Source organism: Mucilaginibacter paludis DSM 18603 (genome assembly GCF_000166195.2).
Taxonomy (GTDB): domain Bacteria; phylum Bacteroidota; class Bacteroidia; order Sphingobacteriales; family Sphingobacteriaceae; genus Mucilaginibacter; species Mucilaginibacter paludis.
The window spans coordinates 692,057-806,385 of the sequence record NZ_CM001403.1 but is presented as its reverse complement, the minus strand read 5'-3'; the positions used below and the strand labels follow the sequence as shown (position 1 = coordinate 806,385).

120 protein-coding genes and 2 pseudogenes (2 of these 122 running past the window's edge) are annotated in these 114,329 nt (G+C 41.6%); 44 read left to right on the top strand and 78 right to left on the bottom strand.

The features are described from left to right. Positions 1–1,828 carry the 3' portion of a response regulator gene (locus tag MUCPA_RS03515; RefSeq protein WP_008504478.1) on the top strand. The gene continues 374 nt to the left of window position 1, outside the view, so the window shows 1,828 of its 2,202 coding nt (coding positions 375–2,202); its start codon lies off the left edge, out of view; its stop codon occupies positions 1,826–1,828. Here MUCPA_RS03515 and MUCPA_RS03510 read toward each other — a convergent pair. From MUCPA_RS03510 to MUCPA_RS03480, 7 genes are all read right to left on the bottom strand, one after another. Then, the gene (locus tag MUCPA_RS03510) at positions 1,825–2,100 is read right to left on the bottom strand and encodes a UBP-type zinc finger domain-containing protein (protein WP_008504477.1); all 276 of its coding nucleotides are present in this window, start codon (positions 2,098–2,100) and stop codon (positions 1,825–1,827) included. The genes MUCPA_RS03515 and MUCPA_RS03510 overlap by 4 nt on opposite strands. 3 nt (positions 2,101–2,103) lie before the next feature. Further along, positions 2,104–3,369, bottom strand: a complete 1,266-nt coding sequence (locus MUCPA_RS03505; RefSeq protein ID WP_008504476.1) for an NAD(P)/FAD-dependent oxidoreductase — start codon at positions 3,367–3,369, stop codon at positions 2,104–2,106. 12 nt (positions 3,370–3,381) lie between these two features. Beyond that, positions 3,382–4,455 carry an NADH:flavin oxidoreductase/NADH oxidase gene (locus MUCPA_RS03500; RefSeq protein WP_008504475.1) on the bottom strand — a complete coding sequence of 358 codons (1,074 nt, stop codon included), beginning with the start codon at positions 4,453–4,455 and terminating at the stop codon, positions 3,382–3,384. 10 nt (positions 4,456–4,465) lie between these two features. After that, positions 4,466–4,699 carry a DUF2630 family protein gene (locus tag MUCPA_RS03495; protein ID WP_008504474.1) on the bottom strand — a complete coding sequence of 78 codons (234 nt, stop codon included), beginning with the start codon at positions 4,697–4,699 and terminating at the stop codon, positions 4,466–4,468. Positions 4,700–4,704: 5 nt separating this feature from the next. Then, complete coding sequence (locus MUCPA_RS03490; RefSeq protein ID WP_008504473.1) at positions 4,705–5,841, bottom strand: FAD binding domain-containing protein; 1,137 nt, start codon at positions 5,839–5,841, stop codon at positions 4,705–4,707. 2 nt (positions 5,842–5,843) lie between these two features. Further along, on the bottom strand, positions 5,844–7,565 hold the full coding sequence (poxB, locus tag MUCPA_RS03485) for a ubiquinone-dependent pyruvate dehydrogenase (protein WP_008504472.1): 1,722 nt from the start codon (positions 7,563–7,565) through the stop codon (positions 5,844–5,846). Positions 7,566–7,653: 88 nt separating this feature from the next. Further along, the gene (locus tag MUCPA_RS03480) at positions 7,654–8,010 is read right to left on the bottom strand and encodes a hypothetical protein (protein ID WP_008504471.1); all 357 of its coding nucleotides are present in this window, start codon (positions 8,008–8,010) and stop codon (positions 7,654–7,656) included. Between the two features lie 268 nt (positions 8,011–8,278). Here MUCPA_RS03480 and MUCPA_RS03475 point away from each other — a divergent pair, with 268 nt between their 5' ends. Together MUCPA_RS03475 and MUCPA_RS03470 are read left to right on the top strand one after the other, a co-directional pair. Continuing rightward, positions 8,279–8,797, top strand: a complete 519-nt coding sequence (locus MUCPA_RS03475) for an antibiotic biosynthesis monooxygenase (protein ID WP_008504470.1) — start codon at positions 8,279–8,281, stop codon at positions 8,795–8,797. 228 nt (positions 8,798–9,025) lie between these two features. Next, positions 9,026–10,015: a hypothetical protein gene (locus MUCPA_RS03470; RefSeq protein ID WP_157543802.1), complete on the top strand. Its 990-nt coding sequence runs from the start codon at positions 9,026–9,028 to the stop codon at positions 10,013–10,015. Between the two features lie 489 nt (positions 10,016–10,504). Here MUCPA_RS03470 and MUCPA_RS03465 read toward each other — a convergent pair whose 3' ends face one another. The 10 genes from MUCPA_RS03465 to MUCPA_RS03420 form a co-directional block, all read right to left on the bottom strand. Further along, on the bottom strand, positions 10,505–11,632 hold the full coding sequence (locus MUCPA_RS03465) for a hypothetical protein (RefSeq protein WP_157543801.1): 1,128 nt from the start codon (positions 11,630–11,632) through the stop codon (positions 10,505–10,507). A gap of 8 nt (positions 11,633–11,640) precedes the next feature. Continuing rightward, a complete protein-coding gene (locus MUCPA_RS03460) occupies positions 11,641–13,203 on the bottom strand; it encodes a RagB/SusD family nutrient uptake outer membrane protein (protein WP_008504466.1) in 1,563 nt (520 codons plus the stop codon). 3 nt (positions 13,204–13,206) lie between these two features. Further along, complete coding sequence (locus MUCPA_RS03455; RefSeq protein WP_008504465.1) at positions 13,207–16,623, bottom strand: TonB-dependent receptor; 3,417 nt, start codon at positions 16,621–16,623, stop codon at positions 13,207–13,209. Between the two features lie 119 nt (positions 16,624–16,742). Further along, on the bottom strand, positions 16,743–17,699 hold the full coding sequence (locus MUCPA_RS03450) for a FecR family protein (RefSeq protein WP_008504464.1): 957 nt from the start codon (positions 17,697–17,699) through the stop codon (positions 16,743–16,745). Between the two features lie 73 nt (positions 17,700–17,772). Next, positions 17,773–18,357 carry an RNA polymerase sigma factor gene (locus tag MUCPA_RS03445; RefSeq protein WP_008504463.1) on the bottom strand — a complete coding sequence of 195 codons (585 nt, stop codon included), beginning with the start codon at positions 18,355–18,357 and terminating at the stop codon, positions 17,773–17,775. Positions 18,358–18,792: 435 nt separating this feature from the next. Next, complete coding sequence (locus MUCPA_RS03440) at positions 18,793–19,512, bottom strand: hypothetical protein (protein ID WP_008504461.1); 720 nt, start codon at positions 19,510–19,512, stop codon at positions 18,793–18,795. 37 nt (positions 19,513–19,549) lie between these two features. Then, on the bottom strand, positions 19,550–20,212 hold the full coding sequence (locus MUCPA_RS35645) for a phage tail protein (protein ID WP_008504460.1): 663 nt from the start codon (positions 20,210–20,212) through the stop codon (positions 19,550–19,552). 6 nt (positions 20,213–20,218) lie between these two features. Further along, entirely contained in the window at positions 20,219–23,062 is a 2,844-nt protein-coding gene (locus MUCPA_RS03430) for a hypothetical protein (RefSeq protein WP_008504459.1), read from the bottom strand. 251 nt (positions 23,063–23,313) lie between these two features. After that, on the bottom strand, positions 23,314–23,703 hold the full coding sequence (locus MUCPA_RS03425; RefSeq protein WP_008504458.1) for a hypothetical protein: 390 nt from the start codon (positions 23,701–23,703) through the stop codon (positions 23,314–23,316). A gap of 70 nt (positions 23,704–23,773) precedes the next feature. Then, entirely contained in the window at positions 23,774–24,397 is a 624-nt protein-coding gene (locus tag MUCPA_RS03420) for a hypothetical protein (protein WP_008504457.1), read from the bottom strand. A 521-nt stretch (positions 24,398–24,918) separates the two neighbouring features. Here MUCPA_RS03420 and MUCPA_RS03415 point away from each other — a divergent pair. From MUCPA_RS03415 to MUCPA_RS03400, 4 genes are read left to right on the top strand one after another with little or no spacing between them, the layout of a single operon-like run. Continuing rightward, complete coding sequence (locus tag MUCPA_RS03415) at positions 24,919–25,377, top strand: hypothetical protein (RefSeq protein WP_008504456.1); 459 nt, start codon at positions 24,919–24,921, stop codon at positions 25,375–25,377. A gap of 12 nt (positions 25,378–25,389) precedes the next feature. Beyond that, a complete protein-coding gene (locus MUCPA_RS03410) occupies positions 25,390–26,031 on the top strand; it encodes a hypothetical protein (RefSeq protein ID WP_008504455.1) in 642 nt (213 codons plus the stop codon). Further along, positions 26,015–26,800 carry a sensor histidine kinase gene (locus tag MUCPA_RS03405; protein ID WP_008504454.1) on the top strand — a complete coding sequence of 262 codons (786 nt, stop codon included), beginning with the start codon at positions 26,015–26,017 and terminating at the stop codon, positions 26,798–26,800. The genes MUCPA_RS03410 and MUCPA_RS03405 overlap by 17 nt, the downstream gene beginning before the upstream one ends. A gap of 2 nt (positions 26,801–26,802) precedes the next feature. Then, positions 26,803–27,471 carry a response regulator transcription factor gene (locus tag MUCPA_RS03400; protein WP_008504453.1) on the top strand — a complete coding sequence of 223 codons (669 nt, stop codon included), beginning with the start codon at positions 26,803–26,805 and terminating at the stop codon, positions 27,469–27,471. A gap of 46 nt (positions 27,472–27,517) precedes the next feature. Here the strand turns inward: MUCPA_RS03400 and MUCPA_RS38115 are convergent, their stop codons facing one another. The 4 genes from MUCPA_RS38115 to MUCPA_RS03385 all read right to left on the bottom strand — a co-directional run bounded on the left by MUCPA_RS38115 (position 27,518) and on the right by MUCPA_RS03385 (position 30,265). Next, the gene (locus tag MUCPA_RS38115) at positions 27,518–27,706 is read right to left on the bottom strand and encodes a helix-turn-helix domain-containing protein (protein WP_050982013.1); all 189 of its coding nucleotides are present in this window, start codon (positions 27,704–27,706) and stop codon (positions 27,518–27,520) included. A 116-nt stretch (positions 27,707–27,822) separates the two neighbouring features. Continuing rightward, positions 27,823–28,191 carry a hypothetical protein gene (locus tag MUCPA_RS38780; protein ID WP_233276841.1) on the bottom strand — a complete coding sequence of 123 codons (369 nt, stop codon included), beginning with the start codon at positions 28,189–28,191 and terminating at the stop codon, positions 27,823–27,825. Positions 28,192–28,205: 14 nt separating this feature from the next. Next, positions 28,206–28,817 (bottom strand): hypothetical protein, encoded by a 612-nt coding sequence (locus MUCPA_RS38775; RefSeq protein ID WP_233276840.1) that lies wholly within the window; start codon positions 28,815–28,817, stop codon positions 28,206–28,208. Positions 28,818–29,113: 296 nt separating this feature from the next. Beyond that, a complete protein-coding gene (locus MUCPA_RS03385; protein WP_008504449.1) occupies positions 29,114–30,265 on the bottom strand; it encodes a WG repeat-containing protein in 1,152 nt (383 codons plus the stop codon). A gap of 377 nt (positions 30,266–30,642) precedes the next feature. Here MUCPA_RS03385 and MUCPA_RS03380 point away from each other — a divergent pair, with 377 nt between their 5' ends. The 4 genes from MUCPA_RS03380 (at position 30,643) to MUCPA_RS03360 (ending at position 34,824) form a co-directional block, all read left to right on the top strand. Continuing rightward, a complete protein-coding gene (locus tag MUCPA_RS03380; RefSeq protein WP_008504446.1) occupies positions 30,643–31,089 on the top strand; it encodes a hypothetical protein in 447 nt (148 codons plus the stop codon). An 804-nt stretch (positions 31,090–31,893) separates the two neighbouring features. Continuing rightward, positions 31,894–32,397 (top strand): hypothetical protein, encoded by a 504-nt coding sequence (locus MUCPA_RS03370; RefSeq protein WP_008504445.1) that lies wholly within the window; start codon positions 31,894–31,896, stop codon positions 32,395–32,397. Beyond that, positions 32,394–33,833 carry an ankyrin repeat domain-containing protein gene (locus tag MUCPA_RS03365; protein ID WP_008504443.1) on the top strand — a complete coding sequence of 480 codons (1,440 nt, stop codon included), beginning with the start codon at positions 32,394–32,396 and terminating at the stop codon, positions 33,831–33,833. Before MUCPA_RS03370 ends, MUCPA_RS03365 begins: the two co-directional genes overlap by 4 nt. 13 nt (positions 33,834–33,846) lie before the next feature. Continuing rightward, positions 33,847–34,824, top strand: coding sequence for an ankyrin repeat domain-containing protein (locus tag MUCPA_RS03360; RefSeq protein ID WP_008504442.1), 978 nt, complete (start codon positions 33,847–33,849; stop codon positions 34,822–34,824). Between the two features lie 41 nt (positions 34,825–34,865). Here MUCPA_RS03360 and MUCPA_RS03355 read toward each other — a convergent pair whose 3' ends face one another. After that, positions 34,866–37,505, bottom strand: a complete 2,640-nt coding sequence (locus tag MUCPA_RS03355) for a hypothetical protein (protein ID WP_008504440.1) — start codon at positions 37,503–37,505, stop codon at positions 34,866–34,868. Positions 37,506–37,655: 150 nt separating this feature from the next. After that, positions 37,656–38,165: a type VI secretion system tube protein TssD gene (tssD, locus tag MUCPA_RS03350; RefSeq protein WP_008504437.1), complete on the bottom strand. Its 510-nt coding sequence runs from the start codon at positions 38,163–38,165 to the stop codon at positions 37,656–37,658. 93 nt (positions 38,166–38,258) lie between these two features. Here tssD and MUCPA_RS03345 point away from each other — a divergent pair, with 93 nt between their 5' ends. The 3 genes from MUCPA_RS03345 to MUCPA_RS03335 all read left to right on the top strand — a co-directional run bounded on the left by MUCPA_RS03345 (position 38,259) and on the right by MUCPA_RS03335 (position 40,417). Beyond that, the gene (locus tag MUCPA_RS03345) at positions 38,259–38,582 is read left to right on the top strand and encodes a hypothetical protein (protein ID WP_008503961.1); all 324 of its coding nucleotides are present in this window, start codon (positions 38,259–38,261) and stop codon (positions 38,580–38,582) included. Then, positions 38,579–39,481, top strand: coding sequence for an IS3 family transposase (locus MUCPA_RS03340; protein WP_008503962.1), 903 nt, complete (start codon positions 38,579–38,581; stop codon positions 39,479–39,481). The genes MUCPA_RS03345 and MUCPA_RS03340 overlap by 4 nt, the downstream gene beginning before the upstream one ends. 660 nt (positions 39,482–40,141) lie before the next feature. Beyond that, a complete protein-coding gene (locus tag MUCPA_RS03335; protein ID WP_008504435.1) occupies positions 40,142–40,417 on the top strand; it encodes a hypothetical protein in 276 nt (91 codons plus the stop codon). A gap of 35 nt (positions 40,418–40,452) precedes the next feature. Here MUCPA_RS03335 and MUCPA_RS03330 read toward each other — a convergent pair whose 3' ends face one another. The 5 genes from MUCPA_RS03330 to MUCPA_RS03310 all read right to left on the bottom strand — a co-directional run bounded on the left by MUCPA_RS03330 (position 40,453) and on the right by MUCPA_RS03310 (position 45,150). Further along, positions 40,453–41,589 carry an epoxide hydrolase family protein gene (locus tag MUCPA_RS03330; protein WP_008504434.1) on the bottom strand — a complete coding sequence of 379 codons (1,137 nt, stop codon included), beginning with the start codon at positions 41,587–41,589 and terminating at the stop codon, positions 40,453–40,455. Between the two features lie 45 nt (positions 41,590–41,634). Further along, positions 41,635–43,029, bottom strand: a complete 1,395-nt coding sequence (locus tag MUCPA_RS03325; protein ID WP_008504433.1) for an MFS transporter — start codon at positions 43,027–43,029, stop codon at positions 41,635–41,637. After that, positions 43,026–43,631, bottom strand: coding sequence for an isochorismatase family protein (locus MUCPA_RS03320; RefSeq protein ID WP_008504431.1), 606 nt, complete (start codon positions 43,629–43,631; stop codon positions 43,026–43,028). Before MUCPA_RS03320 ends, MUCPA_RS03325 begins: the two co-directional genes overlap by 4 nt. Positions 43,632–43,656: 25 nt before the next feature. After that, a complete protein-coding gene (locus MUCPA_RS03315; RefSeq protein ID WP_008504430.1) occupies positions 43,657–44,085 on the bottom strand; it encodes a MarR family winged helix-turn-helix transcriptional regulator in 429 nt (142 codons plus the stop codon). Between the two features lie 273 nt (positions 44,086–44,358). Continuing rightward, positions 44,359–45,150 (bottom strand): SDR family oxidoreductase, encoded by a 792-nt coding sequence (locus tag MUCPA_RS03310; RefSeq protein WP_008504429.1) that lies wholly within the window; start codon positions 45,148–45,150, stop codon positions 44,359–44,361. Positions 45,151–45,301: 151 nt separating this feature from the next. On the opposite strand from MUCPA_RS03310, the gene MUCPA_RS03305 reads away from it, so the two are divergent. Further along, a complete protein-coding gene (locus tag MUCPA_RS03305; protein WP_008504428.1) occupies positions 45,302–45,673 on the top strand; it encodes a winged helix-turn-helix transcriptional regulator in 372 nt (123 codons plus the stop codon). A 488-nt stretch (positions 45,674–46,161) separates the two neighbouring features. Here MUCPA_RS03305 and MUCPA_RS03300 read toward each other — a convergent pair whose 3' ends face one another. Next, on the bottom strand, positions 46,162–47,004 hold the full coding sequence (locus tag MUCPA_RS03300) for an AraC family transcriptional regulator (protein ID WP_008504427.1): 843 nt from the start codon (positions 47,002–47,004) through the stop codon (positions 46,162–46,164). Between the two features lie 85 nt (positions 47,005–47,089). Here MUCPA_RS03300 and MUCPA_RS03295 point away from each other — a divergent pair, with 85 nt between their 5' ends. The 5 genes from MUCPA_RS03295 (at position 47,090) to MUCPA_RS03275 (ending at position 51,818) form a co-directional block, all read left to right on the top strand. Then, complete coding sequence (locus MUCPA_RS03295; RefSeq protein ID WP_040625685.1) at positions 47,090–48,025, top strand: NADP-dependent oxidoreductase; 936 nt, start codon at positions 47,090–47,092, stop codon at positions 48,023–48,025. Positions 48,026–48,036: 11 nt separating this feature from the next. Then, on the top strand, positions 48,037–48,954 hold the full coding sequence (locus MUCPA_RS03290; RefSeq protein WP_008504425.1) for an MBL fold metallo-hydrolase: 918 nt from the start codon (positions 48,037–48,039) through the stop codon (positions 48,952–48,954). A gap of 407 nt (positions 48,955–49,361) precedes the next feature. Beyond that, on the top strand, positions 49,362–49,925 hold the full coding sequence (locus MUCPA_RS03285) for a Crp/Fnr family transcriptional regulator (protein WP_008504424.1): 564 nt from the start codon (positions 49,362–49,364) through the stop codon (positions 49,923–49,925). 74 nt (positions 49,926–49,999) lie between these two features. Continuing rightward, entirely contained in the window at positions 50,000–50,881 is an 882-nt protein-coding gene (locus MUCPA_RS03280; RefSeq protein ID WP_008504423.1) for an NmrA family NAD(P)-binding protein, read from the top strand. Positions 50,882–50,891: 10 nt separating this feature from the next. Next, positions 50,892–51,818, top strand: coding sequence for an alpha/beta fold hydrolase (locus MUCPA_RS03275; RefSeq protein WP_008504422.1), 927 nt, complete (start codon positions 50,892–50,894; stop codon positions 51,816–51,818). Positions 51,819–52,339: 521 nt separating this feature from the next. Here the strand turns inward: MUCPA_RS03275 and MUCPA_RS03270 are convergent. From MUCPA_RS03270 to MUCPA_RS03230, 9 genes are all read right to left on the bottom strand, one after another. Continuing rightward, on the bottom strand, positions 52,340–52,999 hold the full coding sequence (locus MUCPA_RS03270) for a hypothetical protein (RefSeq protein ID WP_233276839.1): 660 nt from the start codon (positions 52,997–52,999) through the stop codon (positions 52,340–52,342). A 134-nt stretch (positions 53,000–53,133) separates the two neighbouring features. Beyond that, positions 53,134–54,051, bottom strand: a complete 918-nt coding sequence (locus MUCPA_RS03265; RefSeq protein WP_008504420.1) for a helix-turn-helix domain-containing protein — start codon at positions 54,049–54,051, stop codon at positions 53,134–53,136. A gap of 8 nt (positions 54,052–54,059) precedes the next feature. Then, complete coding sequence (locus tag MUCPA_RS03260; protein WP_008504419.1) at positions 54,060–54,716, bottom strand: NAD(P)-dependent oxidoreductase; 657 nt, start codon at positions 54,714–54,716, stop codon at positions 54,060–54,062. A 350-nt stretch (positions 54,717–55,066) separates the two neighbouring features. Then, a complete protein-coding gene (locus MUCPA_RS03255) occupies positions 55,067–55,954 on the bottom strand; it encodes a helix-turn-helix domain-containing protein (protein WP_008504418.1) in 888 nt (295 codons plus the stop codon). Positions 55,955–56,024: 70 nt separating this feature from the next. After that, positions 56,025–56,849: an SDR family NAD(P)-dependent oxidoreductase gene (locus MUCPA_RS03250; protein WP_008504417.1), complete on the bottom strand. Its 825-nt coding sequence runs from the start codon at positions 56,847–56,849 to the stop codon at positions 56,025–56,027. A gap of 281 nt (positions 56,850–57,130) precedes the next feature. Then, positions 57,131–57,478 (bottom strand): EthD domain-containing protein, encoded by a 348-nt coding sequence (locus MUCPA_RS03245; protein WP_233276838.1) that lies wholly within the window; start codon positions 57,476–57,478, stop codon positions 57,131–57,133. A gap of 60 nt (positions 57,479–57,538) precedes the next feature. Continuing rightward, positions 57,539–58,111 (bottom strand): Crp/Fnr family transcriptional regulator, encoded by a 573-nt coding sequence (locus MUCPA_RS03240; RefSeq protein ID WP_008504414.1) that lies wholly within the window; start codon positions 58,109–58,111, stop codon positions 57,539–57,541. 247 nt (positions 58,112–58,358) lie between these two features. After that, on the bottom strand, positions 58,359–58,991 hold the full coding sequence (locus MUCPA_RS35635) for a GNAT family N-acetyltransferase (RefSeq protein ID WP_008504413.1): 633 nt from the start codon (positions 58,989–58,991) through the stop codon (positions 58,359–58,361). Positions 58,992–59,346: 355 nt separating this feature from the next. Continuing rightward, positions 59,347–59,625 carry an NAD(P)-dependent oxidoreductase gene (locus tag MUCPA_RS03230; RefSeq protein WP_040625684.1) on the bottom strand — a complete coding sequence of 93 codons (279 nt, stop codon included), beginning with the start codon at positions 59,623–59,625 and terminating at the stop codon, positions 59,347–59,349. Between the two features lie 16 nt (positions 59,626–59,641). Here MUCPA_RS03230 and MUCPA_RS03225 point away from each other — a divergent pair, with 16 nt between their 5' ends. The 4 genes from MUCPA_RS03225 (at position 59,642) to MUCPA_RS03210 (ending at position 61,847) form a co-directional block, all read left to right on the top strand. Next, the gene (locus tag MUCPA_RS03225; protein WP_008504412.1) at positions 59,642–60,040 is read left to right on the top strand and encodes a DUF4267 domain-containing protein; all 399 of its coding nucleotides are present in this window, start codon (positions 59,642–59,644) and stop codon (positions 60,038–60,040) included. Between the two features lie 12 nt (positions 60,041–60,052). Continuing rightward, positions 60,053–60,358 carry an NIPSNAP family protein gene (locus MUCPA_RS03220; RefSeq protein ID WP_008504411.1) on the top strand — a complete coding sequence of 102 codons (306 nt, stop codon included), beginning with the start codon at positions 60,053–60,055 and terminating at the stop codon, positions 60,356–60,358. A gap of 146 nt (positions 60,359–60,504) precedes the next feature. Beyond that, complete coding sequence (locus MUCPA_RS03215) at positions 60,505–61,026, top strand: helix-turn-helix domain-containing protein (RefSeq protein ID WP_008503751.1); 522 nt, start codon at positions 60,505–60,507, stop codon at positions 61,024–61,026. Further along, entirely contained in the window at positions 60,948–61,847 is a 900-nt protein-coding gene (locus MUCPA_RS03210; protein WP_157544057.1) for an IS3 family transposase, read from the top strand. The genes MUCPA_RS03215 and MUCPA_RS03210 overlap by 79 nt, the downstream gene beginning before the upstream one ends. Before the next feature lie 94 nt (positions 61,848–61,941). On the opposite strand, the gene MUCPA_RS03205 is transcribed toward MUCPA_RS03210, so the two are convergent. Both MUCPA_RS03205 and MUCPA_RS03200 read right to left on the bottom strand, forming a co-directional pair. Continuing rightward, complete coding sequence (locus MUCPA_RS03205) at positions 61,942–62,670, bottom strand: SDR family oxidoreductase (RefSeq protein ID WP_040627014.1); 729 nt, start codon at positions 62,668–62,670, stop codon at positions 61,942–61,944. A 69-nt stretch (positions 62,671–62,739) separates the two neighbouring features. Continuing rightward, positions 62,740–63,618, bottom strand: a complete 879-nt coding sequence (locus tag MUCPA_RS03200; RefSeq protein ID WP_008504406.1) for a helix-turn-helix domain-containing protein — start codon at positions 63,616–63,618, stop codon at positions 62,740–62,742. A 368-nt stretch (positions 63,619–63,986) separates the two neighbouring features. Here MUCPA_RS03200 and MUCPA_RS03195 point away from each other — a divergent pair, with 368 nt between their 5' ends. Together MUCPA_RS03195 and MUCPA_RS03190 are read left to right on the top strand one after the other, a co-directional pair. Next, positions 63,987–64,565 (top strand): Crp/Fnr family transcriptional regulator, encoded by a 579-nt coding sequence (locus tag MUCPA_RS03195; RefSeq protein WP_008504404.1) that lies wholly within the window; start codon positions 63,987–63,989, stop codon positions 64,563–64,565. 76 nt (positions 64,566–64,641) lie between these two features. Then, positions 64,642–65,517, top strand: a complete 876-nt coding sequence (locus MUCPA_RS03190; protein WP_008504401.1) for an SDR family oxidoreductase — start codon at positions 64,642–64,644, stop codon at positions 65,515–65,517. 127 nt (positions 65,518–65,644) lie between these two features. Here the strand turns inward: MUCPA_RS03190 and MUCPA_RS03185 are convergent, their stop codons facing one another. The 5 genes from MUCPA_RS03185 to MUCPA_RS03165 all read right to left on the bottom strand — a co-directional run bounded on the left by MUCPA_RS03185 (position 65,645) and on the right by MUCPA_RS03165 (position 69,133). Next, positions 65,645–66,307, bottom strand: a complete 663-nt coding sequence (locus MUCPA_RS03185; protein ID WP_008504400.1) for an NAD-dependent epimerase/dehydratase family protein — start codon at positions 66,305–66,307, stop codon at positions 65,645–65,647. Positions 66,308–66,332: 25 nt separating this feature from the next. Next, a complete protein-coding gene (locus tag MUCPA_RS35630; RefSeq protein WP_008504399.1) occupies positions 66,333–66,896 on the bottom strand; it encodes a TetR/AcrR family transcriptional regulator in 564 nt (187 codons plus the stop codon). Positions 66,897–66,905: 9 nt separating this feature from the next. Beyond that, entirely contained in the window at positions 66,906–67,316 is a 411-nt protein-coding gene (locus MUCPA_RS03175) for a nuclear transport factor 2 family protein (RefSeq protein WP_008504398.1), read from the bottom strand. A gap of 77 nt (positions 67,317–67,393) precedes the next feature. Then, positions 67,394–68,308, bottom strand: a complete 915-nt coding sequence (locus tag MUCPA_RS03170; protein WP_008504397.1) for a helix-turn-helix domain-containing protein — start codon at positions 68,306–68,308, stop codon at positions 67,394–67,396. Positions 68,309–68,377: 69 nt separating this feature from the next. After that, positions 68,378–69,133, bottom strand: coding sequence for an SDR family NAD(P)-dependent oxidoreductase (locus tag MUCPA_RS03165; RefSeq protein ID WP_040627012.1), 756 nt, complete (start codon positions 69,131–69,133; stop codon positions 68,378–68,380). Between the two features lie 385 nt (positions 69,134–69,518). On the opposite strand from MUCPA_RS03165, the gene MUCPA_RS03160 reads away from it, so the two are divergent. Beyond that, entirely contained in the window at positions 69,519–70,145 is a 627-nt protein-coding gene (locus MUCPA_RS03160) for a Crp/Fnr family transcriptional regulator (protein WP_233276837.1), read from the top strand. 89 nt (positions 70,146–70,234) lie between these two features. After that, positions 70,235–70,624, top strand: a complete 390-nt coding sequence (locus MUCPA_RS03155; RefSeq protein ID WP_008504394.1) for a VOC family protein — start codon at positions 70,235–70,237, stop codon at positions 70,622–70,624. Between the two features lie 155 nt (positions 70,625–70,779). On the opposite strand, the gene MUCPA_RS03150 is transcribed toward MUCPA_RS03155, so the two are convergent. Then, entirely contained in the window at positions 70,780–71,157 is a 378-nt protein-coding gene (locus MUCPA_RS03150; RefSeq protein WP_008504393.1) for a winged helix-turn-helix transcriptional regulator, read from the bottom strand. Positions 71,158–71,262: 105 nt separating this feature from the next. Between MUCPA_RS03150 and MUCPA_RS03145 the strand changes: the two genes are divergently transcribed. The 3 genes from MUCPA_RS03145 (at position 71,263) to MUCPA_RS03135 (ending at position 74,139) form a co-directional block, all read left to right on the top strand. Next, complete coding sequence (locus MUCPA_RS03145; RefSeq protein WP_008504392.1) at positions 71,263–72,261, top strand: quinone oxidoreductase family protein; 999 nt, start codon at positions 71,263–71,265, stop codon at positions 72,259–72,261. Positions 72,262–72,787: 526 nt separating this feature from the next. After that, on the top strand, positions 72,788–73,375 hold the full coding sequence (locus tag MUCPA_RS03140; RefSeq protein ID WP_008504391.1) for a Crp/Fnr family transcriptional regulator: 588 nt from the start codon (positions 72,788–72,790) through the stop codon (positions 73,373–73,375). Positions 73,376–73,443: 68 nt separating this feature from the next. Continuing rightward, entirely contained in the window at positions 73,444–74,139 is a 696-nt protein-coding gene (locus MUCPA_RS03135; protein WP_063747546.1) for an alpha/beta fold hydrolase, read from the top strand. Between the two features lie 194 nt (positions 74,140–74,333). On the opposite strand, the gene MUCPA_RS03130 is transcribed toward MUCPA_RS03135, so the two are convergent. The 4 genes and pseudogenes from MUCPA_RS03130 to MUCPA_RS03120 form a co-directional block, all read right to left on the bottom strand. Next, on the bottom strand, positions 74,334–75,197 hold the full coding sequence (locus MUCPA_RS03130; RefSeq protein WP_008504389.1) for an SDR family oxidoreductase: 864 nt from the start codon (positions 75,195–75,197) through the stop codon (positions 74,334–74,336). A gap of 79 nt (positions 75,198–75,276) precedes the next feature. Continuing rightward, a pseudogene (locus MUCPA_RS38770) lies at positions 75,277–75,441 on the bottom strand (Crp/Fnr family transcriptional regulator); the annotation flags it as partial. Positions 75,442–75,537: 96 nt separating this feature from the next. Further along, positions 75,538–76,770: an IS256 family transposase gene (locus MUCPA_RS03125; RefSeq protein ID WP_008504193.1), complete on the bottom strand. Its 1,233-nt coding sequence runs from the start codon at positions 76,768–76,770 to the stop codon at positions 75,538–75,540. Between the two features lie 98 nt (positions 76,771–76,868). Further along, positions 76,869–77,378, bottom strand: a complete 510-nt coding sequence (locus tag MUCPA_RS03120; protein WP_157543799.1) for a hypothetical protein — start codon at positions 77,376–77,378, stop codon at positions 76,869–76,871. Positions 77,379–77,805: 427 nt separating this feature from the next. Between MUCPA_RS03120 and MUCPA_RS03115 the strand changes: the two genes are divergently transcribed. From MUCPA_RS03115 to MUCPA_RS03080, 8 genes are all read left to right on the top strand, one after another. Then, entirely contained in the window at positions 77,806–78,264 is a 459-nt protein-coding gene (locus MUCPA_RS03115) for a hypothetical protein (protein ID WP_008504387.1), read from the top strand. Positions 78,265–78,373: 109 nt separating this feature from the next. Next, positions 78,374–78,964 carry an RNA polymerase sigma factor gene (locus MUCPA_RS03110; protein WP_008504386.1) on the top strand — a complete coding sequence of 197 codons (591 nt, stop codon included), beginning with the start codon at positions 78,374–78,376 and terminating at the stop codon, positions 78,962–78,964. Positions 78,965–78,970: 6 nt separating this feature from the next. After that, a complete protein-coding gene (locus MUCPA_RS03105) occupies positions 78,971–79,597 on the top strand; it encodes a helix-turn-helix domain-containing protein (RefSeq protein ID WP_008504385.1) in 627 nt (208 codons plus the stop codon). Between the two features lie 612 nt (positions 79,598–80,209). Beyond that, positions 80,210–80,500 carry a hypothetical protein gene (locus tag MUCPA_RS38110; protein ID WP_040625683.1) on the top strand — a complete coding sequence of 97 codons (291 nt, stop codon included), beginning with the start codon at positions 80,210–80,212 and terminating at the stop codon, positions 80,498–80,500. Next, the gene (locus MUCPA_RS03095) at positions 80,497–82,053 is read left to right on the top strand and encodes a recombinase family protein (RefSeq protein WP_008504379.1); all 1,557 of its coding nucleotides are present in this window, start codon (positions 80,497–80,499) and stop codon (positions 82,051–82,053) included. The genes MUCPA_RS38110 and MUCPA_RS03095 overlap by 4 nt, the downstream gene beginning before the upstream one ends. 140 nt (positions 82,054–82,193) lie before the next feature. Then, complete coding sequence (locus tag MUCPA_RS03090; protein WP_008504377.1) at positions 82,194–82,457, top strand: DUF6934 family protein; 264 nt, start codon at positions 82,194–82,196, stop codon at positions 82,455–82,457. Next, positions 82,444–82,677, top strand: coding sequence for a hypothetical protein (locus MUCPA_RS03085; protein WP_233276836.1), 234 nt, complete (start codon positions 82,444–82,446; stop codon positions 82,675–82,677). The genes MUCPA_RS03090 and MUCPA_RS03085 overlap by 14 nt, the downstream gene beginning before the upstream one ends. A gap of 28 nt (positions 82,678–82,705) precedes the next feature. Further along, positions 82,706–83,503, top strand: a complete 798-nt coding sequence (locus MUCPA_RS03080; RefSeq protein WP_008504373.1) for a Fic family protein — start codon at positions 82,706–82,708, stop codon at positions 83,501–83,503. Between the two features lie 417 nt (positions 83,504–83,920). Here MUCPA_RS03080 and MUCPA_RS03075 read toward each other — a convergent pair whose 3' ends face one another. The 9 genes from MUCPA_RS03075 to MUCPA_RS03035 form a co-directional block, all read right to left on the bottom strand. Further along, positions 83,921–84,283, bottom strand: coding sequence for a hypothetical protein (locus MUCPA_RS03075; protein ID WP_008504372.1), 363 nt, complete (start codon positions 84,281–84,283; stop codon positions 83,921–83,923). After that, the gene (locus MUCPA_RS03070) at positions 84,264–85,016 is read right to left on the bottom strand and encodes a hypothetical protein (protein WP_008504371.1); all 753 of its coding nucleotides are present in this window, start codon (positions 85,014–85,016) and stop codon (positions 84,264–84,266) included. The genes MUCPA_RS03075 and MUCPA_RS03070 overlap by 20 nt, the downstream gene beginning before the upstream one ends. Before the next feature lie 156 nt (positions 85,017–85,172). Then, positions 85,173–85,619, bottom strand: a complete 447-nt coding sequence (locus tag MUCPA_RS35625) for a nucleotidyl transferase AbiEii/AbiGii toxin family protein (protein ID WP_262493016.1) — start codon at positions 85,617–85,619, stop codon at positions 85,173–85,175. Positions 85,620–85,912: 293 nt separating this feature from the next. Then, a complete protein-coding gene (locus MUCPA_RS03060; RefSeq protein WP_008504370.1) occupies positions 85,913–90,184 on the bottom strand; it encodes a molybdopterin cofactor-binding domain-containing protein in 4,272 nt (1,423 codons plus the stop codon). A 155-nt stretch (positions 90,185–90,339) separates the two neighbouring features. Continuing rightward, positions 90,340–91,197 (bottom strand): 5'-nucleotidase, lipoprotein e(P4) family, encoded by an 858-nt coding sequence (locus MUCPA_RS03055; protein ID WP_008504369.1) that lies wholly within the window; start codon positions 91,195–91,197, stop codon positions 90,340–90,342. Between the two features lie 217 nt (positions 91,198–91,414). Further along, positions 91,415–91,909 carry a cupin domain-containing protein gene (locus tag MUCPA_RS03050; protein WP_008504368.1) on the bottom strand — a complete coding sequence of 165 codons (495 nt, stop codon included), beginning with the start codon at positions 91,907–91,909 and terminating at the stop codon, positions 91,415–91,417. A gap of 476 nt (positions 91,910–92,385) precedes the next feature. Beyond that, positions 92,386–94,443, bottom strand: a complete 2,058-nt coding sequence (locus MUCPA_RS35620; protein WP_008504367.1) for an amidohydrolase family protein — start codon at positions 94,441–94,443, stop codon at positions 92,386–92,388. A 16-nt stretch (positions 94,444–94,459) separates the two neighbouring features. Beyond that, positions 94,460–95,179 carry a cyclodeaminase/cyclohydrolase family protein gene (locus MUCPA_RS03040; RefSeq protein ID WP_008504366.1) on the bottom strand — a complete coding sequence of 240 codons (720 nt, stop codon included), beginning with the start codon at positions 95,177–95,179 and terminating at the stop codon, positions 94,460–94,462. Between the two features lie 26 nt (positions 95,180–95,205). Further along, on the bottom strand, positions 95,206–95,685 hold the full coding sequence (locus MUCPA_RS03035) for a hypothetical protein (protein ID WP_008504365.1): 480 nt from the start codon (positions 95,683–95,685) through the stop codon (positions 95,206–95,208). Positions 95,686–95,912: 227 nt separating this feature from the next. On the opposite strand from MUCPA_RS03035, the gene MUCPA_RS03030 reads away from it, so the two are divergent. The 3 genes from MUCPA_RS03030 (at position 95,913) to MUCPA_RS03020 (ending at position 98,119) form a co-directional block, all read left to right on the top strand. Beyond that, positions 95,913–96,755, top strand: coding sequence for a hypothetical protein (locus MUCPA_RS03030; protein WP_008504364.1), 843 nt, complete (start codon positions 95,913–95,915; stop codon positions 96,753–96,755). A 40-nt stretch (positions 96,756–96,795) separates the two neighbouring features. Continuing rightward, positions 96,796–97,038 carry a LytTR family DNA-binding domain-containing protein gene (locus tag MUCPA_RS03025; RefSeq protein ID WP_040625677.1) on the top strand — a complete coding sequence of 81 codons (243 nt, stop codon included), beginning with the start codon at positions 96,796–96,798 and terminating at the stop codon, positions 97,036–97,038. 607 nt (positions 97,039–97,645) lie between these two features. Continuing rightward, entirely contained in the window at positions 97,646–98,119 is a 474-nt protein-coding gene (locus tag MUCPA_RS03020) for a DinB family protein (protein WP_008504362.1), read from the top strand. Between the two features lie 228 nt (positions 98,120–98,347). Here MUCPA_RS03020 and MUCPA_RS03015 read toward each other — a convergent pair whose 3' ends face one another. From MUCPA_RS03015 to MUCPA_RS03005, 4 genes are read right to left on the bottom strand one after another with little or no spacing between them, the layout of a single operon-like run. Next, positions 98,348–99,409, bottom strand: a complete 1,062-nt coding sequence (locus tag MUCPA_RS03015; protein ID WP_008504361.1) for a DUF932 domain-containing protein — start codon at positions 99,407–99,409, stop codon at positions 98,348–98,350. Between the two features lie 5 nt (positions 99,410–99,414). Further along, positions 99,415–99,582, bottom strand: coding sequence for a hypothetical protein (locus MUCPA_RS37535; RefSeq protein ID WP_008504360.1), 168 nt, complete (start codon positions 99,580–99,582; stop codon positions 99,415–99,417). 4 nt (positions 99,583–99,586) lie between these two features. Continuing rightward, positions 99,587–99,784, bottom strand: coding sequence for a hypothetical protein (locus tag MUCPA_RS03010; RefSeq protein WP_008504359.1), 198 nt, complete (start codon positions 99,782–99,784; stop codon positions 99,587–99,589). After that, entirely contained in the window at positions 99,777–100,391 is a 615-nt protein-coding gene (locus MUCPA_RS03005) for a hypothetical protein (protein WP_008504358.1), read from the bottom strand. Before MUCPA_RS03005 ends, MUCPA_RS03010 begins: the two co-directional genes overlap by 8 nt. Before the next feature lie 650 nt (positions 100,392–101,041). Between MUCPA_RS03005 and MUCPA_RS02995 the strand changes: the two are divergent. Continuing rightward, positions 101,042–101,452, top strand: a pseudogene (locus MUCPA_RS02995) (type II toxin-antitoxin system HipA family toxin); the annotation flags it as partial. Between the two features lie 135 nt (positions 101,453–101,587). On the opposite strand, the gene MUCPA_RS02990 reads toward MUCPA_RS02995, so the two are convergent. Next, positions 101,588–102,037 carry a DUF4262 domain-containing protein gene (locus MUCPA_RS02990; RefSeq protein ID WP_008504357.1) on the bottom strand — a complete coding sequence of 150 codons (450 nt, stop codon included), beginning with the start codon at positions 102,035–102,037 and terminating at the stop codon, positions 101,588–101,590. 331 nt (positions 102,038–102,368) lie between these two features. On the opposite strand from MUCPA_RS02990, the gene MUCPA_RS02985 reads away from it, so the two are divergent. Then, entirely contained in the window at positions 102,369–102,845 is a 477-nt protein-coding gene (locus tag MUCPA_RS02985) for a hypothetical protein (RefSeq protein WP_008504356.1), read from the top strand. Between the two features lie 370 nt (positions 102,846–103,215). On the opposite strand, the gene MUCPA_RS02980 is transcribed toward MUCPA_RS02985, so the two are convergent. From MUCPA_RS02980 to MUCPA_RS02915, 14 genes are all read right to left on the bottom strand, one after another. After that, positions 103,216–103,563, bottom strand: coding sequence for an EthD domain-containing protein (locus tag MUCPA_RS02980; protein ID WP_233276834.1), 348 nt, complete (start codon positions 103,561–103,563; stop codon positions 103,216–103,218). Positions 103,564–103,623: 60 nt separating this feature from the next. Further along, on the bottom strand, positions 103,624–104,196 hold the full coding sequence (locus MUCPA_RS02975) for a Crp/Fnr family transcriptional regulator (RefSeq protein WP_008504354.1): 573 nt from the start codon (positions 104,194–104,196) through the stop codon (positions 103,624–103,626). Between the two features lie 319 nt (positions 104,197–104,515). Then, positions 104,516–104,998 (bottom strand): hypothetical protein, encoded by a 483-nt coding sequence (locus tag MUCPA_RS02970; RefSeq protein ID WP_008504353.1) that lies wholly within the window; start codon positions 104,996–104,998, stop codon positions 104,516–104,518. A gap of 68 nt (positions 104,999–105,066) precedes the next feature. Next, positions 105,067–105,837: a hypothetical protein gene (locus MUCPA_RS02965; protein ID WP_008504352.1), complete on the bottom strand. Its 771-nt coding sequence runs from the start codon at positions 105,835–105,837 to the stop codon at positions 105,067–105,069. Between the two features lie 38 nt (positions 105,838–105,875). Next, complete coding sequence (locus MUCPA_RS02960; protein ID WP_157543798.1) at positions 105,876–106,700, bottom strand: DUF4138 domain-containing protein; 825 nt, start codon at positions 106,698–106,700, stop codon at positions 105,876–105,878. A 10-nt stretch (positions 106,701–106,710) separates the two neighbouring features. Then, a complete protein-coding gene (gene traM, locus MUCPA_RS35615) occupies positions 106,711–107,988 on the bottom strand; it encodes a conjugative transposon protein TraM (protein WP_008504350.1) in 1,278 nt (425 codons plus the stop codon). A gap of 3 nt (positions 107,989–107,991) precedes the next feature. Beyond that, complete coding sequence (locus MUCPA_RS02950; protein ID WP_008504348.1) at positions 107,992–108,321, bottom strand: hypothetical protein; 330 nt, start codon at positions 108,319–108,321, stop codon at positions 107,992–107,994. A 5-nt stretch (positions 108,322–108,326) separates the two neighbouring features. After that, on the bottom strand, positions 108,327–108,941 hold the full coding sequence (gene traK, locus MUCPA_RS02945) for a conjugative transposon protein TraK (RefSeq protein WP_008504346.1): 615 nt from the start codon (positions 108,939–108,941) through the stop codon (positions 108,327–108,329). 25 nt (positions 108,942–108,966) lie between these two features. Then, on the bottom strand, positions 108,967–110,184 hold the full coding sequence (gene traJ / locus MUCPA_RS02940) for a conjugative transposon protein TraJ (protein ID WP_008504344.1): 1,218 nt from the start codon (positions 110,182–110,184) through the stop codon (positions 108,967–108,969). A gap of 30 nt (positions 110,185–110,214) precedes the next feature. Next, positions 110,215–110,862 (bottom strand): hypothetical protein, encoded by a 648-nt coding sequence (locus MUCPA_RS02935; RefSeq protein ID WP_008504342.1) that lies wholly within the window; start codon positions 110,860–110,862, stop codon positions 110,215–110,217. Between the two features lie 11 nt (positions 110,863–110,873). Next, on the bottom strand, positions 110,874–111,566 hold the full coding sequence (locus MUCPA_RS02930; protein WP_008504341.1) for a hypothetical protein: 693 nt from the start codon (positions 111,564–111,566) through the stop codon (positions 110,874–110,876). Continuing rightward, on the bottom strand, positions 111,553–112,236 hold the full coding sequence (locus MUCPA_RS02925) for a hypothetical protein (RefSeq protein ID WP_008504340.1): 684 nt from the start codon (positions 112,234–112,236) through the stop codon (positions 111,553–111,555). Before MUCPA_RS02925 ends, MUCPA_RS02930 begins: the two co-directional genes overlap by 14 nt. Positions 112,237–112,301: 65 nt before the next feature. After that, a complete protein-coding gene (locus MUCPA_RS02920) occupies positions 112,302–112,682 on the bottom strand; it encodes a hypothetical protein (RefSeq protein WP_008504339.1) in 381 nt (126 codons plus the stop codon). After that, on the bottom strand, positions 112,679–114,329 hold the 3' portion of the coding sequence (locus MUCPA_RS02915; RefSeq protein WP_008504338.1) for a TraG family conjugative transposon ATPase. Its footprint extends 869 nt past the window's final position; only the last 1,651 of its 2,520 coding nucleotides appear in the window; its start codon lies beyond the right edge, outside the window — the gene reads right to left on this strand; the stop codon is at positions 112,679–112,681. Before MUCPA_RS02915 ends, MUCPA_RS02920 begins: the two co-directional genes overlap by 4 nt.

Here is a 114,329-nt window from a genome sequence, read left to right as displayed (position 1 = left end):
GGTCAGGATAAAAAACGAGCTTATTCAACGTTACCTCAGGTTGGGCAATATGAATGACACCACATTGATTGCCAACCCGCATGCGCGTATCATTTCGAACGAAATTACTTCTATCACGCATAAAATATACGATATCCGCCAGCAGAAAATGGTTTCTTTGAGTCGGGATAACATTACAGGTAGCAGGCATGCCAGTGTTTATGGCAATTTGTTAATTGGCGTTATGTTTATTAGTGGCGGGGTGTTGTGCTGGTTCATCTTAGGCCAGTTCCGGCAGCAAAATAAATTAATTTTAAAGCTGGATGCTTCAGAAAAAAGATTGACCGAAGCTTTGCAGATTAAAGAGAATTTTCTGGCCAATATGAGCCACGAGATCCGGACGCCGCTAAACTCCATACTGGGTTTTACCAATTTACTGCAACGGCGCGACAAAGACCCCGATTCGGCGGAGTTTATTGAATCTATCCAGAAAGCAGGTGAAAACCTGATGGCTATTATCAACGATATTCTTGATCTGTCGAAGATCGAAGCAGGGATGATGCGGATTGTGAAAGCCCCGTTTAGTGTGCGCGGCCTCATCCACTCTATCGAAACACTTTTTAAAGAAAGGGTTAATGAGAAGGGTTTGCAGTTAAATTGCAGCGTTGCAAGTAATGTACCCGATACTTTGATAGGGGATGCTACCCGCCTTACCCAGATATTGGTAAACCTGATTGGCAATGCATTGAAATTTAGTGATGGTGGGATGATCGAAGTTCTGGTGAGTAGGGTATGGGCCGATGGTAGCAATATCCAACTGGGTGTAAAGGTTAAGGATACAGGCATCGGTATCAGTAATGAAAAGCTCGACAAAATTTTTGAACGGTTTAACCAGGCTGAAGATTCGATTACCCGTAATTACGGCGGAACGGGGCTTGGGCTTTCTATAGTTAAAACACTGATTGAGCTACAGGGCGGTAATATAGAAGTGCATAGCATACCAGGCAAGGGATCGGAGTTTGCTTTTTATATTCCATATACCGTTGCCAATGAGCAAATTATCCTTCAATCGCAATTAACTGCGCAAGAGTTGAAAGAAATGGTTAACCCATCGTTGCAAATATTGGTGGTGGATGATAACACGATGAATCAAAGCCTGATGAAGCACCTGTTAATACAATGGGGAGCCGCTTTTACCATTGCGGCCAACGGTTTAGAAGCATTAGAGGAACTCAAGGCAAAATCGTTCGACCTGGTATTGATGGACATACAAATGCCAAAAATGGACGGGTATACTGCCACCCGCCATATACGCGAAGAACTTAAACTGGATACACCCATAGTTGCCATGACGGCACACGCTATGGCCGGCGAGCGCGAAAAGTGTTTGAGTAATGGCATGAACGACTATATTTCAAAGCCCATTAACGAGGAACATCTTTTTAAAATGATCGTTAAATTTGTTGGGCCAAAAATCGAACCGGTATCCGCAGCCACACCCTCTACGGCCCCGCAGGCATATCAATTTATCGATCTTACTTATATGAAAGATATCAGCAAAGGCAATTTGGCTTACGAACAATTAGTTACCGGGCATTTTATAGCCGGTGTGCCCGCTGATATTCATAACCTTGAAACTGCTTTTGAGAAGAAAGACGTGGCTGAACTGAATAGCATAGCCCATAACATGAAAACAAGCGTTGCCATTATGGGTTTACTATCCCTGTTAAACGATATGCTCGAAACTCTTGAAGAAGCAAAAAGTATAGACCATGTTCAGTTTGCGGTAATAGCCGAAGTGAAAAAAATCTGCCTGGCCGCGGTAGAAGAGGCCAGGCAGATTTTTTAATAAGGATCAATATCGATCATTTGATCGTGCGGGTAACAGTAAGCCCAATATTCGCCGGGCTCGGCAGATATAACTACAGGATGATGGGTATGAGCAGCATGCTTAGAAGCATGTTGGTTAGGCGATGAATCGCAGCATAAAACTGTTCCGCAAGTTTGGCATGCACGCAGATGGAGCCATGAGCTGCCGGTTTTGACGCATTCTTCGCAATAATATTTGTCGGCCGGCTTAACTACCAATAGTTTAAGGTGTTTGCAAATTTGAGTTTCCATTTTTTAATAGGTTTTGGTTAAATACCGGTTTACAAAAGTTACGGCCATAGCCCCCTCGCCAACGGCCGAGGCTACCCGTTTAATTGAATTATGCCTCACATCGCCAGCGGCAAAACAACCCGGAACACTGGTTTCTAAAAAAGCAGGTGTAAAAGAATTAGACCATTTACTTTTAAAGGATGGTTCGTATAAATCCGTACCGGTTACCAGGTAGCCGGCTTCGTCGCGCACAATAGCTGTATCCTTTGCCCAGTCTGTATTGGGCTTACCGCCAATGCATACAAATACAAAACGCGTAGAATAATTTGCTGTTGTATTTTTTAAGGTGTCGGTTATCGTAATTTCCTTCAAGGTGCCATCCCCATGTAATGCGGTTAGGTTAGAATTATATAAAACCTCAATGTTTTTTTTGTTTTGAATACGGTTAAGCAGATAAAACGATAGCGTAGAAGCAAGATCGCTGCGGCGGATAACCATAGTTACCTTTTTGGCATGCTTGCAAAAATTAAGTGCAGCTTGCCCGGCGGAGTTACCGCCCCCAACAATAAAAACATGCTCATTGGTACAAAGCAAAACCTCACTTGAGCCCGCACCATAATAAATGCCCCTATCCAGGTAGCTGTTTTCTCCGGGCAGATTGAGCCGACTGTATTCAACCCCTGTTGCCGAAATATTGGCGCGGGCGATAATTTTACTGCCGTCAACCAAGTCCACATGGAGTTTATGATCAATAAATTTGGCGTTTACCCCTTTCCGCATCAGCAATATTTCCACACCAAACTTTACAGCTTGCTGCCGGGCGCGTTCAGCCAGTTCGGCTCCGCTTATCCCGTCAGGAAAGCCCAGATAATTTTCGATCCGCGAACTGGTGCCCGCCTGTCCGCCTATCGCTTCGCGCTCCACCAAAACAGTGCGCAAACCTTCCGATGCCGCATAAACTGCGGCACTAAGCCCAGCAGGGCCACCGCCGAAGATCGAGACATCGTATTCGGTATGTTTTGGTTTATTGATCCATCCAAGGTTGAAGGCGATTAATTCGATGGAAGGATCAAACAGCAATTTACCGCCTGGTAGCTCTACCACCGGTAAATTGGCATAGCCGGGTATCTGCCCTTTTACAAGATGCTGCAAAGCATTGATATCGGGTACAGGTATCCAGTCAAAAGTAACCACACTACGTTTCAGAAAATCGCGGATAATATAGGCCGCGCTGGATTCCATCGTTCCGTAAACTTTTACCGTGGTTAATGCGGCTTTGGTATTTTCCATTGCTATTATAGTTTAAAAGGCCCTTTTGTATTGAAATGGAATATCAACATTTTCGCCCAATATTTTAGCGGCATGCAGCGGAAAATACGGATCTCTTAAAAATTCGCGTGCCATGATAGCCAGGTCCGCTTTGCCGGATGCGATGATCTCGTCAGCCTGTGCAGCTTCTGTAATGGCGCCCACAGCTCCCGTCAGGATACCGGTCTCGGCCTTGATCTTTTCGGCAAAAGGCACCTGGTACGATGGGAATACTCTTGATTTATCCAAAAATACAAAACCTCCCGCCGAAGCGGTGATCAGGTCGACACCAATTTGTTTTAATATACCGGCCAGTACAATGCTATCTTCTATTTTCCAGGCCTTGTCGTCATCCAGATAGTCTACCGCAGAAATACGCACCATGAGCGGCATAGTTTGCGGTATAACCGCCCTGATCTCTTCTGTAGTCTCCACCAATAACCTGATACGGTTTTCAAAACTACCACCATACCCATCGAGACGGTGATTGATGATGTTGGAATAAAACTGGTGAAAAAGATAACCGTGGCCGGCATGTATCTCAATGGCATCAAAACCCGCTGCCACAGCTCTTTTGGCCGCGTTAACAAAGTCCTTTTTAATTTTTACAATTTCTTTCACCGAAAGCTCCTTTGGCAGGCTCATATTATTAAAAGGCGCAACAGCCGATGAGCTTTTGGTTAACCATCCGCCGTTTTCGGGGGTGAGGTACTGCAGGCCGTCGTTAGGATGCGAGCGGCTACCTTTACTGCCGAAATGCGCTATCTGGGCGGCGGTTTTGGCCCCCTGTTGATGGATGAATTTGTTAATGGTGCGCCAGCCTGCTATCTGTGCGTCGTTCCATAACCCTGCATCATAATGGGTGCTGCGTCCTTCTTTGTTCACGGCCAGGCTTTCGGTAATGATAAGCCCTGCGCCACCTACGGCGCGGCTGCCTAAATGCACGATATGCCAGTGCCCCACTTTGCCGTTAACAGCACTGAATTGCTGCATAGGCGATACCACGATCCTGTTTTTTAATACCATATCCCTGATTTGCAAAGGGCTGAATAAATTGAGAGTTGCCATGGTTTTAGCTTTAATTTTTGTAATTTTCAATAGTGTCGATATCGCGGATCGCGGCTTTATCCGGATTTTTATGAGCATCGCGTAAAGCTCTTCTTTGATTCAGTAAGTCCCAATACTGGTCAAGCTCCAGTTTAATTTGATGCAGTTTCTGCACGTCATCGTCTGTTATATTCTCGGTACCCCACAGTTTTTCTTCTTGCGCTGTTAGGGCTTTAATGTGGTTTAAAACCTGGTTATCTTCCATGATGATTAATATTTATTGTGAATGAAATTTTGTCCTAATCCGCTTCCCTTTGCCAATCTCCTTCCGTAACTAATCAGTTCGGCGGCATAATGCAGCTGCACGGTATTCCACTGCTTTAAAGCACTTGCAACAGTGGTATGTTGTGCCAATAAAGCAGCAAGAGCGGCGGCATCTTCGTATGCTTTAGCCGTTCCGGACGCGGTATGCGGCCTTACTAATGCTGCTGCATCTCCAAGTATCACTACCCGGCCCTCGTACATTTTGGGTACTGCCATATCAACTATTACCTGCACAAATGGGTTTTGGGTTTGTTGTACCCTGGCCGATAATATCTCAGGCAATTCAATTTGTGCTCGTGATCTTAATTCGGCGATGTTTTCCTGACGCAAGAAGGTAGCGGGCATGCTGTATTGCCGCTCAATACCATTTTTATCTGTCATTAACTCTTTCAGCTCTGCCTCAGTTTTGTTGAGGTACCAAACCCAGTTTAATTGTCGGTGGCCTTTGCCCAGTTCGCCATCATTGCCCGGCACCAGATAAGCCAGTAAATGAGAATTGCTGTAGGGGTATAAAGTAAACTTATCAGCAAAAAAGTCAATTTCTTCTGCCGTCAATTCGTCTTCGGGGATAAGGCCGCGATAAGCAACATAACCAGCGTACAGGGGGGCTATATCCGGAAAAAGATGTTTGCGCACTACCGAATTGTATCCATCTGCGCCAATGAGCAAATCAGTTTCAATTTGGCTGCCATCGATAAAAGTTCCGTTTACAATATCGCCTGCTTGGTGCAGACCTGCCAACTGATGGTTATAATGATAATTTTCTTCCGGAAAGTAGGCCTTCAGCTGCTGCCAAAGATAATTCCATGATGTAAAAGAGGTATCGTTCTCATATCGGTAAGTTGGGTATCCCCGGTCGTTCAGGATCTGCCTTTGCGTTGCCGGAACACCGAAAAGTTGATGGCTGGATATGCCTTGATGTATCATGTAATTCATTAATCCTGGCTGTACAACCAGCCCGGCGCCCCGGCCTTGCATTGCCGATGCCGAGCGTTCATAAATATCAACCCGGTAGCCGGATTTTTGCAAAGCTATGCCGGTTAATAACCCGCCTATAGATCCGCCGATGATAGTTGCTTTCATGTCTATTTTAAAAAATTTGTTTTTAAGGTATCCCAAACCTCGGCGCCATCGCCTAAAAGCGTTTGCCTTAACATATAAATGCCAAAGCCCTTTGCTTCGTCAAAATTGATCTGCGGCGGCATAGCCAGCTCTGTTGGGTTGGTTAACACGTCTATCAAAACCGGCCCTTTGTGCGCTAAAGCCTTTGCTACCGCCGCTGGCAGATCTTCCGAATTTTCTACGCGTATACCCATGATGCCAATGGCCTCCGCCATTCTTGCAAAATCCGGATTTTTAAGTTCGGTGCCAAACGGCGGCATACCTATTACCTTCATCTCCATGGCTACAAAGCCTAACGAACCATTGTTATAAATAATCAGTTTCACCGGCAGATCATACTGGTAGATGGTCAGGATATCGCCCATCATCATCGCAAAACCGCCGTCGCCGGATAGGGAGATCACCTGCCTTTCAGGAAAAGCAAGTTGGGCACCAATAGCCTGGGGCATGGCGCTGGCCATAGAGCCATGGTTAAATGATCCGATCAGCCTTCTGCCTTTTTTCATATCCAGATACCTGGCCGCCCAAACCGTAGGTGTGCCTACATCGGCAGTAAATATGGCATCTGGTTCCGCCTGGTCGCTTAAAACTTTAGTGAGGTATTCGGGATGTATTAATTTCCCGGTTTCACCAGCGGCGCGTTTATCCAGATTGATGCGGTTTTGCTTATACCGGGCCTGGCAGTCTTCCAGGAACGAGGTATCGGTTTTGGCTTTTACCAATGGTATCAAGGCTTTGATGGTTTCACCAATATCACCTGCAAGCCCTAAGTCCAGTTTGCAGCGCCTGCCCAAACGTTCGGGCCTGATATCGATCTGAACAATTTTTGCACCATCGGGGTACCATTCCTTGTATGGGAAATCGGTACCCAGCATCAGCAGCAGATCACAGCTTTTTACTGCATGATTGCCGGATGCCATTCCGATCAGCCCGGTCATGCCTACATCAAAAGGATTGTCATATTGAACATATTCTTTCCCGCGAAGCGCGTGTACCGTAGGTGATGAAAGCAACCCTGCCAGTGTAATTAACTCATCATGCGCGCCGGCACAGCCTGCACCGCACAGCAGTGTTATCTTTTCAGCCTGGTTGATAAGTGTGGCTAACTCCGTAAGGTCGGTATCTGATGGACGGGTAAGCGGGCGGTTCAAAAATAACGGATGCTCCAGTTCATCATTGTCAATTGCCTGCATGGCCACATCACCGGATAAGCTCACTACCGATACCCCCTTGAGGCTAATGGCTGTTTGAATAGCGATCTGCAATACCCTCGGCATTTGTTTAGCGGAAGCAATAGTTTCGCAATAATAGCTGCATTCGCGGAATAAAGCTTCAGGCCGGGTTTCCTGGAAGTAGCTGGTGCCAATTTGCTCGCTGGGTACCTGGGCCGCAATGGCCAGCACCGGCGCGTTGCTGCGATGCGCGTCATACAACCCGTTGATCAGGTGCATATTACCAGGGCCGCAACTACCCGCGCAAACTGCCAGTTTGCCGGTTAACTGCGCCTCGGCACCGGCGGCAAAAGCGGCTGCCTCCTCATGGCGGTAATGGATCCATTTTATTTTTCCTGATTTACGCAGTTCATCGGTAATTCCGTTGAGGGAATCGCCCACTACGCCATGTATGTGTGTTACCCCGGCATGCTCTAATATTTCGACTAATTTTGCTGCTATTGTTTTGGACATGATATTTTAAGTTTAAAACCTGTATTTTGCTGATAACAGGCGGCTGATATTTTTTGGGATTGTATTAATTAACTGAGCTTTCGCTTGATTACTCAAATCGGGGTGGATGGCTATCGTGGCTAAAAAGCGCCTTTATGGGGCAGTTCATGGTAAAGGCTGTTACCTCAAGATAAAAAATAGCGGGCGCTATAAAATATAAAAGATGTGTACCATACGTCCAGTCGATAGCCGATAACATGGGCAATGTTATCACAAATGCAGCCCGGATTACCGATTCTTTGACAGACAGGTTCTCGGGCGCCTCGGCGTTAAACCAACGGACGGCTGATTTTGACTTTGAAACTATTTTTTGTTTAACTGCTAAAACAGGTTGAACCTTTTTTTCAGGACGCTTGTTTTTTTTGTGCGTAAAGGAGTTGTAAGGCGGCAATGCTAATGTTTTCATGGCGTTGTGTTTGGTTAATTATACCACCAAATTACTGCTGCCATTAAAATATTGATGATCATTTTCGTTGAATGAGGCAATAGTGTCGTTGAAAACAAGTTATAAGCTGTTTAGCAAAACAGGGAGTATCGTTATTGTTGCAGGGATGCAGATATCTTCGCTGACGCGCATGGCAGCCCGGTATGGGCCAAAAGCAGGGCGGGTGAAGGTTCCAAATTTGGATTGACTATCCCTTACATTTTATATATTTGATCAAACGATAAAGTAAATGCCAATTCACGTTGCCATCACGCGTAAAGTATTGCCGGGTAAGGAGCAGGAATTTAAAGATGCGCTGCACCGGTTTATGGGCGAATCATTCCGGCACGACGGCGTGCATGGCGCCAGCATTATTTCCGGACCGGAAGGTGATGATGACCGTGAAATAGGCATATTGCGAACCTTCAAAAATAAGGCTGAACGGGATGCATTCTACCAGTCCGAACATTTTAAAAAGTGGGAAGAATATGCGTCCACCATTACAGAGCAACCCGTTTACCGGGAACTAAATGGCCTTGAGGCATGGTTTAGGTCTGCTGCGGCACCGCCGCGCTGGAAAATGGCGCTGGTTACACTTTGTGGGGTGTTTCCAACAAGCATCTTCCTTAATTTAGCCGTAAGCCCTTTGATAAAAGATTTTCCTTTATTGGTTAGGCTGCTGATCATCGCTGCATGTATGGTAGGCATATTGACCTGGGTAGTGATGCCAACACTTACCCGTGTTTTAAAAAAGTGGCTCAGATCATAAAAATACAATTACACCAGTCCATCCAACTGAAAGATCTCGGTATACTGCAATTATTTTAACGGATTACCCGGCCATTCATTTGTCCTGAAGCCGCTAACCTCGCGGCTGGCTTTAGCGTACCTAATTTAACGATACTTTTTGCCCGTTTAACGAATAGGCAGACTGATAAGGCTTTATACGCCTTTACATTTATGCAAAACAAAGTATCTGCATAAAATTCAAATGATCATGAAAAATAAAACCAAACTACTGGCCTCTTCATTTTTTTTAATTGGCATACTGCCGCTTTTAATGGGTTGCAATACGGCCAGAAAAGCATCTCAGTTTCGTCTGATGATGAAGGATGATTATTGCGTATCAAACATCAATGCTGGTTTTAAAGAAATTGAACCCTCTTTTACTAATCCGGATTCGCTATTGAAAAATGATTCGGTGCTGAGCAGCAGGTTTTCAAAAAATGAAATCCTGGTAGCTAATGCTACCGGGATGGTACCCCTTATCAAACAGTTGTTGATAACTCAAAACAACGGATCTGCCGGGGCAATGGCTGCGGGGTTAGAATTACGACAGCAACTAACTGAAAAGGAGTTGAGGGTGAAGTCCGTTTTTGATGAACTGCAGTCTGAGCTTAGTTGTGAAACAGAAAGGACAAAAAGGGCCGCCGGGTATCTGGATGGATATGAAAAAAAGAGGACTAATAATTTAACTATAGGTGCCATATTTGCCGGTTCGGCAACCACGGTGGCGCCTGTTTTTGTAAAAAGCAGTACACCCCAAAATACCATTGTTATAGGAGGGGCAATTGTATCGGCCTATTTGGGTGCCAGGCTCCTGCAAGCCGGCCACAATAAAGTGGATTTTACATATCAAAGAAATTTGATTTCGGATATCTGGACCGCGCCAAAGGTGTCCACCCAATACCCGAAATTTATATGGCAGCTCATGAACAGGAAAGAGCTTAACATAGGCGATAACAACCTGTCCATACAGCAAAATATTAAAAAAAGATGGTTGGGTATTGAGTTGAATGGTGCTGCTAAGCATACGCTTGAACTGCTGTTTAATAAAGGCGGCAGTTACTCGGAAGACGATTTACAAACCCGTTCAGTATTACTGGGCCAATTGCAACAATCCGTAAGCTTATTAAACTCCAATGTTCAATTGTATCTTTTAGCCATTCAGCGAAAGCTAAATGCTCAAAACGAGCCTGCGAAATGATTGACGTAGCTTAAAAGTTTTGTTCTCATCATATGCAATTTTAGATCACTGCTTTCAACGCCGGTAGTATCATGTTGCCGTTCGGAAGTCGATGGATGGCTTGAAGCATTGCTCAACAGACCAAACGGAATTTAAGCCTCGCTCATGACACCCGAAATTTCTTGTTTTACTAATTTGGAGCTTCGTATGAAAATCGACCAAATTATGAGCAAATTCAATAAATACAGTGACCTTGATGTACATAATTACAAAAATATGTATTAAGAGTGGGTGCCCCTACCTTTAAAAAAAGGGCGTGCTGCTATTGGCTATCAGTATTTTAACCAATTAGCTGATTATCTGTATCTTGTTTTTTCATGGCATAAAAAACATCAAGAAATCATTCGCAAACAATCTCCTGCCTGCGAATGATTTTACTTTTTTGCTACAGCAGGCAAGCCCTGACTATATGCTGATTAATCGGAAAAGATTGCAATCCATGTTGTTAATTTACAATTGATTGCCCGTAAACCTGTCATATCTAAATGCATCTGCCCACGAATTCTTTTTGATTCCTTGATCGTAATAGTCGATGTATAATTTGGTTTCCCCGGTCTCCCCGTTATCAACAGCTTTTGCTTTTGCAACAGCTGAATTACCGCGATAGATCCAAACGGATTCTGAGCTACCGTTATTTTGATCTGGTCGTAAGCTCCATTCTTCACCGTTGGGTTTGATGAAATAAAGTCCCCCGTTTTTAATAACCTGCTTAAATATCAAGTTACCTTCTGTGTCGTTCCAGATACAGGTATCACCAGGCAGGTAATCATTTTTAGCTGATTTTACGGGTTGATAGTTTTGAGTAATACTACGCTTGTTATGCGTGATATTCCCGGCAGAATCCAGGTAATAATGCGGGATGATGAATTGCTTCTTCCGCCAGTCAATCCCATACTCTTTGTTATAACCGCTTTCCCAATGTTCGAGGTGCCAGTGCGGCGGAAAATCCAGATGGGCCCGCGGGGCAGAAGACTCACACGTCAGCAAGATAAATTCGCCATAAAACTTTTGGTTCATGCCGCTCATATCGCCCATTAAACGCAACATTTCATGGCAGGCTAATACAAAATTAAAGGATGCGGCCAGCGCTTTTGCGGGATAAGGTACATTTAAGTATTTCCCATTACGGCGTGCTTCCCAGTTATGATAAAACCAGATGTGCGGCCCGCCTTTAGGGTTCTGCCAGGAAGTTTGCACATGCCTGCCATCGGTTGTATCATTAACCAGCTGAAATGTTATGGAATTATGAATTTGTTTAAAAGGTACGTCTGTACGGCCAATAATTGCCCGGGCTATTTTAATACCTTTTGCTTCAATTTCCAGTTGAGCTAACGCGATGGGCTGGGTTTTCGTTTCTATTTCAAAAAAAATCTCCCAGTCATTTTCGCCGTTATACCATTGCTTTGCCGAGATTGTATAATTTTCCTGATTTGACAGGAATTTCAATACCGGCTGTTGCAGGCACCTGGATGATTTATCTTTGATCAGCCTTACCGAAATGGTGGTTGCGCCGGCAGCCTGGTAAAGGCTGGCGGTAATCACTACCATCAATAGGTATTTGAATGTTTGTTTCATCATTTCCTTAATTAATAACCTTGATTTTGGGTAAGGTTAGCATTCAAATTAATTTCACTTTGCGGAATAGGGAACAGTTCCTGCTTGTTAGGCACAAACTTTCTGCCCAGCTCATTGATGGCATTGATCTTTTGATTAGCAATCCCCAGTGTAACCAGGTCAAACCAGCGCTGACCTTCAAAGCCTAACTCAACCCGGCGTTCGTGGATCACTTCATTTCTGAAGTCGGTTTGCGTTAATCCAGTTTTTACATTAGGCATATTTACCCTTGCCCTTACCCGGTTGATGGCATTATAGGCCGCTGTTGTAGGGCCGTTAACCTCGTTCTCGGCTTCGGCAAAAAGTAGCAGGATATCCGCGTATCTTAAAATGATAACATCCAGCTGGCCCTGGTTGAATTTTGTACCATCAAGGGTTGTATATTTTTTAATAGCAAAGTCCGTCTGCAAAGTCCCCTTGGTAATCCGGCCATTGAAAGGCACTAATGTGGCGTTGTTGGAATAGACATCACCGGGTACAGTAACCGTTGCTTTCAGTCGTGGATCACGGTTGGTATAAGGAGAGGCCGGATTATAGACGGAAGAAGTGGCAATTGGCAATCCGTCTGTACCATAAAAATCATTCACGAAATTGGTATGTACCGATACACTCAGGTTACCGCCGCCAGCTCCGTAAAAGGTAGACAGGTCGACACCCCTGTTCAGGTCGTTGTTCTTTACCGCGAATAAAACCTCCTTGTTATCGGCATTCGCCAGTAAAAAAACCGCTTCATAATTAGCCTGTCCATTGGCACCCGTGCCGGTTGTTAACAGATCAACGCCTGCGCCCTGTGCGGTCGTCATTAATTGGGCCAGGGCGGTTTGTGCTTCTACCCAGGGCCTCTTTCCCATCCGCGCTTCATAAACCAGCACTTTGCATAGCATACCTAATACAGCCTGTTTGGTTAACCGGCCTTTTTCATTGTTATAAGGTTTGGTACCTAAAACAGCTGCCGATGCCTGTAGTTCAGTTACGATGAAGGCAATCACTTTATCCCTTAAGGTACGGGTCAATGTGAGTGAAGTTGCTTTATCTATAAAGGTGGTGTATAACGGCACATCGCCAAATAAATACACCAGGCGCATGTAAGCTATGGCCCTTAGGGCACGCGCTTCTGCCTGGTAATCATTGCGGTCTGCCTGGGTGATATTACCAGGAGCATTAATATTATCCAGCAATTCGTTGGCCCGCTGTATTAAAATGTAAGGCTGCCCATAATAGTTAGGCATTGTGTTGGTAATATTGGCGTAAGCATTACCCTGCGAAAAAGCAATCAGGTCGGTTTCGTATTTAAAAAGCATACTGTTATCTGATATGGCATCCAACTCCGGGATCTTATCAAATAACTGTGCGTTCTGAAGCGTATTATAAACACCGGTTAAGCCGATTTTTAAATTAGCTGCGTTATTATAAAAGTTATCCGGTGATAAGGTGTCTTGGGGTAGCCTGGTCAGAAAATCCTTTTTACAGGAAACGAGGGAGACAACCAGCAACAGGATGATTAATGTTTTGAACTTTGTGTTTAAAGTTTCCATAAATTAGAAAGTAAGATTTAAACCGGCGGTAAATATTTTAAGTTGTGGCAATGATGATGTACCATATTGGGTTTGATCCTGTCTTTCCGGATCAAAGTCTTTCAATGGCGTAAAGGTGAGCAGGTTCTGCGCGTTTACATACACCCTCAGGTTTTGGATAAATGTTTTACTGAGCACCGATTTAGGAATAGTATAAGCCAGCTGAACGTTTTTAAGCCGCAGGTAAGCCCTGTTTTGTACCCAGTAAGAGGCGTTATTGATTTCGATGGTAGAACCATTGTAACCATTGCGGTCTATCCAAAGTCGCGGATAAGTGGTACTTGGGTTTTCCGGAGTCCAGCGGTTCAACCACACAGACCGGATACCGGCAAAGGGGAAAGGCCCCACGCTGCGCGACAGGTAAATATCCGCATGGCCAATACCCTGGAATAGGGCCGAAAAATCAAAGCCCTTATAGCCCGCTTTAAAATTAAAGCCATATAAAAGCTTGGGTTGCCTGTTGCCTATCACCGTTCTGTCCTTACTGTCAATAACACCGTCTCCATTGATGTCCGCTATCCGAAAATCACCCGGCTGTGGAGCTACTCCAAAAAGTTTGCTATGGTTTGGGGCTGCTGCTATTTCTGCCGCGTTTTGAAAAATACCCTGCACCTGGTAACCATAGATTACGCCGATGGGCTGCCCGCGTATCAGCCAGGAATCGGCTGAATGATCCAGTTCCACCTGGTCGGCCGCGCCCGAAAGACTCGGGTTAATGGATTTAACCACATTGTTGACATAAGTAAAATTAAACCCTGCACCTATGCTTACTTTGCCTATTTTATCCTGGTAATTAACATCGGCTTCCCAGCCTTTATTTTGTACTGCGGCGGCATTAACGATGGTTGGATTAGTAATACCAAGCGTTAAGGGGTTAGTGATTTGCGTAAGAATCCCTGTAGTGTTTTTAATAAAATAATCTCCGCTTACGGTGAGCTTGGATTTGAAGAATCCCATATCTATCCCAATATCCGTGGAAGTTGTTTGTTCCCATTTCAGGTCAGGATTGCCTAATACAGATATGGCCCCGCCAGTGTTGATGTTATTATTGAAAGAGTAATTACTGGTTAACGCCACCTGCGAGGCAAAAGGATATAAAGCGGTATTCTGGTTACCCAGCTTACCCCAGGAAGCCCTTAGTTTTAAAAGATCAAAGAATTTTACATCCCAAAATTTTTCATTACTGATCAGCCATCCGCCCGATACCGAAGGGAAGTTACCATAACGGTTATTGGCACCAAACCGGGAAGACCCATCCCTTCTGAAATTGAATTCAAACAGGTATTTGTTATCAAAATTATAGTCGAAGCGACCAAAAAACGACCGCAGTGCCCATTCGCCCTGTGTAGTCAATGCCACAGGTGTTGTTGCGCCACTGCCCAGCGTGATAAGATCTGTCGATCCAAAATTCAGCTGTTCAACCGTGTTTTGCTTTTGAACAGACGACTCCTGGTTGTAACCTATTAAAGCTTTAAAATTGTGGAGGCCTACCTGTTTTTCATAGGTGCTTTGCAGAAAAGCGGTAACGTTTTGTGAGTTGCGCTGGATATCATACAATTGGCTGCCCGGAAAAACAGTGGAAACCAATGCGCCCGATACGGGATCGTATTGCGAAAACTCTTTTCGCGTATCCACATAACCCATTTGCTGATAATTATAGCCTACGGTACCCTTTACTTTTAAATCTTTGATGATTTCGTACTCTGCGTAAACATTCCCTAATAGCCTATTGTCTTTTTGTACAGCATATTCGTTATTTAAGATAGCCTGCTCGTTGTTTCTGCTCGAGGTAAGGCCTAATGCCTGCTCCAGCGTAGCATACCTACCCAATCCGTCGTACACCGGCACTATCGGATGCTGCATTAGCCCTCCCTCAAACGCCAGGTTACCTTTGCCCGTTAGCGTATTGTCAATGGCATTCCCGGCTATTTGCGTAGCTACATCCTTTGGCGTTAAATTGGTTAAACCGTAGCTATACGCTATCGATGACCCAACTTTCAGTTTTTTGCTAATGGTATTATCAATGTTGGAACGGATGTTATAAGCATTATAATCCTGGTTACCTTTAATAATACCATCCTGTTTTAAATAGCCCAGCGATAGGCTATAGGTTGTATTGGTACTGCCACCCCGAACGGCAATGGTATGTTGCTGAATGGGCGCTGTTTTTTTAAACGCCACATCAAGCCAGTTGGTTGACGGTTGACTGGCGTATCTGGCTATGTCGGCATCCGTAAAAGCTACTTTGGTTCCGCTGTTAAGGGCCGCTTCCCGGTATAGTTGCAGGTACGTGGTTGGGTCTGTCACCATTTGAGGTAAAACAGTAGGGGCTGATAAACCGGCGTAAGCCGTATAGTCAATGGTTGGTTTACTGTTTAGCTTACCGCGCTTGGTAGTCACCAAAACCACACCATTGGCAGCCCTCGAACCATATATAGCCGCAGATGAGGCATCTTTTAGGACGCTGATAGATTCAATATCTGTTGGGTTGATATTATCCAGGGGGGCTTCAATTCCGTCAACCAGGATCAACGCGCTGGCATCATTAAGTGTTCCTATCCCACGGATACGGATGGTTGCCTGGTTATTACCGGCTTCCCCGGTACTTGTGTTCAGGTATACGCCGGGTACTAACCCGTATAAAGCCTGGGATGCCTGGGTAATGGGCCGGTTTGCCAGATCTTTTGACGAAATACTGGAAACCGCACCCGTAATTTCGCTTTTTAACTTAGAGCCGTAGCCAACTACAACCACCTCATTCAGTTTGGAATTGTCGGATTGCAGGGCAATTTTTTGATGCGTTTCTTTACCATCTTCTACAACAACGTTTTTAACGAGCAGGGTCTGGTAGGCGATAAAGCTAATTTTAAGGGTATAAGTTCCCACCTGTACCGGGATAGAAAAGGTGCCGTCGGGTTTGGTCTGGGTACCTGCCCCGGTTTCTACTACCACTACGGTGGCTCCGGGTAATGCTTCGCCTTTTTCATCTAAAACAATTCCGGTGATCTTCCCTTGTTTAAGCCTGGTTTTAGGCACCAGTACTATGCCATCACTTGTTTCTTTATAGGTGATGTTAGTGTTTTGCAATAGATATTCAAGCACCTCGGCCGCTGTTGTAGCAGAGAAGTTTTTGGCTTTTACCGTGTATTTTTTTAGTCCCAGCGCTGTGCCGTCATAGGCCAGCTGTAAATGTGTCGTTTTGCCGAATTGCGCTAACGCCTGGTCAAGGCTTTCGTTACCGATCGCGATACTGACTTTTTGTTTGATCGTTTGCGCATCTGACCGTGCAGCCCATAAGATCTGGCTGAAAACAAATAAAAGAATGGTGACTAAAAAGGAAATTCGCATAATTTGCCTGATAAGCAAGCTGCTTTTTTTCATAAATTTGAAAATCTGTTTAATTAATTAGAAATGATTACTCGGGTACAGCCTCTACTTTTTGGCGATCGGAAAGGCTGTTTAATTTACGCAGCCAGCTTGTATACAGGCTGGTTGCTTTTTTAGTATATAATTAGTTCATTTTCCTTCCTCCTGTATTGATTATTGTGAATATTGCATATTAATTTCAGGGCACTTTCTACAGACTTGTTTTGTAATAAAGTGATGGTGTAGTGGTATTTAAGAACATCCGGATTAGTGGATGATAGTTTTTGTTTATACCGGTTATAAAACACCAGTGCCAGTTCGTCAAACGACGCTTCATGAAGCATGGTGATCCCGTTAACCCAACTGCCGCTTTCTTCTGCTGGAAGATCATTTCTTTGCAGCAAACCTGTAATATTGTTATATACCAGGCCCTGGCTGGCTGTAATAACAGCCCCTGGTTCCATATTTTTAACGGTGACGCGCACATGGCCTGTTTTAACCAATACCGACGTATAGTGAAGTTTTCCGTAAGCTTTTACATTAAAAGAGGTGCCTAACACGCGGGTGTGCAATTTGGACGTATAAACCTCGAATGGATGTTTAGGGTCTTTGGTCACCTGGAAGAAAGCCTCTCCTTCGTCCAGGTAAATAATCCTGTGCTGGTTAAATGTAGCTGATGTATAGTGAAGCACACTACCCGCGTTCATCCATACTTCAGAACTATCAGGCAGCTTTACTTTTTTAAGTTCGCCTTTTGAGGTTTTTACTATATCAAAAGCGAGGCGCAAGTCTGGTGCCTGCGATGACCGGTAATGGAGGAAAGTGAATAGCACCCCAAGGAATAGGGAAGCCGCCGCGGCATAAGGCCAAAAATTCAATTGACGGACTTGCTTTTTTTGGGCAATATGCTGGTCTAACGCGCCGCGAAGCTGAGACTCAATCCGGACTGCAGTCTTCTCGTTTTGTAATGGTTTGACGTTTTCCGCATAGCCGAAAGAGTCATACCAGCCATCCACCAACTGGGTATCAATTTCGTTGAGCTTGCGTTTGGCGTATTTGCGCAGCAGTGTTTTAAAATTTCTTTTCCTCACCTGTAGTATGGGTTATTTACATCATACACAGGTAAAGAGGCCAGAGGTACCTTAAATAATTATTACGGTTATGTTAATGTTTTATTAATAGGGTGGCCGCAACGAATAATACTGCCAGGTCCTCATCCATAAATTTTTTATTTAAGGAGGAACGCAGACGGTTAAGGGCCTCTGTGATATTGTTTTTTACGGTTTGCTCTGCCAGGTTCAGGTTTTGGGCTATCTGCCTGATGGATAGCTGGTCGCTCCGCATCAGGAAGATGGCTTTCATGGTTTGCGGAAAACGATCAACTTCAGACGCTACAAACGATTCCAGTTCCCGGTAGCGTTTAGGATCGTGGACCTCATCCTGCATTTCTTCCATGCGGTACATTACTTTTTGAAGCACATGTTGCTTTACCTGGCTGGAATTAAAATGATTGATCACTTTATTTTTAACGCTCCTTAACAGATAAAACTCCAGGTTCGCGGTAGTCACATTCAGGCTTTCCCGTTTGTCCCAAAGCTGCATAAATATTTCCTGGGTTATATCCTGCGCCAATTGTTCGTCATTAACGCGCCTGTAGGCAGCTGCAAAAAGTTTTTTCCAATAAGCCTGAAAAATATCAGCAAATGCCTGCTCATCACTTTTTTGTAATCTATCGATCAGATCAGGCATTTATTTCTCTTTTTTGCCGCAAATATAAGGTGCTCTTGTTAATGTTACATTAACAAATAAAATGACAGATTAAACTGAAATTACTTATAATCAGATTACACGAAACATTATTTGCTGAAAGGTAAAACTAATTACACCGGGCCAAAGATTATTTCGATGGGACAACTTGCCTTTACGCGGTTATCTCATTTGCCCGAAGTATCAGCGGATGCTTACCGTCAGCGCATCAAAAGGTTGAGCGCTTACTACTGTTATTACCATTACCAGGCGAAATGTAAGTGCCGTTGTAGTGCTGAACTCGGAACGTGGAAGAAAGATCATCAGTTGATATTTCCGTAAAAATTGAGTTTTGATGGAAGCGGTTATTGTTGAATGGGATGGTGCCTGTTATGCACCATCGGAATACCCCATAAAATTCAATTGGAAAATTGATGATCAGTTAATCCTTAATTGTATCCAGATTCCCGAAAAATCATAGGTGCGGTTTGTCCCAGGGCAGGTACATGACCATACTCCTCCGTTGTCCACAGGATCGGTATACGAGCCAACTTCACCGGTGCCAGGGTCATAAAGCTGGGTGCTGTTTAGTGCAATCCAATGAGTGCCGTTGTCCACAAGAATCATTTGCAACTGGGTGTTGTTCGGGCGGTTGCTATAGTTTACCGGCCCGGCTATTATCATATTGCCGGCATCGTTAATGCCGGCGAGCAGCGTAATTTCAGTGTTTAAAAGCGTACCTCCCGCACCTGCATTAGTGACATGCAAACTGCTGAACATATTCATTCCGGCATTATTATATTGAACGGTTATACGGTCTGGCGGATAACCAAATAGTGTAGCAATATACACCAGCGCGGATGGCGGGTTCATATCCGAAACCGGATTAAGATACTGGTAAACAGCATTTGTGGCATCTGTGTTTAAAATCCCGGTAACCTGGTAAATACTTTGAGCGAAAGCAAGCGGGTCGTTATTGTACGAAACTTCTGGCCCCGGCTGGGTGTATCCTGATGCCATATTTTCTGTATTTAATAAATACGCTTGCTGATTTTGCTGTTGGAGCCCAAAATTCTGTAGCAGTGCTGCCAGTGCAAATGCCCCGCAGCTATTGCTGCCAGCCGGTTGAGCTATGTTTATAAATGCGTTGAAAGACATGAGTTTGATTTTTAAGATTAATGAGTTTTTTTGTTAGCTATATGAATTTTATAATGTAATAAACAGACACGTTTTTGGGCCTCGTTTCAAAGCTCAACTTTACTTCGGAATAATCTGCCGATGGCTGTGATTGGTTTTTTGCGGGCGGGGGCGGCGTTTTGCCATGATCTGTTACCGCCTCTCCTGAATTGATATCTGCTTTAATAGTCGGCACCACTTTTGCCGAACCTTGGTCGGCAATTTTGATGGTAATGGCTTCCTGCGGCTGTGTGTATTTATGGAGGTGATACTGAACAGCATCTTGTTCAATCGAGCCTACATCAATGCTTGCCGAAGTATCGGGTAATATCCTGTTGGCAATGTCCGGGTCGTTCCCACTGGCCATGTCCACCATTCGCAAAAAATACCCACGGTAGTCTGGAATCCTGAATACTGCACCCTTGTCATCCTTTCTATTGTATGTTGTACCCAATACAGCGAATAACATCCCATAATCCGCGCAATTCAACTTCCGGCCATCGCATATCATCCATCCCTGGCTTTCTGTAATTGTGCTGTTTAAAGGCTGATCCTGTACTGGTAGCTTTAATGGTAGTGGTAGCGGTGGTGATATTTTTCCGGCAAAAGCTATTACGGCTCCAATTGGAACTCCGGTAGGCATCATGGGTAAATGACTGTGTCTGTGATGATGCGGGTGCATAATTATCTATTTAAAAAGTGAATAATCGGGTAATTGATTACCTTCCTGTACTACTTGCATATCGGTTGGTACGATGATGTCGAGATGTTTCTCTTCTCTATCGGTTTTGTCCCAACTTTTTATTTGCTTTAAATGAGCCGCTATCTTCAAATCGACGTCATTTATCGGCACAAATGGATATTCGGCCCCCCAAATAGCACCGGCGGATAAGTAGTAGAGCAAATGAAAATTACACTCCGGTTTTACAGGAAGAAAAACAGTGGCACTTGATGCCTGTAAAAATGGCCTCAATGAACTATCACTACATCTGGGCATTTGGTCTGGATTATCGGGATAATCATCAAACCGATAAGTCATTTCATCCCATTCAATGGCTTTCTGTAAAAACTGTGTGTATTGTTGCCTATTAACAGAAAACGAAGGCGGTGATAATTGATCGTCATGGCCTACCTTTTGGGCATAAATATTTAGCATCATATCCAGGCAGTTTTTATAAATGCTTGTCCGCTCGATGCTGGTTATTTGTAATTGATTTGTTTGTTGATGCCGGCTGGCGAAACTCGTTATATCGTGATCGTATCGGTCCATCATCTTCTCATACGCCTGGTTAATTTCATTAAAAACGGTCATCTTCCATTCATTCATTTTTGTGTCCGCAACTGTACATGTTATCACCACGTTCAATATAATGCCTTTTGTTTGCGCTGTTTGTCCGTCGGGTAAATTATCGCCAATTATAACCAACTGAACTTGCCCGGTTTCATTATTGAGCGTAATGGGGTTTACAGGAGCGATGCTGCCATTTGTTATTGTAAAAGCCGTGGAACTAATAATCCCGGTTGCGTTAGTTGATGTTACTCCTGCGGCGGACTGAGCCGTAATTATTGCTGTGCCAGCAGCATAACCCGCAGGTATGATGATGCTTTTTTCTGATTCGCCGGGAACCAAGGTTACACTGATAACAACCGGCTCTGGCGGTGGCAACAGTTTGGTGAGATGGAAGGAGTTTACCAGCTTTGCATAGTTTTGAGCGCTTACATTGTCAAAACAATTAATTTGATTATCTGCGGGAGATAAGGGTTTTGCAAGGTTTATGTTATTTAACGCTTGCTGCGATGCTATAAAGCCAGAAGCCGGGCTATCGAGCTGTAATTCAAGTAAAAAACGATAACCATAGTTGTGAACGCCAATACGATAAACTTTATTTACCCACCGGTATATACACCTTAAATTTTCAGTGCCGGTGGTGTTATTAAAGATGCTGCTCGTTGTTTCTTCCCGTTCGCTGTATTTTGAAAAAGATCTTGATTTCAAAACAGCTTCGTTAATCCGGTTAAGCGTTTTATTAAGCACCAGCGAAGTAAAGGTATTGGTATCTTCTGAAGATGACGGATCGGCATGTGTTATTGTTTTTGTATACGACCCGTTAAGAATGCCCTGTGTAGGTGGCCCGTACGAAGTACTCAGGTTATTGTAGGCAACCGTTTTTGTTAAAGCTGCAACTGTTTTTTGCGCCTCTATACACAATTCCCCTGTCGTTTCCTTTGATTCGTTACCAGAGTCGGTGCTATTGTTATCCTGCAACGTAGTTTGCTCTCTGGTATTGGTTAAGCTGCGGCTTACAATTTTCTTTTGTTCGCCTTTTAAAATATTTTGTATTTGCGCCACTTCGCCCTGCTGGTAGCGAAGTAAACGATATTTGGCCACTTTTAGCTGACCTATTGCATAAGGCACCAGCCAGCTTTTTGTATCAACGCGTACACTACCTGTATAAGGTGGAAGAGGAAATACTGGCATGGTAAATACTTCTGGATGGGTTGCCTTTGCTCCCTTAGCCGGAATACCAGGTAAAACGATGGTAGCTTTCAATAATTTATGTAGCCATTCTGTTGTAAAAGTTAAGCCTTGCTCGGGCAGTTCCACATAAAATTGCTGCATGATATTCCATACCAACAATATTTTATTTAGGGCAATAAAAAAGGTTTCATTATACCCGTTGGCTATAGTAAGGGCAAAATAGTTTTGCCATACCTGGTCAATAATTGCGGCGTTGACTGGCGAATGGCAAAGTGAGGTTAATGTATCGTAATCATCATATTTAAAAAAATTTAAAAGTGAGTTTTCAAGTTCATCAACCCGGCTCGCTTCGCGAAGCAAGTTATAAACATCAGGAAAAGTGTTGAATGGCGCCGGTACTTGTTGCAGGTTGTAAAAATATTGCCCGGCAAAAGAATCTTCGTTTTGTAAAAAACGGATCGCCAAGTTTTCCATCTCCTTCCGGTTAGCCAGCTGAGCTTGGGGTACCAACAAGCAATATAAGGAAAACGTTCCGGCTTTTTCAGCCGGGTAACTTATAAAGTGTTGCGAGTTGCTCAGCATTGTTTCTGCCGGCCAGGGTTTAACGTAGATATATGGAAACAGCGGCGCATCAATTGATAAATTGCCTGTAAAGCTATCAGCATTGCTTTCTGAAACTGGTGGCAGTGGCGGTTCTGGCGGTGAAGGAGGCACTGGTTTTGGGTATGGAGCTGTCAATTGGTATATTGCGATGGTTCCTTCAAAACGGTTGGCCGGTGTGGGCGCGTTGTTCTGGCCATAGTCGAAATCGCCTCTCAATACAATTTCATAATCATTTAATTGTGTGCTCAGGCCACCTTTAATAAAGAAGCCGTCGGGCGTGGATTCACTTACATCACTGATTGTAGTTCCCGTTAAGGAACCTGAAGTTAAAGCGTAATTGTCTCCTATGCGAATAATACTATAGTTAATACCTGGGATATTTTTCTCAGGTGTTCTTTTAGAGAATTCAGAGGAGATTTTTATTGCTTTATTTACGATAAAATCAGTCATGATGAGCTGTTTTATAAAATGAATAAAACAACCCGGGAAATAGTTTCCCGGGTTGGGTGAGCAGTAAAATCAGGCGTAAACAACAATTTGCAGCGTAAACATAAGTGCGGTAGAGCGGGGGCCGCCGCCCATTAAATATCGGCGCTCTTGATACCAAACAATGATATTTCGGTATTGAGCTGTGAAATAATGGCGGAGTCATCCATTGGCCTTCTGTAATCTGCGAGGCAACGCCAATCCAAATGGCAGGTTTAAACTTCTGAAACCGGTGGCAATGGCGGTTCTGGCGGTGAAGGCGGTTCTGGTTTTGGGTATGGATCTGTCAATTGGTATATTGCGATGGTTCCCTCAAAACGGTTGTACGGTGTGGGCGCATTTTTCTGGCCGTACTTGAAATCGCCTTTCAATACAATTTCATGATCATTTAATTGTGTGCTCAGTTTACCGTCGATAAAGAAGCAGTCTGGCGTGACTTCACTTACATCACTGGTTGCAGTTCCGGTTAACGAACCTTCACTTAAAACGAGATTGTCACCTGTGCGAATAATACTATAGTTAATAACCGGGGTATTTTTACCGGGTATTATTTTAGAGAATTCAGAGGAGATTTTTATTGTGTAATGTACGATAAAATCAGTCATGATGAGCTGTTTTATAAGATGAATAAAACAACCCGGGAAATAGTTTCCCCGGGTTGGGTGAGAAGTAAAATCAGGCGTAAACAACATTTTGCAGCGTAAACGTAAATGCAGTAGAGCCCGGGCCGGGGCCGCCGCCGCCCATTATAATATCGGCGCTCTTGATACCAAACAATGATATTTCGGTATTGATCTGTGAAATAATGGCAGAATTCATCAATTGGCCTTCTGTAACCTGAGAGGTAACGCCAATCCAAATGGTAGGTTTAAACTCAAATACTGCTTTTTGCTGAGGAGCAACACCTGTTTTGATAGCCAGTAAACGACCATCTTTATAAACATTAGCGTTCATTGCGCCACTGGCCAGCGCATTATAAACATCTATCTCGTTCAGGCTACCTGCGTTCTGACCCGAATATTGCAAAATATCGCCCGAACCATTTTCCACTACATTAAAAAGCTGCCCGTTGGTGGCTGGCAGTAGCGGGCTATAGTTACCCCAACTGTCGCTGGCAGAAACAAACATCGCCATCGGATACACGAAAGGATGGTTCCACCCCTGTCCGCAATTTTCAATTACCTTCCACGCTACGGCGATTTCATCGTAACTGGTAGTTTGATTTCTTTGGAAGATCACAATTTGTGAGTTGTTCCGGTCATTGGAATTGTTAATGAAATTTAATTGAACGTCTACCATTTTGTTTTATAGTTTGATTGTTTTTCTTACTCTATTCGGGGCTTTTCAGATTCCACCCCCCGCATAATTTACCTGTGCGGGGCAAGTCAGTTTTTTTAGTGGGGCAGACTCCACTGTTTGCAAACATCTTTATGATCAGGTAATGCTTTATTACTGGTATATTTTATTAAAAAAAGCTTTTCTTGGCTGATCTGCATATCGTGAATCTCGTTTAGATTTAGTGTAAAGAAACAGCTCCCATCGAGATTTAAATAGCGTGTTAGTACCTTATTCAATAAACAGGTAGAAATACCTGCATGGCGGGAGGTAAGCGCCAGAGTAGCTTTTTCTATACGTATTACCAGCCCGGTAAGAGTTTAGTTAAATGGTGAAGTATTATAAAAATATTGTTGATTTAGTTCACTTAAATATTATCTTTAACACAGTAAATTACAGATGATCTATCTGTCAGTTAATCAATCTCTCCGAAGCGCCTGTAGTTTATCAAATTGTATAATAACCAAACCAAACCTTAAACCAGTATGTCAAATCAGTACCTTTCTGTACCAAAATTTCGCGCCATTAGTGATAAGAGAATTAGCCTTGATCTCGCTCGTGTCAGGGTCAAGCGATGGTTAAATTTCATGCGAGATCTGTTGGGTCCAACAATACCTGACTCCAAAATTCCAAGGGCAATTTATATTTCAATCGACGATATTAACCAACTAATCAGCGCCTATCCTGAAGTGGAACTTAAGGGAATTAGAGTGTATTTCGGCCTTGCCGGTGAAGACCATATTGAACCCGCCAAAGTTACAGATTTGCGGGGCCTGCTTGTGCCCGTATTGTATGCCAGCGCCGTTAGACCACAGGCTGACTATATCATGACCAATTCCCCCAATCCAAATGATACTGCTATCTATGATTTTACGGCGCCATGCCCTCAATTTTGCGACTTTAGCAGTGAACTTTACGTTGCGATGCCTGAAAGATGCTGTTAGTTGAGCTTATAGATGAAGCATGTTTATGTGATTATTGTGGTGCCGGCTACCATACTTGTGCCGATTATAACGGGTTTCGTTAAAAAGATTTATAACGATAAGCTGTTAAAGGGAATGTTATTTTACCTCCTTTTTGCTGCGCTGACGGAAATCACTTCGCGAGTATTGGGAAGTCATCAAATTAACAATTTACCATTACTCCATTTTTATACTATAATTGAGTTTTTATTTATTCTACGTTTTTTTCAACTCGCATTAAATGCGTCATCAGTTATCCGGTTAACCCGGTGGCTGATGGTTATTTTTACGGTGTTCAGCATATTTAATTTCATTTTTATTCAAAGCATTCACGGGTTTAACTCATATCCAAGATCAATTGCAGCGCTAATTATTATTGGTTTTTGCCTGTTTTATTTCTTTAAGTATGGCGGGGCAGAAAACAAAAAAAAATGGATTTACGAACCGGCGAACTGGTTGGTTACAGGTGCATTAATTTACTTTGGCAGTTCTTTATTCTATTTTGCCTTTTTAAACCTGCTCAACCAAAGCGCATCCCCCACGGTGTATTTCATTTTTGCTTACATCCATGCAACGCTGGTAATGGTGATGTACTTTCTTTTTACGATTGGCTTTTTATATGCAAAAAACGAGTGATAATGTTTTCATACTGCTCTTGTTTTGCATCGGCGGGGTATTTATGCTGGTTGTATCGTTTGTAATTATTTTTATCCGCCATCAAAACAAACTTTTAAAGCAGCAACAGTATATCCGGTTTTCCGAAGCGGCCCACCAACAACAGCTGCTGCAAACGGTAATCGAGTCGCAGGAAGCGGAACGCAAGCGCATAGGGGAGGATCTGCACGACGACGTGGGGACGGCGCTTTCTAATCTGCGCATCACCATCGAAATGTTTGATCAGCATACGCCGGCAAGTTTTAAAAATAATTGTAAAGTCATCATTGACAAGGTTATACAAGATGTTCGGCACATCTCGCATAACCTCTCACCTATTGGCATTGAACTTTACGGATTTATGGGTGCCGTTGAAGAAATGTGTGAATCGATTACCTTAAACGGCAAACTCCGGATTGTTGTTACCAACAACGCGGGCGACTTTGCCGGTATACTGAGTAAAACAACTTGCATGAGTTTGTATAGAGTAATTGAAGAGCTGCTCAACAATACCATAAAACATGCAGATGCCACTGAGGTAAAAATTATTTTTGAACGCGATGACAACGGAATCCAGATTGTTTACAATGATAATGGCCGGGGATTATCACCATCGCCGCGAAAGGAGAAAGGCATGGGCTACCTTAATATTGAAAGCAGGTTGAGTATCATTAACGCTGTTTATGTGATTGATTCGCTCGAAGGAAATGGTTTTAACATCCGGATCACGGTGGATACATTAAAAAAATAGTAATGGAAAAAATACGAGTGGCTATAGTAGATGACCAACATATTTTCAGGCAAAGCCTGGGCTTGCTGATCAGTAGCGTACCCGGTTTTGAATTGGTTGCCGAAGCTGCCGGAGGGCCTGAATACCTGGAGATATTAAACACACTGCCACGTTTGCCACACGTAACCTTATTGGATATGAGTATGCCCGGGATGAACGGAATAGAACTAAACAGTATTTTACAAGAGAAATACCCGGAGGTTAAAATAGTGATCCTCTCGGTGAATCTGCAGGATAGGCTGATCTCAAAAATGATAACAGAAGGTGCTGATGCTTACCTTGTTAAAAATTGCGATAAAGACGAATTGATAACCGCTATACAAGCCGTATACAAAGCAGGCTTTTACATCAATCTGCAAACAATGCAAGCCTTACAGCATTACTCGGACAGTAAGAGCAGGCAGCATCAGTATCTTAACGCCACCGCCACTGATATTACCAGGCGCGAGAAAGAAGTATTGGAAATGATATGCAAGGAGCTTAGCGCCGCTGAAATTGCAAGTAAACTTTATTTGAGTGTGCGTACCGTTGAAGGGCACCGTAATAACCTGATTCTTAAAACAGGTGCACGTAATACAGCAGGCCTGGTTATATTTGCTGTTAAATCCGGCTTATATAACGTTGGTATATAACATGAAATCTACCCTCCCCGAAACCGGTAAATAAGGCAACAGAAAATTAAATGGTGTCCGGTTTTGGTATCGTTATTAAGTTTGGAAAGTCGTCAAAATCGGCTTGCGGTTGCCAGAAAACTTGGGCCTGCTTAATATCAACCCGCTTACGGGCCTGGGCAAGGTAGAAGTTTGCTGGTACGTGCAGCCAAAACCCCGCTGTTGCATTAAACGCTGCACTTAAGCGCGAAGCCATCTCAGCGCTAACGCTTTGCTTGCCATAAATAATGGCCGATAAAGTTTTTCGGGTTGTTCCCTAACCTGTTGCAACCTGTTCTGCAGTCAATTTATTTCCCGTAATTGAGCCATACTTTAAGCTATACCCATTACCTGGTAAAGTTCCTTTATAAACCGCTCTATATCGCTGCTCTTTCTAAGCGAGCTAATAACAGTAATAACATCCTGCTTGCGCTTTTTATCGGTTACATTAAAATACATGTTAACATCGGTACCTGCATACACCATGTTGATCGATCTGCGCACGGTCTGAATGTGTGCAAATGCGTCAAAAGTATACTGCCTGTTAAGATACTTAAGCAAACCTGTTCCTTTAAAGATTCGCGTAGCCGGATCAAAAGTTATTTTGGTGTAGGCCGCAATAAAAAAAATAGACGCCAAAAAAAGCACAATAGCAGCAACAAATACTTCAGCTAAAAGATTAGTTGATTCTTGAATGAGCAAGAAAAACCCTATAATTAAAATATTGCTCCGAAAACTAAAAGGCCAACTTTTTTACTTTTGATAGCATAAACATGGCCGTCCTGCTCAAAAAAGCGGTAAGCAGTTATCTGCTCTGCAACATAATCAGCCGGGCTGTTGTACCTATCAAGGTAACTGTGTATTAACGGAACCGCCTCATTTACAAAAGCTATAGCGTTTGGGTCGTCGTTTTTACTAAAACCTGATGACACTACAATTCCTTTACCATACTGCGCATCTTTTAAAAACAGATGATACTTATAAGTTTGTAAAGTTGTTACTGCTTTAATTCCCTGCAACTGTGCCAACGGAATGGTTGTGGTTGGTAAAAAGCCGAACAGCATTTTGCGCATCGTTCCTTTGCGGTTATCAAATTGAATATATGTGCCACCAAAACTCCAAAACGCGACAAGCATCAACACAAAAAAAAGGACAACTGGCAAAGATTCGGTTATGGATGTATTTTGATAAGTGATATATAATATGATAAGACCGGTAAAAAAAACGGCCAAAATTGCGGTAAACACATAAAAAATACCGTAAGGATAAATGGTTACACCATTTGGCTCGATCTTCCACCGGGTTTTGGAAAGGCTTTTTAACGACATACTCAGTATATAAAGTTAATTTGCTAATAGCAACAACCAACCTTATTGGTAGTTTTTAATTATTGCGATTTTATGCCAAATATTTCAAAAATAATTTGTTAATAGTTAAATTGTTACAGCTACTTATTCACCTATGCCGCGTCTTTATTACCGCCCTTGCTTCTGCTTATTTTTATTAGTTTGCAAAGTGTAGCACAGCCGCCACCCAAAGGCGAAGGTTGACGTTTTTTATAAAGAACCATTATAGCATCCGCATAGTTATGGAACAAATATGTAGTAGAAGTAATAAAATAGAATTACCGCTTGTTTTTCCAGGCCACTGCAATCAATTTATATCCGCCTGCTGTGCGCAGAAAAGAAAAATGTTCCTGGTAGTTGATTGTTGTGTTGTTTTTGAAATGAGTGACCACTACATCAAATAAAGGGTAATCTGCAACGTTGACATCTCCACAATCGGTATAGTAAGTTTTAAATCGTGTTTGCGTGTAGATCATCGGGTTCAGTTCATCCGGTATCAACTGAATATCTGTTTTGCCTTTTTTAAGGCGTTGGAGCTTTTTTAATAATACTTCGTAATATGCGGCAAAGAAATCCTTTCGGGGATAAAATTTCCGGATTTGATTTTTAAACAGGCCTTCTACGCAAATCATATCAAACGAATTAAGCCGGCAGGCGTGTTGAACGTGAGCCAGGTAATAGTTATTAAACCATAGGTCAAATTCTTTTTCATAGTTAACAAAGGAATAATAGCGGCCATCTTTCGCTTTAAAAGAAACACGCAAGGTGGTATCAGCCGGTTGATCGCTCATTTGCATTGAATGCCAATTTAAGTTTTGCAGTTCACTGCTCTCCAGGCTATCGGCTATCACATTACCTTTCGTATCAACCAGCGCTGTAACGCCGTCCCATCCCCAATGTTCACAAGGGTTATGCTGATCAAAGGCGCTTCCGTCCGGGCAAACACGCCTGCCATTATAAAGCACTTCGGCAAATCCGTTATGAAAAGGCCGGGCGTCATTATACAGCGCCGCGATCGCTATTTTCCCGTCGGCTCCCAAAAAACCTACTTTATCTGTTTTAGGGTCGCGGAACCTGATCTTTCCTTCCTGTTCGCAATCAAAGGTCATATCCCATACATAGAGGCTGTCTTTGGCCACCATCTTTCCGTTTTTCAGCAGGTAATAAGAGGTATTGGTTCGCTGGTTGTTAACGGCAATAATATGCTTAAATACGGAAGCCCTGGTTAGTCCGCTAAAACGGGCAGTGATCTCTACCCGGCCCGAGCTGTTTTTATAACCTATTAATGCTGTTTTTTGATTGTAATAGCCATACCAATTAGCTGATTTTTGAGCATATCCCGCATTGTAAAACAAGATTACACAAACTAAAAGCAAAGCATAAATGCCTTTTGATGGCCTGGCGTTACAGGGATTGCGTTTGCTCTGCATAATAAATATTGAAATTCAGCCTTTTAATTAAAACCAGAATAATCCTGTTTAATATTTTCATTCTGTTAAAACCTAAAATATACTCTAAATGTTTAGCAATTAAGATGGCGAAAGATATTAAGGCAATACAATGCCCCAAATGCGGCAGCGTTTACAAACAGGAGCTTAAGCCTGCATTTTTATAAATGCCAAAATTGCAGAACCGAATACTATCTTGAGAGTGATGACGTGCATATTTATCATCATCACGAACGTTTACCACCTGTGCAAAAACCGCCCGATCGTTATGCAACCTATACAGGTAAATTGGTAAATAATTACTTGCTTGGCCGCACGGAGTGATATTTTTAATAATTGCATTGCAAACGATAACCGTCATGAAAAAAATTAATAACTATTCACTGCGCATTTGCTGTAGCTTACTTTGTTTACAGGCTTTCACTATAACCTCTTGTGAGCATCATCAAAAAAACGAAACAATTAAAAAAAAGCACACTGCAATAGCTAAACCCGCTGCATCAAACCAGGAGGACCAGGTTGTTAGCCTGATTACGAACCTGGATGAGGTAAAGCGCAAAACCGCAGAAGTTAAAAAAGATAGCAAGGGTAAAAGAAGTTTAGTTACTTACGTTGACAGTCCGCCTACCGGTAAGGACCCTTATTACTGGGTAAAAGTAGCTGAAGATAACGGCGGCAGTTTGGTAGCTTACTATACCTTTGCCGTTGACGGTAAAACCCACCGCATCAGTTATTATGATGTGATAACCGATTCTGTTATTTCGTTGGAGCAATGGCGCAAAACAGTAGCCGATAACGAGCGGTAAATCAACATGGCGCATTTAGAAATTGTCTATATCGGGTAGGCTCAACGGTACTTATTGGGCTAAGGCGTTTAATCAAGCTTTGCCAGCTCATTCAAGGGTAAGTACCGGTAGTTTCTTTGCCGGCTTTATTGGTGAAATATACGTATACCCAGTTTTGTTTACATGCAGCTATCCGGTCCATATCCAGTGTAACCTTATTGCCTTTCAATACATAAGTTTTGAGTTGAGTGCCTCCGCAGTTTTATAAAAATAAGCCTTTGGCACTGTTACCGTATAATCACCGGCCACGGCATCCGTTATTTTGCTGTATAGACCGTTAAAATCATCGGGTAAATGATCTGTACTGCAATGAGAAAACGATGCCTTTATTTTCTCTTGAACTACAGTGAGCGTTGCTTTGCAGTCTGGGTCATTTAAGTCACTTTTAAGCACTACTGTGCCACCTTTCAGCGTGCCTTCTCCGCTGTAATCTCCCGTTTGCGAGTTACCTGAATTCCACCATGCAAAAATCTCTGCCTTTACATGGCCCCCATGGTTTTGAAAAGAAATAACGCTGTAAGCCCCATTAGTATTCTTCTTTTCATAAGTGCCGTTTTGGGCATCAAATGATGTGAAAGAGATAAGCAGGACGATTAAGAAAGCTGTTATTCTCAGGTGATTCTTAAAATAACAAACGGAGTTAAGTGATACGGATATTTTTGATTTTCAGGTTAAGATTTGATTAAGCATTAAGGCTTTTAGTAGGAAATATATCCAAACAATTGATCATTCATTTGGTTTTTACCTGACAGCAAAATTGTTCACATGTTATTAGGTTCAACCGATACCCGTCAGCAACAGCACCATAATGAGGAAGCATTGATCATTCAATTACTTAGTCAAAGCCGTTATGCAGAGGCCTATCTACTGTTGCAAAACGAACCGCCGAACATTCCCTCAACCCAATATAACCTGGCCCTATGCCATTATTGGGCCGGTAATTACCGGGAGGCGCTGATCTGCCTTGACAAAGCCCGGGTGGCCCTACCTACCGGGAACAAGCATCCTTATGCTCTTAACAATCAATTTTATACCGCTATCCTGCGGCAGCAAAACAAGTTGGACGATCATCGGCAGGCCATCACCAAAGGTTATGTTTCTCTTTTTAGCGTTTGGGTGCACGATTCCATTATACGGCTTCAAACAGATTGCTGGCTGCAATTAGGAGATTTTTCAAAAGTGATAGAAGTTGCCGCGCCTATAGCACACAAAAATTATCAAAACGTTGCTGATGCCTTGCAGAAAGCTAAAAATCAAACCAGTTTATGAATAACGAATTTAAACAGATCGAAGACGCTTACCTGGCTAACCTGTTTGCGCCCGGCAAAGTTAATTTGGCTGATCTATACAAAGGGCTGCCAGATATCAATGTGACTAATGATTCCGGAGAGAACCTGTACCATTTGGCTGCCCGCTTTACAGACACGGAGGCCATCTTGTTTCTTCAAGATGCAGGCCTGAAGCCCATTGCCGGTAAATACGGTAATACGCCCTTGCATGCACTTACTGGTACCCGGTTTGATCTGGACGGCCCGGATCTGGAAACCAGGTCGGAAAAAATTTATGCTACTGCTAAAGCGCTGCTAAATTTGGGTGTCAACCCTAAAAAGAAGAATGATTCTGGCAAACTGGCTTACTTTGAAGCCGGCCTGCTTTATATGTATCCCTTTGTTGAGGCGATGGGCGATGCCGGCGTAAAGATGGATGCCATACAGGATGAAGGTAAAAACCTGCTGCATACCATTTGCGATAAGCTGGTTCATCGTAAAACCATTCGTGGGGCCGTAGAAGCCGCTACCCGTACCGTGCGTGTACTGATAGAAAAAGGTGGTATTGACCTGGAAGACAAGGACGTGTTTGACACTAAACCATTAACCTATGCACAGCGCAGCGGCGTAAAAGAGATAGCGGCCTTGCTATCCGGCGATGAAGGCGATATAGCTACCGGTGGCATGACTATTCATGAAGCTGTATTAAATGGCGATGCGATTGCTGTTGAAGCCTTGATTAAGGCAGGTGTTGATCTCAACGATTTTTCTGATCAATACCGGCGGACGCCTTTAATGCTCGCCTGTGAGTATCCATCGTTGCAGATGGTGCAACTATTGGCCGATGGTGGCGCTGATATGAACTTTCGGCCGGGCAATGGCGAAACTGCGGCTTATTATCTGGTTACCAATGGTGTACACAATTTTGGCAGGGGCATGAGCAAAGATCTGAAAGATGTAGTACTGATACTGCGTACCTTAATTAACCATGGCCTACAGCTTGATGCTGCAGTGAACAATGAAAGCGATACTGTATTAAATGTATTGTGCCGGGCTGGTTATTTAGCCGACTTAAATACAGCACTGGCCGAAGAACTCGTTGAGGCAGGCTGCGATATCAATAAGCCTGATGCATCGGGCAAAACACCACTAATGTCATTTGCGGAGCGTGGTAACGAAATTAAATACAACATAGCCGAGCTGTTACTGGATCACCATGCCGATACTACTTATGTTGACGGAAACGGCAACACAGCACTGATGTACGCGGCAGCAAACCCCGATAAAATGTCGGGGAAGAAACTGGTTTCGCTATTGTTAGATCAGGATCCGTCCGTGGCAGACAGGGTGAATAACGCCGGCCAAACTGCAATGGATATTGCTATAAAGAATGATAATGAAGCCGTAGTAAAGCAATTGCTCGAAGCCATGGCTTAAAACCAGATACCTTATGGATAACATGTTTTTAAACGCATGTAAAAATGCGCAAAAAGGAGTGATACAGGCCTTTCTAAAAAAGGGAGGCATTACCATCGACAAACGCGACAGTTTAGGCAATACGCCTTTGTACTATGTTTGTACTAAAGGTGCTAAAGATATTGTTAAGATGCTGATTGATGCCGGCGCCGATGTAAACCTGGCAAATAACATCAGCGAAACACCCCTGCATTGTGCAGCCCGCAACGGAAGTAAAGACGTTATTAAATTACTTGTTGACGCCGGTGCCGACGTAAATGCAAGCAACAATATTGGGCAATTACCGGTATTCTATGCCGTACTGGCTTATAAAACCGAAACAGCTTTATACCTCATCTCGCTCGGCGCTGATACTACTGTTAAAGATAATGCCGGTTACAACATACTTGACCATGCTACGGCCAACGGTATGCGTGATCTGGTTGCAGTATTATCAGCAAATAATAATACTGCACAGAAAGACGACCACGGCAATACGCCGCTTCACCAGGCGGTTTACAATAACCAGAGCGAAACTGTTATGGCTTTATTAAAGGCAGGCGCATTGAATGTAAACGACCTGAATAACAACGGCGTTAGTCCGTTGATACTCGCCATCAATAATTCTAATATGCACCTGGCCGAACTGCTGATCAAAAACGGGGCAGATGTAAACCTGCATGTATTAAATGGCAACTCGGCCCTCCATTATGCAGCCGGGCAGGGAAATCAACATTTGGGCAAGCTATTGTTAAATACCGGAGCCGATATTAACTCGCGTAACAGCTATAGCGAAACACCGCTTATTGTGGCGGCGCAATTGGGTTATAACGATTTTACAGCGATGCTGATTGAAAATAATGCTGATGTAAACGCGGTAGATAACGATACCCACAGCGCTATGCACTTTGCCAGCGAACGGGGCTACACAGAAATTGTAGAGCAATTATTAATAGCCGGCGCATCAAACTAAATCGTTATGCGCCGGTTTTTGGTTCTGTTGTTGGGTGGTTTTTATTTGCCGTCGATAAAGTCGCGTAAGTAACTGCACTCATTCACCGCTTGTTTATAAAAAGCCGTGTTTTTGTATTGTTGCATCTCAGGGAAATAGCTGTTAGTTTTAAGCATTTTTATATAGGCTTTTTGGCTTTTATCATAATTATCATAATCTCTGTACGAAGGTGCTTCATGTTTCTTTTGATCGCATTTGGCTGCCATAAAAGTGCATTTGGCTTTAAACTCCGGGTCGGCGCTTAGTTCACGCGCTTTTAAGTAATACTGTTTAGCAATCGAAGTTTTAATATAGTCAGCATCGTAATAGTATATGGATTTTCGCCCAAAATCATAAGATGACCATGCATATGTAATCATATTATAGGAGTTACCATAGGTAGAAGTATTGTAAATGCCTGTAGCCATATCAAAATAAACGCTGGCATCGTTAGGTGTAACTTTGAGTTTGGCCTCCAATTCTGCCATTTTTTGGGCAAATTGTAGCTTGTTTAATCCCGTTGTTATTTCGTGTGGATAGTCGTTAATAGCCGTGCTAAAAGGGTCGCCATCTGAAACGCCTGCTTCTTCGGCCCGGGGGGAGGTTAATTTAGATTTCACTTTACGGAATGACACCAAAGCATCCTGGTAGTGATGTTCCCGGAGTTGTATGGTGCCAAGTAATTCATAGAGCTTATCGTAACCAATCTGTTTTAAACCATCGCTCAAAAATGTAAGGTAAGGATCAGTCGGCGTGTTGGCTTTCCAGTTGATTATTTGCTGGAGGTGTCCGGTATGCAGAAAGTTGTACCAAAAGTCGGGCATTTGCTTAAACGTATCGTCCCTGTAACTGGATGAATTGTTGTTTTGGCTTTTCAGCAAAGTAAGGGATGCTTTAACGGTATCGCCCTGGCGAAGATAAGCTGGTGCCAGTACATAGGTGTAAAAGTTGCGCTCGGTTATGGCAAATTGGTTATGGTTTGCCGGCGTTTCGGGGTAAATATCTGTAGTATGCTTGCCGCCTGTAACTACTTTATTGTGCAGCCATTGCAACGAAGGCAATAATGCGGCCTCGTCTACGGTTGTTAGCTGCTTGAGGCGCTGGGCCGATAATAACAAATTAACGATCTGCTTTTGATCAGCCAGCGCCGGACTAAGTGGCTGCCCGTCCAGTTTTGACAGGCTGCTTAACCCATCATCTGCTTTGTTTTGCATAAAACACAGGTAGGCATTTACCAGCAGGCCTAATTGGGGCTCCTGGTACTTCTTGTCGTTAGTCAGTTGAGTACAAAAACTCTTTAGCTTTTCGATATGTGTATTATATTTAGCTTTGATACTATCAGGCATGGCCGCAAAAAAGCTACCCTGCTGCAATGCTGTTTCATGAAGCGGCCTATTGCCGAAATGCCTAATAGCAAACCAGGACATGCCGATAATACCCACTATCATCAAAACGCCGCCCGCTATTTTGCCGCTTGTTTGTCCGGGGCGTTTTCTAATCATCCAGATCATTATGGTGATGCCTGCAAGCAGAATGACGAAGCCCGTAATTAATGGCCATTTGGGTGTTGCAATTACTGCTTGATCGGTTTTTGCGCGACCCGGCTTGGCGCTGTATGCTTCGTCGGTATTGTTATCCAATGCCTTTGTTAAATAATATTGTTCCAGCTTATTGATCTCTCTTACCAACAGTACGCCCACAATGGGAGAGGAGGGCGCTTGTGCATAGCTTTGTTCCAGATCATCCGTTTCAATTTCGGGGTTGGCAAAACCTTTAATGGCATACAGGTTTGCCTTTTCTGCGGGTGTACCGGCCATCTTCAATACATCGTCAAACGGCGCGCTGATGTAATGATAGTTGCGGTAAGCCTGTAGCCTGCGTTCCGGATAATCGGCAAACACCTTTGAGAACAGGTAAGCAGCCCTGACGGTGTCGCCAAGCCTGCGGTCTTCACCGGCTTTGCATGACAGGGCCCAGCCTTTTACATGGCTTTTAGATGGAGCATTGGCAATATGCTGCTCATAAATTTCCTGCGCCTGCTTATAATCCTTGCCAAAGTGAAACAAACGTTGCGCCTGATAATAATATCTCAGCTTGATAAAGTCATCACTTATGCTGCCGGCTGCTGTCAAGGCTTTTTGTACAGCAACCGATAGTCCTGCTGTATCCAAGGGGGCTGGGTTCCACAGATCATAGGTTTTGTTGGCCAGCGGCTCCACCTCAAGCGCAAACCTATAGTATTGTAAAGCTGCGGCGTGCTCCGGCTGTTTTAGCGCTATTAAAAAGCTATTACCCGCCAAACTATCAGCCAGGGCTAAGTCCTGATCGAGCAAGTGAATTAATTTTTTCTTTCCCGCATTGTCCAACTTATACATTGCAGTTTCTACATCCTTTGCTTTAACAGAACCACCAAGGTACGTTGCCCACTCACCCGAATTAATGGCCGCCTCGCTCTCTGGTTCTGCTTCATCGTAGGTAAACTGAAAATCAGTATAGTAAAATGAGCCGTAATCCTTTTTACCCTGGGTATCGGCATGGAAAAAGGAGGTATAATAATCGTAAGGGTCTAACTCTCCTCCGCAAGCCAGTACAATGATCAGGCTGCTGAGGAGTATACCAGTTAAACTAACGAAATAGAGCAGCAGTTTTTTCCAGGGTTTCATAAGGTTAATGTTTGAGGGCTATTGTTGCAGGTGAAAATAGATAATTTTTAAGTATCTGATGAAATAAAAGGTATTGTGCTGCATCCTGCAATTGTTTTGCCGGCGCGGTTTTTCAACCTGATTTCGTCGTTCCTGCTTGGCCTAATTGTCTTACTGCTCAATGGTAATGCCGTTGATGGAGATCTCCTGGCAGTTAAGGGAAATAGCATAAGCACCAAAGGAATCGCTGTACGTACCGGTTGACAGCTGTTCTGAATAGCTGTACAGGCTCGCCCGTTTAAATTTGATAGTGCGGGGTGGGTTTTTGCCGTAAGAATCTACAATACTGATGGAGCCATCGAAATGGTTTTGCTTTTTAGCAAAAACTGTTAACAATTCATCACCTATCTTTTTTGCGTCTACCGTTAGATACACCGTGCCGGGATTTGCCGGAAGTTTGCTTTTAAGCGAATCTTTAACAGCGGGGGCAGCCGGTTGCTCATCATAGCCGCGTGTAAGCGCCGTGGCTACAGAATTTAGTTCTGTAACGATTGTCTTACCGCCGTAGCTGATGGTCATCTGCATCTTCATGCGGTTTTCTTCATTCTGTGCATAGGTTGCTTTTGTGAAAGTAACAGATAAAAAAATAAAGGCAATCAATAGAGCGGTTAGATTTTTCATAGATTGTTCGCTTGAAGCTAATTAACAAATGATGAAAAAGATTGTTTGATGTGTCTAGTCCTGAAATAGGTTTACACATTAAATAAACCAAAAATGGAATATAAAAATGTGTCAGCAATCCTTTATGATCATAATGAAGGAGGATTAGGTTACCGTATATTAGCAGCGAAGTACGGAATAAGCCGTGATCAAGTACATCGTATTGTGATGTCAAAACATAATAAGCCAAAAAAAGCCAGAGAAATAGTCCGGGTGGTGAAGGAAGAATTACCGATACCTGATGACATAAATCTACTGAAAAAGGAATTACGCGAGGCGCGGCTAAAGATCGAGTTGCAGGATTTTATGCTCGATATATCCAGTAAGGAGCTCGGCATCGACCTGCGAAAAAAACATGGCACCAGGCAGTCCAAATGAAAATGCAAAGTTGCCCACGCGGTCTTCGTGGGTTTTGCAGACTGCTTGGTCATTCACCGCAGGCGTACTATCAGCACCAGAAATTGTCAGGCAAAAAATCGCTTGAGGAGGACCTGCTTATCCAGCAAGTACTCTATCACCGTACTTTTCAGCCTCGGCTTGGATGCCGGAAACTGCATGTGATGATGGAACCATTTATGGAAGGTCATGACATGTATATATGCAGGGATCTGCTTTTTGACTTGTTGCGGGAAAATGATTTACTGATTGTAAAGAGAAGGCGCAGTCAGCCCCAAACAACAGATTCCAATCACTGGATGAAGAAATATCCCGACCTTATAAAGGACATCAGGTTAAGCCGCGCAGATGAGTTATGGGTAAGTGATATTACCTACATACGTCTGAGAAAGAAGAAGTTCGCTTACCTGAGCCTGATAACGGATGCTTATAGCCGTAAGATTGTTGGCTTCTGTATGCATATTGATTTGTCGGCAGAGGGGCCGCTGACAGCCTTGGAAATGGCGTTAAAAGGGAGGGCAAGCGATAAGCCATTAATACATCATTCCGATCGTGGCTCACAATACTGTAGCGACGGCTATGTAACCTTATTAAAATCTAATACTATCAATATCAGCATGACCCAAAGCGGCAACCCCAAAGACAACGCTATTGCAGAAAGAGTGAACGGGATACTTAAACAGGAGCTGCTTGAAGATGCTTATTCGAATAGTAATCAAGCGCAGTGTTCGGCAAAAATAGCCATCGATATTTACAACCGGATGAGGCCGCACAGCAGCGTGGATATGATGACACCGGAAAAGGCGCACACGCAAACCGGCCCGATCAAGCGCCGGTGGAGAAATCTGCTTAACCATCCGACAGCAAAAGTGATGGCATAGCTTTTAAACAAAAAGAAAGGAGATAACAAAAAGAAAAAAAGAAGCAAAAAAAGAAAAACGTGTTGGAATATGGAAAACTGAAGGAGTTTCCCACATTCCAACACTACAAGCAAACAACAACAGTTATTCTTTATCTTTATAAAACTGTAAACCCATTACAGGACTAAAATAAAGTGTAAACTTGAAACAGGATTAATCAGTAAAATGTGTAAACCTTTTTCAGGACGTGACAATGTGTGTAAAAATCCGGAGGATATGATCTACAGATGCTTACTTTAACATATTGATTTATAGGATTTTATTGGTATGAAAAAGGAAATAACAGTGATGTGGTGTTTCCTTAAGTAGAAGGGACACGCAATTGGTCGACTTTTGTTACTGATGTTGAGGCGATTATAAATGCGAAAAATATAATTGACAGAATTAATGGAATTTAACCCTTTCTCTGGGAGAGCGCAATCGGAAACTTAGTGCCGTTTTTACCTTTTTTGGTGAGATGAAAATTCTTCAGGCATTGATCTGTTTTATTTATCGCCGAAGCCGCCCGGAAAAACCCAGAAAAATTTAATAAAGCGCATAAAAGTACTTAGCTCTTAGCATTAGGCGATTTAAATTTCTTTTATCTTTATTGATTAGATTCTACTTGATACTGATTTACCGATGGACGAAGAAACATTTTTGTTTGATTCAAAAAAGGAAGGATTGGCAAAGGTAATCCTGGCGATTATCCGGTATGCTAAAGTTAATCAAAACCTTTCGCAGGAGGCTTATAACAAAGAGATCAACAGGAAATTAAAACTACCTAAATACAATAGCGACCGCCTGCTATGCTATAGCCTTATCCAGCGGGTGTTCCTTCAGGCCGGGGATGCCAGCACCTTCCACACGAAAGATGCAATTTATCCTGGAAAAATTGTTGAGTACCTTGCGTCGTAACGTTATCTTTCCAGTAAAAGTAACAATATCATGTTTTAAACAACCTGTATTTTAAAAAACTGCCTGATGTCATCACTTAAAATCCGGGGCTGTTCCCAGGCGGCAAAATGGCCACCTGTGGGCGCTTGCGTCCATTGCCGAATGTTGTATCCTCGTTCAACGTAACTGCGCGGAGGTGTAGGCAGTTCCTTAGGGAAACGGATAAAAGCTACCGGTGTGCTAACATATTGTCCCTCCCTGAAAATCAACGTTGGCTGCAATCTGTTTTCCCGGTAAAGGCGTATTGATGAGGGTAGCGTTTGGGTAAACCAGTACAAAGTGATATTGGCCAAAAGTTCATCTTTGGAAAGGACGCTTTCGATATAGCCATCGTGACCGCTCCAAGCATAATTCTTTTCCAGTATCCAGGCCGCTAAGCCTACCGGTGAATCGTTTAAACCGTAGGCCAATGTTTGCGGCTTAGTACCATGCAAATGTGAATAAGCCCCTTCATTTGTCAGCCATTCGTTTAAAGTTTGGCTAAAGGCTATTTCTTCGCTTGTAAAACAATCACCCTTCGGAAGATGCGGCTTATAAGATCCGGGTATGTAATTCAGGTGCAAACCAATTACCGCTTCTGGATGCTGCATGGCAAGGCAGGTTCCTATACCTGCACCAACATCCCCTCCTTGAACAGCGTACCTGGTATAGCCTAAACCGCTCATCAGTTGGTGCCATAATTCGGCGACCCTGGCGCTGTTGCAACCCTTCTGGCCCGGGTTACCTGAAAATCCAAAACCCGGTATCGAGGGTATAACCAGGTCAAATGTCAGCCCATCGCCGTCGATCAAGTACGGAACGATAGTTAACATTTCTAAAAAAGAGCCGGGCCAGCCATGAGTGATGATCATCGGCAGCGACTGCGCGCTCTTCCCTTTGATGTATATAAAATGAATGTCGAAGCCATCTATCTCTGCTATGAAATTCGGGTAGGAGTTTATATGACACTCAACCTGCCTCCAGGAAAATGTTGTTGCCCAGTATGCCGCAAGTTGCTGTAAATAAACCAGACTGGTTCCTGACGACCATCCATCTTCAGGCGAACTATCCGGCCAGCGGGTATGTTCAATGCGGGATTTCAAGTCCGCTAATGAGGCATCAGAAATATGAACTTTAAAAGGGCTGATCTTCATTTTAACTATGGTTGTATAAATTAGATTTATTGTTTTCTTGTTTATTTATGATACGGCACCACGGTAGCCTTTTCCTGCCGACGGTGTTTTTAGTATAAAAAGCGGTATCAGTAACAGCAATAAAATGAAACCGGAGATCAAAGCGAAATATCCAATATGGTGAAAAGCCCTATCAGTTACTCCCTGGTGAAAAATCACCTTTAGTTGACTGCCGGCGAGGATCGCACCGATATAACCTGCAGTCCGGTATAATCCGAATGAAACCCCTTTTTGTTCCAGGGGGGCTTCCCGGTCCAGTAATGATTGGTTGGCGATCATGTTTATACCATCAGCGATACCGACGATCAACAGAAAACCTGTAACGGCCAGCACAGACATTGATTCTTTGAATGATATTACACCCGCGCAGGCGACAAGCATTACTGTAACTCCAAGCACATTTTGCATTACAGGCCTGTTTATCCTGGATACCAGGAGGCCGACCCCTATAGCCATGGCGGTCATAGGCAACATAATCAGACCGCTGCGAGCCGGTCCGATATGTTTAACAGTCTGTATCCATTGCGGAACTGCGTTTAATAAAATATATAGGATATAGTTCGTAGCAAGGGTCCTTACATAGACCAGCGACAATGCAGGTTTACCCACCAATAACCGGATATCAATAAAGGGCTGCTTTTGATGCCATTCCCAAAATATCAGCGATCCAAAAAGCATGGTTGCTCCAGCAGCAGAGAACATCAAAAAATGATGCTCCGTTAGCACATATAGCATAGCGAGCAGAAATGACGTGAATAACAGGACACCCACTAAATCCACCATTTCGACGAAACATTTGCTACGATTTGCCTTCTCGACGGGGAAATCCGGAATGCCGCGTGACAACAGCAGGCCTGCAATAACCCAAGGGATATTAATGAATAATATACCACGCCAACCGAACGCCTGAGAAAGTAAACCGCCCAGGGTTGGGCCCAGAATCATACTTACCTGGCTTGAGACAGCAACGATACCAAGGATATTACCGGGCACGGTTCGATTTTTACCTGCGTACTCCTTGTTGATGAGCGCGATTGCTGAAGGATAGGCAGCAGAAGTCCCAATGCCGAGCACGACCCGCGAAACGATGAGCCAACCTAAATTAGGTGCTGCAATGCCAAGTACTGATGCAAGTAATACCAGGTAAAAGCCAATCGTATTTATTTTCCTGGGGCTGTAAATATCAGCCAGGCGTCCCATGAGCGGCTGGGCAACTGTTGCGGTTACATACAACGACGTGATTAGTACGGCGCCCTCGCCAACACTGATTTTTAACGAGCTGCATAACGTAATCAACGCGGTAGCCAGCATGGTGGAATTCAAGGGGTTTAACATCGTGCTCAATACGAGCGGCAACATAAACCTCCATGGAATACGGTCTTTTTGCAATTCCTTGCTCATGGCATTAATGCATTAACTTTTTCGATAATCGCTATGGTATCACCCACTTCTCCTATACGCGGGAAGATTTTGGTGATGCTGTGTTCATGTGCGGAGCTATGCATATCAGTAATTGCATCATTGGCAAAAGATAGATTGTAACCCAGTTCGCTCGCCTGCCTGGCTGTTCCTTCTACCCCTATGCTGGTTGCTATACCAGCTAAGACTATACCAGTGATATGAAGCCTCTTAAGGAGTTCATGCAATTCCGTATGATAAAAAGCCCCCCAGGTGGTTTTGGTAATGAAAATATCGTCGGGCCTGGTCTCGAGTTCCGGTACAATGTCAAAAAAACCAGCTAACTGCATGGTGGTTCGCGCCTGTATGATCTGGTCTTCACTTTTTGGTGCAGATGGTTCGTCAACTCTGGTCTGTGTCCAGCTTGCACCCAACGGGTTGACTTTTACAATTACTACGGGCAGGTTCTTTGAACGAAACGCCCTGATTAGCTTAATAGAATTGTTAATAATTGCTTCTACAGGATGAACCAAAGGTAAATTGACGATGCCTTTCTGAAGGTCGATTACTACCAGCGCCGTTTTAGGATCTATTTGAGTTATCATATGTTGTTGAGATACTAATTTTTACTTATTGAAAGTCACTTAGTTTTTCAAGCAAGGTGGCGGCTGACACAAGGATTTCCTTTTCCTGATCAGTTAGCAGTTCTGCTATCGCTGAACTTAGCCATCCGTCACGTTCGTATCGGGTTTCTTCTACCAGCACTCTCCCTTGTTCCGTCAGGGAAACTTCAAATTTTCTTTTATCGGTCTGTGACCTGATTTTCAGGATAATTCCGCTGGCCTCAAGACGGGAAATGATTTCCGACATAGATTGTCCTTTAATCTTAATCAGCTCCGCCAATTCTGAGGGGGGAAGTGATTCGGTGTTATAGAGATAGGATAAAGTATCTATTTCAGACATAGATAAGCTTCCTGCGGCGTTCATCTGTTTACGTAATCTTTTATTGATTTTGGATATAGCCGACCTTAAAGTTGATGCAATTTGCTTGTTTTTCATAATGCAAAGGTAACCTTATAAGGTTACCTTTGCAAATTCAAAATGATTTTTTTCCCTTGATAATGAGTAGTTATACTATTGAAAGCAGATTCTTGAATTGATGGGCGGGTTCCGCGGACTCGGTATGCTTATTTTCTATTGTGTCTAAAAAATCATAGTTACTCGCTGCCATTCAAAAAAAAGATTGGGGAACAGCGTGGATAATTGACAGGCATGCTGCAATCATTCATAGGTAATTCAGCGTCACCTATAAATAATCGTATCGGCCAATTATTATAATGGGATATTACCACCGTCTATCAAATAATTTGCACCAGTTAAATAAGAAGCTTTTGGTGAGACTAAAAAGCAAACAAGTTCCGCAACCTCCGTAGGTTCTGCCATTCGTCCCATCGGTATGCCGCCAATCTTGTCCATCATTGTCTGAGTCATCTGTTCTACCGAGATACCTGCATTATTAGCATAGCCGTTTAAAAATGCCTCCATGCCTTCGGTTTTAACAGGTCCTGGCGAAACGGTCAATACTCTTATGCCTTTATTGGCAACTTCGTTAGATAGCGATTTGCTGTATGTGTTCAGAGCTGACTTTGCCACGCCATAGACCAAATTAGCCTCCCACTGCGGTACCAGGCCGCTGGTGGAGGATATATGAATTATTACACCGTCTTTTTGCGCAGTCATCAATGGTAATAAGAGTCTGTCCAGACGAACTGCGGATAGTAGATTAACCTGTAGGTCCTTTTCCCAATGTTCATCAGTTAACACACTGTATCCACCCCCGGGACTGTTCAGTCCGCCGACGTTATTTATTAAAATGTCAACTTTACCAAATTTATCCACGATTTCTTTTACTAAAGCTTCGGTGTCTTGAGCATTAGATATATCTCCAGCAAGAAAGTGGTGTTCCGGATTAGGTTTTTGGCCGTGATTCCTGGCTACCACGATAACTTTCGCGCCTGCCTGCGTTAACTTGTCAGCAATTGCCTTACCTATACCTTTTGTTCCACCTGTTACAAGCGCAATTTTACCTTTAAGTTCGTTGTTGTAATTCTGTTCGTTTTGCATTGAAAATATTTTTATTGTTAGTTAAGCTTTTTAAGTTTCTTTCAATTACTAATCTGAATTTTTCGAAACTTTTAGTGTTTTATTTTATACAAAATTAACTGCTATTACTTTACTTTTGCTATGCGTTACCTTAAGGATAGTGACTATTAATATGGAAATTCAAGAATGTGAAGCCGACTTGTATGATCAGAACATGTTAGCTTTAAAAGATGCGATTGAGTTATTAAGTGGTAAATGGAAATTTTGCATTTTGCTGAATCTATACAATTTCGGCACCATGCGATTCAAAGATTTACAAGAAACGGCAGGAGGAATAACTCCAAAAGTACTTTCAAAAGAACTACAGCAACTGGAGGAGAATTTACTTATCACACGAACCGTGAACAGCACAAAACCAGTGACCGTTTCTTATGCTATTACCAGTCACGCTATAGAAACCCAACCAGTAATTAATTCCTTAATTGAGTTCGGTTTGAAACATAGAACAAAAATTAAGCAAAATAACAATCGGGATAAGCCTTAGATGTTTATGGTGTCATCACTTTGGTGATTTTTGGAGAGCGAGGAACGCTGACGGTTCACCTTTGAATACCTGCAACATCGAATCGCCAACGCAAGGATTCATACTCTTGTATTTACCTGATTAACTACGAATTAATGAGCAAAAAATGGGCAAGAGACCGAATTTTCGTGCTTGCCCACTATGGCTCCTGAGAGTGGGCAGAATTCGAACCGTTTTTTAGAAAATCTTAAAGTTATTAGTAGCCTATATGTTTTATAATTGGTTCAATATCTGTTTGGTTACTAAATAAAAGGGACTTTTCTGTGCTGTAAAAGCCTTTTTTAGTGGATCACATCACAGAATTACAATTTGTTATCTAAGGTTGATTTGATTTTTAAATTTGTAACCATTGAATCCAAAATCGCCAATTTCTTCTTATTCGATTTGTCAATAATGCTCGGATGAAAAGGCTTTGCATTCTTCATCCGAGTAAATTGACACATTGTGTATTACTTGAGTCGCACCGATTCCCGGTACGCACTTAAATTCTTTCCTTTCTGTTTTTTAAAAAACTTGTTTAAATGACTGATATCCGTGAAACCAAATTCCTCGGCGATTTCGTTGATCCGTTTGTCGCTAAACTTTAGTCGGTGTTCAATAAGCTTGATTTTATACTTCGTAATGTAACCCTGCATCGTTTCATGGGTGTGCTTTTTAAAATACCGACCAAGGTAAGCATTGGAAACCCCGAAAATATGACCGATATTCTCTGTCTTTAGCTTTTCCGGGTAATAAATATGCTGTTGTATGTATTGAAGAATATCAACGGTCTTTTCATCAGTATTTACCGTTACCTGATCAGGAAGTGATTTGGCAATATTACGTGCCACCACGATGATCAGCGTATTCACTAACTGATGGATCAGCTCCTGGTTGTACACATCGCGGTTACTATACTCTCTGAAAATGGCTTCTATCATCGGGTTCACCAGGGATTTATCCACAATATTCCGAAGGATGCAGCCTGGCCGGTGATTAGCATTTTGCAGTATATATTCCAGTCGCCTGATGTTGTCTGTTCCCAACCCACCTGTCTTCAGATAAATATCATTGAACTGGAGGAAGAAAAAATCCGTTGTTGATTCGATATCAAAAGAATGGCAGTCATCCGGTGAGAGCAGAAATAAATGCCCCGGTTTATAGTTGAAGTGGCTGTTATTGATGCATTGCCTGCCATTACCCGATCTGATATACACCAATTCAAAAAAAGTATGCTTATGCTCAGGCTTAGGGCAAACGTCAAGCGTAGCAAAATTAATCGCGTAAGATTCGTAGAGATTTTCCCGTGTCATGCGTCAAATATACCACTATATAGAAAATATGTACCGCTTTAATTTTGTTTAAATGGTATATGTTTGCGCAGTAAAACATATGATAATGAAAGCAATAATTTTATCTGAACCGGGTTCGATCAATAATTTAACTATACGGGAGATTCCGTTACCGGAAATTAATCCCGGAGAAGTGCTGATCAAAGTAAAAGCAATTGGTATCAATCCGGTGGATGCCAAAACCCGCAGCGGCGGCGGTGTGTATAAAATGCTGAGTAAAGAAACATCACTGATACTTGGTTGGGATATTTCCGGGGAGATTGCAGCTTCCAGATCAGACGTTTTTAAAGTTGGCGATCAGGTGTTTGGTATGGTTAATTTCCCTGGTGCAGGAAAGGCTTATGCGGAATATGTAGCGGCTCCTGATACGCACCTCGCATTAAAACCAGAAAATATCTCCTATGAGGAAGCAGCCGCAGCTACACTTGCCCCCCTAACCGCTTTACAAGTACTCAGAAACGAAGCGGCTATTAAACCTGGCGACCGGGTGCTGATCCACGCTGCCTCCGGTGGCGTAGGGCACTATGCCATACAAATCGCAAAGCACCTGGGCGCTTATGTTATCGGCACTTCTTCGGCTGCCAACAGGGATTTTATATTCTCGTTAGGTGCGGATGAACATATCGACTACAACTCGCAAACTTTACAGGAAGCATCTGACAATGTTGATTTCGTGCTGGATAGTTTAGGAGTAGACGCTATTATAAGATCCCTTGAGGTGATAAAAAAAGGTGGAAAGCTTATCTCGATCGTTACACAAATGACTGAAGATATCCATAAAAAGGCAGATCAAAAGAACATTAGTACCGCTTTCTATCTGGTGCAGTCTAACGGAAATGATATGAATACGCTGGCGGGCTGGCTTAAAACCGGTGTATTAAAATCCCATGTTTCTAATGTCCTTCCGTTCGAACATATGGCAAAAGCCCACAAGCAAATAGAAAGCGGCAGAACCGTTGATAAAATCGTAGTCACTATTTAATTATAATAATCATGAAAAATTTTATAAAAATCGCTCTGCTGGTATCAATCATCGGCCCATTCTTCATAAACAATAAGCTGTATGCACAAAGTTTTTACCGTATGAAACTTGGCGACTTTGAAGTTGTCGCTTTATTAGATGGCGCTGTGCCGCAAAATCTTGATCAATTGCTGAAGGGAACAAAGCCCGGTGCAATCAGCAAAATGATGGCAAAGCATTCGCAAACTGCTATCATGAATTGCAGTGTCAATGCTTACCTGATTAACACAGGCGATAAACTCGTTCTGATAGATGCCGGAACAGGTGATGCTTACGGTCCGTCGTTGGGACACCTAACTGAAGGTTTGCGGAAGGCGGGTTACCAGCCCGGGCAAATCAACGCTGTTTTACTTACCCATACGCACATGGATCACATCGGCGGACTAATGACAGGTGATAAACTTACTTTTCCTAATGCGCAGATTTATCTGAGCAAGGCTGAAGGTGATTATTATTTGAATCCGACGAACCGGGAAAAGGCCCCGGAGGCAATGAAGCGGTTTTTTGATGGTGCCGCGCAAAAGTTAAATCCAATAATTAAAGCGGGAAAACTGACCACTTTTGAATTTGGAAAGGAATTATTTCCGGGGATAACACCAATAGCCAGTTTTGGACACAGCGCAGGTCACACTTTTTATGCTGTCAAAAGTAAAGGGGAAAAAATGCTTTTCTGGGGCGATATCATTTTGTCGGATATCATTCAGTTCGCAAACCCTACGGTAACCAGTGTTTACGATTATAATGAATTAAACGGTACTTCTACTCGTGAAAAAGCTTTGAAAGAGGCGGCCAAAGAGCATTACTGGATAGCTGTTGCACACATTGATTTTCCCGGAATCGGCCATCTTGTTAAGGCTGATACTGGTTACCGGTTTGTTGCCGTTAATTAAACGGTGGTTTTTACTGATTCCCATTGTTTATAACAAAGCTAAGCAGTATACGCATATCTTCCCTCTGACAGGTATTTTCATCGGATTATTGCCAAAAATGGAAATGCGAAAAAATAAATTAGTTATATTTATTCCAAGTCCTCTTAGTTTTAAGAGGACTTTTATTTTGTCCTGAGGCTGGGCAGAATTCGAACCATTTAATAGAACAGGCAAAGTTGCTCAATAACTTAGGAGGATATAAAATGCTTTAATAATGGAGTGTTGCCTCTGCTTATGGCGAAGAATTACTTGAGTCGTTGACCAGTGTAAAAGTCATTGATTTATAAATAACGCAATTATAGTTTGCGCTCGTTTTCCTCAATCTAAAAAACAGCTGGTTAAATTTACTATAATTGCTAAACGATCAAATGAAAGAACTGTCAGATTTTATAAAATCCAGGGTTACCATTAATGGTGCTGACCTGGATTTTATTGTAACCTGTTTCAAATTAAAACAGGTTAAGAAAGGCCAGCTTAATTTAAAGCGGGGGCAAATTGCTTATCAATATTTTTATATCAAGTCGGGTGCCCTCCGTTTCTTTTTTGGCGAATTTGACGAGCAGTTAACTGCCTGGGTGGTTTTCCAGGATGAATTTTTTACCGAGATTTCAAGCCTCAATCCGCAAAAGCCGACCAGGTTCAATATTGAGGCTATAGAAGATACAGAATTGCTTTACATAGATAAACCGGATATGGAAAAACTTTACAGGGAATTTCCTGTCTGGCAGGAGTTTGGCCGGGTAACCTGGGAAGCGATGGCAGTGCGCATGATAGATCAGATCATCAGTTTTCAAACCTTATCTGCCGAAGAGCGCTATCTGGAATTTATGGCAAAATCGGAACTGATCAAAAGGGTTCCTGTTAAACAAATCGCCTCTTACCTGGGCATCACACCCAATGCGTTGAGCAGGATCAGAAAAAATATCAAGTAATTCGATTATCTACCAAATGGTAGTTTTTACAGCCGGTTTCGTCTATAAGTTTGCATCATTAACAAACGATGCAAATGAAGAATTTAATATTGGTAGCAGGAGCTACAGGTAATCTCGGTCATAAAATATGCCGGGAATTAACCAAACTAAACGTTCCCATCCGGGCGATTGTTCGTGAAGGAAGCGACCCTGAAAAAATACAGGCACTTGAACAATTAGGTGTAGATATTTTTAAGGTTGATATGTCTAATGAGCAGGAATTGATTGGTGCTTGCCATGATGTTTCCTGCATAGTATCTGCAGTAGCAGGCCTGCATGCGGTGATTGTAGATGTGCAAACTAAGCTTTTGAATGCCGCAGTTACTGCGGGAGTTCCCCGATTTATACCTTCCGATTTTTCAACTGATTTTACGACAATGCCTGATGGAGCTAACAGGAATTTTGATTTGCGGAAAGAATTTGAAGCAATACTGGATAGCGCGCCGATTAAGGCAACATCCATATTTAACGGCGCTTTCGCTGACATCCTGCGTTACAACATCCCCCTCTTTAACACAAAGGAAAAAACCATCGCTTATTACGACGATAAAGCCGACTGGAAAATCGATTTTACAACAATGAATGATACTGCAGCCTTCACCGCAAGGGCGGCACTGGATGATAACACCCCAAGGTATTTAAGGATAGCCAGCTTTCAGGTTAGTCCCAATGACCTGGTTAGTTTAAGCGAAAAACATAAAGGGTCAAAGTTTCAATTGGTTCACATGGGGTCTATGGAAAATTTTTCTGCTTATAACAAGGCACAGCGGGCGGCCGATCCTGAAGGTGAAAATAAGTTATACCCTAAATGGCAGCAAGCGCAATATCTGTACAGCATGTTTTTGGTGCATCACTCCGCATTAAATAATGACAGATACGAAGGTATAAACTGGTCACCGGTCGAGCATAATATATAAAACAATTATAATGGAAAACGAAAAAACAAATACTGCCGATCCATACTCGGATACGGAACTCATTAAACAATGGCCGGGATTTGAAAACAGATACACAACCGTTAACGGTGTGGAATTACATTATGTGGAAGGCGGTTCAGGACTACCTTTAATTTGTCTTCCGGGATGGCCGCAAACATGGTATTCTTTTAAAAATGTAGCGCCTAAATTAGCAGAAAAATACCGTGTGATCGTTGTAGACATCCGCGGTATGGGTACATCAGCCAAACCGGAAACAGGCTACGATAAAAAAACAATGGCTGTGGATATATACCATTTGATCAGCTATTTGAAACTTCCAAAAGTACACCTGCTTGGCCATGACATAGGAGGTATGGTGGCTATGAGCGTAGCTTTCAACTATCCCGATGTGGTGCAGAAACTTATTGTGATGGATGGCGCGCACCCGAGCGAGGGAATGATGCGAATGCCCCTGATACCGCCCTTGGGAACTTTTACTAATAAAATGCACGGCGATGCACCTTATGCCTGGTGGATGAGCTTTAATCAGGTTAAAGGATTGCCAGAAAAATTATTGGAAGGCCGCTTCAATTACTTACTGGACTGGTTGTTTGATTTTGTGATGATTGACGAAAAAAAGATCTCGGCTTTTGAGAAAGAGGTTTATGCAGCCGCTTATAATACAGCCGATAGCATTCGCGCTTCCAATGGCTGGTATCAAACTTTCACACAAGATATTGAAGATGGGAAAACTTATCAGCAACTCAACATGCCGGTTTTAGGGATTGCAAGCAATGTAAGTTATACTTACATGAAAATGGGCTTGCCTTATGTTGCCAAAGATTGTGAAGTGGTAGGACTGCTGGATAGCGGGCACTATATGAATGAAGAAGCGCCTGAAAAGGTGATTGACACCGTTACTGATTTTCTTCAATGATGATGAGCCGATGTCATCTAATTTAGACAGGCATCGGCTATTTATATCATAATTTAATTGAATGAGAAGTTATATCATAACTATCAAATAATTACCGAAATTCCGAGGGGGAAGTTCGTCTTGATTTTATAATATACTGAAAGATTGCAGCTATTTAAACCATATTCAAAGGAATTCACTAATAGATAAACTGGTAGTCGATAATATCTGATAACGCAAAATGTCGTGATTATTTGCGTGTTATCTACATCCTGAGGCTGGGCTCGAACTAACAACCTCTGATTAACAGCGATATTTAAGGTTTGCAAATACGTGACAAAACATTTCTTAGACCTGATAAAGCATTTAATGTAAATGGGATATGTGAGGATACCATCAGATGGTTAGTCAGACGATTAGAACCCAGCCTGGGAAAGTAAAATAAGATTGAGCTTATTAATTGGTTGCTTGAATTCGCAGGAAAGATACATGTTCACTTTATTAGAGAGCTGAACACATTTCATGTGAGACGGTAATACGAATTAGGATCTATAAGGAATTAAAGGTTTACCAGCTGTTGCCCGGACGAGCGAAAAAACAGCTAAAACTCCATAAGCCAGGCTTAAAATTATTACCGCCGGGATACTTCTGAAAACATAGTAGCTTAGCAGCGGCAGTATTTGTAATGCGTGGATTCCAATAAAGTGAGCAATTCTTAAATCTCCATACTTTGTACTCCAATGGGTTACCGGCAATGCCGGACCTCCTTCAGGGCCTCCTATGGTATGGGACTGCCTTGAACCCATCGATGCACCCTGAAAAGCAAAAACGACAAAAAGGAAAATACTGAGCCGGATACTCAAAACATAATAACCGGGTAAATCGGGAAAATCTGTACTGCAAAAAAGTAAACCTATATAAGCTGTCCACAGGGTCACCACTACAGCAGATACAATCATCAGGAACAATAAAAACCCATAAAATGGCGTGCTGGAATTGTAATGGGATAATTGCCCCCGCCCGGCCTGAACGGCTATGTACAGCTCAAGAAACCCTAAGAGTATAATGACCATCCAGCTGTATGAGCTAACAGCATTTGAAATAGGTAGGTAACCTGTAAAGTATCCCATAGTCCAGGCGAATATGCCGATGGATAGGAAAAATTTAAAAGGTTTATACCAGGCATTTGCTCCTCTCACCATGGTCTGCGAAACTTGCGCTAATAACAGACAGATTGCCCCGGCAATAAAATCACAATACCCAAATACAAAAAGCGGTTTATTGGTGGATTGTAAGAATTCAATAAAGTGTATCATTGTTCCTAATACCTATCCGATTAATTAAAAGATTGCCTGAATTCCATTGGTGATACTTTAGTTTTGGATTTGAACAGCTTACTGAATGATTGTAAATGCTCAAATCCCAGTGCATAGGCAATTTCGCTCACGGTTAAGTTTGTTGTCGATAGTTTTTCCTTTGCAATAGCTATTACCTTATTATGAATATGTTGCTGTGTGTTGAGGCCGGTCTGCGACTTGAGCATTTCGCCCAGGTAACCTGGTGATAAGTTTAGCTGGCCCGCGATATATGCTACAGTCGGCAGCCCTTTTTCATTGATCGAATCACCGTTGAAGTAATTATCAAGAACCTTTTCCAGTTTGTCAAGAGTTTTATGGTTGCTGATTTTCCTGGTGATGAACTGGCGCTGATAGAAGCGCTCTGAATAATTCAGCAATACTTCAAGTTGGGCGATAATGATGTCCTGGCTGAATTTGTCTATGCTGGAATGGTATTCATGTTCGATATTGCTGATCACACCGGTGATAATGTGTTCTTCTTTTTCAGAGATGTATAAAGCTTCATTTACTGCGTAATCAAAAAATTTATAATTCTTGATGTTTTTGGCCAGGGGTGTATTCCAGATGAAATCGGGGTGGATCACAATCAGCCATCCGGATGGCTGGGAATCTTCATTATTGTATGCTATAGTAAAGACCTGGTTGGGCGACATAAAAGAAATGATGCCCTGGTCAAAATCATATTCTTGTTGTCCGTACCTGAAGCTGGCATCGATTGTAAAATTCAATGCGATCAAATAAAAATCAAATATCAGGCTGATCGTTCCATAGCCCGGAACACGTTTGATGTCCGCTAAATTAATGACGCTGATCAAGGGGTGCTCAGGCTTTGATAGCCCGAGTGCCTGATGATACTGACTGATGGTACTGATACGTTCCGGATGGATATTTGCCATTGTTAATATTATTTTACATAATAGCTCAAATCACAGCTATGTATAGCGGAATCATCTTTTAAAAGTTCATAATTATATCTGGCACAATCCGCAAAAGTCGCTATACTGAATTTAGTTTTGGATCGTCTTAATGTTCCTTTGGAATTACCGTCGCCAGCTATACCTGCCCGGTGTACCATCCACTCGATATCAGCTGCCTCCTCTACCAGATATTTGACCACCGCTTCATTATCGCGGTGTTGTCCAATAAGTCCCGCAAATCGTACTAACGTCTGTTTTAACAACCAAAACATTAAAGGTAAACTTTTTTTATAAGGCCGGGTAAAGCCCCCTGCCTGATAAAGCAAACGCCTTATACCGTTGCGGCGCATTGCCGGAATTAGTTTTTCAACAAATATGGCGTTAACGTTTTCTGTCTTTTGTAATTCAGCGTCGCCTAACATACAAATCACAAAGTCCACGCCGCTAAGAAGTTTATCAAAATCCTGGTAATCAAGCACAGAGCCCTTGATCAGTTTCAAATCAGAGTTTTTTGTGTCGACTTTTTCAGGGTTACGGACCAGGGCTGTTACTTTATGACCCTCATTAAGCGCGATTGAAACAAAATGTCTGCCGGTTCTACCTGTCGCGCCAAATACGAGATAAGTGTATTTTGAACTTGTCATTTTAATATTTATAAGTAGTTGAGCATTATTTGTTATTTACAATACTTTGTAAGTCAAATGTCCGGCTAAATAATAAAGTTAATTTAGCCAAACTTCAGAATATGTTAGCCTAAATACAGTTATACCAATTTTTTCGTAATTTGGAATTGATACTTGACTGTAAACTGTTTTATTCCGGTGAAGCACATTATGCCAAAGGGTAAAGTCAGACTGGCAAATTGCTGGTTAGTTGAGCAAATTGTTATTTTGAGCAATTGGGCTCGTCCTGGTTTTATTTGCCTGCCGGAATCAGGTGGTCAATATCAGCGGAATGTCCACTTTTAGGTCAACTATTCAGCACTAAAATATAATTAGTTTAAGTGCTGTCCTCTAAACAGGCTTGGACTTATGCCCGTTTCTTTTTTAAATAATCGGGAAAAGTAAGGTGGGTTTTCGTAGCCCAGCAAATTGGCTATTTCATTAATCGTGAGATCGCCCTGGTTAAGCAAATTCTTAGCTTCTGTAACCAGGAAATTCTGTATCAGGTCCATTGCAGTCTTCCCTGTTTCCTGTTTTAACAGGTCGCTCAGGTAGCGCGGAGACAAATGCAGTTCGTCAGCAAACATGGCTGCCGTCGGTAGCCCTTTTTTCTGGAGTAGTCCCTGTTCAAAGTAGTTAGCCAATGCCTTATTGAATTTGGTGACTGTTGTGCCAGATAGCATGAAACGATTTATGAATTGCCGCTTATAAAAACGAAGAGAATATTTCAGGATGGATTCAATATGCCCAAGTATGATATCACGGGAAAATTCATCCTGGTTATTATGATATTCAATTGCAATTTTTTCGTACAAATCCCATATAATTTTTTGCTCTTTTGGCGAAATGTGCAACGCTTCATTAAGTTCGTAATTAAAATAGCTATACTTCTTTATCTCCATATGGAGCGGATGACCGCTCAGGTAATCTTCATGAAACCAGATTTCAAATCCCTTACCCTCAAGGGAAATATCTTTCATATGAATCACCTGCTGCGGCTTTAAGAAATACATCGAGCCGCTCTGGTGATCGTAACGGGTTTTCCCATACCTGATCTCTCCCGAACTTAATTTTTTTAAAGCGATAATATAGAAATCGGTGGTTACTTCGTAGCTGGTCACGCTTCTTAGCGGATTACAAGTAAATAGTGTGAGCAAAGGATGCTCAGGCTCCGGGTAATTATTACAACGATGAAGATCGCTCAGACTTTTGAAGTGCATTGCTATCGAATTACAATCACCCCTGCGCTTCAGGGGTGATTAATAAGTGAATTTACGAATAATCGACTAGTTAATTGCCATGCGCCTTAACCGATACCTCATTCCATTCTTCCCAGCTTGCCAGGCGCTCTGCATATATTTCCTTTGCTAAGGGAAGTGCCTTTTTTCCAAGGAACAGTCTTAACGGAGGATTTGGCGTATCCACTAACTTTAATATGGCCCCGGCGGTGGCTTTGGGATCTCCATAGGCATCCGGAGCAACTAAATTGGGATCGGCGTACAACGCGGCTTTCATTTTGTCGTAGGCGGCAATAGATTTACTTTGTACCGACGACGCATTAAACTCGGTCGCGAATCCATTTGGCTCAACAAGTGTGATATTTATTCCGAGGCCTTTTACTTCCAATGCGAGGGCCTCGCTAAATCCTTCGACAGCAAATTTACTGGCGCTATAAATGCCAACTGTAGGAAATGTATAAATACCCATAGCGCTTGATACCTGTAAGACATGGCCAGTTCCCTGAGCCCTCATTACCGGCAATGCTGCCTGTGTAATCCATAACGTTCCAAAAAGATTGGAATCAATAATATCCCTGGCTTCTTGTTCTCCCAATTCTTCCACGGTGCCGAACACGCCTTTACCTGCATTATTAATAACGACATCAACACGGCCGAAATGATCATTTGCTTTAGCTATAGCTTCAAAACACGCAGTTCGGTTAGTGATTTCCAATTCCAACGGCAACAGTGCACTTCCATATTTATGTACCAATTCCTGTAATCCGCTCAAATCTCTTGAAGTAGCAACCACTTTGTCACCCCGATCCAAAAAGGCTTCTGCCCATATTTTTCCCAATCCCCGGGATGCACCCGTAATAAAAATTATTTTTGACATTGCTTATTGTTTATAAGGCAAAGTTATTGCGATCACCTCCTGCGACACCTATACATAATAGCGGAATAACGATACATTTTTACAAAAATTAACAAGCTTTAGCGCTAAATGTGTCCATTACCCGAAAAGCGGTTAATAATGATCTGTTACAAAAGCAGGAGGAAGCACTGGAGGTGTTTCAATGATAACGGAGCCTTAAATAAGGGGATTCCGACTGTACAATACCCGGCAGACTAACTACCTTCCCCGCACTATTTAAGCGATATGGTCAAAAATTTGACTTATATAACGACATGCTCAGTCGATATTAAAAAGCTGCAGCCATGCAAGTCAAGAAATTTCTCTTCATCCGGCCTGATCAATTCCATGTAATCTTTAGCACCAAAAACTTTTTCGATGGACGCTGCATTATCAAACCATATCTCTGTGATCCCATCATATTCCGGAGGCGGCAGTCCCGGAAGCGTTACCTGTAACGAATGACATTGTATGTAACGGAGGACATATTGCTTTACCTCTGGTAGCGAAGCAAACAAAGCCGCGTGATTATTTTTATGATAAGAAACAAAGTCTTCGTGACTGGTTCCGGGACGCCTGCGTAGCAGGATAGTGAATTTAATCATGGTCATATTTTTTTATCAAATATGGCCCATCGTTACCCGCTATAACGTTGACTTGGGTTAAGAAAATTATTTATAATGCAGCCGCTTGCGCAGCCTGCTTAATGATTCCGGCTTTACACCCAGGTAAGATGACATGTGAAACTGCGATATTTGATTAAACAGTTCCGGGCGGGTCGATAAAAGATGCTCGTAACGTTGCTGTGGCGACATAAATTGGAACATTTCTACACGTTCGTTCAATTGCAAATACACCCGCTCAGCCACAAGACGGCCAAACTTTGCCCAGGCGGGAGATCTTGCGTAAAGCCGTTGAACTTCTTTGAAAGAAAATGTCAGCACTTCTGAGTCTTGCATGGCCTGCCAGTAATAACGCGAAGGCATCTGGGTAAGAAAACTCTGGAAATCGACTATGAAGTTATCCGCTCCTGTGAACCGGTTATTGATTTCATTGCCTTCCAGATCAACATAAAACATGCGGAAGAACCCTTTGGTAACAAAACAAATACTTTTGCAAATATCACCTTGTTCCAATAGATTGCCCTTCTTTTTTACCGATACCTTAATTCCCGGTTTTAAAAGGTCGAGATCTTCGGGGGACATGGGTGAGATTTCATTGATAACGGCTTTAAGTCTTTCCATTGACGACGATTTGTTTCGTTTCTGCTAAAATCAAAGTTACTTAACAGAAAAGCGAAGTTGTGCAGGTCCACAATGTTTTTATAAGCATCGTAAGCCAAGAAACCATTAAATAGTCAAATCAATACCAAACTTATTCTATGGAGCTATTTTTCAGACTCGGTTGGAACAGTAGAGCAGGTAATTAATACCATTGCAGAGCAGACGGAGGTGTTTTTATTTGAAATATTTGATGCGGCGTTTGAAAACTTCAGGGTAGCAACGAACTGACCGGTTTACGCATCAGCACCCAATATGATGCATTGGTATTGGGTTCATCAACTTTGGCTGTTATTTGATAGCCTAAACGCTGATAAAACGGGAGGCTTTTGGGATTGAAGGTCTCCAGGTAGGTCGGTTTCATTAGACGATCTGTATCCTGTAAAACACCACGTACCAGCGCCGATCCCAGCCCTTGTCCCTGGCGGGCAGGATTCACACCGAGAATAGAGAGGTACCAGGCATCATCAGGGATTGATTGCTGTACCTTATCCGCCATAAAAGCATTGATTAGGTCGTAAATATGGAGTGAATGTTTTCCGATGTTTTGCCTGATAAAAGATTTCTTAGCCAGTTTTTTTGCTGTTTCAGCGGATTCATCCATAGGCCGAGCCCAGATGGAAACTCCGTTAGGGTCACCGTCTGGGATAAATAACCTGCCGTATTGAGTTGCCTCCTGCATGGAGTAGTCGAGGTATTTTAACAATGCAGTTTTTTTAGCTGCTTCTCCCGCTAACGGTTTTAACAACGCAATATAAAAAGGGTCATCGCTTAGTGAGTTATATAAGGATTCCGCAAGCGCTGCATACTTAAAAACGTAACCTGGTGAGATCTCTTTATTCATTATGGCGATTTTATCGTGTGGGAGCACAAAGTTAGCATTACGATCGCCTTCAGGTGAACGCAACAGAAAGTGTCATCACTTTTTTGACATATTCGTGGCTATACTCCGCTGTTGATTGTTGCGTTCATGACTTAACAGACTATAATTTTGGCGCAAAGACCTTTCTCCAATTCCAATAACTCACTCGGAAATCGTTGATACAACAACGTTAACGAATTATTTTTTTTGCGATATAAGATTTAAACGAAGTACCACAGATATGATCTTAGCGTCTTAACAATTTAAAAAAGCTATTTAGACGATTAAATTAATTGCTTTCTAATGAGTTTTGTAATTCGGCCATCCGATCAAATCATTATTCATTGTCGGGTGAATGGCCGATGCTAAACTGTTGGTTTAAAAATCGCTTGTTTTTGATTTCGTCAACCAGAGCAGCGGCATAATCTACATAAGAAATTTTGCTGTCGCCATGCACATCAAAAACCAAATTAGTGGTTACGAGCCTGTATTCACCCGTGCGCTCACCTGGTTCTATATGATTAGCCGGGGCCGTAAAAGAATTACCACGCAAAATTAATTTGTTAACCCAGGTGCATGAACGCCCGCTGCTGCAGGGATAATTTTGTATCAACATTTAAAAACAAATTATCATGACAACAAAAATTTCTTATGCAATCGCATTTTTACTGGGACTGGGAATGGTGTTCCTGGGAGCCCGCTTTTTTTCCTCTCCTGAAGTGGCAACAGCCGCATTCGGCATCCGCTTTAATTCAAATGGCGACTATTCTTTTCATCACATCAAAGGTATCAGGGATATATTTTCCGGGATCTTGTTGTGCGCTTTAGTTTTGATGAAAGAACGCCGGGCCCTGGGCGTAATGTTAGTAGTCGCAACCATCATCCCTGTTTCCGATATGATTACTGTGCTCGAAAAAAGTTATACCAGTGTGCCACAGGCGATACCGCATATTGTAGCGACTATTATTTGTTCAGTAGTCGGCATACTGTTACTGACCGCTAAACCTCAAATAAAAACACCATCAAAGTAAAAAATTAACATCATGGACCAACTAAGAATTTACACCCTCGCTGATAAAGAAACAGCCGCACAATATTTCACAGCAAATTGGGCTAAGCACAGAATAAACCTTCCGAAGTTCGGCTTTGAGGTCAAAGGCGTTTGGATCGGTAATACACCGGGGATTGCAAACCAGGTCATCGCCCTGGTATCCTTTCCGGACGATGGCGATGCCGATGAAATGACTGAACGCTATTTAAAAAGCGCGGAATTTGCTGCTGATACTGCGGGATTTGACCGAAACAAAATCATTAATATAGAAACGAAGATTTTAAGGTCTGGAAACTAACAGAATTTTACTGCATGACGTTTTCTGACATCTTGTAAAAGTCATTATAATTAGGCTTTCCGTCAACGTCTTTTAAGATTAAAGAGGCTGTGTCATTATGAAGTGAACCCCAAAAGTTAGACAAAAACTTTTGGGGTTTATTATTTATGTCAAAGCACACATTTGAAGAGAAACTTGATGTAGTTTCTCAAGTAAGAAAGGGAAAGCCGATTCTACGGATATCCCGCGAACGCCATATCCGTGAAGGCATGATATTGGAATGGGTTCGGAAATATGATCTTTATGGCGAAAGTGGGCTGCTCAAACAACCTAACGTCAAGCCCACGCCTGATTTCAAAGAAGAAGTTGTAAGGCTTGTCATAGAAAAAAAAGTACCTTTAAATCAGGTTGTTCTGGAATATAGATTAAGCAAGACTGCTTTAGAGCGCTGGGTAAGATCAGTACGGGTTGAGGGATATGCAGTACTATACCAGCAAAAGAATCCTGGACGACCACCTAAATGCATGGGAAGATCAAAGAAGCTTGAACCTGAAACAGAAGTAGAGAAGCTCCAGGCGGAAAATAGCCGTTTGCGGGCGGAGAACGCACTATTAAAAAAAGTCACGGCCTTAGTCAAGGAAAAAGAAGCCCGCGAACGCATGAGTGGGCAAAAGCCATCGAAGAACTAAGGCCCGAACATGATGTTTCAATTCTATTGGATTGCAAACAGATGGCTCGTTCTGTATTTTATTATCATCGCAAGCGCCTAAATGATGATAAATACAAGCATGAAAAAGAAGAGATCGCAAGTATATACCACTTGCATAAAGGCAGATATGGTTATCGGCGGGTCACCGCCGAAATGAAGAACCGGGGTTATAGCATAAATCACAAGACTGTCCAAAAATTGATGGGAACATTAGGCCTAAAATGCAATATCAGGAAAGTAAGTTATCGCTCATACAAAGGTGAGGTTGGTAAAATTGCCCCTAATGTACTTGAAAGGGATTTTGAGGCAAATCTGCCTAATCAGAAATGGGCTACGGATGTCACTCAGATGAACATTAAAGGGGAGAAGATCTATTTATCTCCTATAATTGACATGTTCAACGGGGAAGTCATTTCTTATAGTATTTCAAAATCTCCAAATATGCAGATGATAGATGAAATGTTATATGAGGCTTTTGATAAAGTGAAAGATATAAGGGGACTTATTTTTCACTCTGACCAAGGGTGGCAATATCAACATTATGGATATAGAAAGGCTTTGGAAAAACATGGAATTATTCAAAGCATGTCCAGAAAGGGAAACTGCTTGGATAATGCCTTGGCCGAAAGCTTCTTTGGGATCTTAAAGACAGAATTACTGTACAAACAGAGCTTTGAAACTGCGGAAGAATTTATAACTTCGTTAAAAGAATACATTCATTACTATAACAATGAAAGAATAAAAAACAGGTTAAATGGAAAGAGCCCGGTGGAATACCGAGCTCTCGTACAAAAAACTTAATTTTGTAAACTGTCCAACTTTTTGGGGTCACACCATTATGATACAGCCTCTTTTTTGCACTGCCATAAGCAGTTCATTTATAAGAAAAGCTTTTTTACCACGGGCAACTCGCCGGTTCAAGAAAATATTCTTCACTGATAAACTTTCCTGTTGGGCCATCCTGATCAATCAAAGCGTACTTGGCAATACGCTGCCCGGCTTCTTGTACTGTGCTTGTTCCCTGATGCCCTGTAAAATCGGTTTTAGTATAACCCGGACAAACCATGTTGACTTTAAACGGCATATCACGGAGCTCATAAGCAAGATTGATCGTGTACATATTGAGCGCAGCTTTGCTTGATTGATATAAAGCCATTTTAGGGCTGCCGGGATGGCCTGCCGCGAGGGAAAGCGAGCCCATGGCAGAACTCACGTTTACAATGCGTGGCTGCGGTGATTTTTTTAGCAGATCAATAAAAGCTTGCGTGACGCCAACCACGCCAAACACATTGGTTTCATAAACCAATCTGAACTGATCAATGGTTGCTTGGAGTGCGGATTGCGGAAATCCACCAGAAATACCTGCATTATTCACCAATACATCCAACACCCCGGTTTTTTGAACTATAGTTGCGCGGGCCGCCGCAATCGACTCCTTGTTGGTGATATCTAATTGTACAGCTTCAATGTTAATGCTACCCTCGGCTTTAAGCTTTGCTACTGCTGATAAACCGTTTTCAAGGTTACGGCTGCCTATATAAACGAAGTGGCCGTTTTGGGCGAGTTGCCGTGCGGTCTCCAATCCTATGCCTTTGTTTGCTCCAGTTACTAATGCTATTTTCATTTGATTAATGGTTTTAACTAATGAAGCAAAAGTAATCTGCAGAAAATCATGCAGGGTGGACAAATCATTTTAGTTACTGGACAAATCGTTATGATTTGCTAAAAATTCGCTAACGCTTTTACCCGTGGTCTTCTTAAACAACCGCGAAAAATAATCAGGGTCGTTAAAACCCAATTCATAAGCAAGCTCTTTTACCGAAAGCGTAGAGTATTGCAGTTTCCGCTGCGCTTCCAGTATCAGCCGGTTCGTCATCCACTCTTTTGGTGAAACTCCGGAAAATTCTTTCACAACACTATAAAGACTACTCGTAGTCATCGCTAATTTATCGGCTATAGTTTGCACATCGTTCTGCTCGGTAAGGTGCGTTTCTACGGCAAGTTTAAAAGCAATGTATTTGGACAATTTTGAATTTGGCAGGTTCCCCTGCACACCTTGTTCGAAGTAAGCGCTGTTAAATTCAGTTAAAAGCGTATTCATATACGCCAAAATAATTTCAGTATCTCTTGGGGCTTCTGTATGATGAAGCAATTGATATAAGTGGGCAAAAACTGACTTAACCCGTTCCTTAGCATCCGGTGTAAATGTAATGGTATTCGAATTCAGAGGATTTAACAAAAATGGAAATGAATTTGGAAGCAGCGCCAATAAATTATCATCAAATGCAGCTTTGTAGTTCAGGTTATGGGGGCCATTAGGAGGATTACAGAATATCTGGTTGGGTAAGCCAAAAATCATTTGCCCATCAGAAATGGTAATATCCTGTAAGTCTATTTTATAAGTTTCTGTTCCCTGGTCTAAAAAAACAAAACAATAATAAGTCAGCTTGTGTGGCTTAAGTAGTTTTTCTAAAATATCCTGTGGTATATCAAGCTTACAGTTTTCATTCACTGTAAGATCCAGCCGGTCAGCGCGTCCGATCTTATCTGATGACCTTTTAGTTTCTTGCATGCCCTTTCATTAAACAAACAAAGATGAGAAAAGTAAAGGATGATGTGAGAGCTCTATGATTGTTTATCCACACGGATCAATTAAAATGACTAACTTTTGATTTAACGATAGCTGATTCCTACATTATACCGCCACTGACACAACCTCTGTTAAGTTCTGCTCAAATCTTAATTCCCATTCTTTCGGCATATTAAGATTGGAAGAGAGCCAGGCCTGTTTCTGTAAAAGAGTACTGTACTCTTGGCGGTATTTCTTACTGCCCAAGGCAGACATCGCATTGCCCAGAGGGCATACAAGTTTATTTATTTATTTTTGTTGTGAGTGACGATATAAATAAAGATGTTGGCGGTAATAAAGCAATACCCAAAATGATAAACAGCTTATTGAACAGCATACAAAGGGTGATAACGCTAAGCCCGGCAGAAATCGATATCGTGACATCTTTGTTTAAGGAAAAGATTTATAAAAAGGGAGACTTCTTTTTAGAAGAAGGGCGAGTTTGTAAACAGGTAGGATTTGTGGCAAAGGGATTAATGCGGTTCTATATCAACCAGGATGGGGAGGAAAAGATCTATGACTTTTCCCAGGAAAATGAATTCGTATGCAATTATGAAAGTTTTCTTCCTCAGCTTCCCTCGTCGAAAAACATTCAGGCTTTAGAAGACAGTATAGTTTTTGTTATTTCGCACGCGGATCTGCAACTGTTTTATGCCAATATAGAAGGAGGGGAACGTTTCGGCAGGGTTGCCATTGAATCGGTCTTCGTGAAAATGCTGCAGGACATCAGTGCATTATATGCAGAAACACCTGAATTGCGTTACGAGCGGTTTTTAAAAAACCATGCAGATTTGCAGCAAAGGATCTCCCAGTATCATATCGCTTCTTTTGTCGGGGTAAAACCGCAATCACTTAGCCGTATCCGGAAAAGAATTTTTACCCAGTTCTGATTAGTTAACCCAGGTGCATTTTTTGGGGAGTTATTTCATGGAATTTTGCTTTATCAATTTATAAAAAAAGCAAAAAATGATTTTAATAACAGGCGCAACAGGACATTTTGGAAAATCAACCATTGATTTCCTATTAAACAAAGGCATTCCTTCAACCAACATCGTTGCATTGGTAAGAGACGAAGCAAAAGCCGAAGATTTAAAAGCAAAAGGTATTACGATCAAAACCGGGGATTACCATAATTACGATTCTTTGACTGCAGCTTTTAAAGGGATCGATAAACTCTTATTGGTATCAAGTTCTGATGTAGTGGATCGTACCGGGCAACACCGGAATGTGGTATCGGCAGCAAAAGAAGCGGGCGTAAAGCATATTTTATACACCAGTACCGAGCGCAAAAACGAAACGGCGTCTTCGCCTATTCATTTTGTGACCGGTTCACATATCGAAACGGAAAATATCATCATAGCAAGCGGCATACCCTATACCATTTTCAGGAACAACCTGTACCTTGATATGGTACCCATTTTTTTAGGTCAGCAGGTGTTAGAAAAAGGCGTGTTTTTACCAACAGGTGAAACCAGGGCTGCATTTGCAACGCGGGACGATATGGCGGAAGCTACCGCCAATGTTTTGATTACTACCGGGCACGAAAACAAAGACTACGGCATCAGTAATACGGAAAATATATCCATCCCGGAAATTGTAAGAAGTTTGAGTGGCATTGTCGGCAAAGAAATCAGCTATGTCAGTCCTACAGCAGAAGTATTTGTTGAAACGATGACTAAGGCAGGAATGCCTGAACAATTTGTCGGGATGTTCGCAGGGTTCTCAGAAGCGATCAGGCAGGGTGAATTTGAAACCGACAAAACAGACCTGGAAACGCTTTTAGGCAGAAAACCAGTTTCCGCGGAGGAATTTTTGCAAGGCGTATACGCTGCTAAAAAATAAGTAAGATTTTTTAAGTGAAAATAGCGGCAACTTAAATGTGGCCGCTATTTTTATTAATTTTGATCACCTGATGACCGACCTGCGGAATATGGATTACAGCATGTAACATACTTTTATCGTTTCGATTTTATTTGTCCAGCTCTGCCTGTTTGGCAATTGATTTTAAATCTTTTATTTCTAAAATATTTTTGTTGTATCCAAGTGTCAGTATTCGCATTAATGTAGTTCCGATCTCATCATAAGTTAAAGTTTGATTTGGAAAAAGAAAAGGATAAATTAGGTTAAGTCCTTTATAAATCAACCGCACATTTTTCTGCGCTTTCAACGGAATAATGAAACCTGGCCGGAAGCTGTAAACAGCTTTAAAAGGTAGCTCATTTAATGCGTTCTCTGTTTTGCCTTTTATCCTTGCCCACATTATTTTTCCATTTTCCGAGCTATCGGCATAAACTCCCGATAAGTAGAAGAAAACCATATCCGGATTCAAATGGGCAAGTTCTTTTGCAAATATGATGGTGGTATAAAAAGTGATGTGGCTGTATTGCTGCTCACCCATACCAACGGAACTTATTCCTGCGCAATAAAAGCAGCCGTCGTAGCCAGTTAATTGAGCGCTGTAGGCGGCTAAATCTGTAAAATCTTTTACGATCAGTTCAGCAAGTTTGGGATGCCTTAACGGCGACGCTCTTCTGTTCACCATCAATACCTTGGTAACATTGGGATGATCAAGAGCAGCCAGCAAAACGCCTTCCCCAATCATTCCTGTGGCTCCTGTTATGATTATTTTCAATTCCTTATTGATATTACGTTGCTCATCAGCATTCAATCATTTTCCAAAACATCAAGAATGTATCCTCAATGATGTTGTGCTGTTCTTTTTTGGTGAATTTATTGGAAGAAAGGTATTGATTTACACCAAATACCTGATGACTGATCAAAGCGTACAATAAGTTGACATCCATATCGGCGATCTGTTGCTCCCCTATAGCCACACGAAAAAGTTGTAATACGGGCGCTATCTGAGCCGAAATTTCATCAGCCCCGATTTTCTTCAGATAGGGGGAATTGGAGAACTGTGCCAGAAATGAAAATTCGTTGGGATTACGGAGCGACCATTTAAGCGATTCAACATAATAAGTTTTGATGACTTCCTTTGTTGATTTTACTTCTGCCAGTGCAAGATTTATACTTTCTGCTGCCTGTCCTTTTATTTTTAAGTAAAGTGAAATGATCAACTCATCTTTAGTCGGAAAAAAATAAAACAAAGTCCCCGTTGCTATACCTGCCTCTTTTGCAATTTTACTTGTTGGTGTATCATTAAATCCTTGTGATACAAACAATTCCAATGCGGTTTGAAGTAGTTTTTCTCTTTTATCCATCGCTTAAGATTAATTTTTCACATCGTCCATCGGGCCACAGAATAATTCATTTACCATAATGGTATCCAAATATTCATAAAGCCCGCTAATTAAGCCATTCTTAAAGGTTAAAAGCAGCATCACCTTATTTTCGTAAATACGACCATCCTTTCGCGTTCCCCGAATATGAACATAAAGTGCTGCCCGCTCTTCGTCTGCCGTGATAGATTGAAGCGTCATTTTCATTCCCTGCGGGAATCGTTCTGCTACGGTGCCCCATAATTTTGCCTGATTTTCTGGCGATTGATAACCTCCAAACGGCCAGGATCGCTCACCACTCAACCAATAAACACAATCAGGCGTTTTTAATGTGTTCATTTCATCGAACTTTCCGGCCACCATTGCATTGAAATATTTTTCTGCTATTTCCTTTGTTTGCATGTTTACTAATTTAGTGACTGTTCAGTCAGTCAATGCAAATGTACAATAATTTATTTACCCACAATTTCATGATTTATTTAATTAAAGGATCGCCGGAAGGCAAGCGGCGAAAGCTTGGTCTTATTCTTGAACAACTTGTTGAATGACTGGCGATGCTCAAATCCCAATTGAAAGGCAATTTCACTTACTGACAAGTCGGTGGTTGCTAAAACATCCTGTGCTTTTGCTATGAGTTTGTCGTGAATGTGCTGCTGCGTATTCCGGCCGGTAAGCGTTCGCAACATATCGCTTAAATAGCTTGCGGAAACATTCAGTTCTTCTGCCAGGCTGTTCACTGTTGGTAAACCGGTGCGTCCATGATTGTCAAAGTGTTTTGACAGGTTATTTTCGAATTTTGAAAGGAGATCATTGTTCGACATCTTCCTGGTCACAAATTGCCTGTTGTAGAACCTGTTACAGTAATTTAACAGTAGCTCCAGGTTTGATACAATAACATCCGCACTAAAATTATCGATCCTTGACTGGTATTCCTTTTCTATGTTCCTGACTAAACTCTCGATCAGTTTTTCCTCTTCGTCTGAAAGATGTAATGCCTCGTCGGCTTCGTAAGCAAAGAATCCATAGTTTTTAATGGATTTACCTAAAGGATAGTTCCTGATCAGATCGGGATGGAATAACAATGACCAGCCGTCATCATCAGCTTCATCGCCCTGATCGACAGCAATGACCTGATTTGGCGCTGAAAAGACCATCGTTCCCTTATCAAAATCATAATAGTTTCTGCCGTATCTCATTTGCCCCTGAAAGCTTCGCTTGATACAGATATGATAAAAGTTCAAAACCAAACGATGGGTTTTATTTTCATGCCCAGGATTCTCACCCGTATGATCGATCAGCGTAATGAGCGTATTCTTTGGTGGCGGCAAACACAATAGCCGGTGTAATTCTGAAACTGAATTAATTATCTTGATTGGCTGCTCTGCTTTTTTCATGCTTAAAATTAAAAACAAACAGGAAAGTAATCTTTCCTGCTTGTAAGTTCTAACTTTTTGATCTCCATTTTATTTGTAGCCGCCGGAAACCTCGATGAATTGACCAGTTACGATTGCTGATTGGTCCGAAGCGAGAAATACAGCCATCTTTCCTATGTCTGCAGGAGTGGCCATACGCCCAAGCGCGCTTTTGCTTATCATCTGTTTTACAGGTTCAGATTCCGCCGTAGCCCCGAATTTCTGTACGCCTTCCGTCAGTACACCGCCTGGTTGAATAGCATTTACCCGGATTTGTTTAGAACCCAATTCCTGTGAAAGCGATGTAGTGATCGAATTCACAGCACCTTTCGAGGCTCCGTAAACCAGTGAATAAGGATCGGGCCTGTTACCCGCATAAGAACTGATGTTGATGATACTTCCACCATGATCGCCAAATGCTTTCACTGCTTCCTGTGAAGTTAACAAGATACCTAAAACATTGATATCAAAGATCCGCCGATAAGAATCTTCACTAAAGTGCTCTAATAGTGCAAACTCGTAAATGCCGGCATTATTGACCAATGCATCCAATCTGCCGAAAGATTGCAGGGTTTGTTGAAAAAGCGCTTTTACATCGGCCTGTTTTGACATATCTCCTTGCAGGGCTATTGCGGTGCCGCCTGCCTGCATGATCTCGTTAACAACGGCATCCGCATCAGACTTGCTTGAAGCATAATTTACCACAACTTTAGCACCTGCGGCTCCCATCTGTTTGGCGATCCCGGCACCGATCCCTTTTGATGCGCCTGTTACGATCACTATTTTGTTCTCTAATTGATTGCCCATTTTCTTTGATTTTATGAGATCAAAATTGAGCTGTAAATAGCGCAAAAAGGTATCCAAAACAAAGTTAGTGGTAGTCATAATGGGATTATCTACGGTCAAAATGCTGATTTTGGAGATGATAGCGTGATGAAAAATAACGGCTGGCGGCGTCATACTGTCTTATTGTTGAGCATTAATGTAGTGCCTGGATGGTTAGTTGAATGACCGTCTAAATTCCAAAGGTGACAAGTTGGTCTTTGTTTAAACATATTTACGTAATGTTTATTCAGATTAACCTATAAAGTAGATATAAGTCAAATATTTTTGAGCCAACCTAATTATCAAATTTTGAGGGAATAGTGATAGTAACTGCCGGAGACAGAAAAGTCGACTAATATTCATACTATTGGCAATACATTTATATATCTTGCTTGCTTTGGAAAAAACACATGCTGATACTTTGTTGATAAATCATGTATTGAAAAGAATCAATCTGTCAACGGATGAACAAATACATTTTACCTCACTTTTTACCTTAAGAAAAATTTTACCAAGGCAATATCTATTGCAGCAAGGGGACATTTGTAAATATGAATTTTTTGTAATTAAAGGTTTTTTACGTTCGTTTTTTGTTGATGACCTTGGGACTGAACATACCCTCGATTTTGCTTTCGAAGACTGGTGGATTTCTGACTCTAAAAGTTTTCTTCAATTACTGCCCTCCGAAATAAATATTATTGCACACGAACCAACAATCGTAATGCAAATAGAAAAAGAGGCCTTAGATCAACTTTATCTTGATTATCCGATCTTCGATAGATTCTGGCGATTGCTAAATCAAAATTTCAATTTATCGCAGAGTGAAAGGGTTTTGAATGCTATTTCAATGAATGGAGCAGAGCGGTATCATGCAATAGTGGCTAAATATCCCAAGATAGAAAGTCGCTTAGCCCAAAAGCACATTGCCTCTTATCTCGGAATCACTCCTGTGTTTTTAAGTATGATCAGGAGAGGTCAGTTCAATATTAAATAATTTTAACCTATAATCTTAAAATAGTTAAACACGTTCTTTGCCATTAAGAAGGATATTTGGAGTTCTAAATTAAATACTTAAATAAGATTATGATGAAGTTTGATCATGCCGCCTTACAAGTTCAAAATATGGACAGAGCAATTGCATTCTATACAGAAAAGTTAGGCTTTACTTTAAATAACAGAGCTATAAATCAAGAGGAACAAGAGGAATACGCTTTTATCTCCGCTGGCAATGTCCGTATTGAATTAATCCAAGATTTGACTAATGATTATACATTACCTATACTGAAAAAACCATTCTGTCCGCATTTATGCGTCGAAGTTGAGGACTTGGAGGTAGCTGTGCGTGATCTGGAAGCAATGGAGATTCCGATACTTAGAGGTCCATTGGAGATTGAAAACGAAGAAACCTGGGTTTATTTTTCTGATCCTGATCATAATGTTCTTGAATTCATCCAATGGTATAATAAAAAATAGTTTTTTTTTAATTGCACTTTATCTTAATCCCATTGCGTCTTAACTTAACTAAGACTACTTCCCGGATGTCTCTATTTTCAAAATATTCTATTTTTAGAAATCCGGGAACTCCAAAGGCGAAATATTTGTCTTTGTCTTGAAAAGTTCGTGCGCAATTATTCTTTTTTAGCTATTTCATCAATTATTTTCCCCCTATGGCTCTTCCCCCACAAAGCCATTTCGTCAATGATGGGTTTTAAACTATGGCCGTAGCGGGTCAACTCGTACTCAACCGTAATGGGTTTGGTGTTCATTACAGTGCGGGTTATTAAACCGTTTATCTCTAATTCCTGCAATTCTTTGGAAAGCATTTTGGTGCCGATCCCGGCTAATAACCGCTGTAGTTCCATATACCGCTTCTTTCCGAATGAAGCTAAACAGGCGATGATCATAACTTTCCATTTGCCGCTTAATATATCCTTTGTATCGTTGATCGCTCTTAATCGCTCCCAGCAATCTACCGATATACTTCCGTCAACCAACTTTGTTCCCATATTACAAAAATACAATACTTCCCCGAAGGATACCACTTCCCTTTGGGAAAGTAATACCCAAAGGGAAGCCGATCATCGTAGCTTTGCATCAATAAATAAAATCAGATGAACACAATAACAAGCGGCATTGTCCGCATTGAACAACCAGGAAAACCCGAAGTACTCAGATATGAACAAACTGAAATTGAGCAACCTGGAGAAGGAGAAGTATTGATCGGCCAAAAAGCAATTGGTGTAAATTTTCTGGATGTCTTCTTTCGTAATGGTACTTTCCCGATGCCTGCGTATCCGGCGCTGATAGGATTAGAAGCGGCAGGAATCGTTGAACAAATTGGCAACGGCGTCAAAGAATTTGCTGTCGGCGACCGGGTGGCTTACTACGGCTCAAATGGGGCTTACGCCGAAAAAAAAATCCTCCATGCTAAAGAAATTTTTAAACTTCCGGACGACATATCATTTGAACAGGCGGCGTCAATCATGATAAAAGGCATGACTGCACACATGTTATTGAAACAAAGTCATGAATTGAAGGCTGGGGAAGTTGTGCTGATCCATGCTATGACCGGCGGTGTTGGAACTTTATTAAGTGAATGGGCCAGATCTATTGGCGCTACCGTAATTGGCACTGTAGGCAGCGCAGCTAAAAAAGATCTTGCCTTAAAGCGAGGTTTTGAGCACGTTGTCGATCTATCGGCGGAGAACTTTGATGAAAGGGTAAGGCAAATTACCGATGATAAGGGTATCGATGTATTTTACGATAGTATCGGCGTTGCTACATTTCAAAAGTCGCTTGAGTTGCTTAAACCAGGTGGAAGTGCGGTGCTGTACGGCTGGGCATCCGGTATGCCAAAAATTAATACTGGGTTTATTGAGCAAAGAAAAATACACTTTGTACAGGCTGTATTAAATAATTATCCGGCTTACCAGGATAAGTCAGGAAAGGCATTACCCGAGATATTCTCCTTAGTGCGAAACGGAGTATTCCAATTAGAAAAGCCACTCATATATCCTTTGTCCAATGCTAACCAGGCACATGCTGATCTGGAAGGACGTAAAACTACGGGTAGTATTATTTTGGTGCCAGCTGTTGGAAAAGACGTTTAAGAACATTATACGCCATATTGGCCTCAAATAAATTTCTTCAATAATTTATGAATTTTGCAATAATTGACTCTGCAACGCTGTAAGAGTGGATAAACCACACCTGATTGACCCCATTCGACCAATTTCAAAATGACCACTTTTGGTGCTTAATTTCGAGCTTTTAAGAAAAGAAAGCAAATTGGCGAAGAGGGGTCAGTGCTATTGGTTTATCCAGTTCGATATTAAAATTAGATATTCAGGACCCGTTGATCACCTGATTCTGAAATTACGATCAATTAGCTCCCGAACACTTTGACCAAATTAATCTCTTGAACATCAAATTAGATTCTGTCATCACAAACACAACGTGTGGTCTAAAGCCTACGGAATGAACTGATCAAGGCTTCCGGAATATGCACTTAGGTCTTAAAAATTAATTTGAGTTAATTTTTAAGACCGTTTCTCTTATTATATTTGAAAGGCACATGAATTTAGGTTCCGTTTTCGCAAAAATCTGATAAACAGGCTAATTAACCAAATAAATTGAATGAAACACGAATTATCTGACTGGTACGAGCGACTCAAAAAGAAATACCCGAAAGTAACTGAAGCCGAATGGACTTTACTCGATCACCTCGCTACCGTTAAAAATATCAGAAAGGGTGATTCATTTCTGAAACACGGTAAGGTTGCCCGGTATTGCGCCTTTGTCATTTCAGGAACTTTTAAATTTTCTATTCAGGACGGGGAAGGTAATGAGAAGATCATTAGGTTTGGTTTACTGAATGATTTCCTCGCAAATTGTGAAAGTTATAATAAGAAGGCACCATCTGCGGTAAGTATTACGGCGCTGGAGGATGCCGTGATTCTAAAAATTAATATCAAAAAATTACAGCCTCTTTATGACCTTCATTTAAACCTGCTGCATGTCAACCTTGATTTGTACCGTGAGATTTCAGAGCAGCAATCTGAACATCAGCATATTCTGTCTCTAAAAAGCCCGCTATGCAGATATCGTTATTTGCTGGAGCGCCGTCCCTTGATTATACAAAAAGTGACGCTGACCAATATCGCTAAGTATCTATATATAAGCCGGGAAGCATTGAGCCGGGCAAGATTATCCGTATCCAAATAGCCTAAACGATTTTGTGACTGTGATCACAAATCGGGTTGCACGCAGCCGGTACCTTTGGAGTAAAAAAGATGAAGCACAGCATGATTTTGCTCCACGGACTTTTTGGCGGATTAAGTAACTGGACAGCTCTAATTAAGCATTTTGAACACCGCTTTGATATTCATGTTCCCGAATTGCCCTTATATGAAAAATATGAGGTCGATACCGTCGAATATCTGGTTGACTTCTTGGGTTCGGTAATTACCGATGCTAAACTTGAAAATATCATATTGGTGGGAAATTCCCTGGGCGGACATATTGCCATCCGGTATGCTCATCGATATCCTTCAAAAGTCACAAAGTTGATCCTGACCGGCAGTTCCGGTCTTTATGAGAATACGCAATTCGGAAGTTTTCTTAAACGAAGCAATTTTAATTATATCAGGGAGAGAGTTGCCGCAACATTTTATGATCCCGCCGTGGCTACGGTTGAACTGGTCGCTGAAGTTATGGCGACCACCACGAATCTGGCTAAATGTTTTTCGATCATTAAAGCTGCCAAATCAACGAAAAAGGATAATGTGCTCATGATCCTTCCAGAAATAAAAACGCCAGTATTGCTGATATGGGGAAATGATGATCAGATTACGCCCCCGGGTGTTGCCTGGCAATTTAAGGACAACCTGCCATACTCCACTTTAATTATGCTGACGGAATGCGGGCATGTGCCTATGATGGAAAGACCGGAGGAGTTCAACAAGGCGTTGGAAGAATTTATTTTCTAACCGCATCAATAGGAAACTACTTAGGTCATTTCAGTTTGAAAATTCTGCACTTCCACTAATCGAATTCATGGAGGTGCACTGACTATATATTTCGCAACCGTCGTCGTATAACCCAAAACGCCCATCCACCTAATAGGTGAGATTGGCGTTGTCGATAAGGTTATTAATTATACTCCAGCTTTGATGATAATCTTTTACACCAACAGGTCTTCCATCCCGAATGCCGTCAATACTTTTTCGAATTCAACTTTAACGGCATCATTGGCCCTTTTAGTGATATCTCCTGTTGAAGAATCAACAACAGTCCTTAATGGCCTTTGACCTTTTGGCAAATTGATCAGGTTTACTATCGCATCCGCAACTTCCTGAGGATCTGGCTTTGCAGTTTCAAACATTTGTCCAATGGCTGCGAACATTTTATTGGGAACATCAGCGATTGCTTGATATTCGCCAGCAACTGATGCATCCGAACCAACCTGCATCTTTTGGGACATTTCTGTAGGGAAAGCGCCTGGTTGAATGATGGATACATCCACGCCTAAAGGTCTTAATTCATAATGCAAGCCTTCGCTTAAACCTTCTAAAGCAAACTTTGAAGCACTGTATACCACAGAAAAAGGTGCGGAAAATCTGCCATATCCGCTTGAAACGTTAATAATCAGGCCTTCTGATTGTTTGCGCATAAATGGCAATACTAATTTTACCAATCTCCACGGGGCGAAGACATTGATATTAAACATCCGCTGGACATCTTCAGTAGTAGAACTTTCGGCTACACCGAACATCGCGGCCCCTGCATTGTTGACCAAAACGTCAATCGTTCCTTCTTTTGCAATGATCGCATCAATAGCTTTTTTTACACTTGTTTCATCAGTTAATGACACATCCAAAACAGTAACATTTTCTATCTGTGCCAGGGCTTTTGCTTTGTCAGCATTTTTACCTTCGGTATCTCTCATGGTAGCATAAACTTTATGCCCCAAAGCCGCAACGGACCTGGCGGCAAGCCATCCGAAACCGCTATTTGTTCCTGTAATTAAAACAACTTTTTTGCTCATTTTTTTTGTTATTTAAGATAATGATGCAAAGGTTGGTATCTAAAAATTGGAACCATTTACCATTTGGTAAAAAGCAATTTCAACGGATATTTTTTCTTATCCTACTTAATGACTGTTGGGTGATCCCGAGGTAAGAGGCGATATGAGAAAGAGGAATACGATTGACAAGGCCAGGGAATTGTTCAATGAAGGATAAATAACGGGTGGTCGCATCTTCTGAAACTAACGGGCTCCTTCTTTCAAGGGAGTGTAAACTAAACTGTGTCAACTAAAAATAAACTTGTTATTGTTTAAGATGTTGAAATGTGGGAAACTCCTTCAGTTTCCCACATTTCAACATCTATCCGTTATTTAGGTGACCAGCTATCCTATCGCCAAACATAATGTAGAGTTGAGATAAAGTCAAACTCCAGTTGTGCATCGGCATTGTCCATTTCTCAGAGATATTCTGGACTACCAGATATACCAGCTTTAACAAGGCTGTATCTGATGTGAATGCGCCCTTTGTTTTAGTTACTTTGCGTACCTGGCGGTGAAAGCCCTCAACCGCGTTAGTTGTGTAGATCACTCTGCGAATGTGTGCATCATACTTAAAAAAAGTTGACAGGTTTTCCCAGTTATTGTACCACGACCCGACCGGAACCGGATACTTTTTAGCCCATTTTTCATCCAGGGAAATCAGATTTTCGTAGCCCTGTTCTTTATTAATGGCTTGGTAAACCGGCTTAAGATCAGCCATGAATTTCTTCTTGTCTTTCTCGGCAATATAGCGCAAGCTATTACGGATCTGATGAACAACGCAGGTCTGTATCTCCGTTTTTGGAAAGATGGCTGCTATGGCCTCGGGAAAGCCTTTTAAACCATCTATGCATGCAATTAGCATATCCTGCAAACCACGGTTCTTTAGATCGGTCAAAACCGATAGCCAGAACTTAGCGCCTTCGCTTTCTGATAAATACATGCCTAACAGATCCTTTTGCCCACGAAGGGAAACACCAAGAATATTGTAAACAGCCCTGGTAATTACGCCGTTGCCTTCACGTACTTTATAGTGCATACAGTCCAGGTATACAAATGCATAAACCGATTCCAGTGGCCGCTGCCGCCATTCGTTCATGGCTGGGATAACTTTGTCTGTAATAGAGGATAAGGTAGTTGCAGAGATATCCATTTGATATATTTCCATGATATGTTTGGAAATATCCCGTGTGCTCAGGCCAAGCCCATACAAGCCGATTACCTTCTCTTCCAGTTCTTCGGTTATAATCACTTGTCGCTTTGGTAACACTACAGGTTCAAAGCTGCCAGACCGGTCCCGGTTGCTTTGCAGATCAAATTCGCCCGAAAGGCTCTTAACTCGTTTCGTGATTTTACCATTAAGGCGATTGGATAAGCCTGCGGCTTTTTCTTCCTGTAGATGGGTTTCTAGCTCGCCCTCAAGCGCTGCTTCTAAAAAATGTTTCAGTAAAGGCGCAAAGATGCCCTTTTCTCCGTTAAGGGGTTTACCAGCGTACATCCCCTTGATCGCCTCTCGTTTGAAACTTTCAAAATCGAAATTGTTGTTTTTGTTCATTCTACTATGTCTAAGTTAAAAATTCTATCCAAATTTTTAACTGACACAGTTCATTTTACAGTCTCGGCGATTCCCATTATCAGGCGAGATAGAGAGTTTTATTGTTTTCTTTTATAAATAAATACTTTTCCATTTTCTCTCAAATCAGCTCTTTCCAATAAATTCGATTCTGCATAAATTCTGCCGAGGGCCTTGGACACACTTCTAATATTGAATATATTATTGTATTTTTTGTATTTCTTGGTTTCATTAACATATGTAACAATTTCTTTAGACCTCGTCCAATCGTCCATCAAGCTTTCATAAATAATCTTTTCTTTTAAAATAGCAGTAACACTATTTTCTTTGGCCTTAACAGTGAAGAACTTGTCATTCTGTATATTTTCATCATAAAATTTCTGAATAGTTGGGATATTCAGAGGGTCTTTTATTTTAATCGCTTTTGGAAGAAATAGCAACCCTGCTTCTATGCAGAAAAAGTCGGCAATTTTTCCAGCTGTCTTACTGCTTATTGAAGCCTTGCCATTTTTTATAGTTCTTGCGTGATTTAACGAAATATTAGCACCGTGAGAGAATCCAACTATTGTAAGCCCTGCTTGTTCAAGCATCAGAGTAAGGTTTTGTCCAACATTTAAAGATCTACTATTATCATTTTGCTGCGTCATTCAGCAAAATGAATTATATAGTGTACGACATTATTAACGAAATATTTGTTTTTATGTACCCTACTGTTTATCTTTACGTAATCAAACTTAATTTGTAGAGTATCGAGTAAACTAAAAAAACATAACGAATTATCCAGGCATTTGGATACCAGTACTTGCTCATGAAAAATGTAGGAACTTTTCTAAGCGTGCAAGTTACAGGAGATAAGTGCCCATTTATTATCTTTGTACAACATTGATAATGATGGGCCCCTCTTGTGCGTACGCTCAGCCCTCCTACAGGCTTCATGAACGCGCAGAGGGATACCCATCATTGTTACACATATGAGTTCTCTGTTTAATATTGCTCCAAAAGCCTAATTACAGAGAAATGAGACAAGCCAAAACCACATTCATTAATTTAATAAGGGGAATCTTTCTCGTAAAGAAAAGAGATGATTTTGCGGTTAATTTGTTACCCCTCATAAAGCCTATATCTAAGCTTGCTAAACAGGAATCCAATTCCTCTCATCTTGTTTCTAATCCTGCTAAAAATCTCACTCAAAAGGAACAGCCATTCGTCCCTAACATTAATGCCAGCCCCTTTAAACCAGCCGGCTTCTCCCCGGAGGAGGCAGCCGTAGACGAGTTTTTTAGCAATGTTCAGTTTGAGCAGGTTAAAGACGAACTCAACAGGTGGTTTTTTTTCGGACTTGCAGGCCATGGTAAACAGATTGCCGATCTTACGCCCGAACAGGTAGAATGTTTCAAAAGAGAACTGCCGCAATTAATCTCCGCATTATATAAATATCACCGTTCTACAAGAAAGGAGGCCGGTAATGACGCTTAACTCCTCATCTTTTAGCTTTCCTGTTCCCGCCATTGAAACTTTTTGGTCTGGCAGGGCCACAGAATATCAACTACCCACTGATCCTTCAATCTTTTAACTGAAAGAAGCCATGACACGAAAAGATTATCAAACCCTTTCCGATGCTGAACTGACCGAACTGCTGAAAGCCTCCGATCATGCCGCTTATACAGAAATCTACCGGCGGTACGCTAAAACGCTTTATGTGCATGCTTACAAAAAGCTACAGAACGAAGAACTGGCCAAAGACATCATTCAGGACTTGTTTACTTCCATCTGGCATAAACGAGATATTTACAATATTCCAGGTGGAAATCTTGACGGGTATTTATACAGGGCTATGAGAAACAGGATATTTGAATTTTTCTCCCATGAAAAGGTAGAAAGGAAATATCTTGATTCATTACAGGCCTTTATCAAGAGCAATCATAGCCCCACAGCGGATTACCAAATCCGTGAAAAACAATTACAGTCCCATATTGACAAAAAAATCGCAAAGCTAACCCCTAAAATGAAGGTGATATTCGAGTTAAGCAGGAAGGAGCAGTTGAGCTATAGTGAAATCGCAGCGCAATTGAACACTTCGAAAAATAATGTCTCCAAACAAATTAGGAATGCTCTCAAGATTTTAAAAACGACGCTGAACATTATTATCTTTATCTATCTCCTCTTCAAAGCTTAAGCCGTGATGCAAGAAAAGCATAGCACGATAACATTTTATGTGGACATGATCTACAGGCTGCAAATGAAACGTATCGCGGCTGGCTATACGCAGGAAGAGTTATCTTTTCTACTCGGTTACCCTCCGGATCAGGTCGGCAGGATTGAGCGTTTTGATACCGATGCCTTAGTTTATTTAACCGATCTGAACCGCCTTGCAATAATTTTTGATTGTGAGCTTTTGGCATTAGCACCGGGCTACCCTGTATCACAACAAAAGATTGAAATCCTCACGGATCATGACCAGGATTCATTTAGAAATTATTACAGCATTTACCGGCTCGGTGCAGTAGATCAAAGCGAACTACTTTACAAAATCATGGAAGACAGGCCTGAATTTGCCTGTCAGCTAAAGGACAAGGAAGCCATTCAAGTTAAAATTAAGGAATTGATCAGCAGGTTAATTACCGGCGGAAGTTTCACCAAAGGAATGGAAGCCTGGGATATTTACCAGTGTAGCCGCGGAAAAATGCAAAGGCGATACCCGCCCCGATTACTACAGGAGGTATTGCAAAAGTATGTTTCCGGCGACCGGCCCCGACTGGAGGCCAGGACAGTAGAAAAACGCGTGACCTACTACGTTAAGCAAGGCTGAACTGAAGAATCCCCGTTTAAAAAAGAGTGTTTTCCCTTTAATATATCTTTGTTCAATTCAATGCCGGTGTTGGTTCCAACATCGGCTTGCTTTTAGTCATTCAGCCCTTAGCCCAATTTACCAAACCTGCGGTATTTTCTCCTTACAAACGCATGAGATTACCATTGATTATTTTACTGCTTTTTTCGGCTGATTAAACAAACATTTTCAGGCACTTTATAGGGGTGAGTTCCGAACCCCGGCAAGCCCCTGCGGCAGGCAGCAAAGATTTGTTTGTGGACAAACGTACATCTTTGCTGAACGCTGTCGCGTTTAAAAATGCGCCTTACCGGCGGCTTTTCAGAACCTGTGATTTGTTATAAAATTGACGGTTTAAAAGATGAGGTTTAAGGCTTGGCCTTGTCGTTTTTTTGAAGGTTTCCAGTAACTCGAAACAGCCATGAAAATGGTGGATTTTATTGGCGAGTCTGTTTCGTAACTTTTCTGAGCTTCGCCGTAATTGCCCATCATAATACATAAGGGGTAGAGGTCTTCTTTTGCTCTGAAATATATTCGCTATGCTTTTGATTGTCAGAATCTTAAAGCTTTTGATGCAACACCATCAATTTTGCATTGGCCTGCCTTATAAAAAAAATCTCTTTAATTATTTGTTTCATAGCTATTTATGATAAAACTCCCGGAAGTCAATTAGACTTAGCCTATCATTCCGGCGCATTGAACAGCTTTGCTTTTAAGCAAAGGAGATCAGATATGTTGCCGGATAAAAGATCAATAACTCCTGAAAAAGCAGTCGAAATACTGAAAAAACACGGTACGGAGATCACTGTAGATCAGGCTAAATTAATGTTGGATTTCCTGTATAAATTCGCTAAATTGGCATTAGATCAAGTATTTAAGCGATGAAAATAGCGGATTTATACATCAGGGTGAGTACCGACGAGCAGGCCGACAAGGGTTATTCCCAACGTAGCCAGGAAGAGGTTTTAAGGAGATATTGTGAGTTTCACCATATTCAGATCAGGAAAGTGATTTTGGAGGATCATTCCGCTAAAACATTCAATCGCCCTGCCTGGACTACGCTGTTAGCCGACCTGCGTAAAACCAAAGGACGGTTCTCCGACCTTGTTTTATTTACCAAATGGGATAGGTTCAGCCGGAATGCCGGTGATGCTTATCAAATGATCAGCACTTTAAAAACATTGGGTATTGAGCCGCAGGCCATAGAGCAGCCTTTAGATTTATCCATCCCTGAAAATAAACTCATGCTGGCTATCTATCTTTCTACACCTGAAGTGGAAAATGACAGGCGGGCGCTAAATGTATTGCACGGGATGCGCCGGGCCAGAAAGGAAGGCCGCTGGATGGCATCCGCACCGATTGGCTATAAGAACGCTGTCACGGAAAACGGAAAGAAGCGGATTGTTCCTAAAGAGCCGGAAGCTTCTATCTTAAAATTCAGCTTTGAGAAAATCGCTACCGGTCAGTTCTCTACCGAACAGATCTGGAAAGTTGCCCGCGAAAATGGCTTAAGATGTGGAAAGAACAATTTTTTAGTGGCTATGCGCAATCCTGTTTACTGCGGAAAGATCACTGTACCTAAATACAAAGATGAGGAAAGTCACATTGTTCCCGGTTTGCATGAGCCTTTGATTTCCGAGAGTCTTTTTTATGACGTACAGGAGGCGATGGACGGACGCAAGCGGCAGCAAGGTACAAAGATCATGTCTAAGGATGAATTGCCGTTAAGGGGCTTTTTATTGTGCTCTAAATGCACGAGAGTACTTACAGGGAGTGCTTCAAAAGGCCGGAAACAATATTATTACTACTATCATTGCTGTTCAAAATGTGGTTGTCGTTATAAGGCTGAAGAAGTAAACCAGCTATTTTTTGATGAATTGCAACGTTATGCTCCTAAGCCCGGTATAGCTGAAATTTGTAAAAAGATCATTCTCGACGTTTATGAGGCCGATTTTGCAATTAAAGGCGATGGCAGAAAAGAGTTGCTTGAAAAAATTGAAGAATTGAGTAATAAACAGAAGAAGGCGCGTGAATTATTGCTCAAAGGCGATTTGGACGGCGTGGAGTACAGGGAAATCAAATTAGAGTGTGAAACTAAAATAAACGCTTTAGAAGCCAAATTAGGCGACTTTTCTAAAAGTAACATTAGTATTGAGCATGACCTGGACAGGGCTATAAAGGCACTGACTTCGCTTTGCGGTCTGTATAGTTTAGAGAATATGAAACTAAGCCGCGAACTCATTGGTTCGATGTACCCCGAAAAATTCACGTTAGAAAATCTAAAAGATCGAACCGCTCGGGTTAATGAAGTTGCTGAAATTATTTACCTGATTTCCAGTGAATTAGAAAGTAAAAAAGAATGGGCAAGTGACGAATTTTCGTCCTTGCCCACTTGGGTGCGCCCACCTGGGCTCGAACCTAATCTTGTATATCGTTGAAAAACAATGAATTACAAAGTTTTCGTCGTTTAAGGTAGTTACATAGGTAACACGCCCTGCCGACTAATCAAATATACTATTTATAGGAAAAACAAAGGTGTTATATTGACATTTTTTCTAAAAGTTAGTTGTGATTTACGATGAATTGGGAGCGCTATAATTACTACACTAATAACTATCAGGCCTATGAATTTTTTAGTGAAGGGCCCAAAGGGCGTATTCGGAAACTGGTTGTCTTTACCAAGATACCCGATACTGATCCATCGATATACAATTTAGCTATTGGTGAGGCCCATCCGGTTACGGGTAAGATAGATGACGAGATTATCAGTAATAATAGGGATAGAGACATTGTTCTGGCGACATTGGCAAACACTATAGCATCTTTTTATGGTTATATTTGATTTAAGATATTTGACGGGAGGACTCATGGCTACTATCACAAAACAAACTTCAACTGAAAAAGGATTTGGCTCCGCAATTTTAAGCGATCAGGTTAAAACTCATGCAAATGATCCCTTTGTAGTTAAGAAGGTAGCTAAGGCAATGGAAACATTAAAAAAGTGGGATTGCCCGATGCCCCATCCATCCAGGCCTTTAAAGAGTTACGTTGACAAACAATAATTTATAACTATTTTCGCATTATAAAGCAATGGAATTAGTTAACCTCATAAAAAAGTATAATGACCTTCAAATAAGCGAAGTGATTGACCATGATCGATTTAACCTGATTGCTATTGATCATCACTCCACGCGAATCGAGGGGTCAACATTAACCGAGGTGGAAACACAGGTTCTGATTAATGAGGGCCGAACGCCCAACGGGAAACCGTTAGAAGAAAGCTTAATGGTAACTGACCACCATGCAGCCTTACTTTTCACGATTGAAAATGCAAAAGCAAAGAGAACTTTAAGCATAGCTCTTTTACAAGAGATCAACGCTTTGGTTATGAGAAACACCGGCAAGGTATATAATACTATGTTAGGTACTGTGGATTCTCGAACTGGTGCATTTAGGAAAGGAAATGTTACTGCGGGTGTTTCCTATTTCCCCAATTTTGACAAAGTAGAACGCTTGACTACGGATTTGATAAAAAAACTAAATGAAGCAATAAATTCTCCTTTGTCTATAGCGGAGCAATTAAATCTTTCCTTCGACGCGCATTTCAGCCTTGTCAGCATACATCCGTATTATGATGGAAATGGCAGGACATCACGACTATTAATGAATTATATTCAAGCCTATTATGATCTACCTTTAGCAATCGTACGGAGTGAGAATAAAGCGGCCTATATTCAGGCGTTAATTGATACCCGTCAAAAAGAAAATATCGAAATATTTAGGGAGTTCATGGCTGGAGAATATGCGTTTTTACTTACTCAGGAAATTGAAAAATTCGAGGAAATGAAAAAGCCATCAAAAGGCAGGGGATTTACTTTCCTGTTTTAGTATTTTCAATTAGATAGATCTTAATAGATTTTTGGCGACAACATACGCCATTGATCTAATGCGCATGAAACAACATGCAAGCAATCAAGTTTTGTCCGATTCGGTAGCCCGCCGCGATCTGGATATATTGTAGCAATTCAACTTACTTTACAATAGTGCTCTGGAAAAGAGCATTATTTGCTGTTAAAATTGACCCTTATAGGCTACCGGTTCCGTTTTACAAAAAGCATCATATCGACCTGACAACTGAAACATTTTAGGGTCATCTCTAAAATCGAATATTCTGTACAAATGAAAATTTCTTTCATTATGCGCATTAATACTTTTGAAAATCCACCTAATAGAAAGCCCCTCTTTTAAGCGGGGCTTAAATTTTTTGTTTATCTGCTATCGGATATAAATAAAGTTTGATTTAACTTAAGCTTGTGATGAGACCTCTTTGGATAATTCTTTGAAAAGATCTTTAACACGTTTAGAGGGATGAGGAAAATAGCTCAATAGCATTGTCTCATAGATCGCGAAGTAGTCCATCTTTTTTATTGGCGTGGTTGTACCTGAAAAGCTGATGAAAATATTACGATTGATATCTTCTCCAAGAAAAGCTTTATAATCCGCATCGCTAACCTGATACGCTTCTAAGGCTTCTTCATATGAAAAGTCGTGGTCTTTGACACTTTGACGGACAGCCATGCATCGTTGTTCCAATTGCTGAGCAGCGTCACCAATCAATGTTTCCCCGATATATCCTGATTCTGTATATTTATTTCTGTCCAGTAACATAATTAGTAAATTTAGTTAAAAGTTCCGGATTATTCAAATCAATTTCACCATGCCAATGACTACTCCTTAAGATCGATTCCATTTCCGGGATATGGCTCCACTTATTTATCGGAAAAGCTTTGCCCTGGGGCTCGACAGAGTAATAATTATCAAATATCTGCTTCACTTTACCGAACACATCCTTCTGCAAAGTCAATTTAGCTGATGCCAGTATGAATGAAACTTCTTTTTTATCAACTGCAACAAAATGTGCTCTCGCCCAAACAAAACCACCATCTGCAAGAGCCGCATGAACTTTTATAAGATCAACGCCAATATTAAGATATTGTTGCAAACCGTAATTGAGTATCGCTCTCCCGTGACCTCCTTTGCGGAAAGCTTTAGGAATTCGGAAAAAATCATGCACGGCGATCTTACCAGAGACATCCTCAATCAACGTCCTGGAAAGGGCAAGGCCATTGTTTATATCATCGCTATCTTCTGAAAAATACTGTATCACTAACTCAAACGGATCAGTCTCATTATAGCTAACTACTTTTGTTAATTTCTTCGTCGACATTGGTTTTAGCATATCGTCAATTTCTTTAAGAAATTTTAAAAGTTCCAAGCCTGGAAAATGGGATTTTATAAAGTCGGTCAACGCCAATTTAACGCCCGGTGCATATATCACATATCCCAGCGCCTCGCAAGAACGCAATTCTACTTCATCAACAATATGTTTAGTTCCAGACATTGATCAGGCTTTTATTAGTTAAGCAAATATAGCCAGTTGGATATTAATTGCACGATAAGTATCGACCGCTTGTCTATAATATCAAACCAAAAAGAATTTATAATAGGTAAAGCATTTAACCAAACTTTTTAAGATCCGGATCATCTATTTATCAGCTCACTCGGACTGTGCCTTGTCCTGAAACTTTAACATTCCAGTGAGGTCCTGGAAATATTCACGTCCCCAGATCTTCAACACCGCATCATCAGGGATAAACCGAACGACATCATCTTTTATACTGTTAAAATCGACATTGCTGATCTTCTGCGTTAAAAGCTCCAGAAATTGTTCAGCTGTGATATTTTCATTCTTCCAGTCGCCGGTGTCCTGTGCGCGCAATAGAAAATGATCAAGATCGAGCGGGATACCCTTTTTGATATACCATTCCAGATCGTACCAATCCCGGCCCTTAACGCGGTTTTTCCATTTGCGAAAAAGCAGCGCATGCATTTTCCCGGCAAACAAACTTGGCAGCGTGAAGGTCTTTACGTAGAACGAAAACGGATGGGTCAATAGTTTTTCCTCTGTTTCGAACCCCAATGGTGGTTCGGTATCAACTTCGATCTTGATCTTCTAGTGAAGATATCTTACTTATCTCACGCATTTTAATATTGAGATAAGGTTTGATGAAAAATACTTAGTGGAAAATCGATAACACTTTGAAAAAGAGGCGAGCTCATTTGATTTTTGTAAAGGTTTTTCTGATATAGAAATATCTAATTACATATTTCCAATAAAATTAAAATTCAACAAACTTTTCTTTAGCCGGGTTTTCATGATTCGGTTTGGACTTATTTTGTTCATTACCAACATGAAAAAATAAAGTCCGGGCTTTAAATCTTCAAACTTGTCATTACTTATTTTAAAATATTTTCTGCATTGTAACCGCAGGCATTCTGTATTTTCTCCACCGTTGCCGGCGCACTCAATTCAAACCAGTCAGTAATACGCTGGTCTTTCCTTGCTTCGGCAATAGCATGCCTAATAGCAAAGAACACCGTATTCGCCAGTACAAGTGGAGGCTCACCTGTTGATTTGGATGAATTTATCCCGTAGGTGTCCTGCAACGGATCCATACGGTTATCTGTTCCGTAATATTTCAATAAATAAACATTGAACTGTTGAGGGATGGTTTTACTGCATGGCGGTTTGTATTCCCAAGTGCCGTCTGAGATTATTCTTCCATCTTCTGCGTAAAGCATTTCTTCCGTCGTAAGACAGCCGACTCCCTGTATAAAACCGCCTTCGATCTGGCCTAAATCTATGTAATCATTCAAACTATTGCCTGCATCAAACACAATGTCCGATTGTATGATCTCGAACTTTCCGGTCAAAACATCAACTTCGACTTCAGAGGCTGCAACACAGTTGTTGTAATAATAAAACACCTGCGAATCCGGATTATCGATCTGGTTGTTGCCGTCAGGGGTTGATTTGACCTTACCGAGATTGGGACTTCCGAATGAATATTGAGCCGAAAGATCCTGGCGCGCAGTGTTCATTATTCCCACCAGTTTTTTCCAGTTAGCGGACCAGTTTTCGCTGTTTATCTTGCGCATAAATAGGATCTGATCATCAGTTACATCCGGGTATTTGCGATTACTTGACTTTCCGAAATCGCTGTCGGAATCCTTTATAAAGTCAAGCATATTCTGCTTTAGTATCCTGCAAGCTTTTTTAACTGCTCCACCATTGAGATCTGAGCCTGTGGATGCACCTGTCGAACTTACATTTGGGATTATTGAAGTATTTGTACCGCCGATGCGGATCATTTCAATATCTATCCCAAGTTCAATCGCCGCAATCTGCGCCATTTTAGTGTTGATGCCTTGGCCCATTTCAACGCCGCCATGATGGAGCAGCGCAGATCCGTCAAGATTATAAACCATGATATAAGCGGAACCCTGATTCATTGGCCGGTACGTATAGGATATACCATATTTAAGGGGTACCATGGATATCCCTCTTTTCTTCCACTTATTTTTTTGATTAAAAGTGTCTACCAATTTAACCCTATCATCAAAATTTATAGTTTTCTTGAAATTATTCCAAACCTGGTTAATCCGGTTGTATACCAGCTTTGATCCGTAAGGTGTGACTTGCGGTAATCTGTCGACAAGTCCGTCCTCATAAAAATTCTTCTCCCTGACAACTTCAGGGCGGATTTTTAATATAAAAGCCATATGCTCCACGGCGGTCTCGGTTATCAGCATAGATTGAACCAAACCGAAAGAACGGAAAGCTGTTCTGGACTGGAAATTTGTTCGGTAAACTTTTCCCGTCGTTTTAAACACTGGAATAAAATAGGCGTTCTCTGCGCAGAGCAGAGCCAGGTCCATCACCGGATAGGAACAGTCAAAGGATATACCTCCGTCAGCCTCGTAATCAACTCTCATTCTTGTTATTTTACCGTCATCGTGGGCTACGACAGAATAAGTTCCATCAAACGGGTGGCGCAGCCCTTGCATTCTCATATCAACATTGCGGTTGAGTAGCAGTCGCACTGGCTTATTCAACTTATTCGCAGCGACAGAGGCAGCTACAGCAACATAGACCTGCCTGAGCTCCTTGCCGCCGAATCCGCCGCCGAGACGAGTTGTCCCAACCTTGACATCATGCAAGGGTTTGTTTAACGCCAGTGATATTCTTTTTTGGCAGCTTGCCTGATTTTGCGTTGATGCATATACCTCCAGCTGACCGTCTTCTCTTGGGATCGCCAAAGCGCCTTGCGGTTCCATGTAAAAATGGTATTGCGCTCCGGTCTGCTGACGGCCGTTGACGAAGACTCCTTCAGAAAGTGATTTAGGAGCATTCAGCCAGTCCAGTATCTCCTCTTTTGCCGACGGGCTGTCTGTGACTACATGCCTGAATATAGTTGCCATCCCCTGATCGAATTTACCGGGTTTCTGTATCAACTGGGAATTGTTGTCCCTAGCACTTTGCATACTGGCTATGGTCTTGATCGGTTCCTTGCCGTATTCAATCTGCGTTTGAATAAATTCCGCCGCCGCTTTAGCGGTACGTAGATCCGCACTCACTACGATGCCAATGGGCTGACCAAAACATGTTACCACCCCGTCAGCAAAAATCGGATCATAATATCCGGGGTAGTTCGGATCGAACTGATCGTTGTCAGGATCAGGATGTGGGATATCATCCTTGGTGATATAATGCACATCAGGGAATTCATTTTTAAGTAAAGTCTTCAGCACATTAAGCCCATCCTTATAGATAAACTCAGCATTTCGATTAGTGCTGTAAACATAGAAACTGCTAAGAGTGTCGGCTGAGACGGAAAGATCATGCGTATATTTTGCCTGACCGTTCAGCTGGGGTTTAGAATCTATTTTGAAAGGACTGTCCTTACCTATTGGTGTGGTTTTAGCCTGTATATTGATTACCTGTGCAGATGGTACACCGGAGAGGGTCAGGTGATCCAGGATTGGCGCATTTGCGATTTTCATGCTTGCAGGTTGCAAAAAAGACGCAAAAGCCGACGTAGGCTGTACAACCACACCTTGAAAAAATGCTGAAGGAAATGGCTGATGAGAACCGGCAGCGATAGGACGGGCTTTATCTAGTGCGGACAAGTTCTCACATGGGGGATCCATCTTTAATTGCTCAGTTACAAAAACAAAAAATTTGTAGAACAGGTTGGTGACAAGCTTCCGCTTGTAGAGCGTGCTGATGCCAATATCATCAATATCAGCCATATATTCGTCCGCCTCATCTTCCAAAGCTGGAAGAACTTTGGCTAACATATCTTTATCCCATACAAGGCTGCTGTCTGAAAGGACTGCTCCTTCTACTTTTTCAAATTCCTTTGCGACAGTAGCTATACCGCCATAAACGATTTTCAGTGATTTTATAGTTTTATCTTCTTTCACTTTACACCGAAATGCCGCGTTTACAATAGGATGTGAGTTTTGGGTTCTTCGGGCTACACGATAGGTATAAACGATCTCAGCCGGATCTGAATAAGGAATAAGGATGCCGGTTATCAAAAACCCGTCTGAAAGTTCCGTTAGTAAAGGAAATTCATTAACAAGAACGCTTTGCTTCTTCAAGTCCGATGTGATGTATTCGATCTTTGCACCGAGCATCAGGAATACCGTAAATAAGTCTCCCGGGAATGGTTTCGTTGATCCTTCATGATTTTTCACCATCATCAGGCTGCCGGCAACTGAAGCCGCAGACCGCACCTGTACGCCGGCAATACCTTTAATGTGCTTTGCCAAAGCACTAAACCCGTTATAATTTGGCAAACTATTCTCCAGCAGACGGTTAAGATATTCGAGCAGTTCATTGATGGTAACTCCTCCTGAAAGATGGAGACCATCATGTTTAAGGGTAATTTTCTTCCATTCCGGAAGTGCGGAAACATCAATGAATACCTTGGGGTCCTCAACATCCGATTTATAAATGCCTATTGATGTATTTCCCTGAACGATCTTAACTTTCCCAAGTACAGGCTGGTTTACTTTCAGTAATTGAAACACCTCTTTTACACTTAAGGGCCGAAACCATTTGTCCTGATCCTTTGAAATTTCAAGTCTGACAGGGGCATGGAAGTGGTCTTTATTGAGGTTAAGCTCGGCTGTTCCGATCCCAGTGCCCTTCACAGGATCTGCAGCTTCAGCGGTCTCGTGCATGGCATTTAGAATCGAGATATATCCCGTACATCTGCAAATATTTCCTGCAAACTGATCTTCGACCGCCTGGCTATCAGGCGAGGGGTCTTTTCTGAGCAGTCCAAACATTGTTGTTACGAATCCCGGAGAACAATATCCACACTGGGAGCCGCATTTTTTAACCATATTAGTTTCAATGGAAGCGCAGGCAGGTATCGGCGAAAGATATTCTATCGTTGATACAGCTGTTCCGTCAAGTGAACAAAGCGGACGCAAACATGAATTGACCGGTACGTCAATAATGCGATCAAATTCGAAATCGTAATGCGACCATAACACGGTGCATGCGCCACAGCCTCCTTCACCGCAACTGAGCTTGGTTCCTGTAAGATTAATTTCCGGGGACCTCAAATAATCTATTAGGAGATCTTTAGGATGAACGTTAGTCACTTCGACTCTTTCACCATTAAGAACAAAGACCACGTTGCTTTTGGACATTACACTGCTCATTATTATGATTTGAAAACTTGACTTAAATAACGTTTTTAATAATCTGCGAAACCCATGGTCTATTCGTTTAAATATTCACATATGAATTTCCCACATCCATGCTTGACAACCTCTATTGCATGGACCTGGTTCACAAACCGAACCTATTTGGTGATCAGAAAACCTCTCCTAATCGATTCTTTTAATCCTATTGGCAAAGGTTGTCCAGGATGAGCTTTTTTATATTCATTATAAAAAACACTCTCCCAATCACCATAAACAGCGTTTGGAAAAACAATATATGACTTTCCGAATTTGCTTTTCAAGTTCTGGGCCATTTGGTTTCGGTCCTCGATATTCTTATAGTCGAACCTCTTATCGAAGTCCGCAAGATTATCGCCGAGGAATAATATCACAGAATTCTTTTGTTCTACCAGGTTCCTTCGGTATTCCTTCGAATTTAATTTGGAGCTGTCCGGACTGCAAAAAAGGAAATGATCATTATCCGACGCAGATGTATAAGGGAAACCCAGCGCGTGCATGTTTTCCCTGGTCGCATTGATGATATCCGGTGTAGCCGTTCTGTTAGAGATATAATAGATGTCTATCTTATTTTTGTAGGCATATTGAAAAAAATCGACCGCTCCGGGAACGGCTTTTGCAGTTTTGTGCAGCCACCAGTCCTTCAGCGTATTCACTGTGGAATTGATAGTCACGGTTGAATCATGCATATATAAGCGGGAGTTACAAGCGCTGTTGTCTATAGCCGTTTCATCAAGATCAGTAATAATAGCAAGCGGCTTGTGTGCGCCTTTGGCGGTTCTGGCTGCTGCGATCCTTTCCTTGGCAAGATTATAAGCCTGAAAACATAGAGCTTTATATTCTGCAGCACGCTGCTGGTATAGCATACCCAGTACAGACTGCTCATCTGCCTGGTCAAAAGAAACAATTTTGCCGGTTATAAACGAGGACAGAAGTACAAGAAATACTCCGCCGAAAATTAAGGTTAGTTTTTTTTTCATATTTAAACGGTGTATAATATGATTATGGAATCAAAAAAGCAGAAAACTCACACGCGGGTCGTTTCTTCATTATACGGTGAAATTCTTCGCTATCCCACAATAATTTGCGATTAAAACATCTAGGTTCTGGCAGTAATTGTTGAAAAAGCTTCGATGTCCGTCAAAATTTGGGCTCATAAAAATTAATATATGCCTCTGAACTGCTACGAACCTTTGATTAAACTCTGATGAGATTGTCCAAAGTCAAAGCGTCTTTCATATCAAGCTTTCCGGCGTTGATTTGGGTTCCATCCTCCTTATAAATAAAGGTACTTCCGTCCTTCAAAAAGTATACGGGAACGGACGAGAAATATTTATATTGGATAGATGTTTTTTCCGCGAAAAATGGGCCATGGAGCTGACCCGTTGGAATGACATTAAAAGTTCCGGGAGTTATAATAGTATCATTTGAACGCAGGCGTCCTTCCACTAAAAAAAGTGTCTGAACAGAAGGATGGTAATGTTCGGGAAACGTTGCACCTTTTTCAACTTTAGCAAGCTCTATTGTGGCTCCGGTTACCCTATCCATAAAAAGGACCTTATTATAAATGCCTTTCCAGGGAAGTTTAACCCAATCATACTCCGTATGTTTGCCTAATCTTGTGAATGGAGGCATCAATGAAGATGCAATCTTTGAGATTTCTTTAGCGTCAATTTTTCCGAGATTTTCCATGATTTTGTGATTTTAATTTTATAAGAAATATAAAAAGTAGGTTTAGAGAATAAAGCGTGGCGAATACTCACAAATTAACTTAAAATAAGTAAAATAAGTCTACTTAAGTTACTGATTAAAAGTTATTTGATATAAATGTATTTATTTATTTTTTAATAAAACAAGTGTTTTAATAATTTTTATTAAATCTGATTATTTTTAGAGGAAAAGATCAAACTCAGGGGAAAGTCCTAAACATCATTGATGACTATTTACTGGAAAAGAAAAAACGGTTGACGGAGATGCAGCATTTTGAAAAACCGGCGCTTTACGCCCTGACTTCAGGGAGCATTTAAAAGTGTAACCTGTTTGTACATATCGGTCAATTCACCTAAATCTTGTCCGCCCGCCTTTACGGCGAGCATAATTCAACGATTTTGACGGGTCTCACATCCCGGTGACCGCATTTTGTAGATAATTATTTTAGTTTTCTATATTCACTTCTTATGGTCATCATTAAATTTCTTATATCTATTTTCCGCGAGAATTAAGAGCTGACCACTTCCCGTAAGCCGCTCGATCTTAGCGGCGGAACTGATGATCTTGTATGAAAATGTTTTGACCCCTTTTGGCGTAAAACTTGATTCCTTGATCACAGTAATTGAATCTCCCGGCATTAATAAGAACTCATCTTTAAAGGCTGTCTTTGTATATCTGTCCGGAAACCTTGCCGCGACAACGCTATCCACTACTGTAGGCGTTCCTCCCCCGAAAACGGCCCCCGATGCTATAATTGATAATTTCACCGGATGAGTGAGCGAATTACTCACTGAGATTTTAACGCTGTCAGGTTTGCGGATGGATCTGTACCTATATAAATAAGTTGCCAGGTTTTGAGCGGTCAAAGAAATATTTTCCGACCATATCTTTCCTTTATCATGTGCTAAATCCGCTGCATTTGCAATTTCTGTAAGATCTGTGGCCAGGGTGTTCTCATTGAGGTTTTTGAGCTTGCCGTCTTCTACTTCCAGCTTACCATTTGCTATAACCGTTTTCACATTTCTTGTATTTGCACTGTAGATCAGCAGAGAGATCAAGGTTTTAAGACGAATTGGAGATAAGCCAAGTTCGTTGGCTGAAATCATGGTAATGTTCGCATTTTTTCCAACGTCTACGGAACCGGTCTTTTTGTCAATTTTTAAAGCTTTTGCGCCATTGATGGTGGCACTTTGTAAAATATCCCAATCGGTTATATTTTTGGACATCTGGACGTTTGACAACTTTATTTTGTAAACGTTCCACATTTCTCTCATCGCTGAAAACATGTCAATGCCGTCATTGCTGGCGGCCCCATCCGTTCCAAGGCTGACGTTGATACCATTTCTTAGATAATCGTCTACAGGAGCAATCCCCGACGAGAGATATAAATTGGACTCCGGGTTATGGGAAATAGCTGCGTTATATTTTTTTAGGATGTCAATATCTTCATTTTGTAGCCAGACGCTATGTATAGACAAAAAGTTATTCAATCCTTTTAGATAATCCAATAAAATCAAAGGTGATATCAGGCGGGTGGCAAAAAGGTTTTCCATGCTTTTTTTCTCAAAAGCGTTGAGGGGCTTGTAAATTGTGTCTTTCTTACTGATCAATAAGGAGTCACTAACCAATATCTGCCTTTTTAGGTTGACCATGGCCTGGTATGCGTCAACATTTGAGGGACGGCCAAGGCTTGTTAAAGCCTTTAGAAATGCCTTATCCTGAGAATTAATTGATAAGCCAAAGCGAGCATAATATTGCTTGGCTGTATCGTAAAAATCCTTTTGTTCCTGATTGTTTTCCATCGTATGTTCACTGAAATTCATATTTAGCTGATTGCCTATCACGATGCCGGAATATACCTGGGGGATATGGTAAAAAGAAAGCGGTCCATAACCCATCCAAATATCGAATTGCTTTTTATATTTTTCCCGTAAGACGGGTATCTCTTTTAATTTTATGCTGTCGGGTACAAAGACCGAGGGATTATTATAGACTATTGCGCCGTTTAATCCTGCATCCCTCATTGCTTTGACATTTACTTCAAATGCGTAATCATTGAAAGAGAGGGAGGCATAGTCAGAAACGGTGGTAATGCCTGATAACAATGCTTCTCCTGAAGCGGCAAGCACCACTTTATATAACTGTGCCGGTGTGAGGTAGTGAATATCATCATAGACCTTGATCCAAACCTGCAAACTCTCTTTCGGATAGCAGGATTTACAGACGTGCTGCCATAGGTGAGTATGGGTATCGACAAATCCTGGCAAGGTTATCATCCGGGAACCATCAATTACTTTCTTTGATGCGTAGGCTAAAGAACCGTCTGTAATAGCGATGATCTTGCCCTTTTCGATGGCTATTGTTTTGTGTTTTAAAATCTGTTTATTAACGACGTCGACAAGTGTTGTATTCTTGATCAAGATATCCACGGGCCTTTTTTTTGGTTGTGCAAATGCGTTCCCATTGTAAAACAGACCCGATATAATTAGCAAACCATAAAAAAAGTATCTTTTCATAGGATTAGGATTTGTGTTATGGATTCAAGGCAGCGAAAATTGTTTTTTCTTTAGCCGTCATATGGTCAACTTCCATTTGGAAAGCTGCGCGTTCCCTGGAAGGCAGTTGTCCGATATCGTCCTTCGCCAGGATGACCAGCGCCTGAAAGCAACCATTAAGTAAGTTCTCAGCAGATTTGACATCACTAAAAACAACTTGTGCAGTAACTTTTTCCGCAGGCCGGAAAAGCTCGAAAACTGATAATACCTGCTTTGCGGAATTAATTGGTGAATTCGTGGCTTTTAAAAGGAGCGCGTGCATGGAGGAATCTTTAAACCGCTGTTGCGCCGGACTCTGGTGCGGAAGGTGTCCAACTTCGATAAACTGCTGAAAGATATTATTATCCGTATCAGCAAGCATGGAAAGAGAATCCCTTTTTTCTGCAGCGAGCGCTATTAACGAGTCAATAGTTATTTTGGAGGACCCTGTCGCATGACCACCGGACACTTGCAGCGCCATTAAGAGCAGATTGGCCGATAAAGCTGCTTCCGTCAGGCTTACACAGCCACCGGTAATAACTGGTTTCGGCCGGTCCATCAAATTAAGGTAATCAATTAATTTAAGCTGCCAGACAGTTGGCAGAGCGGACGAATTTTCCAGAACTTTATTTTTTTGTTGCGCGCTGATTTTTCCGGCAAAAAGCAGCATCATTAATGCAACAGCTATTACTTTATGTAACTGTAATAAATATTTCATATCGATTGCCCTAAAAATGCTGCCTATTATTGAAAACCAAATTTTGCATAGACCGCACTTTTCGCAGTAGCATAGTCCAGCTTTGAAACAATGAAATCATCGTAAAGGCCTGGTTGAACGGTTGTATCAATATCAATCTGCAAAGAGATATAAATACTGTTTTGCTGAAATGCAGTAATTTGAACGTCAATGCTGGTCATCGTAGCACCATCCTTCATTTGCACGGTCGCCAAAAGCGTTTCCTTCCAATGATACGAACCTTTCGGATTTTCGGAATACCCAAAAACGGAAATCTTATGTCCCGGATACCCTCCGAATATATTGACCGCGTTCGTGTATATGTTTAAAGTGATCACATCATCTACTGGAGCAGCTGTATTGATATTCGCTATTGTTACAGGGAATTTGAGAGAAAGGCCGGAATAAGCTGCATCGCCATATATACCGGGTTCATCTCCAAGTTGTACTTTTCCTTCCCACAGGAAGATGGATTGTGGTGCTGTCATGATAAATTAGGTTTAGAATAATAGATAAAAGAATATCGCTGACTATTAGAAAGTTAGTTTCAAATGTCAATTATTTTCGACTAAAATTATTTATTAATTTCTTAAAAATGAAATGCTTGGCAGCTTATTTTATATTTTAGAGAATTATATAATGGTAGATGTTCTGGCTTAGGTTCAACAATTAGAAATATGGCTCTGATCAATACTAAACTTATACGTATATTTCCATGAAAACATCCTCTAATGGCCCGTTTCTATCTTATCACTCGCAAAAAAGATTATCGGAAATCAGGGCGTCCTCGATGAATGGCCAACAAAATGAGTTGAGCAAATTCAAGGATTGGGCGGTATGGATTCCAGTTGCCACTGCGCTGATTTATTTCTATGCTTGGTTCTTTGAATTTGTTACCTGTATGAAATTAGGTATTCCGGCAAACTTAATAGAACCGACTACAGGATCGATCTTATTTTTTGCATTCGTACTTTGTAGCTTTTCTATCGCAGGAAGCTTTTTTTTTGGCGGGATATATGTCGTTGTTAAAGACGCTAAATTTTGGTCGGGTATCTTTTCGTTGCTCGGCCTAGTTGCGCTTACCAACATTGCTTATTTTTTTACCAACCGCACATGGTCTTTGGACGAAGGGTTAAGAATGGCGTTACTTGGGTTTTATGGGTGGCTGATCTTATTTGCTTATTGGCTATTTATTAAACTGTTTCTTCGAAATGCGTCTTGGAAAAGAATTTTCATCATATTATTTGAGGACGGAGACAACGTCTTAAAAGACTTTGTTACGTTATTACGTACAAGGTTTGTTTTCGTCATTGTGATCGGAGTTTTGTTTCTTACCTATTGGTGTGCGTTGGCATCGGTCTGGGTAAATCCTCCGAGTGTAAGGATACTTGGAAATGAGAAGTTAGTCATTGTCAAAAAGTACAATGACGTTTTCATTTGCCGCTATATGGATTCTACCAATACGGGGTTTAAATTAAATGACCGCGTTAAGTTGGTAAAGATTGAGGGGAGCGCCGGGCTAACCACCCAGGAGATGACGCCGGCACCTGGCTATTGACACCTTGCCCCAAAAATCTACTTAGTTGTGCCCTACGATCATGACTCTTGATAAAAATGAGTATCAGATAACACAATCCTTAGACGAAGTTCATAAATTATTATCGCCAACACAATTCTTCAGAGTGACCAGACAGTATTTGGTGAATTTTACAGCAATTAGAGAAGCGAAACATTATTTTTCGCGTAAGCTTATTGTCAAATTAACAATTCCAACTGAAGAAAAAATATTGTTAGGAAAAGAGAAAGTTACAGCATTTTTGAGCTGGTTAGAAAATAGATGAAATCAAATCAAAAAAGGTTTGAGCTGTAGAAAGGCAAAGACGAATCGGTATGCGCTTAGTTGTTTGACTATGATCTATTATTTTAACCTATTGTAATCATTTTGTATAATTAAAAATACCTTAAATCGTGATTGTCAATCTACTTTATGCATCCATAAATTACATAAATTCTGATAATCAATTTTTTAGCAAATTGAAGTAACATATTAGTAACATGAAATTTTTATGTATAAATAGCATAATATATTAAGCGAACATAATTTAACAGATAGCCAAGACAATTTTTTTTCTGTTAAACGCTAATGAATTTTAATTCATCCAATAAATTGGTGATTTTGACTAGCACGGCGTTTTTATGCGTCTTTTCTATTGAGATGCCTATTCAAAGACTTGTAATAATTTTATTGCTATAATATATTGATAATCAGAATACTTAGTAAAGACTAGCTTACTCGGCTTTGTGAACCGTATCATAAACAATTGAATCAATATAATTCTTGCGAGTATATTCCAAAAAATCAGATATCAATGTCGAACTTTCATGCGAAAAGGGTATTTTAGAAGACATTACGGCTTCTTTCGTTGCTAAAGACTTAAACCTACTTAAATGATTAATGTACGTTTCGAATGTGAAATTTTAAGGGCTAGCAGGACTAGGCTAGCGCAATTGATTGAAAAAAGCACTTACGAAATATTATTTAAAATTCCAGACGGTTTTAACAATAATATAATTTGGCAAATTGGTCATTGTATCACTTCTCAACAAAGGCATATTTATATGCGTAGCGGATTACCAATGTACATATCTAAAGAATTCGAGGATTCCTTCAAAATTGGATCGTCTCCAGATTCTTGGAAAATTACTCCAGATGTTAATGAGGTGAAACATTTATTGATTGATACAGTGAACCACCTTGAATCAGATCTGGAATCCGGATTATTTGTTAATTATGAGCCCTTTGATTTACCCATCGGATTTCAAGTAAAAAACCATGTCCAAGCACTACAAGCCGCTAATTATCACGAAGCGGAGCATAGTGGGCAGATTTTTACGTATTTGAAGCTGCTAGTCAAAGAATGAAGTATAATAGATTTTTACAGTTTGAAAAGGATTAACGATGACATACTTTAGTCCATTCTTGCTTTATAGCTAAGGTAGTCGGTGTTATCAAAAATGCAGCGCCCCCTGTTTTCACCAAAGATCATTAAACCATAAGAAAACAGGGGGCGTTCTTCGGGCGGGCGATAGCCCGCCGCCGGGCAATTTTCAAAGTAAGGGGGATTGCTCCCCCTGAGTGAAATTTTAATTTTAAATCAGTGCTTCGCCACCCTGGTTGGCAAAATCACGGCAAAGATTGAACGCTGTTTGCGCTCTTAGTTTTGCTGTGCCATCCATTATAGATTTAAATTTTACTTCGTCGCTTTTGAAACTGCGTACATTTTGAAAATAGCCTGTTACACTATTGTATGCGCCAAATACAGTTCCTGCGGTTGTTTCCATTTGCTGGGTTTGGCTTCCCAAAGCATATTCATACACATTATCTACAATGTTGGTGTAGTGAGTGGATAGCATTTCCGTTTTGCCTTCCGCTAAATTCTGTAACACTTCTTTATTTGGTGCCATTGCGATCTGTATCAATTTTTTAACCTCTGCATCAGTAATGCGCACTTTGGCCCAATGGTTAAATAAGCCTTCCATTTCACCCGATAATAAACTGGTGATACCCATTAATGTATGCGCCTGTTTCAGCCTTTCGGTAGCGGATGACGTGTGGCGTATTTTAATCGCCCCTGAATGGTTTTGCATGGCAGCGTTAAGCGTGTTGTTGCAAACTATTCTAATTGGCGTAAAAGCTGCTGTTATGCTTCCTAACCCATCGTGCGAAGTAGTTAAAAACAAGTACTGCTCTATCCAGTCTTTAACACCCACCCGTATATAATCGGGTAACTTTGCCGTAATAAATACCCTTTCACCGTTTCCTAACGCCCCAGCTGTTTCGTATAAAACACCATCGCCACCGCCAACTATAGCATCAAAAAAAGAAAATGCATCCCTGTTTTGTACCACTTCATAGTCATTGCCCACTACGCCCAAAACCTGCTCGGTATCTGCGCGAACGGTAGCAAAGAAATTAGGTACTTCTATTTCAGGGATCATCATATCGTCGCTTCCCTCGCCTAAATGGTTAGCGGTATCATAGGTAAATAAAGGGCGTTTTTCTACAATATAATCCAAACCTGCGTGTTGTATAGCTTCGCTGCTGGTCGGATAACGATCAATAATCTGCCCTAAGCCTTGCCAGGCTTTTTCCTTTACGCTCATAAAGCTGTTTTTTCCTGTTTTCTGATTGAAATTTATTTGATGTGCCATGACGTTTATTTTTTAGTTTTTAATTGTATGAGTTCGGTTGCTGTCACTTCCACGTTTTCGGTACTGCTTACGCTGTAAACTGTTTCCGTTTGCAGTTCTGCTATCGCATCGTGTATGTTGGGGTAACTGGTTTTGATCCTGACCTTAACCAGTAAATAAATCGTGTCTTCCATTGCCTTACTGATAGGTATTTATAAAATCGTTTAATTCCATTTGAAACCTTGCTGGATTATCCTGCGCCAACTGTTCTGCATAACCATCCCAAAATATTTGGTTGGTTAACTCTATAAATTGCTCGTATATCGGGTTATCTTTTGAGGTGAAATTTAAAAATGCCCCCGGCTTGCCACCGGGAGCATGTGGTTTACTAAGCATTTGGAAAAATGATATTAGCTTCAATGTCGGCCAGTTTTTCATGGCAGGCATCAAAAATGAACTGCGATACCATGCGGATAAGGTTTGGCGTGTTGGTGATAAATTCCCGGCCTTTGTCGTCTTTAATAATCAGTTTACAACCCTGATACGGGTTACTTTCCAGTTCGTCGCTTTCTTCAATCAGTTTCACCTCAAAATCTTCTAATATTTTGATACGGCCAATCAGGGCTAAACGCTGAATGCTTAAGCGGTGGAGGTCGCCAACCGATTTTAAAGTCTGCTCTAAGTTCAAAGCGATTTTTTTAGGCTCGGCTTTTACCTCTTCCACTGATTCGGGCTTTGGCGCTTCGTCTAATCCCTGTCCTGTGGTGTAGGGCGCAATGTTAGCGGGTTGGTTATCCACTGTAGCGGGGCAATCGGTCTTAACCTCGGTAGTTTTGGTTGCCTCAACTTTCGGAGTTTGGGCAGGTGTTTGATTTTTAGCGTTTTCATCTTCTTTGGCTTCCTTTTGGGTTAAGCTTGGGCGGTTTTCAACTCGGTTTGCTGTTTGGTTGTTTTTTGCTGTTGCACCTTGTACACCGTTTGCATTTTTTTCTGCTGTTTTCATTTTTTAAATGATTTAAAAGGGTTAAAAATTTGTTTTTTTGTTTCCCTCTTTTCCCGAAGACTTCCCTAAAAAGCTATTTTTCAAAAGAAAAAACGGAAAAAAAGAAAGCAAAAAAAGGGTGCCCGCAGCAGGCAAAAGGAAACGGAATAATTGGAGGGGACCCTTTGGGGAGGAAACCGTTTATGCCGTAGTCTTTTGCGGATGTTTCAGTAAATTTTTAAGAAATGCGGGCAAAACCTTAGCTGCCTTTTTCTCCGTTTCGATTGGAAAATAGCACCTTGAAGCATCTGATCTATTAGCAGTAAATTAAGTGCAGAGAGAAGGCAAGCGCAGCTTTTCCCAGCGTAGCGGGTAAACAAGTGAAGTCCTGAGCGATGCTCTTAATTGGAGTTAAAAACAGGCGCTACAACAGCGGATGCTTTTGCAGCGTGGCAAAAATGCAGTAGCCGGATATTGTTCTTCTAATGCTTATAAAAGTCATCATTAACTAACTAAAGCTAACTTAATGATGGAATAAGCAATCATTAACCTGTTTTAAAGCCTCAGTGATGGAAAAAACAAGCGCGGAATGGTTCGCTATGAGCGTTCAAACCTTTCGCACGTTGCAGCATTTTGATTTTAACAATGTCCGCTCTTAAAGTTATGAGCAACTCTTTCGAACGATGCGCTTTTTACGCTTAGACTATCCGCAGGCCGAGCAAATGTACCGCCGGATGGTTTTTAATGTGCTGGCAAGAAACTGCGATGACCATACCAAGAGCTTTGCCTTTACAATGGACAAACAAGGGCGATGGGCTTTAGCTCCGGCTTATGATGTATGCCATGCTTACCGCCCGGATAGCCCCTCGGTCAGCCAGCAATCATTAAGCGTTAACGGAAAAAGGCAAGGCATAGACCGAAAAGACCTACTGGAAGTAGCAAAACAAATGACCATAAAAAAATCCGATGAAACCATCAGAGAAATCGAAAGCATCCTCAAACAATGGCCGGACTACGCAAATCAATGTAATGTTGAATCTGTTTTGCAAAAAGCTATAGCTGAAACATTGATTCAATTGTAATGAATAAAATCAAGAGACTATTGGTTCGATTCCCGCCCTGGGTACTATTTTAGGGAAGTTGTCAATTTTATTGACAACTTTTTTTATGGGGTAACTTATCGAAAAAAGGTTGGAGCACCACTTTTATTTGCACAGTTATTTCAAATTTCCCAATACTTTTTGGTCGTAGTTATAGCCTACTTCATTGGGAAATTTTCCATTTAGGTCTGGAAAAATAAGTTGTAAATATTCATAATTGCTATTCTCGTAAAATTTAACCGAAGTGAGAGCATACTCCTCAACGTCCGAATTTTTCAAGCTAATAAAGTAAACAGCAAACCTATCGCTCAAGTTTTGAATCTTCCTATGCAACGGCACTTCGGCGAATTTAAATTTGCTTACGTAGTTTTCAATTAATTCTCCAGATAAATTTGGCCCAAGTCCTGATATAAAAAGTTCTGGTATTTTAAAATTTTTAAATATGCCGGTTGAATATGCAAAAGGAGTAAAATCAATTTCTTCAAGTACTGCTGTTGTATGATATCCTTTATTTTTGATATTCTTATAAACCTTATTAAAATAATCTTCTTTCTTTTTATCGTCCATTGTATTTATGATAAAGTAAACCTGACACCATCAAGGCTTGGCGACTTAGACAAACTTACTAAAAACTGAAAAGCAAGTGGTGATTTTTAACCAGACAGACTGATCAAGTCAAAAATAGTAATGCCCTTAATCACCATAAAAATGTTTAGATATTCTTCCCGCCGCCTATTTCATTTTATGCGATTAAACGTCCAAGAAGCTCAATGTCCGCCAAAAAATGATCCGAAATTTGTATCTTTTGGAGTACTATTTATGACAAGTAGCCAATTTTATTGGCTGCTTTTTTTATGGAATTAACTTTAGTACTTTTAAAAGCTTATCAAATTATAAAATGGATTTTTCAATTACCTCGAAGTTGGACAAAGGAGACTATATCAAAGTGATGTTCATTGGTCTTTACAAAAAACCGTATTACATAATGGCCACTATTTTGGGACTTTGTCTTTTAATAATTTCAATATTAAACTATTTAAATGCCATAAGTTTCGAGGTTTACTCACCCTTTACCGACGCTGTTTTAGGTTTATTTTTACTACTATCTCCATCAATAATTGTATTTTTTGCTGTTAGCCAAGCTAAATCAAATCCAAGTTTACTAAATGACATGACTTATACTTTTAACGAGGAAAGTATGGCTGTTAATGGATTGACCTTTAAAAGTGAGTTCTTATGGGAGCATATTATTAAGCAAAAAGAGATAGGCAAGTTTTTAATTCTATATCACACACAAAAATTTGGAAATTTTATTGATAAGTCAAAACTAACGTCAGAGGAATTGCTTTTTATAAAGTCAAAAATAAAGAAATAATTGGGACGCCATCATTTATCCTGCAATGGTTCAATCAATAACGGGTTAGATATTTAAAATCGGCCTCAATCATCAAATAGAGTGGCTAAACGTTTCAAGTCATCTAAAAATTGGTTCGTGGGGACGTCGGGTTTGAGTACAATTTATGACAAGTAGCCAATTTTACTGGCTATTTTTTTTTATGGAGCATAAAAGCGGGCCGCAGGGACAGCCAGAGCAATAGAAAAAACGCCGGGAGTAAAATCAAAACCTTTTACGGGTTTGAGTGGACCTCCAGTGCGAAACCATCTCCAGTCAAATTCCGGAGATGATTGCGACAGAAGCAAGAATTTTACTTTTAATCTTATGGTTAACGCTTATCTGCATACAGTTATATAACTGTATGCTCGGTAGATATTAAAAAGCTGCAGCCGTGCATGTCAAGGAATTTCTCTTCATCCGGTCTGATCAATTTCATATAATCTTTCGAACCAAAAACTTTTCCGATGGAGTCTGCATTATCAAACCATATTTCTGTGATCCCATCATATTCCCGGGGTGGCAGTCCCGGAAGCGTTACCGGCAGCGGATGACATTGTACGTAACGGCGGACATATTGCTTTACCTCTGGTAGCGAAGCAAACAAAGCCGCGTGATTATTCTTATGATAAGAAACAAAGTCTTCGTGACTGGTTCCGGGACGCCTGCGTAGCAGGATAGTGAATTTAATCATGGTCATATTTTTTTATCAAATATGGCCCATCGTTACCCGCTATAACGTTGACTTGGGTTAAGAAAATTATTTATAATGGAGCCGCTTGCGCAGCCTGCTTAATGATTCCGGCTTTACACCCAGGTAAGATGACATGTGAAATTGCGATATTTGATTAAACAGTTCCGGGCGGGTCGATAAAAGATGCTCGTAACGTTGCTGTGGCGACATAAATTGGAACATTTCTACACGTTCGTTCAACTGCAAATAAACCCGCTCTGCCACAAGGCGGCCGAACTTGCCCCATGCTGGTGAAATTTCATAAAGCTTTTGCACGTCCTGGAAAGAAAATGTCAGCACTTCTGAGTCTTGCATCGCCTGCCAGTAATAACGCGAAGGTATCTGGGTAAGAAAACTCTGAAAATCAACGATAAAGTTATCAGCTCCTGTGAACCGGTTATTGATTTCGTTGCCTTCCAGATCAACATAAAACATGCGGAAGAATCCTTTGGTAACAAAACAAATATTTTTACAAACGTCACCTTGTTCCAATAGATTGCCCTTCTTTTTTACCGATACCGCAATTCCCGGCATTAAAAGGTCAAGATCTTCCCGTGACATGGGTGAGATCGTATTGATAACGGCTTTAAGTTTTTCCATAGACGATGATTTGCTTCGTTCCTGCTAAGGTCAAAGTTACTCAATAGAACATCTTAGTTGTGCAGCACACAATTATAGAAATATTGATACGCCAGCTAACCGCTTTTTAAGATGGGTTGATTCTTTCTTCCCTGCTTTGTTTTAAAAGTTGCAAGGATGGTTTCAAGGTTTGATTCTCTGATGGTAACTTTTGATTTTATAAAATCAGAAAGGTTTTTCTATGGCTTAGTGTAGCTTTTTTTCTATTAGTTGCTTTGACATACGTCAATTTGTAGAATATTTTCTATTAAAATGATAGTTATGTAGAAAAAATTAGAATCTATTTGATCTGCTGCTCAACCAATAAAGTACGCCAGACATTGGGTTCGGGAATAATTATTTGCGCAGGCACCTCATCATTCCAGATTTTGAGGTCTTCGGATAAGAACTTATATAGTTTTTTCATGCCAACATTGTTGGTGGTAAAAATGTGGGTAATACCGATGTCGTCAAGGAATTTCTCCCAATACCCGTCCGGGCTTAAAGGCTGGATATAAACCTCATCGTCAATATCGGTATCATAGCCAAAAGAAAAGCCAGAAACTTGAGGCATTAGATCTTGATCTTCCGGGTCTTCCAAAGTAGAAGTCAGCCGGAAAAGATAAACCGGAAAATGGCCATCCGCGCGATACATGATCTCTACAGATGATAACGTCCGGCTATTCAGGGCCAAAACATTTTCGGTAAGCAGTTCAACCAGGTTAATCCATTGCTGGTCTGTTATCTTTAAAAGATTGCTGTGAGGGTGAATCGTATTTTCCATGTCAATATCTGATCAGGTAATGAAATAAGCAACAGGCCCGCGAAGGACCTGTTGCTGGAAATTGAAATTTAAAGATGCATCTTACTTTTCCGCGACTGCTTTTTTGCAGGAGCATCCTCCGGCTTCTGCTCACTTTGTTTCTGGCTTTTAGTGTTTTTTTGTTCCGGCTGGAGCAATTCCTCGCGGTTGATCTTTTTCATCTGGTGATCGTACAGGTCAACGGTTTTGAACTGCGGGTTTGCGGCAATGAAATATTTTTTATCGCCATCATCGCCACCCACGGTAATCTGCTGCGCATTCCCTTTTCTCAGCGAATACATGAGTTCTTCCCTGGCCTTTGGGTCTTCCAGTTCTTTAATGCCTTTACCGGCGAGCACTTTATCAATATCATAACCATAATTCTCATGATAATGCTTGATCTTCCTATTTCCGTTATCCGTCAGGTTTTTATTATCTAAGGTTAACCAGGACTGGTATTTCTGGCCTTCCAGGTTGTATAACTGTTTATGAACCGCGCGGCCTTCCATCAGGTTGAAGGCTTCTTTGGCTGTAATACCGTTTCCCTTATTGATATAAAAGGACTGATTAACATCCTTGGCCGGATCATCCTTGTGTGGAATACTTGCATCGTACTTGTTAAAGAAATACATATCCTGATTGTCACCAGCTTTAAAGTGCAGGGTGTAATCGATGGTTTTCTGGTTAAACTCATGCTGTGTTACCAAATTGAATTCCGGGGATTTTGCTGCAATTTGTTTATCCAGGTCGGCATTCAGCTTATCGCCAAACCCCAGGTTAAGCAAGCTCTTTTTTAAAAATTCAGAATTTTGAGTGTTCATGGTCTATTAAATTTAAAAGATTTAAAAATGATGTACTATCAATGATCCATTGCCAGTATGGTTTCCCTTGCCACCGGAACCGGGAGCGTTTGGAGGTTATCAAGGTCTTTTTGTCTGATCTGAAGATACAAATGCCTGTTCCCGTGGCGTTCGTATATTTCTACATTCAAAGCCTGATCTTCTGCAAGCGAAAAACGATGAAATGCGAATACTTTAGCCATCTCCTGTTTTCGTACAAGGGTGGTTTTTTTATGCAATGAGGCGTAAACAGGTACGATCTCCTGTTCATGGGTGGCCATTCTTGCCACTGTCTTTAAATCCCTGATATAAAAGCGGATAAAGTCAACATCATAAGGCAGATTTGATTTATTACGGACATCCAGCCTGAAGAATACCTTATTTCCGGCAAGCGATATTTTACTTACCCAAGCTTTAATACCGCCGGTCTTTTCGTGGTCAACCACGTCCGAGCGTTTTCCAGCGGCAAGCTGGTCGCCAATCAACGCATCATTAGTTTCGGGCGCTTTTACCACCCCGGTTACCACGGGTGCTTTTTCACCGATCTCGATGCTTCTTCCGGCCCGACCATAAGAGTATTGAACGGGTATATGATAGACTTTAGTTGTACTAACATCCTGCACATTTATTTTGACTGGTGTAAAGTCCGCTTTCTCTGCCTTTAAAGTGATCAGGCCATTCTCCTTTTGTACCACGTTAAAATCAGATGGTACGTTACCAATGATCCTGACGGCTGATTTAAAAAACAAGGCAGTTGTTTTATCGCGGCTGATGTAGGCGGTATCTTGCGCAAAGGAAACTGTTCCCATTACGGCAAGCATTAAAATGATGATTAACTTTTTCATGTTGGTATTTTTAATTGTCCCTGTCATTACTGTCTTTAAGCAGCACTTCGTAACCCGCTTTAACCTTGACTTTGATCTGTTTTACCTTATGATTAAAAAGTCCTTTGGCTGCTTCAACGCCTGCACTGGCGGCCTGTGCTCCAACAGACTGATCCATCGACATGAGCTGCATGGATTGAACGGCATCGCCAACCCCGTTTTTTGCAGCATCCCTGCCGATGGAGCCCGGAACATATAAGCCTTCCATTCCGTCGAGGTCATAAACAGCAAGAGAAACCGGCAGGATATTATTGAGATAGCGAATACTGCCAATTTTGATTTCCAGGCGTTCATTATTCAAAGCACAGGTACCATATACAAAACTCCCTTTAGGGATCATCCGGCCATTGACATAAATGCCATCCAATAGCCTTAATTTAATGACCGCGCCGCTAACCAGGGTTTGGTCTTCATGTACCACGGCTTGTATCGTATTGCCTGCGACCTGACCATTTCCGGCGGCCTGTTTTTTACTGTTGCCGTCACCATCATAGGCAGCATACTGCACCTGCATTTGACTACCGGAACTGTTATCGTCGTCCTCATCACTGGCCGCCAAAACAGGATAAACCCGCTGATGGTTCTTCAAAGACTGGCTTCGAGACCGGCTATTCGCATTACCCGGATTTTGAATATCATTGATCTGTTGCAACATTTGGGTTAGCTGCTTCATTTCAGGATCGTTGCCGCCACCGTTATCATTCATCGCTTTCATCATCAATTCCAGCCTTTTTACCTCTGCTGCAGATTGCGGCGCGGATGCGCCCCCGCCACCGTAGTTTGGCTGTTCGGGCTGGTTAATCTGCTGATTGATAGCGGCAAGTTTAGCCTGAATTTTCGCCTCGTTTACATCTGCCACGGTTGGGCCGCCAGTAAGGTTAGCGGTGGAACGCTGGGTAGCGGAATCCGCATGCCCGGCTTTAGCGGCATCCAGTCCCATTGATCTGACGAAACTTTCACTAACCCCGCTACTGGCTGAACTTGCCGAATCGGATTTAACAGTTTGGTAAACGCCCATTTTATCCTGGGCTTTTTCATCCTTGAACTGCGCCTGCGGCAGTGTGGCATTTAATCCCTGCGGATTGGAATTTTCAAAGGCAGATGCCGATTGTTTACCGCCGCCTAATGCCCAAAATGCCATTGTTAAAAATGGGATAATCAGCAGGGGCATCATGACTAAAAATTTGCGCTCCTTCAAAAATTCAGGAGTATGCTGCGGCAATTGGCCGCTGTTTGATACTGCATTCATGATTTACTTTTTTTTAGTTAATGAATCTGTTAACTGACGTTTAATCAATTGGGGACCGGGAAACTCTGATGCCTGCCCGATATGGGCCGACGTATAGTTTTGTGATAATTTGGGGATCGTATAAAAGCTGCAAAATGAGGTGCTAATTAATATGATGGACGTTAACAGCCCGATCGCAATAGCTATCTTTTTCTTTTGACGAATAGAATAAGCGTTAAACCACCTCTTAAGCCAGGCCGAAAAACGTATCTGGAAATTGATAATCTGCTTGGCCAGCGATGCCGCAACCTTGTCGCTCCATCGTGCTGACGTTTTACTGTTGGATAAAATCATAGCTTTTAATGTTGAATAGTGGTGTCCCTGTTCGCTAAGGTTTCCCAGTGAAGGATCAAAAAACCATGGGGGTTATTGTCCGACCTGGCTACATTGCGCAAATACCCCTGAGTGATCAGGCTTCGGTTCGCGGTGGAAGTGGAACGAATGAGTTTTTGCGTAGCAAAACATTTAAAGTAGTAGGGATATTGGTTGATGTCCAGCCAGATACTATCCACGGTAACCTGCTGACTGATATTGCCGGAGATCAGATTATTGTAGTAACTCTTTTCTTTTAGATCGTTGTATTGATTTTTGGCGCTTTCATCAGCCAGGTATAAAGCTTTGCCGATATTGGCATCAATTACCTTTTCATCAGGGTCAAGCGTGAAAAAATAATGATGGAACATCCGGATATGATCCCTTGCTTCCACAGGGATATTATCTTTCCGGTCTGCAGCAAATGCTTCCAGTGCTTTACCGTTTGCCAATATGTAAATATGGTTGCCTGCGATATTTGCCGCCTGATAACTTTTAAAAAGTGCGAAGCAGGAAATAAGCGTACATGCTGCGATGAGCAGGTAGCTAAACAGCTTGATATGCTTAAAGGCTGTGTCTATATTTTTGAGTTGTGAAAACATAATAGCGGTTTTAAAGGGTGAAGGACTACGCTTTTTGCGGGTTTATTTTGGATGCCTGGTGACTATTCGCGCCCTGACTGTTATCCTGAAAATAAGGTTTGGAAACGGAGCTGTCTGCCATGCTTGCGCTGGTATTGGTTCGCTGATTGCCGAAAGCATCTGCTACCATGCTGCTGCCGGAAGCGCCCGCGCTCATTACTGATTGGGTGGTGCTGCTGACCATGCTGTTCACCTTTTGAAGCAAGCCATTGCCGCCGCCAGCATTGACAATGTAATTGGCTACGCTTGGCACGGTAAAATAACCGATGATGCCGATAATTAAAAATATGAGGTAAGCGGTGTCGGTGGAACTAAAGAAAGTGTCACCCGCATTCTGAACCTGGTTAATATCCAGTTTCAGCATGTTTTCCTGTACCTTACCGATAATGGCACCGAAAATGTTGGCTACCGGTAGCCACAGAAATACATTGATGTATTTAGCCAGCCATACCGTCAAGGTATGCTGAAACCCATCGAAAACCGCTAAGCCAAATACGATAGGCCCCAATATGGCCAGGATGATGAGGTAGAACGTTCGGATCGTATTGATACATAGTGCTGCTGCCTCATATAAAACCTGCAATACTTCGGACATCCATTGTTTCACCGAATTCCGAAAGTTATAGGACGCTTTAGACATGGCAAATTTCACGTCATTCTCCACACTTTCGAATATGCCTTCTTCATTTCCTGCCGTGTCATTCGGATGAGTGTATTTATACCACTTATCCCGATCACCGTCGCCGTTGTCTCCAACATACATTTGCCAGGTGTTTGTTTTTTCTACTGCCGCTTCTTTTGCTTTCAACAGGGCGGCAATGGCGGCATCCGAATTCTGCACCATTCCGCCGGTGGCGCTAACGGTGGGCGACATAACACCGTTGATGATGGCAATAACCGTAGGAAATAACAGAATAGCTAAACCTAAAGCGAAGGGCCGCATCAGCGGGTAAAAATCAATCGGCTCGGCGCTGGCGATCTGTCGCCAAACCCGGCTGCCAATAAACCATAAGGCACCAAATCCGGCTATCGCCCGGCCCACACCGATCAGTTGACTGCACATCGGCAACATATCGTTATACACGCCGTTTAACGTTCCCTGCAAGCCCTGAATATCAGTTGCGAGGCCATCTGCTTTGGAAAATAAAGGAAAAACTATCCCCGTTACCGCAAGAATTGCGGTTAAATAAATCTTCGTTTTCATCGTATTTATTTGTTTTTTAAAGGTGATGGATTAGTTATTTATACCATAGAGCTGTTTCACCGTTCGCGTGTCGCCTATATCCTTGCTGCGCTGAATATTCAGTAAAACGCCTTGCCTGTTAAAATACCGGAGGAACTGTAGCTTATCGGAACTGCTGGCATAGATCCGGTCAATCGCCCTCATCCGTTCATCGTCTGACATGCGCAGTTTACCTGCGGTAAGTACATTCGTGAGGTCGTCGAGGTTTTGCAGGCTTTGATTAACAAGTTGGGTATAGACGTTGCTCATATAGTTCAATTCAGCGGCACTGAATAAGCCGCTTTGCCGGAATTGCTTGTAGGCGCTTTTGTATTCGCTGATCAGGCTGGCCTGCTGTGTTATTATTTCAACTACCCGGCCATAATTTTTTACCGTGGGATTAATGGAAAGCAAACCATTCAGGTAAACACTATGCAGATCAAAATTGCCTTTAGATAATTGGGATATACTGCCGTAGCCCTGCTGATAGATTTGATAGCCGGTTTTCATATCACTCAATATGCCTTTCAGTTGGGTTAGCTTTTCAATATCCAATATTAGCTGCTGCATTTCCTGTGCCTGGGCCTTGCTTTTGTCTGCTTTTGCTAAACAAAGGAGGAAGACGAGTATCATTACGATAAAGCTGAAGTTCTTTTTCATGATGTTACGTGTTACTGAATCCCGTATATTTTCTTTTCCACTAATAAATTTTTGCCTTCCTGGAGCCGTTGCAGGGCATAAACTTTTACCTGATATGAAAAAGTGGAGGCAAACCGGTAATTACGCTGCATAGCCGAATGGATCACCCCGATATGTTTAAGCCGTTCTTCATCACTCATTTTTAGTTTGTTGTCCGTTACCACATTTTGTAATTCGGTGATCTGCTGGTCGCAGTCTTTGAATAAAGCGGCTTTAACTTGTGTGATGTACTTCTTTTCGCCGTTATTAAAATTGGCGGTTTTGTCCAGCGAGTTCATGCGAGTAAGAATATCATTTTGCCATTGCAGGATATCCTTCACCAGTTGGTTATCCTTTACTACCGGGCTTACATTATTCAGATTATTATAGTAGGTAGTATGCAAGCCATTTTCCGATTTCAGATAACCAGTAATTGATCCCAAGCCGTTGTGAGCAATATTATTTCCTGCTTTATAATAAGCAGCGTAAACCTGCAACGCGGCTATTTGCTGTAACAGGTATTTCTTTTGCGTACTTTTCTGCCTGAACCATTCCGCAAAAGTTTGTGCTCTTAGCGTAGTAGCAAAAGCAGAAGCGGCAACCGTCATTATTGTAAAAGCCAGTAACTTCTTGCTCTTGCGGCGGATCTCATTTGCCCGCATCTTCATTTGGTTAATTGATTCCATAAAGCTTTTTAATTGATTGCGTATCGCTTAAATCTTTACTGCGTTGCAGACTCAACCTGATACCCTGATTATTGAATTGGTGTAAGTCGTTATAATTTTCATCCAAATGATCGCTGGCCTTGTTGATTAATTCCAGGCGCTGTTCATCCGTCATTTGTGTTTTTGCTGGGCTCACCACCAGCATGATCTCATCCAGATTTTTGGCACTGGCATCTAAGATGCCCGTATAAACCTGCTGCATATAGCTTATTTCCTGCGGGTTGAAATGATTATCCTGCCGAAACAGGCTCCAGGCTTGTTTATACTCCCTAACCAAAGCCGCTTGTTTTAGGGCAATATCTTTTATCCGCTGATATTTTGAAATGGTGGCTTTGATGTTGCCTAATTCCGTATAGTAATTGCTGTACAACTGCTTTTGCTGTTCAGTCCAGCCGGAAATTTCAGTTAACCTGGTTTTGGACATTTGATTTTCAATCACCTTCTGCGCGTTTTGCAGCCAGATCGTTTTGTTCTGCATTCGCTGCACTTTAAGGTCAATTGCTTTGATCACTTTGGTTACGGTCAGCTTAATGACTTCCCCGATAACAAACTGGGCATTTGCCCTTTTGATGGGAGTAAATGTGAGCAGTAATAGCAAGCAAAAAGGTGCTATTTTATTTAAATTTTCCATAATAATCCTCCATTTCCATGCCGGAAGGCAGAAATTACCTTGTTAAATAAGTTTATGAATGTTGCCTATTTTAACCGTTTATATTCGTCATCACCGAATAAGAGGCTTTTCCCTGGTTTCATATAGAGCTGCTTACCAAATTCGGTTTCCTGTAAAACCTGTTTATCCTGAACATATGTCGCCGTCCATTTTACCTGTTTGAATTCTTTAGGCAATATCTTACCGTCCCTAATCTTTTGGTAACCGGTACGCCTGATAACTTGGTAAATCTGATTATGGTAGGGTACGATTTCCAACGTGTCATTACCTATGGTATATTCATTACGGTAAGTCGCCACATAAGTGCCGGCAATATCAGCTTCTTTGGAATGACTACAGGCGCTTAAGATCACAGTTGTCAGCGCGGTCAAAATGATATTTATTTTTACATTGCGAATTGTTTTCATGGCTTTATTTTTAAATTGGTTATTGAATTAGTTGATTTTTCCAGTTCTTCCCTGACAATTGCGGCGATGCCTAATTGCATACTGCCAAACTTTTTAGTGTAGGCAAAGACTTTGGCTTTTTCCGCTGATTCCGTGGTATAAGTCCAGTATTCCTCGCGGCTTACCTCGGTGCGGTAAACTTTGGACAGTTGGCCGTTTAAGCTGATAAATACCTCTTTATATTTCAGGTTTTCGACATTATTGCGGTTCATGCTCATAATGAGCGCCGTTTCCTTATCGGTGATACCCAATAGCTGCTGGATTTTCGGAAAGTCATTTTGGTATTTCCGCTGGTCCAGCAAGATCTTGCAATCACTGTTATTGATGATGGCCTGCTTAACTACCGGTGAGCTGATGATATCTTCTATATCCTGGGTAACTACCAACGCTTCACCAAAGTACTTACGGACGGTTTTAAACAGGTATTTGATGTATTCAGCCATTCCTTCCCGCGCAATGGCTTTCCAGGCTTCTTCAATCAGGATCATTTTACGGATGTCCATGCTTAATTTGCGCATTTTGGAAACAAAGGTTTCCATGATGATTAAGGTAACAACCGGAAATAGAATGGGATGATCTTTGATATTATCCAGCTCAAAGACAATAAAGCGCCTTTGCAATAAGTCGAGGTTTTCTTTCGCATTCAGCAGATAGGCATATTCGCCGCCTTTGTAATAGGGTTTCAATACAAAAAGCATATTATCAATATCGAAACGGGTATCCTTCACTTTCGATTGCTTCATTGTTTCATAAAATTCATTGGACAGAAACTCATAGAAGGTGTCGAAGCATGGAAATATCCCGGGTTGAACTTTCAGCTTCTCATAATAATGATACAAAGCATCCGAAATGGCCACGTATTCAGATCGTTGCACGCCTTCGTCCTCCTTTTTCCACAAGGCAAGTATCATCGCTTTAATGCTCTCTCTTTTTTCCGTGTCCAGGTTATCCCCTTCAGGAACGTAAAAAGGGTTAAAACTAATCGGTTTGTCTTCTTTGTAGGTAAAGTAATAGCCACCTACAAATTCACATAAACCCTGGTAACTATGTCCAACATCTACGATAACCACATGCGCACCCTGCTCAAAGTAGCTGCGCAGCATGTGATTGGTAAAGAAAGACTTACCACTGCCTGACGGACCTAATATAAATTTGTTACGGTTGGTCGTAATGCCTTTGGTCATCGGATCATCGCTGATGTCAACGTGTACCGGCTTTCCTGATAAACGATCACCCAGGCGAATACCGCAGGGACTAATGCTTGACTGGTAATTTGTTTCCAGATTCAGAAAGCAGGTAGCCTGTTCCACAAACGTGTCAAAGGTGTCGTTCATGGGAAAACTGGCTTCATTGCCTGGCAATCCTGACCACCATATTTGCGCTGCGCCGTCGGTTTCCTGTTTGGGCTGTGCATCCATCTGGGCCAATGATGAACTGACTTTATTTTTAAGGTCCTTTAAATTAGAAGCATCGTCTGTCCATGCCAAAATATTGAAGTGCGCTTTCACAGGTAACCGTTGCTGACTGATCGCTTCATTTAAAAAATCATGTGTCGCATCACGGCCAATGGCATTTTCGCGGGAATAAGCAGATAGCGATTGAAGCCTT

Coding starts and splice junctions, on each gene's coding strand:
- MUCPA_RS03330 (WP_008504434.1), bottom strand. CDS start 41,589: ATGAAGATCAGCCCTTTTAAAGTTCATATTTCTGATGCCTCATTAGCG.
- MUCPA_RS03315 (WP_008504430.1), bottom strand. CDS start 44,085: ATGAAAAACAAGCAAATTGCATCAACTTTAAGGTCGGCTATATCCAAA.
- MUCPA_RS03230 (WP_040625684.1), bottom strand. CDS start 59,625: ATGTTGATACAAAATTATCCCTGCAGCAGCGGGCGTTCATGCACCTGG.
- MUCPA_RS02920 (WP_008504339.1), bottom strand. CDS start 112,682: ATGAAAACAATTCGCAATGTAAAAATAAATATCATTTTGACCGCGCTG.
- MUCPA_RS03320 (WP_008504431.1), bottom strand. CDS start 43,631: ATGATAACTCAAATAGATCCTAAAACGGCGCTGGTAGTAATCGACCTT.
- MUCPA_RS03190 (WP_008504401.1), top strand. CDS start 64,642: ATGATTTTAATAACAGGCGCAACAGGACATTTTGGAAAATCAACCATT.
- MUCPA_RS03055 (WP_008504369.1), bottom strand. CDS start 91,197: ATGAAAAAAAAACTAACCTTAATTTTCGGCGGAGTATTTCTTGTACTT.
- MUCPA_RS03400 (WP_008504453.1), top strand. CDS start 26,803: ATGGAAAAAATACGAGTGGCTATAGTAGATGACCAACATATTTTCAGG.
- traM (WP_008504350.1), bottom strand. CDS start 107,988: ATGAATGCAGTATCAAACAGCGGCCAATTGCCGCAGCATACTCCTGAA.
- MUCPA_RS02960 (WP_157543798.1), bottom strand. CDS start 106,700: ATGAAAAAGTTAATCATCATTTTAATGCTTGCCGTAATGGGAACAGTT.
- MUCPA_RS03440 (WP_008504461.1), bottom strand. CDS start 19,512: ATGTCTTTCAACGCATTTATAAACATAGCTCAACCGGCTGGCAGCAAT.
- MUCPA_RS03240 (WP_008504414.1), bottom strand. CDS start 58,111: ATGGAAAGACTTAAAGCCGTTATCAATGAAATCTCACCCATGTCCCCC.
- MUCPA_RS02930 (WP_008504341.1), bottom strand. CDS start 111,566: ATGGAATCAATTAACCAAATGAAGATGCGGGCAAATGAGATCCGCCGC.
- MUCPA_RS03095 (WP_008504379.1), top strand. CDS start 80,497: ATGAAAATAGCGGATTTATACATCAGGGTGAGTACCGACGAGCAGGCC.
- MUCPA_RS03110 (WP_008504386.1), top strand. CDS start 78,374: ATGACACGAAAAGATTATCAAACCCTTTCCGATGCTGAACTGACCGAA.
- MUCPA_RS02935 (WP_008504342.1), bottom strand. CDS start 110,862: ATGAAAAAGAACTTCAGCTTTATCGTAATGATACTCGTCTTCCTCCTT.
- MUCPA_RS03445 (WP_008504463.1), bottom strand. CDS start 18,357: ATGCCTGATCTGATCGATAGATTACAAAAAAGTGATGAGCAGGCATTT.
- MUCPA_RS03425 (WP_008504458.1), bottom strand. CDS start 23,703: ATGACTGATTTTATCGTACATTACACAATAAAAATCTCCTCTGAATTC.
- MUCPA_RS35620 (WP_008504367.1), bottom strand. CDS start 94,443: ATGAAAAGATACTTTTTTTATGGTTTGCTAATTATATCGGGTCTGTTT.
- MUCPA_RS03125 (WP_008504193.1), bottom strand. CDS start 76,770: ATGAACAAAAACAACAATTTCGATTTTGAAAGTTTCAAACGAGAGGCG.
- MUCPA_RS03405 (WP_008504454.1), top strand. CDS start 26,015: ATGCAAAAAACGAGTGATAATGTTTTCATACTGCTCTTGTTTTGCATC.
- MUCPA_RS03155 (WP_008504394.1), top strand. CDS start 70,235: ATGATGAAGTTTGATCATGCCGCCTTACAAGTTCAAAATATGGACAGA.
- MUCPA_RS37535 (WP_008504360.1), bottom strand. CDS start 99,582: ATGGAAGACACGATTTATTTACTGGTTAAGGTCAGGATCAAAACCAGT.
- MUCPA_RS03295 (WP_040625685.1), top strand. CDS start 47,090: ATGAAAGCAATAATTTTATCTGAACCGGGTTCGATCAATAATTTAACT.
- MUCPA_RS03360 (WP_008504442.1), top strand. CDS start 33,847: ATGGATAACATGTTTTTAAACGCATGTAAAAATGCGCAAAAAGGAGTG.
- MUCPA_RS03265 (WP_008504420.1), bottom strand. CDS start 54,051: ATGGCAAATATCCATCCGGAACGTATCAGTACCATCAGTCAGTATCAT.
- MUCPA_RS35635 (WP_008504413.1), bottom strand. CDS start 58,991: ATGAATAAAGAGATCTCACCAGGTTACGTTTTTAAGTATGCAGCGCTT.
- MUCPA_RS03220 (WP_008504411.1), top strand. CDS start 60,053: ATGGACCAACTAAGAATTTACACCCTCGCTGATAAAGAAACAGCCGCA.
- MUCPA_RS03430 (WP_008504459.1), bottom strand. CDS start 23,062: ATGACTGATTTTATCGTAAATAAAGCAATAAAAATCTCCTCTGAATTC.
- MUCPA_RS02965 (WP_008504352.1), bottom strand. CDS start 105,837: ATGAACACTCAAAATTCTGAATTTTTAAAAAAGAGCTTGCTTAACCTG.
- MUCPA_RS03140 (WP_008504391.1), top strand. CDS start 72,788: ATGAAACACGAATTATCTGACTGGTACGAGCGACTCAAAAAGAAATAC.
- MUCPA_RS03090 (WP_008504377.1), top strand. CDS start 82,194: ATGAATTGGGAGCGCTATAATTACTACACTAATAACTATCAGGCCTAT.
- MUCPA_RS02990 (WP_008504357.1), bottom strand. CDS start 102,037: ATGGACGATAAAAAGAAAGAAGATTATTTTAATAAGGTTTATAAGAAT.
- MUCPA_RS03015 (WP_008504361.1), bottom strand. CDS start 99,409: ATGGCACATCAAATAAATTTCAATCAGAAAACAGGAAAAAACAGCTTT.
- MUCPA_RS02950 (WP_008504348.1), bottom strand. CDS start 108,321: ATGATTTTATCCAACAGTAAAACGTCAGCACGATGGAGCGACAAGGTT.
- MUCPA_RS03505 (WP_008504476.1), bottom strand. CDS start 3,369: ATGGAAAATACCAAAGCCGCATTAACCACGGTAAAAGTTTACGGAACG.
- MUCPA_RS03030 (WP_008504364.1), top strand. CDS start 95,913: ATGAAAACATCCTCTAATGGCCCGTTTCTATCTTATCACTCGCAAAAA.
- MUCPA_RS03460 (WP_008504466.1), bottom strand. CDS start 13,203: ATGGAAACTTTAAACACAAAGTTCAAAACATTAATCATCCTGTTGCTG.
- MUCPA_RS03385 (WP_008504449.1), bottom strand. CDS start 30,265: ATGCAGAGCAAACGCAATCCCTGTAACGCCAGGCCATCAAAAGGCATT.
- MUCPA_RS03075 (WP_008504372.1), bottom strand. CDS start 84,283: ATGTTACTGGACAGAAATAAATATACAGAATCAGGATATATCGGGGAA.
- tssD (WP_008504437.1), bottom strand. CDS start 38,165: ATGAAAAATCTAACCGCTCTATTGATTGCCTTTATTTTTTTATCTGTT.
- MUCPA_RS03225 (WP_008504412.1), top strand. CDS start 59,642: ATGACAACAAAAATTTCTTATGCAATCGCATTTTTACTGGGACTGGGA.
- MUCPA_RS03130 (WP_008504389.1), bottom strand. CDS start 75,197: ATGAGCAAAAAAGTTGTTTTAATTACAGGAACAAATAGCGGTTTCGGA.
- MUCPA_RS03020 (WP_008504362.1), top strand. CDS start 97,646: ATGATTAATGTACGTTTCGAATGTGAAATTTTAAGGGCTAGCAGGACT.
- MUCPA_RS02925 (WP_008504340.1), bottom strand. CDS start 112,236: ATGGAAAATTTAAATAAAATAGCACCTTTTTGCTTGCTATTACTGCTC.
- MUCPA_RS03170 (WP_008504397.1), bottom strand. CDS start 68,308: ATGAAAAAAGCAGAGCAGCCAATCAAGATAATTAATTCAGTTTCAGAA.
- MUCPA_RS03365 (WP_008504443.1), top strand. CDS start 32,394: ATGAATAACGAATTTAAACAGATCGAAGACGCTTACCTGGCTAACCTG.
- MUCPA_RS02980 (WP_233276834.1), bottom strand. CDS start 103,563: ATGACCATGATTAAATTCACTATCCTGCTACGCAGGCGTCCCGGAACC.
- MUCPA_RS03080 (WP_008504373.1), top strand. CDS start 82,706: ATGGAATTAGTTAACCTCATAAAAAAGTATAATGACCTTCAAATAAGC.
- MUCPA_RS38115 (WP_050982013.1), bottom strand. CDS start 27,706: ATGGCTTCGCGCTTAAGTGCAGCGTTTAATGCAACAGCGGGGTTTTGG.
- MUCPA_RS03200 (WP_008504406.1), bottom strand. CDS start 63,618: ATGCAAGAAACTAAAAGGTCATCAGATAAGATCGGACGCGCTGACCGG.
- MUCPA_RS03305 (WP_008504428.1), top strand. CDS start 45,302: ATGGAAATTCAAGAATGTGAAGCCGACTTGTATGATCAGAACATGTTA.
- MUCPA_RS03480 (WP_008504471.1), bottom strand. CDS start 8,010: ATGAAAACATTAGCATTGCCGCCTTACAACTCCTTTACGCACAAAAAA.
- MUCPA_RS03335 (WP_008504435.1), top strand. CDS start 40,142: ATGGACGAAGAAACATTTTTGTTTGATTCAAAAAAGGAAGGATTGGCA.
- MUCPA_RS03420 (WP_008504457.1), bottom strand. CDS start 24,397: ATGGTAGACGTTCAATTAAATTTCATTAACAATTCCAATGACCGGAAC.
- poxB (WP_008504472.1), bottom strand. CDS start 7,565: ATGTCCAAAACAATAGCAGCAAAATTAGTCGAAATATTAGAGCATGCC.
- MUCPA_RS03040 (WP_008504366.1), bottom strand. CDS start 95,179: ATGAAATATTTATTACAGTTACATAAAGTAATAGCTGTTGCATTAATG.
- MUCPA_RS03465 (WP_157543801.1), bottom strand. CDS start 11,632: ATGATGAAACAAACATTCAAATACCTATTGATGGTAGTGATTACCGCC.
- MUCPA_RS02975 (WP_008504354.1), bottom strand. CDS start 104,196: ATGGAAAAACTTAAAGCCGTTATCAATACGATCTCACCCATGTCACGG.
- MUCPA_RS03510 (WP_008504477.1), bottom strand. CDS start 2,100: ATGGAAACTCAAATTTGCAAACACCTTAAACTATTGGTAGTTAAGCCG.
- MUCPA_RS03175 (WP_008504398.1), bottom strand. CDS start 67,316: ATGCAAACAAAGGAAATAGCAGAAAAATATTTCAATGCAATGGTGGCC.
- MUCPA_RS03250 (WP_008504417.1), bottom strand. CDS start 56,849: ATGTCAAAAATAATTTTTATTACGGGTGCATCCCGGGGATTGGGAAAA.
- MUCPA_RS03475 (WP_008504470.1), top strand. CDS start 8,279: ATGCCAATTCACGTTGCCATCACGCGTAAAGTATTGCCGGGTAAGGAG.
- MUCPA_RS03500 (WP_008504475.1), bottom strand. CDS start 4,455: ATGGCAACTCTCAATTTATTCAGCCCTTTGCAAATCAGGGATATGGTA.
- MUCPA_RS03165 (WP_040627012.1), bottom strand. CDS start 69,133: ATGGGCAATCAATTAGAGAACAAAATAGTGATCGTAACAGGCGCATCA.
- MUCPA_RS03325 (WP_008504433.1), bottom strand. CDS start 43,029: ATGAGCAAGGAATTGCAAAAAGACCGTATTCCATGGAGGTTTATGTTG.
- MUCPA_RS02985 (WP_008504356.1), top strand. CDS start 102,369: ATGGATTTTTCAATTACCTCGAAGTTGGACAAAGGAGACTATATCAAA.
- MUCPA_RS03290 (WP_008504425.1), top strand. CDS start 48,037: ATGAAAAATTTTATAAAAATCGCTCTGCTGGTATCAATCATCGGCCCA.
- MUCPA_RS03255 (WP_008504418.1), bottom strand. CDS start 55,954: ATGCACTTCAAAAGTCTGAGCGATCTTCATCGTTGTAATAATTACCCG.
- MUCPA_RS03410 (WP_008504455.1), top strand. CDS start 25,390: ATGAAGCATGTTTATGTGATTATTGTGGTGCCGGCTACCATACTTGTG.
- MUCPA_RS03310 (WP_008504429.1), bottom strand. CDS start 45,150: ATGCAAAACGAACAGAATTACAACAACGAACTTAAAGGTAAAATTGCG.
- MUCPA_RS03285 (WP_008504424.1), top strand. CDS start 49,362: ATGAAAGAACTGTCAGATTTTATAAAATCCAGGGTTACCATTAATGGT.
- MUCPA_RS03070 (WP_008504371.1), bottom strand. CDS start 85,016: ATGTCTGGAACTAAACATATTGTTGATGAAGTAGAATTGCGTTCTTGC.
- MUCPA_RS03115 (WP_008504387.1), top strand. CDS start 77,806: ATGAGACAAGCCAAAACCACATTCATTAATTTAATAAGGGGAATCTTT.
- MUCPA_RS03275 (WP_008504422.1), top strand. CDS start 50,892: ATGGAAAACGAAAAAACAAATACTGCCGATCCATACTCGGATACGGAA.
- MUCPA_RS03195 (WP_008504404.1), top strand. CDS start 63,987: ATGATAAACAGCTTATTGAACAGCATACAAAGGGTGATAACGCTAAGC.
- MUCPA_RS03490 (WP_008504473.1), bottom strand. CDS start 5,841: ATGAAAGCAACTATCATCGGCGGATCTATAGGCGGGTTATTAACCGGC.
- MUCPA_RS03280 (WP_008504423.1), top strand. CDS start 50,000: ATGAAGAATTTAATATTGGTAGCAGGAGCTACAGGTAATCTCGGTCAT.
- MUCPA_RS03380 (WP_008504446.1), top strand. CDS start 30,643: ATGAAAAAAATTAATAACTATTCACTGCGCATTTGCTGTAGCTTACTT.
- MUCPA_RS03145 (WP_008504392.1), top strand. CDS start 71,263: ATGAACACAATAACAAGCGGCATTGTCCGCATTGAACAACCAGGAAAA.
- MUCPA_RS03105 (WP_008504385.1), top strand. CDS start 78,971: ATGCAAGAAAAGCATAGCACGATAACATTTTATGTGGACATGATCTAC.
- MUCPA_RS03370 (WP_008504445.1), top strand. CDS start 31,894: ATGTTATTAGGTTCAACCGATACCCGTCAGCAACAGCACCATAATGAG.
- MUCPA_RS35645 (WP_008504460.1), bottom strand. CDS start 20,212: ATGCACCCGCATCATCACAGACACAGTCATTTACCCATGATGCCTACC.
- MUCPA_RS03215 (WP_008503751.1), top strand. CDS start 60,505: ATGTCAAAGCACACATTTGAAGAGAAACTTGATGTAGTTTCTCAAGTA.
- MUCPA_RS03120 (WP_157543799.1), bottom strand. CDS start 77,378: ATGCTTGAACAAGCAGGGCTTACAATAGTTGGATTCTCTCACGGTGCT.
- MUCPA_RS03085 (WP_233276836.1), top strand. CDS start 82,444: ATGGTTATATTTGATTTAAGATATTTGACGGGAGGACTCATGGCTACT.
- MUCPA_RS02970 (WP_008504353.1), bottom strand. CDS start 104,998: ATGGAAAATACGATTCACCCTCACAGCAATCTTTTAAAGATAACAGAC.
- MUCPA_RS03050 (WP_008504368.1), bottom strand. CDS start 91,909: ATGGAAAATCTCGGAAAAATTGACGCTAAAGAAATCTCAAAGATTGCA.
- MUCPA_RS03035 (WP_008504365.1), bottom strand. CDS start 95,685: ATGACAGCACCACAATCCATCTTCCTGTGGGAAGGAAAAGTACAACTT.
- MUCPA_RS03260 (WP_008504419.1), bottom strand. CDS start 54,716: ATGACAAGTTCAAAATACACTTATCTCGTATTTGGCGCGACAGGTAGA.
- MUCPA_RS03060 (WP_008504370.1), bottom strand. CDS start 90,184: ATGTCCAAAAGCAACGTGGTCTTTGTTCTTAATGGTGAAAGAGTCGAA.
- MUCPA_RS03495 (WP_008504474.1), bottom strand. CDS start 4,699: ATGGAAGATAACCAGGTTTTAAACCACATTAAAGCCCTAACAGCGCAA.
- MUCPA_RS03005 (WP_008504358.1), bottom strand. CDS start 100,391: ATGAAAACAGCAGAAAAAAATGCAAACGGTGTACAAGGTGCAACAGCA.
- MUCPA_RS03270 (WP_233276839.1), bottom strand. CDS start 52,999: ATGGTGAGAGGAGCAAATGCCTGGTATAAACCTTTTAAATTTTTCCTA.
- MUCPA_RS03455 (WP_008504465.1), bottom strand. CDS start 16,623: ATGAAAAAAAGCAGCTTGCTTATCAGGCAAATTATGCGAATTTCCTTT.
- MUCPA_RS03345 (WP_008503961.1), top strand. CDS start 38,259: ATGGAATATAAAAATGTGTCAGCAATCCTTTATGATCATAATGAAGGA.
- MUCPA_RS03010 (WP_008504359.1), bottom strand. CDS start 99,784: ATGCTTAGTAAACCACATGCTCCCGGTGGCAAGCCGGGGGCATTTTTA.
- MUCPA_RS03340 (WP_008503962.1), top strand. CDS start 38,579: ATGAAAATGCAAAGTTGCCCACGCGGTCTTCGTGGGTTTTGCAGACTG.
- MUCPA_RS03355 (WP_008504440.1), bottom strand. CDS start 37,505: ATGAAACCCTGGAAAAAACTGCTGCTCTATTTCGTTAGTTTAACTGGT.
- MUCPA_RS38775 (WP_233276840.1), bottom strand. CDS start 28,817: ATGTCGTTAAAAAGCCTTTCCAAAACCCGGTGGAAGATCGAGCCAAAT.
- MUCPA_RS03025 (WP_040625677.1), top strand. CDS start 96,796: ATGACTCTTGATAAAAATGAGTATCAGATAACACAATCCTTAGACGAA.
- MUCPA_RS03300 (WP_008504427.1), bottom strand. CDS start 47,004: ATGACACGGGAAAATCTCTACGAATCTTACGCGATTAATTTTGCTACG.
- traJ (WP_008504344.1), bottom strand. CDS start 110,184: ATGAAAACGAAGATTTATTTAACCGCAATTCTTGCGGTAACGGGGATA.
- MUCPA_RS03150 (WP_008504393.1), bottom strand. CDS start 71,157: ATGGGAACAAAGTTGGTTGACGGAAGTATATCGGTAGATTGCTGGGAG.
- traK (WP_008504346.1), bottom strand. CDS start 108,941: ATGTTTTCACAACTCAAAAATATAGACACAGCCTTTAAGCATATCAAG.
- MUCPA_RS03135 (WP_063747546.1), top strand. CDS start 73,444: ATGAAGCACAGCATGATTTTGCTCCACGGACTTTTTGGCGGATTAAGT.
- MUCPA_RS03205 (WP_040627014.1), bottom strand. CDS start 62,670: ATGAAAATAGCATTAGTAACTGGAGCAAACAAAGGCATAGGATTGGAG.
- MUCPA_RS03470 (WP_157543802.1), top strand. CDS start 9,026: ATGAAAAATAAAACCAAACTACTGGCCTCTTCATTTTTTTTAATTGGC.
- MUCPA_RS03245 (WP_233276838.1), bottom strand. CDS start 57,478: ATGACCATGATTAAATTCACTATCCTGCTACGCAGGCGTCCCGGAACC.
- MUCPA_RS03415 (WP_008504456.1), top strand. CDS start 24,919: ATGTCAAATCAGTACCTTTCTGTACCAAAATTTCGCGCCATTAGTGAT.
- MUCPA_RS35630 (WP_008504399.1), bottom strand. CDS start 66,896: ATGGATAAAAGAGAAAAACTACTTCAAACCGCATTGGAATTGTTTGTA.